At 70.4% G+C, this 113,106-nt stretch carries 111 protein-coding genes and 2 riboswitches (2 of these 113 running past the window's edge); of the genes, 83 read left to right on the top strand and 28 right to left on the bottom strand.

All coding sequences use genetic code 11. From position 1 onward, the window contains the following. Nucleotides 1-621: the 5' portion of an asparagine synthase (glutamine-hydrolyzing) gene (gene asnB, locus KBO27_RS25370; RefSeq protein ID WP_210972380.1), read on the bottom strand. It extends 1,206 nt beyond the left edge of the window; only the first 621 of its 1,827 coding nucleotides appear in the window; it begins with the start codon at nt 619-621; the stop codon falls past the left edge of the window. A gap of 391 nt (nt 622-1,012) precedes the next feature. On the opposite strand from asnB, the gene kdpF reads away from it, so the two are divergent. From kdpF to KBO27_RS25315, 11 genes are all read left to right on the top strand, one after another. Next, complete coding sequence (kdpF, locus tag KBO27_RS25365) at nt 1,013-1,108, top strand: K(+)-transporting ATPase subunit F (RefSeq protein ID WP_210972379.1); 96 nt, start codon at nt 1,013-1,015, stop codon at nt 1,106-1,108. Next, a complete protein-coding gene (gene kdpA / locus KBO27_RS25360) occupies nt 1,108-2,754 on the top strand; it encodes a potassium-transporting ATPase subunit KdpA (protein WP_210972378.1) in 1,647 nt (548 codons plus the stop codon). The genes kdpF and kdpA overlap by 1 nt, the downstream gene beginning before the upstream one ends. Then, on the top strand, nt 2,751-4,802 hold the full coding sequence (gene kdpB, locus KBO27_RS25355) for a potassium-transporting ATPase subunit KdpB (RefSeq protein ID WP_210972377.1): 2,052 nt from the start codon (nt 2,751-2,753) through the stop codon (nt 4,800-4,802). Before kdpA ends, kdpB begins: the two co-directional genes overlap by 4 nt. A 5-nt stretch (nt 4,803-4,807) precedes the next feature. Next, the gene (locus KBO27_RS25350) at nt 4,808-5,410 is read left to right on the top strand and encodes a potassium-transporting ATPase subunit C (protein WP_210972376.1); all 603 of its coding nucleotides are present in this window, start codon (nt 4,808-4,810) and stop codon (nt 5,408-5,410) included. Nucleotides 5,411-5,539: 129 nt separating this feature from the next. Further along, nucleotides 5,540-8,077, top strand: coding sequence for a DUF4118 domain-containing protein (locus KBO27_RS25345; protein ID WP_307870607.1), 2,538 nt, complete (start codon nt 5,540-5,542; stop codon nt 8,075-8,077). Then, the gene (locus KBO27_RS25340; protein ID WP_210972375.1) at nt 8,078-8,758 is read left to right on the top strand and encodes a response regulator; all 681 of its coding nucleotides are present in this window, start codon (nt 8,078-8,080) and stop codon (nt 8,756-8,758) included. A 127-nt stretch (nt 8,759-8,885) separates the two neighbouring features. Next, complete coding sequence (locus KBO27_RS25335; protein ID WP_210972374.1) at nt 8,886-9,257, top strand: hypothetical protein; 372 nt, start codon at nt 8,886-8,888, stop codon at nt 9,255-9,257. A gap of 17 nt (nt 9,258-9,274) precedes the next feature. Continuing rightward, nucleotides 9,275-9,865, top strand: a complete 591-nt coding sequence (locus KBO27_RS25330; RefSeq protein WP_246538024.1) for a DUF3558 family protein — start codon at nt 9,275-9,277, stop codon at nt 9,863-9,865. A 9-nt stretch (nt 9,866-9,874) separates the two neighbouring features. Next, entirely contained in the window at nt 9,875-11,203 is a 1,329-nt protein-coding gene (locus KBO27_RS25325) for a hypothetical protein (RefSeq protein WP_210972372.1), read from the top strand. Between the two features lie 2 nt (nt 11,204-11,205). Continuing rightward, nucleotides 11,206-12,051, top strand: a complete 846-nt coding sequence (locus KBO27_RS25320) for an ESX secretion-associated protein EspG (protein ID WP_210972371.1) — start codon at nt 11,206-11,208, stop codon at nt 12,049-12,051. Between the two features lie 148 nt (nt 12,052-12,199). Further along, nucleotides 12,200-12,814 (top strand): nucleoside/nucleotide kinase family protein, encoded by a 615-nt coding sequence (locus tag KBO27_RS25315; RefSeq protein ID WP_210972370.1) that lies wholly within the window; start codon nt 12,200-12,202, stop codon nt 12,812-12,814. A 1-nt stretch (nt 12,815) separates the two neighbouring features. Here the strand turns inward: KBO27_RS25315 and KBO27_RS25310 are convergent, their stop codons facing one another. Continuing rightward, nucleotides 12,816-13,004, bottom strand: a complete 189-nt coding sequence (locus KBO27_RS25310; protein WP_210972369.1) for a hypothetical protein — start codon at nt 13,002-13,004, stop codon at nt 12,816-12,818. Between the two features lie 33 nt (nt 13,005-13,037). Here KBO27_RS25310 and KBO27_RS25305 point away from each other — a divergent pair, with 33 nt between their 5' ends. After that, nucleotides 13,038-13,601 carry a hypothetical protein gene (locus KBO27_RS25305; protein ID WP_210972368.1) on the top strand — a complete coding sequence of 188 codons (564 nt, stop codon included), beginning with the start codon at nt 13,038-13,040 and terminating at the stop codon, nt 13,599-13,601. Between the two features lie 31 nt (nt 13,602-13,632). Then, complete coding sequence (locus KBO27_RS25300) at nt 13,633-13,917, top strand: acylphosphatase (RefSeq protein ID WP_210972367.1); 285 nt, start codon at nt 13,633-13,635, stop codon at nt 13,915-13,917. Here KBO27_RS25300 and KBO27_RS34870 read toward each other — a convergent pair. After that, nucleotides 13,857-14,222, bottom strand: coding sequence for a zinc ribbon domain-containing protein (locus tag KBO27_RS34870; protein ID WP_372448881.1), 366 nt, complete (start codon nt 14,220-14,222; stop codon nt 13,857-13,859). The genes KBO27_RS25300 and KBO27_RS34870 overlap by 61 nt on opposite strands. A 5-nt stretch (nt 14,223-14,227) precedes the next feature. Further along, on the bottom strand, nt 14,228-15,184 hold the full coding sequence (locus KBO27_RS25290) for an IS200/IS605 family accessory protein TnpB-related protein (RefSeq protein ID WP_210972365.1): 957 nt from the start codon (nt 15,182-15,184) through the stop codon (nt 14,228-14,230). A 239-nt stretch (nt 15,185-15,423) separates the two neighbouring features. On the opposite strand from KBO27_RS25290, the gene smc reads away from it, so the two are divergent. Then, nucleotides 15,424-19,074, top strand: a complete 3,651-nt coding sequence (gene smc, locus KBO27_RS25285) for a chromosome segregation protein SMC (protein WP_210972364.1) — start codon at nt 15,424-15,426, stop codon at nt 19,072-19,074. A 19-nt stretch (nt 19,075-19,093) separates the two neighbouring features. Here the strand turns inward: smc and KBO27_RS25280 are convergent, their stop codons facing one another. Next, nucleotides 19,094-19,429: a zf-HC2 domain-containing protein gene (locus tag KBO27_RS25280; RefSeq protein WP_210972363.1), complete on the bottom strand. Its 336-nt coding sequence runs from the start codon at nt 19,427-19,429 to the stop codon at nt 19,094-19,096. A 199-nt stretch (nt 19,430-19,628) separates the two neighbouring features. Between KBO27_RS25280 and KBO27_RS25275 the strand changes: the two genes are divergently transcribed. After that, nucleotides 19,629-20,291 carry a hypothetical protein gene (locus KBO27_RS25275; RefSeq protein ID WP_210972362.1) on the top strand — a complete coding sequence of 221 codons (663 nt, stop codon included), beginning with the start codon at nt 19,629-19,631 and terminating at the stop codon, nt 20,289-20,291. A 169-nt stretch (nt 20,292-20,460) separates the two neighbouring features. On the opposite strand, the gene KBO27_RS25270 is transcribed toward KBO27_RS25275, so the two are convergent. Both KBO27_RS25270 and KBO27_RS25265 read right to left on the bottom strand, forming a co-directional pair. Continuing rightward, nucleotides 20,461-21,960: a sodium:solute symporter gene (locus KBO27_RS25270; protein ID WP_210972361.1), complete on the bottom strand. Its 1,500-nt coding sequence runs from the start codon at nt 21,958-21,960 to the stop codon at nt 20,461-20,463. Between the two features lie 8 nt (nt 21,961-21,968). Beyond that, nucleotides 21,969-23,219, bottom strand: a complete 1,251-nt coding sequence (locus KBO27_RS25265) for an anhydro-N-acetylmuramic acid kinase (protein WP_210972360.1) — start codon at nt 23,217-23,219, stop codon at nt 21,969-21,971. Between the two features lie 126 nt (nt 23,220-23,345). On the opposite strand from KBO27_RS25265, the gene ftsY reads away from it, so the two are divergent. The 23 genes from ftsY (at nt 23,346) to whiG (ending at nt 46,661) form a co-directional block, all read left to right on the top strand. Continuing rightward, nucleotides 23,346-24,746, top strand: a complete 1,401-nt coding sequence (ftsY, locus tag KBO27_RS25260; RefSeq protein WP_210972359.1) for a signal recognition particle-docking protein FtsY — start codon at nt 23,346-23,348, stop codon at nt 24,744-24,746. A gap of 338 nt (nt 24,747-25,084) precedes the next feature. Beyond that, a complete protein-coding gene (locus KBO27_RS25255) occupies nt 25,085-26,305 on the top strand; it encodes a CynX/NimT family MFS transporter (protein ID WP_307870606.1) in 1,221 nt (406 codons plus the stop codon). A 122-nt stretch (nt 26,306-26,427) separates the two neighbouring features. Beyond that, the gene (locus KBO27_RS25250; protein ID WP_210972358.1) at nt 26,428-27,768 is read left to right on the top strand and encodes an ammonium transporter; all 1,341 of its coding nucleotides are present in this window, start codon (nt 26,428-26,430) and stop codon (nt 27,766-27,768) included. After that, nucleotides 27,765-28,103 (top strand): P-II family nitrogen regulator, encoded by a 339-nt coding sequence (locus KBO27_RS25245; RefSeq protein WP_210972357.1) that lies wholly within the window; start codon nt 27,765-27,767, stop codon nt 28,101-28,103. The genes KBO27_RS25250 and KBO27_RS25245 overlap by 4 nt, the downstream gene beginning before the upstream one ends. 422 nt (nt 28,104-28,525) lie before the next feature. After that, a complete protein-coding gene (locus KBO27_RS25240) occupies nt 28,526-29,107 on the top strand; it encodes an AAA family ATPase (protein WP_307870605.1) in 582 nt (193 codons plus the stop codon). A gap of 299 nt (nt 29,108-29,406) precedes the next feature. Beyond that, a complete protein-coding gene (locus KBO27_RS25235; protein ID WP_210972356.1) occupies nt 29,407-31,149 on the top strand; it encodes a DEAD/DEAH box helicase in 1,743 nt (580 codons plus the stop codon). A 277-nt stretch (nt 31,150-31,426) separates the two neighbouring features. Next, nucleotides 31,427-32,989 (top strand): signal recognition particle protein, encoded by a 1,563-nt coding sequence (gene ffh, locus KBO27_RS25230; RefSeq protein ID WP_210972355.1) that lies wholly within the window; start codon nt 31,427-31,429, stop codon nt 32,987-32,989. After that, entirely contained in the window at nt 32,986-34,056 is a 1,071-nt protein-coding gene (locus KBO27_RS25225; RefSeq protein ID WP_210972354.1) for a metal-dependent hydrolase family protein, read from the top strand. Before ffh ends, KBO27_RS25225 begins: the two co-directional genes overlap by 4 nt. 142 nt (nt 34,057-34,198) lie before the next feature. Further along, complete coding sequence (locus KBO27_RS25220) at nt 34,199-34,954, top strand: CPBP family intramembrane glutamic endopeptidase (protein WP_132677806.1); 756 nt, start codon at nt 34,199-34,201, stop codon at nt 34,952-34,954. A gap of 181 nt (nt 34,955-35,135) precedes the next feature. Then, nucleotides 35,136-35,831, top strand: coding sequence for a CPBP family intramembrane glutamic endopeptidase (locus KBO27_RS25215; RefSeq protein WP_372448880.1), 696 nt, complete (start codon nt 35,136-35,138; stop codon nt 35,829-35,831). A 359-nt stretch (nt 35,832-36,190) separates the two neighbouring features. Then, the gene (gene rpsP, locus KBO27_RS25210) at nt 36,191-36,655 is read left to right on the top strand and encodes a 30S ribosomal protein S16 (protein WP_210972353.1); all 465 of its coding nucleotides are present in this window, start codon (nt 36,191-36,193) and stop codon (nt 36,653-36,655) included. Continuing rightward, complete coding sequence (locus KBO27_RS25205) at nt 36,652-36,891, top strand: RNA-binding protein (RefSeq protein WP_093413382.1); 240 nt, start codon at nt 36,652-36,654, stop codon at nt 36,889-36,891. Before rpsP ends, KBO27_RS25205 begins: the two co-directional genes overlap by 4 nt. A 5-nt stretch (nt 36,892-36,896) precedes the next feature. Further along, nucleotides 36,897-37,463 carry a ribosome maturation factor RimM gene (rimM, locus tag KBO27_RS25200; RefSeq protein WP_210972352.1) on the top strand — a complete coding sequence of 189 codons (567 nt, stop codon included), beginning with the start codon at nt 36,897-36,899 and terminating at the stop codon, nt 37,461-37,463. 112 nt (nt 37,464-37,575) lie between these two features. Beyond that, nucleotides 37,576-38,367, top strand: coding sequence for a tRNA (guanosine(37)-N1)-methyltransferase TrmD (gene trmD, locus KBO27_RS25195; protein ID WP_210972351.1), 792 nt, complete (start codon nt 37,576-37,578; stop codon nt 38,365-38,367). A 196-nt stretch (nt 38,368-38,563) separates the two neighbouring features. Further along, entirely contained in the window at nt 38,564-38,923 is a 360-nt protein-coding gene (gene rplS / locus KBO27_RS25190; protein ID WP_132627488.1) for a 50S ribosomal protein L19, read from the top strand. Between the two features lie 227 nt (nt 38,924-39,150). Then, nucleotides 39,151-40,056 (top strand): signal peptidase I, encoded by a 906-nt coding sequence (gene lepB / locus KBO27_RS25185; protein WP_307870603.1) that lies wholly within the window; start codon nt 39,151-39,153, stop codon nt 40,054-40,056. Nucleotides 40,057-40,063: 7 nt separating this feature from the next. Further along, on the top strand, nt 40,064-40,816 hold the full coding sequence (locus tag KBO27_RS25180; RefSeq protein ID WP_132677798.1) for a ribonuclease HII: 753 nt from the start codon (nt 40,064-40,066) through the stop codon (nt 40,814-40,816). Nucleotides 40,817-40,849: 33 nt separating this feature from the next. After that, a complete protein-coding gene (locus KBO27_RS25175) occupies nt 40,850-41,173 on the top strand; it encodes a DUF2469 domain-containing protein (protein ID WP_132627485.1) in 324 nt (107 codons plus the stop codon). Nucleotides 41,174-41,474: 301 nt separating this feature from the next. Next, nucleotides 41,475-41,876, top strand: coding sequence for a YraN family protein (locus KBO27_RS25170; protein WP_307870602.1), 402 nt, complete (start codon nt 41,475-41,477; stop codon nt 41,874-41,876). 1 nt (nt 41,877) lies between these two features. Further along, nucleotides 41,878-43,389, top strand: a complete 1,512-nt coding sequence (locus KBO27_RS25165) for a YifB family Mg chelatase-like AAA ATPase (protein ID WP_210972349.1) — start codon at nt 41,878-41,880, stop codon at nt 43,387-43,389. Next, the gene (gene dprA, locus KBO27_RS25160; protein ID WP_210972348.1) at nt 43,389-44,549 is read left to right on the top strand and encodes a DNA-processing protein DprA; all 1,161 of its coding nucleotides are present in this window, start codon (nt 43,389-43,391) and stop codon (nt 44,547-44,549) included. Before KBO27_RS25165 ends, dprA begins: the two co-directional genes overlap by 1 nt. Before the next feature lie 212 nt (nt 44,550-44,761). Then, on the top strand, nt 44,762-45,736 hold the full coding sequence (locus tag KBO27_RS25155; RefSeq protein WP_210972347.1) for a tyrosine recombinase XerC: 975 nt from the start codon (nt 44,762-44,764) through the stop codon (nt 45,734-45,736). After that, complete coding sequence (gene whiG, locus KBO27_RS25150; RefSeq protein ID WP_210972346.1) at nt 45,711-46,661, top strand: RNA polymerase sigma factor WhiG; 951 nt, start codon at nt 45,711-45,713, stop codon at nt 46,659-46,661. Before KBO27_RS25155 ends, whiG begins: the two co-directional genes overlap by 26 nt. An 8-nt stretch (nt 46,662-46,669) precedes the next feature. On the opposite strand, the gene KBO27_RS25145 is transcribed toward whiG, so the two are convergent. Beyond that, nucleotides 46,670-47,191 carry a M23 family metallopeptidase gene (locus KBO27_RS25145; protein WP_210972345.1) on the bottom strand — a complete coding sequence of 174 codons (522 nt, stop codon included), beginning with the start codon at nt 47,189-47,191 and terminating at the stop codon, nt 46,670-46,672. Between the two features lie 374 nt (nt 47,192-47,565). On the opposite strand from KBO27_RS25145, the gene rpsB reads away from it, so the two are divergent. The 6 genes from rpsB to KBO27_RS25115 all read left to right on the top strand — a co-directional run bounded on the left by rpsB (nt 47,566) and on the right by KBO27_RS25115 (nt 52,654). After that, nucleotides 47,566-48,390, top strand: a complete 825-nt coding sequence (gene rpsB, locus KBO27_RS25140; RefSeq protein WP_132620855.1) for a 30S ribosomal protein S2 — start codon at nt 47,566-47,568, stop codon at nt 48,388-48,390. Nucleotides 48,391-48,579: 189 nt separating this feature from the next. Next, nucleotides 48,580-49,395 (top strand): translation elongation factor Ts, encoded by an 816-nt coding sequence (gene tsf, locus KBO27_RS25135; protein WP_132684411.1) that lies wholly within the window; start codon nt 48,580-48,582, stop codon nt 49,393-49,395. 234 nt (nt 49,396-49,629) lie between these two features. After that, entirely contained in the window at nt 49,630-50,379 is a 750-nt protein-coding gene (gene pyrH, locus KBO27_RS25130; protein ID WP_210972344.1) for a UMP kinase, read from the top strand. 101 nt (nt 50,380-50,480) lie between these two features. Continuing rightward, nucleotides 50,481-51,038: a ribosome recycling factor gene (gene frr, locus KBO27_RS25125; protein WP_132620852.1), complete on the top strand. Its 558-nt coding sequence runs from the start codon at nt 50,481-50,483 to the stop codon at nt 51,036-51,038. Between the two features lie 36 nt (nt 51,039-51,074). Then, complete coding sequence (locus tag KBO27_RS25120) at nt 51,075-51,923, top strand: phosphatidate cytidylyltransferase (RefSeq protein WP_132677781.1); 849 nt, start codon at nt 51,075-51,077, stop codon at nt 51,921-51,923. Next, on the top strand, nt 51,923-52,654 hold the full coding sequence (locus KBO27_RS25115) for a class I SAM-dependent methyltransferase (RefSeq protein ID WP_210972343.1): 732 nt from the start codon (nt 51,923-51,925) through the stop codon (nt 52,652-52,654). The genes KBO27_RS25120 and KBO27_RS25115 overlap by 1 nt, the downstream gene beginning before the upstream one ends. Nucleotides 52,655-52,811: 157 nt before the next feature. Here KBO27_RS25115 and KBO27_RS25110 read toward each other — a convergent pair whose 3' ends face one another. Further along, the gene (locus KBO27_RS25110) at nt 52,812-53,267 is read right to left on the bottom strand and encodes a carboxymuconolactone decarboxylase family protein (protein WP_210972342.1); all 456 of its coding nucleotides are present in this window, start codon (nt 53,265-53,267) and stop codon (nt 52,812-52,814) included. A gap of 76 nt (nt 53,268-53,343) precedes the next feature. Between KBO27_RS25110 and KBO27_RS25105 the strand changes: the two genes are divergently transcribed. Further along, nucleotides 53,344-54,228, top strand: coding sequence for a sigma-70 family RNA polymerase sigma factor (locus tag KBO27_RS25105; protein ID WP_210972341.1), 885 nt, complete (start codon nt 53,344-53,346; stop codon nt 54,226-54,228). On the opposite strand, the gene KBO27_RS25100 is transcribed toward KBO27_RS25105, so the two are convergent. Further along, complete coding sequence (locus KBO27_RS25100; RefSeq protein ID WP_210972340.1) at nt 54,229-54,996, bottom strand: VOC family protein; 768 nt, start codon at nt 54,994-54,996, stop codon at nt 54,229-54,231. A gap of 189 nt (nt 54,997-55,185) precedes the next feature. On the opposite strand from KBO27_RS25100, the gene KBO27_RS25095 reads away from it, so the two are divergent. Beyond that, nucleotides 55,186-55,665 (top strand): hypothetical protein, encoded by a 480-nt coding sequence (locus KBO27_RS25095; RefSeq protein WP_210972339.1) that lies wholly within the window; start codon nt 55,186-55,188, stop codon nt 55,663-55,665. On the opposite strand, the gene KBO27_RS25090 is transcribed toward KBO27_RS25095, so the two are convergent. Genes KBO27_RS25090 through KBO27_RS25075 form a run of 4 tightly spaced genes read right to left on the bottom strand, consistent with a single transcriptional unit; the run spans nt 55,649 to nt 58,867 of the window. After that, nucleotides 55,649-56,335, bottom strand: coding sequence for a metal-dependent transcriptional regulator (locus tag KBO27_RS25090; RefSeq protein ID WP_210972338.1), 687 nt, complete (start codon nt 56,333-56,335; stop codon nt 55,649-55,651). The two genes, KBO27_RS25095 and KBO27_RS25090, sit on opposite strands and share 17 nt — an antisense overlap. A gap of 5 nt (nt 56,336-56,340) precedes the next feature. Beyond that, nucleotides 56,341-57,228, bottom strand: a complete 888-nt coding sequence (locus tag KBO27_RS25085) for a metal ABC transporter permease (protein ID WP_210972337.1) — start codon at nt 57,226-57,228, stop codon at nt 56,341-56,343. Next, nucleotides 57,225-57,944 carry a metal ABC transporter ATP-binding protein gene (locus KBO27_RS25080; RefSeq protein WP_210972336.1) on the bottom strand — a complete coding sequence of 240 codons (720 nt, stop codon included), beginning with the start codon at nt 57,942-57,944 and terminating at the stop codon, nt 57,225-57,227. Before KBO27_RS25080 ends, KBO27_RS25085 begins: the two co-directional genes overlap by 4 nt. Beyond that, nucleotides 57,941-58,867 carry a metal ABC transporter substrate-binding protein gene (locus tag KBO27_RS25075; protein WP_503454127.1) on the bottom strand — a complete coding sequence of 309 codons (927 nt, stop codon included), beginning with the start codon at nt 58,865-58,867 and terminating at the stop codon, nt 57,941-57,943. Before KBO27_RS25075 ends, KBO27_RS25080 begins: the two co-directional genes overlap by 4 nt. Before the next feature lie 98 nt (nt 58,868-58,965). On the opposite strand from KBO27_RS25075, the gene rlmN reads away from it, so the two are divergent. Both rlmN and KBO27_RS25065 read left to right on the top strand, forming a co-directional pair. After that, a complete protein-coding gene (rlmN, locus tag KBO27_RS25070) occupies nt 58,966-60,078 on the top strand; it encodes a dual-specificity RNA methyltransferase RlmN (RefSeq protein WP_210972335.1) in 1,113 nt (370 codons plus the stop codon). A 106-nt stretch (nt 60,079-60,184) separates the two neighbouring features. Continuing rightward, nucleotides 60,185-61,117: a CE1 family esterase gene (locus KBO27_RS25065; protein WP_307870601.1), complete on the top strand. Its 933-nt coding sequence runs from the start codon at nt 60,185-60,187 to the stop codon at nt 61,115-61,117. Nucleotides 61,118-61,222: 105 nt separating this feature from the next. On the opposite strand, the gene KBO27_RS25060 is transcribed toward KBO27_RS25065, so the two are convergent. Together KBO27_RS25060 and KBO27_RS25055 are read right to left on the bottom strand one after the other, a co-directional pair. Then, nucleotides 61,223-61,501: a DUF2631 domain-containing protein gene (locus KBO27_RS25060; protein WP_132677766.1), complete on the bottom strand. Its 279-nt coding sequence runs from the start codon at nt 61,499-61,501 to the stop codon at nt 61,223-61,225. Nucleotides 61,502-61,703: 202 nt separating this feature from the next. After that, on the bottom strand, nt 61,704-61,973 hold the full coding sequence (locus KBO27_RS25055; RefSeq protein ID WP_210972334.1) for a GlsB/YeaQ/YmgE family stress response membrane protein: 270 nt from the start codon (nt 61,971-61,973) through the stop codon (nt 61,704-61,706). A gap of 113 nt (nt 61,974-62,086) precedes the next feature. On the opposite strand from KBO27_RS25055, the gene dxr reads away from it, so the two are divergent. The 8 genes from dxr (at nt 62,087) to KBO27_RS25015 (ending at nt 71,213) form a co-directional block, all read left to right on the top strand. After that, nucleotides 62,087-63,322 carry a 1-deoxy-D-xylulose-5-phosphate reductoisomerase gene (gene dxr, locus KBO27_RS25050; RefSeq protein ID WP_210972333.1) on the top strand — a complete coding sequence of 412 codons (1,236 nt, stop codon included), beginning with the start codon at nt 62,087-62,089 and terminating at the stop codon, nt 63,320-63,322. Beyond that, the gene (locus KBO27_RS25045) at nt 63,322-64,605 is read left to right on the top strand and encodes a M50 family metallopeptidase (RefSeq protein WP_210972332.1); all 1,284 of its coding nucleotides are present in this window, start codon (nt 63,322-63,324) and stop codon (nt 64,603-64,605) included. Before dxr ends, KBO27_RS25045 begins: the two co-directional genes overlap by 1 nt. Nucleotides 64,606-64,909: 304 nt before the next feature. Then, nucleotides 64,910-66,064, top strand: coding sequence for a flavodoxin-dependent (E)-4-hydroxy-3-methylbut-2-enyl-diphosphate synthase (ispG, locus tag KBO27_RS25040; protein ID WP_210972331.1), 1,155 nt, complete (start codon nt 64,910-64,912; stop codon nt 66,062-66,064). A gap of 157 nt (nt 66,065-66,221) precedes the next feature. Next, nucleotides 66,222-67,058 (top strand): GNAT family N-acetyltransferase, encoded by an 837-nt coding sequence (locus KBO27_RS25035; protein ID WP_210972330.1) that lies wholly within the window; start codon nt 66,222-66,224, stop codon nt 67,056-67,058. Nucleotides 67,059-67,134: 76 nt separating this feature from the next. Then, nucleotides 67,135-68,919, top strand: a complete 1,785-nt coding sequence (locus KBO27_RS25030) for a penicillin-binding transpeptidase domain-containing protein (protein ID WP_210972329.1) — start codon at nt 67,135-67,137, stop codon at nt 68,917-68,919. A gap of 313 nt (nt 68,920-69,232) precedes the next feature. Beyond that, the gene (locus tag KBO27_RS25025) at nt 69,233-69,622 is read left to right on the top strand and encodes a type II toxin-antitoxin system VapC family toxin (RefSeq protein ID WP_210972328.1); all 390 of its coding nucleotides are present in this window, start codon (nt 69,233-69,235) and stop codon (nt 69,620-69,622) included. A gap of 103 nt (nt 69,623-69,725) precedes the next feature. After that, nucleotides 69,726-70,583: a type I methionyl aminopeptidase gene (gene map / locus KBO27_RS25020; RefSeq protein ID WP_210972327.1), complete on the top strand. Its 858-nt coding sequence runs from the start codon at nt 69,726-69,728 to the stop codon at nt 70,581-70,583. Between the two features lie 66 nt (nt 70,584-70,649). After that, the gene (locus KBO27_RS25015) at nt 70,650-71,213 is read left to right on the top strand and encodes a hypothetical protein (RefSeq protein ID WP_210972326.1); all 564 of its coding nucleotides are present in this window, start codon (nt 70,650-70,652) and stop codon (nt 71,211-71,213) included. Here the strand turns inward: KBO27_RS25015 and KBO27_RS25010 are convergent. The 4 genes from KBO27_RS25010 to KBO27_RS24995 are packed head-to-tail and all read right to left on the bottom strand — an operon-like array spanning nt 71,210 to nt 73,708. Continuing rightward, nucleotides 71,210-71,863 (bottom strand): DUF6346 domain-containing protein, encoded by a 654-nt coding sequence (locus tag KBO27_RS25010; RefSeq protein WP_210972325.1) that lies wholly within the window; start codon nt 71,861-71,863, stop codon nt 71,210-71,212. The genes KBO27_RS25015 and KBO27_RS25010 overlap by 4 nt on opposite strands. A 3-nt stretch (nt 71,864-71,866) precedes the next feature. Then, a complete protein-coding gene (locus tag KBO27_RS25005) occupies nt 71,867-72,967 on the bottom strand; it encodes a WXG100 family type VII secretion target (protein WP_210972324.1) in 1,101 nt (366 codons plus the stop codon). Next, complete coding sequence (locus tag KBO27_RS25000) at nt 72,951-73,268, bottom strand: type VII secretion target (protein ID WP_210972323.1); 318 nt, start codon at nt 73,266-73,268, stop codon at nt 72,951-72,953. The genes KBO27_RS25005 and KBO27_RS25000 overlap by 17 nt, the downstream gene beginning before the upstream one ends. Beyond that, a complete protein-coding gene (locus KBO27_RS24995; RefSeq protein WP_210972322.1) occupies nt 73,265-73,708 on the bottom strand; it encodes a YbaB/EbfC family nucleoid-associated protein in 444 nt (147 codons plus the stop codon). Before KBO27_RS24995 ends, KBO27_RS25000 begins: the two co-directional genes overlap by 4 nt. A 116-nt stretch (nt 73,709-73,824) precedes the next feature. Here KBO27_RS24995 and KBO27_RS24990 point away from each other — a divergent pair, with 116 nt between their 5' ends. The 3 genes from KBO27_RS24990 (at nt 73,825) to KBO27_RS24980 (ending at nt 76,505) form a co-directional block, all read left to right on the top strand. Beyond that, complete coding sequence (locus KBO27_RS24990; protein ID WP_210972321.1) at nt 73,825-75,345, top strand: cobyric acid synthase; 1,521 nt, start codon at nt 73,825-73,827, stop codon at nt 75,343-75,345. Nucleotides 75,346-75,467: 122 nt separating this feature from the next. Beyond that, nucleotides 75,468-75,728, top strand: a complete 261-nt coding sequence (locus KBO27_RS24985) for a type II toxin-antitoxin system Phd/YefM family antitoxin (RefSeq protein WP_210972320.1) — start codon at nt 75,468-75,470, stop codon at nt 75,726-75,728. A gap of 45 nt (nt 75,729-75,773) precedes the next feature. Further along, complete coding sequence (locus KBO27_RS24980; RefSeq protein WP_210972319.1) at nt 75,774-76,505, top strand: Type 1 glutamine amidotransferase-like domain-containing protein; 732 nt, start codon at nt 75,774-75,776, stop codon at nt 76,503-76,505. Here the strand turns inward: KBO27_RS24980 and KBO27_RS24975 are convergent. The 3 genes from KBO27_RS24975 to KBO27_RS24965 all read right to left on the bottom strand — a co-directional run bounded on the left by KBO27_RS24975 (nt 76,498) and on the right by KBO27_RS24965 (nt 79,565). Continuing rightward, entirely contained in the window at nt 76,498-77,895 is a 1,398-nt protein-coding gene (locus KBO27_RS24975) for a mycothione reductase (protein ID WP_210972318.1), read from the bottom strand. The genes KBO27_RS24980 and KBO27_RS24975 overlap by 8 nt on opposite strands. A 14-nt stretch (nt 77,896-77,909) precedes the next feature. Further along, entirely contained in the window at nt 77,910-78,899 is a 990-nt protein-coding gene (locus KBO27_RS24970; protein ID WP_246537960.1) for a VanZ family protein, read from the bottom strand. A 120-nt stretch (nt 78,900-79,019) separates the two neighbouring features. After that, nucleotides 79,020-79,565: a YbhB/YbcL family Raf kinase inhibitor-like protein gene (locus KBO27_RS24965; RefSeq protein ID WP_210972316.1), complete on the bottom strand. Its 546-nt coding sequence runs from the start codon at nt 79,563-79,565 to the stop codon at nt 79,020-79,022. A 175-nt stretch (nt 79,566-79,740) separates the two neighbouring features. Here KBO27_RS24965 and KBO27_RS24960 point away from each other — a divergent pair, with 175 nt between their 5' ends. The 5 genes from KBO27_RS24960 (at nt 79,741) to KBO27_RS24940 (ending at nt 87,459) form a co-directional block, all read left to right on the top strand. Beyond that, a complete protein-coding gene (locus tag KBO27_RS24960) occupies nt 79,741-80,727 on the top strand; it encodes a sugar kinase (protein WP_210972315.1) in 987 nt (328 codons plus the stop codon). Nucleotides 80,728-80,730: 3 nt separating this feature from the next. Further along, a complete protein-coding gene (locus tag KBO27_RS24955) occupies nt 80,731-81,324 on the top strand; it encodes a bifunctional 4-hydroxy-2-oxoglutarate aldolase/2-dehydro-3-deoxy-phosphogluconate aldolase (RefSeq protein ID WP_307870600.1) in 594 nt (197 codons plus the stop codon). A 44-nt stretch (nt 81,325-81,368) separates the two neighbouring features. Continuing rightward, nucleotides 81,369-82,280 carry a D-isomer specific 2-hydroxyacid dehydrogenase family protein gene (locus KBO27_RS24950; protein ID WP_210972314.1) on the top strand — a complete coding sequence of 304 codons (912 nt, stop codon included), beginning with the start codon at nt 81,369-81,371 and terminating at the stop codon, nt 82,278-82,280. A 287-nt stretch (nt 82,281-82,567) separates the two neighbouring features. Further along, nucleotides 82,568-82,685, top strand: a riboswitch (cobalamin riboswitch). A 49-nt stretch (nt 82,686-82,734) separates the two neighbouring features. Next, nucleotides 82,735-86,412: a cobaltochelatase subunit CobN gene (gene cobN / locus KBO27_RS24945; RefSeq protein ID WP_210972313.1), complete on the top strand. Its 3,678-nt coding sequence runs from the start codon at nt 82,735-82,737 to the stop codon at nt 86,410-86,412. A 243-nt stretch (nt 86,413-86,655) separates the two neighbouring features. Continuing rightward, nucleotides 86,656-87,459 (top strand): S1 family peptidase, encoded by an 804-nt coding sequence (locus tag KBO27_RS24940; protein ID WP_210972312.1) that lies wholly within the window; start codon nt 86,656-86,658, stop codon nt 87,457-87,459. Here KBO27_RS24940 and KBO27_RS24935 read toward each other — a convergent pair whose 3' ends face one another. After that, nucleotides 87,460-88,371: a LysR family transcriptional regulator gene (locus tag KBO27_RS24935; protein WP_210972311.1), complete on the bottom strand. Its 912-nt coding sequence runs from the start codon at nt 88,369-88,371 to the stop codon at nt 87,460-87,462. Between the two features lie 308 nt (nt 88,372-88,679). Between KBO27_RS24935 and KBO27_RS24930 the strand changes: the two genes are divergently transcribed. Further along, complete coding sequence (locus tag KBO27_RS24930) at nt 88,680-90,272, top strand: IS200/IS605 family accessory protein TnpB-related protein (protein ID WP_210972310.1); 1,593 nt, start codon at nt 88,680-88,682, stop codon at nt 90,270-90,272. 133 nt (nt 90,273-90,405) lie between these two features. After that, the gene (locus tag KBO27_RS24925; protein ID WP_307870599.1) at nt 90,406-91,617 is read left to right on the top strand and encodes an MFS transporter; all 1,212 of its coding nucleotides are present in this window, start codon (nt 90,406-90,408) and stop codon (nt 91,615-91,617) included. Here KBO27_RS24925 and KBO27_RS24920 read toward each other — a convergent pair. Then, nucleotides 91,531-92,157 carry a LysE family translocator gene (locus KBO27_RS24920; RefSeq protein ID WP_210972309.1) on the bottom strand — a complete coding sequence of 209 codons (627 nt, stop codon included), beginning with the start codon at nt 92,155-92,157 and terminating at the stop codon, nt 91,531-91,533. The genes KBO27_RS24925 and KBO27_RS24920 overlap by 87 nt on opposite strands. A gap of 299 nt (nt 92,158-92,456) precedes the next feature. On the opposite strand from KBO27_RS24920, the gene KBO27_RS24915 reads away from it, so the two are divergent. From KBO27_RS24915 to KBO27_RS24905, 3 genes are all read left to right on the top strand, one after another. Continuing rightward, nucleotides 92,457-93,275 carry a S1 family peptidase gene (locus KBO27_RS24915; RefSeq protein ID WP_210972308.1) on the top strand — a complete coding sequence of 273 codons (819 nt, stop codon included), beginning with the start codon at nt 92,457-92,459 and terminating at the stop codon, nt 93,273-93,275. Between the two features lie 79 nt (nt 93,276-93,354). After that, nucleotides 93,355-93,837, top strand: coding sequence for a GNAT family N-acetyltransferase (locus tag KBO27_RS24910; RefSeq protein ID WP_307870598.1), 483 nt, complete (start codon nt 93,355-93,357; stop codon nt 93,835-93,837). Nucleotides 93,838-93,894: 57 nt separating this feature from the next. Then, nucleotides 93,895-94,067: riboswitch (cobalamin riboswitch) on the top strand. 35 nt (nt 94,068-94,102) lie between these two features. Further along, on the top strand, nt 94,103-96,118 hold the full coding sequence (locus KBO27_RS24905) for a putative cobaltochelatase (RefSeq protein WP_210972307.1): 2,016 nt from the start codon (nt 94,103-94,105) through the stop codon (nt 96,116-96,118). 354 nt (nt 96,119-96,472) lie between these two features. Here KBO27_RS24905 and KBO27_RS24900 read toward each other — a convergent pair whose 3' ends face one another. Beyond that, nucleotides 96,473-97,633, bottom strand: coding sequence for an MFS transporter (locus KBO27_RS24900; RefSeq protein WP_210972306.1), 1,161 nt, complete (start codon nt 97,631-97,633; stop codon nt 96,473-96,475). A 122-nt stretch (nt 97,634-97,755) separates the two neighbouring features. On the opposite strand from KBO27_RS24900, the gene cobO reads away from it, so the two are divergent. The 11 genes from cobO to KBO27_RS24845 all read left to right on the top strand — a co-directional run bounded on the left by cobO (nt 97,756) and on the right by KBO27_RS24845 (nt 108,666). Beyond that, complete coding sequence (gene cobO / locus KBO27_RS24895) at nt 97,756-98,370, top strand: cob(I)yrinic acid a,c-diamide adenosyltransferase (RefSeq protein WP_132678014.1); 615 nt, start codon at nt 97,756-97,758, stop codon at nt 98,368-98,370. Next, nucleotides 98,364-99,722: a cobyrinic acid a,c-diamide synthase CobB gene (locus KBO27_RS24890; RefSeq protein ID WP_307870597.1), complete on the top strand. Its 1,359-nt coding sequence runs from the start codon at nt 98,364-98,366 to the stop codon at nt 99,720-99,722. The genes cobO and KBO27_RS24890 overlap by 7 nt, the downstream gene beginning before the upstream one ends. After that, nucleotides 99,719-100,456 carry a precorrin-2 C(20)-methyltransferase gene (gene cobI, locus KBO27_RS24885; RefSeq protein ID WP_210972305.1) on the top strand — a complete coding sequence of 246 codons (738 nt, stop codon included), beginning with the start codon at nt 99,719-99,721 and terminating at the stop codon, nt 100,454-100,456. Before KBO27_RS24890 ends, cobI begins: the two co-directional genes overlap by 4 nt. Further along, the gene (gene cobM / locus KBO27_RS24880; protein WP_210972304.1) at nt 100,450-101,688 is read left to right on the top strand and encodes a precorrin-4 C(11)-methyltransferase; all 1,239 of its coding nucleotides are present in this window, start codon (nt 100,450-100,452) and stop codon (nt 101,686-101,688) included. Before cobI ends, cobM begins: the two co-directional genes overlap by 7 nt. Continuing rightward, the gene (locus KBO27_RS24875; protein ID WP_210972303.1) at nt 101,672-102,835 is read left to right on the top strand and encodes a cobalt-precorrin-5B (C(1))-methyltransferase; all 1,164 of its coding nucleotides are present in this window, start codon (nt 101,672-101,674) and stop codon (nt 102,833-102,835) included. Before cobM ends, KBO27_RS24875 begins: the two co-directional genes overlap by 17 nt. Then, nucleotides 102,820-104,019 (top strand): precorrin-6y C5,15-methyltransferase (decarboxylating) subunit CbiE, encoded by a 1,200-nt coding sequence (gene cbiE, locus KBO27_RS24870; protein ID WP_210972302.1) that lies wholly within the window; start codon nt 102,820-102,822, stop codon nt 104,017-104,019. Before KBO27_RS24875 ends, cbiE begins: the two co-directional genes overlap by 16 nt. Nucleotides 104,020-104,170: 151 nt before the next feature. Continuing rightward, the gene (gene cobJ, locus KBO27_RS24865) at nt 104,171-105,928 is read left to right on the top strand and encodes a precorrin-3B C(17)-methyltransferase (RefSeq protein WP_210972301.1); all 1,758 of its coding nucleotides are present in this window, start codon (nt 104,171-104,173) and stop codon (nt 105,926-105,928) included. Next, nucleotides 105,918-106,100, top strand: coding sequence for a DUF362 domain-containing protein (locus KBO27_RS24860; RefSeq protein WP_132620780.1), 183 nt, complete (start codon nt 105,918-105,920; stop codon nt 106,098-106,100). Before cobJ ends, KBO27_RS24860 begins: the two co-directional genes overlap by 11 nt. 39 nt (nt 106,101-106,139) lie before the next feature. After that, a complete protein-coding gene (locus tag KBO27_RS24855) occupies nt 106,140-106,625 on the top strand; it encodes a helix-turn-helix domain-containing protein (RefSeq protein ID WP_210972300.1) in 486 nt (161 codons plus the stop codon). A gap of 9 nt (nt 106,626-106,634) precedes the next feature. Beyond that, a complete protein-coding gene (locus KBO27_RS24850; RefSeq protein ID WP_210972299.1) occupies nt 106,635-107,201 on the top strand; it encodes a PIN domain-containing protein in 567 nt (188 codons plus the stop codon). A gap of 40 nt (nt 107,202-107,241) precedes the next feature. After that, nucleotides 107,242-108,666 carry an aminotransferase class I/II-fold pyridoxal phosphate-dependent enzyme gene (locus tag KBO27_RS24845; protein ID WP_210972451.1) on the top strand — a complete coding sequence of 475 codons (1,425 nt, stop codon included), beginning with the start codon at nt 107,242-107,244 and terminating at the stop codon, nt 108,664-108,666. Here the strand turns inward: KBO27_RS24845 and KBO27_RS24840 are convergent. Next, on the bottom strand, nt 108,663-109,550 hold the full coding sequence (locus KBO27_RS24840; RefSeq protein ID WP_210972298.1) for a DMT family transporter: 888 nt from the start codon (nt 109,548-109,550) through the stop codon (nt 108,663-108,665). The genes KBO27_RS24845 and KBO27_RS24840 overlap by 4 nt on opposite strands. Nucleotides 109,551-109,642: 92 nt before the next feature. Here KBO27_RS24840 and KBO27_RS24835 point away from each other — a divergent pair, with 92 nt between their 5' ends. The 3 genes from KBO27_RS24835 (at nt 109,643) to KBO27_RS24825 (ending at nt 113,023) form a co-directional block, all read left to right on the top strand. Then, nucleotides 109,643-110,497: a LysR substrate-binding domain-containing protein gene (locus tag KBO27_RS24835; RefSeq protein ID WP_210972297.1), complete on the top strand. Its 855-nt coding sequence runs from the start codon at nt 109,643-109,645 to the stop codon at nt 110,495-110,497. Between the two features lie 121 nt (nt 110,498-110,618). Beyond that, complete coding sequence (locus tag KBO27_RS24830) at nt 110,619-112,400, top strand: sensor histidine kinase (protein WP_210972296.1); 1,782 nt, start codon at nt 110,619-110,621, stop codon at nt 112,398-112,400. Then, entirely contained in the window at nt 112,385-113,023 is a 639-nt protein-coding gene (locus KBO27_RS24825; protein WP_210972295.1) for a LuxR C-terminal-related transcriptional regulator, read from the top strand. Before KBO27_RS24830 ends, KBO27_RS24825 begins: the two co-directional genes overlap by 16 nt. Here KBO27_RS24825 and KBO27_RS24820 read toward each other — a convergent pair whose 3' ends face one another. Continuing rightward, nucleotides 113,024-113,106: the 3' portion of a DUF1876 domain-containing protein gene (locus KBO27_RS24820; RefSeq protein WP_132686719.1), read on the bottom strand. The gene runs 187 nt beyond the window's last position; the window shows 83 of its 270 coding nt (coding positions 188-270); its start codon lies off the right edge, out of view — the gene reads right to left on this strand; the stop codon is at nt 113,024-113,026. It lies immediately after the preceding gene.

Here is a 113,106-nt window from a genome sequence, read left to right as displayed (position 1 = left end):
GACGACGGTGCCCGGCTCGACCTCGCGCATGCCCGCCCACACGGCCTGGCCGGGGGTCTTGACCATGCCGAACAGCTCGCGCATGCCGTCGGCGTCGACGACCTTGTCGGCGAGCGGGTTGGCCAGGATCGCCTTGGGCTCGGAGCCGAAGAGCACGCCGTGCTCGGTGGGGTAGTAGTACAGCGGCTTGATGCCCATACGGTCGCGGATGAGCAGCAGCTTGTCCTCGCGGGAGTCCCAGATGGCGAAGGCGAACATGCCGTTGAGGTGCTCGGCGACCTGGGCGCCCCACTCGAGGTAGCCGTGCAGGACGACCTCGGTGTCGCTGTCGGTGTCGAACCGGTGACCGCGGCGGCGGAGCTCGTCGCGCAGCTCGGTGAAGTTGTAGGCCTCACCGCTGTAGACGATGGCGACGTGGCCGCTCTCGGCCTCCATCGGCTGCGCGCCTCCGGGCAGGTCGATGATGGCCAGCCGCCGGTGTCCGAGCGCGGCGTGCCTGCTGACCCACGTGTCACCGGCGTCCGGGCCGCGACAGGTCATGGTGTCGCACATGGCGTCGACTGTGGAGCGGTGCTCGGTCAGGTCGCGCTGGAAGTCGATCCAGCCGGAGATTCCGCACATTTCCGGATTTATCCCCAATCTTGTTTGTTTCGTGCCATTTTCGGGCGTTTCGCGAGGAGGTTTCCACGCACCGACTTGTTAGCGACAGTAACGAGATCGTTGCATCGATGAAACCAACTGACGGAGTGAAGTCACCCACCCGCAAAACGCGCAGACCTGCTGAAAACGGGAGGAAAGCGGCCCCGTCAAGAACGCATCAAGGCCGCCCTTCGCCGCGTCAAGGACGCGTCATGGGACTCGACCGCGCATCCGGTGCGGGGCTTGGCTGGACCACGGTCGTCGAAGAGAACTCGAGAAGGAGTTGACCGGTCGTGGTCGATCTCGCCTACGCGGCGTTGCTGGTCGGCGGATTCCTGGCGCTGGCGCTGGTGCTGCGCGGTTTGGAGCGGTTGTGAGTGCCCTGATCGCCAACGCCGCCGGTGGAGTGCTGGCGCTGCTGCTCATCGGATACCTGTTCGTCGCGCTGGTCCGACCGGAGAGGTTCTGATGGGACTGCTCCAAGCAGGTCTGCTGGTGGCCGTGCTCGCGGTCGTCCACAAGCCCCTCGGGGACCACATGGCGCGCGTCTACAGCGCCGAAACCGACTGGCGCGTCGAGAAGTTCGTTTACCGGCTGGTCGGCGTGAACTCCTCGACCCGGCAGCGCTGGACCAGCTACGCGACGGGCGTGCTCGCGTTCTCGCTGGTCTCGATCGCGCTGCTCTACGCGGTGCAGCGGCTGCAACCGCTGCTGCCGCTGAGCCTCGGGCGCGGCTCCGTGCCGCCGTCGATGGCGTTCAACACCGCCGTCAGCTTCGCCACCAACACCAACTGGCAGTCCTACGTGCCCGAGGAAGTCCTCGGGCACGGCGTCCAGATGGCCGGGCTGACCGTGCAGAACTTCGTCTCCGCGGCGGTGGGGATGGCCGTCGCCGTCGCCCTCGTGCGCGGCTTCGCGGGCGACGGCACCGGCCGGATCGGCAACGTGTGGGTCGACATCACCCGCGGCTGCACCCGGATCCTGCTGCCGATCTCGTTCGTGGCCGCGATCGTCCTGGTCGCGCTGGGTGCGGCGATGAGCCTCGCGCCCGGCATCGAGGTGACCGGACTCGACGGGCAGGCGCACACCATCGCCACCGCCCCGATCGCGAGCCAGGAGGTCATCAAGGAACTGGGCACCAACGGCGGCGGCGTGCTCAACGCCAACTCCGCGCACCCGCTGTCCAACCCCGGCGGTGTCTCGAACCTGCTGGAGATCTTCCTGCTGCTGGTCATCCCGGTCTCGCTGACCCGCACCTTCGGCACCATGATCGGCGACCGCCGCCAGGGTCACGTGCTGGTGTCGGTGATGGCGACCCTGTGGGCGGCGATGCTGGCCGTGACCTGGTGGGCCGAAACGCACCCGAACGGCCCGGCGGCCCTGGCCGCGGGAGCCGCGCTGGAGGGCAAGGAGACCCGGTTCGGCATCGACGGCTCCGTGCTGTGGGCGGTGAGCACCACCGGCACCTCCACGGGCGCGGTCAACGCGATGCACGACAGCTTCACCGGACTCGGTGGCGGGACCGTTCTGCTCACCATGCTCATCGGCGAGGTCGCTCCCGGCGGAGTCGGCGCCGGGCTCTACGGAATCCTCGTGCTGGCCGTGATCGCCGTGTTCCTCGCAGGGCTCATGGTCGGGCGCACCCCGGAGTACCTCGGCAAGAAGCTGGGCCGTCGCGAGGTGACGGCCGCCGCCCTGTCAGTGCTGGCGATGCCGACCGCGGTGCTGTTGGGCACCGGGCTCGCGATGGCGCTCCCCGCCACCCGGGACGCCCTGAGCAACACCGGCGCGCACGGGCTCTCCGAAGTCCTCTACGCCTTCGCTTCCGCGGGCAACAACAACGGCAGCGCCTTCGCCGGGCTCACCGCCACCAGCACCTTCCTCCAGACCGCGCTGGGCGTGGTGATGCTGGTGGGACGGTTCGTGCCGATCCTGGCCGTGCTGATGCTCGCCGGCTCGGTCGCGCAGCAGCACCGCGTCCCCGCCACCGCAGGGACGTTGCCGACCACCGGACCGCTGTTCGCCGGACTGCTCGGCGGCACGGTCGTTCTCGTCGCCGCGCTGACGTTCCTGCCCGCACTCGCACTAGGCCCGATCGCGGAGGCCCTGGCATGACCACCACCCTCGAACCCGCGCTCGGAACGTCCGCCGAGCACCGGCGAACCGCCGCGGGAACCTTCCGACCACGCCGGCTGCTGAGCTCGGTTCCCGAAGCGCTGAGCAAGCTCCACCCGCGACACCAGCTGCGCAATCCGGTGATGTTCGTGGTGTGGACCGGATCCGCGCTGACCACCGTCCTGGCCGCGTTCTCCCCGAGCGCCTTCACGATCGCGGTCGCCGCGTGGCTGTGGTTCACCGTGCTGTTCGCGAACCTCGCCGAAGCCGTCGCCGAAGGGCGAGGCCGCGCACAGGCGGAGTCGTTGCGGCGCACCAGGACCGAAGCCGTCGCCCGCAAGCTCGTCGACGGCGGTGAGCGGAAGGTTCCCGGCACCGCGCTGGCGATCGGCGACGAGGTCGTGGTCGAGGCGGGCGAGACCATCCCCGGCGACGGCGACGTGGTCGAGGGCATCGCGACCGTCGACGAATCGGCCATCACCGGCGAATCCGCGCCCGTCATCCGGGAATCCGGCGGTGACCGCTCCGCGGTGACCGCGGGAACCACCGTGCTCTCCGACCGCATCGTCGTGCGGATCACCGCCGCACCGGGCGAGACCTTCGTGGATCGCATGATCGCGCTCGTCGAAGGCGCGCAACGGCAGAAGACGCCCAACGAGATCGCGCTGACCATCCTGCTGTCCACGCTGACGATCATCTTCCTGCTCGCCGTGGTCGCCCTGCAGCCGATGGCGGCCTACTCCGGTTCGCTGATCGAGGTCACGACCTTGACCGCGCTGCTGGTGTGCCTGATCCCGACCACGATCGGCGCGCTGCTCTCGGCGATCGGCATCGCGGGGATGGATCGGCTCGTGCAGCGCAACGTCCTCGCCAAGTCCGGCCGCGCGGTCGAGGCCGCAGGTGACGTGGACACGCTGCTGCTGGACAAGACCGGGACCATCACCTTCGGCAACCGCAGGTGCACCGAACTAGTCCCCGTCGACGGCGTCGGCCCGGACGAGCTCGCGGAGGTCGCCCGCCTGTCGAGCCTCGCCGACCCCACGCCCGAAGGCAGCAGCGTCGTGGCCTTCTGCGCGCAGGAGTTCGGCCTGCCCGAGCCGGCCGTCGGCGCGGAGGTGGGCGCGAGGAAGGTTCCCTTCACCGCGCAGACCCGGATGAGCGGCATCGACCTCGACGGCCGCAGCATCCGCAAGGGAGCCATCAGCGCACTCCGCGACCACGTGGGGGAACTTCCCGACCAGGTCGTGCGATGCGCCGACGAGATCGCCGCGTCCGGTGCGACGCCGCTGGTCATCGCCGAGAACGACCGCGTGATGGGCGTCATCCGACTGTCCGATGTGGTCAAACCCGGGATGCGGGAGCGCTTCGCCGAACTGCGCGCGATGGGCATCCGGACGGTGATGATCACCGGCGACAACGAGCTCACCGCCCGCGCCATCGCCGCCGAAGCCGGCGTGGACGACTACCTCGCCGAGGCCAAGCCCGAGGACAAGATGGCCTTGATCAAGCGGGAGCAGGCCGGTGGGCGGATGGTGGCCATGACCGGTGACGGCACCAACGACGCCCCCGCGCTCGCCCAGGCCGACGTCGGGGTCGCGATGAACACCGGCACCAGCGCCGCCAAGGAAGCCGGCAACATGGTCGATCTCGACTCGGATCCGACCAAGCTGATCGAGATCGTCGAGATCGGCAAGCAGCTGCTGATCACCCGCGGCGCGTTGACGACCTTCAGCATCGCCAACGACCTGGCCAAGTACTTCGCGATCCTGCCCGCGCTGTTCGTGGGCATCCACCCGCAGCTGGGCGCGCTGAACGTGATGGGCCTGTCGACGCCGAACTCGGCGGTGCTGTCGGCGGTGGTGTTCAACGCGCTGATCATCGTCGCGCTGATCCCGCTGGCGCTGCGCGGTGTCCGCTACCGGCCGTCCACGGCGGCCGTCCTGCTGCGGCGGAACCTGCTGGTCTACGGCCTGGGTGGCGTGGTGACGCCGTTCGCCGGGATCTGGCTGATCGACCTGGTGATCCGATTCGTGCCCGGAATCGGGTGAGGGGAGTGAGTGCGTTGCTGCGTCAGTGCGCGGCGGGACTTCGACTGCTGCTGGTGGCCACGGTCCTGCTCGGCATCGGTTATCCGATGGCGATCTGGGGAGTCAGCCGGCTCCCGGGGCTGGTGGCCCGCGCGGAGGGTTCGCAGATCGTGGCCGACGGCCGCGTGGTCGGCTCCTCGCTGATCGGAATCGACCCCGTGCCCGGCGACCCGGCGAGGGATCCCTACTTCCACACCCGGCCCTCGGCGTCGGCGGAAGGTTCCCTCGGTCCCGGCGACCCGGCCACCTCGGGCGGTTCGAACCTCGGCGGCTTCAACGGCGACCTCCTCGCCGCGGTCCAGGAGCGCCGCGCCGCCATCGCCGGCCGCGAGGGAGTCGCCCCCGAGGCCGTCCCGGCCGACGCGGTCACCGCCTCGGCGAGCGGCGTCGACCCGCACATCAGCCCCGCCTACGCCGAGCTCCAGGCGTCCCGGGTGGCGAGGGTGACGGGACTGCCCCTCGCAGAGGTCCACCGCCTCATCGCCGACTGCGAGGAAGGCGGCCTCGTGTCACCGATCGCTGTCAACGTCACGACCCTCAACGTGGCCGTGCACCGGGCCGCGCGGTGACGAGGGGAACGAACGTGTCGCGTGGCCCTGTCGCTCAGCCGAGACTGAGGGCGCCTCGGCTGGGGCGTGAGCGATGGCACCGGATGATGTTCGGCGCTAATAACAGCGGGCAGTAGGAGACTGGACGTCGTGGAACAGGGGCGAAAGCGCGGTGAGCTGCGGATATACCTCGGGGCGGCGCCGGGGGTCGGCAAGACCTACGCGATGCTCAACGAGGCGCACCGCAGGGCCGGGCGCGGCACCGACGTGGTCGCGGGGTTCATCGAGGACCACGGCCGCGCCAAGACCGCGGCGCTGCTCGGCGGGCTGGAGGTGCTGCCGAGGGCGGAGAGGTCCCATCGCGGAGTGGCGCTGACCGAGTTCGACGTGGACGGGATGCTCGCGCGCCGGCCGGAGGTCGCCGTCGTCGACGAGCTCGCGCACACCAACGTCCCCGGCAGCCGCAACGAGAAGCGCTGGCAGGACGTCGAGGAACTCCTCGACGCCGGCATCACCGTGCTCTCCACCGTCAACGTCCAGCACCTGGACAGCCTCAACGACGTCGTGGAGACCATCACCGGAGTCCGCCAGCAGGAAACCGTCCCCGACGAGGTGGTCCGCAGGGCGGGGCAGATCGAGCTGGTCGACATCACCCCGCAGGCGCTGCGCCGCCGCATGGCCCACGGCAACGTCTACCCGGCAGAACGGGTCGACGCGGCCCTGGGCAACTACTTCCGCACCGGGAACCTCACCGCGCTGCGCGAACTGGCGCTGCTGTGGCTGGCCGACCAGGTGGACGTGGCGCTGCGCCGGTACCGGGCGGAGGAGCAGATCACCGCCACCTGGGAGACGCGGGAACGGGTCGTGGTCGCGGTGACCGGCGGGCCGGAGAGCGAGACGCTGATCCGCCGGGCCCGCCGGATCGCCGCCCGCGCCGGTGCCGAGCTGCAGGTCGTGCACGTCCTGCGCGGCGACGGGCTGTCCGGGACGTCCCCTCGCGCGCTGGGCAAGGCCCGCAAGGTCGCCGACGCCGTGGGCGCCAGCTTCCACACGGTCGTCGGCGACGACGTCCCGGAAGCGCTGCTGGAGTTCGCCCGCGCCGCCGACGCCACCCAGCTCGTGCTGGGAACATCTCGCCGATCGCGCTGGGCGCGGGTGTTCGACGAGGGGATCGGCTCGACCACGGTGCAGAAGTCCGGGCCGATCGACGTGCACATGGTCACCCACGACGAAGCGGGCACCAGGCGGCTGCTGAAGAACCTGGCCCGCAACCCGCTGTCGGCGACCCGCCAGGCCTGGGGCTGGGTGCTCGCGGTGGTGCTGCCCGCGCTGGTCACGGTGCTCGCCACGACGTGGGTGGACGTCGCGGTGTCCACCGACGTCGTCGGCTACTTCCTGGCCACGATCGTGGTCGCGCTGGTGGGAGGAATGGCCCCCTCCATCGCGGCCGCGCTGCTGGCGGGCGGGCTGCTGAACTTCTTCCTCACCGAGCCGCGCTACTCGCTGATGGTCACCGATCCGGAGAACGTGGTCACGCTCGTCGGGATGATGCTGGTCGGGGTGCTGGTGGCCTTCACCGTCGACCGGGCGGCCCGGCTCGCCGAGCAGGCGGCCCGCGCCGGCACGGAAGCGGCCTTGCTCACCTCCTACGCCCGCACCGTGCTGACCCATCCCGCTCCCTTGGCCCGGTTGCTGGAGAAGGTCGCCGAGAACTTCGGCCTCACGTCGGTGGCACTGCTGGAGCGCGTCGACGAATCCTGGCGGGTCGCCGCGAGCACCGGGGGCGATCCGTGCCGGCGGCCCGACGAGTCCGATGTGGACATCGAGGTGACCAAGGACGCCCACCTGTCGCTGCGCCGCGCGGGCGAACGACCCCTTCCCGCCGCCGACCGCGTGGTCCTGGAAGGCGCGGCCGGGCAGGCGTTGCTGGCGCTGCGGCAGCAGCGGATGGCCGAGGGCGCCAGGGAGGCGCAGCGCCGCGCCGACGCCACGCAGCTGCGCACCGCCCTGCTGTCGGCCGTGGGCCACGACCTGCGCACCCCGCTGGCGTCCATCAAGGCGTCGGTGAGCAGCCTGCGCGCCCCCGACCTCCAGCTGTCCCCGGACGACACCGCGGAACTCCTGGCGGGAGTGGAGGAATCCGCCGACCGGCTCACCCGGCTCGTCGACAACCTGCTCGACTCCTCGCGCCTGGCCACCGGTGCCGTGACACCGCGGCTGCAGCCCGTCGGCTACGACGAGGTCGTCGCCCGCGCGCTGGCGGGCCTGGACGGGTGGCACCACATCGACCTCGACATCTCCGAGCGGCTGCCGCGCGTGATGGCCGATCCCGGGCTGCTGGAGCGGGTCGTGGCCAACGTCGTGCAGAACGCGCTCAAGTACGGCCGACCTGATGAGGGCCGCATCCGGGTCGGCGCCAGCGCCCACGCCTCCCGGGTCGAGCTGCGCGTCGTCGACCACGGGCCAGGACTTCCCGCCGGTGCCGACGACGACGCGTTCGCCCCCTTCGAGCGCCTCGGCGAGCACGGCGAGCGGGGTGACGCGGGACCGGGTGGTGTCGGCCTCGGGCTGAGCGTGGCGCAGGGTTTCGTGGACGCGATGAGGGGAACCATCCGCGCGGAGGACACTCCTGGTGGCGGGCTGACGATCGTGGTCTCGCTGACCGCGGCGGACCGACAGGGGGAGTAGATGACCAAGGTCCTGGTGGTCGACGACGAACCGCAGCTGCTGCGCGCCCTGCGCATCAACCTGGCCGCGCGCGGGTACCAGGTGCTCACCGCCGTCGACGGGAGGTCGGCGCTGCGCGCGGCCGGCGACGGCAAACCCGACGTCGTCGTGCTGGACCTCGGGCTGCCGGACCTGGACGGCACGGAGGTGATCGCCGGGCTGCGCGGGTGGACGACGGTTCCCATCATCGTGCTGTCGGCCCGCACCGACTCCGCCGACAAGGTCCACGCCCTCGACGCCGGAGCCGACGACTACGTCACCAAACCCTTCGGCATGGACGAACTCCTGGCGCGGCTGCGCGCCGCCGTCCGCCGGGCCAGCACCAGCGGCTCGGCCGACCAGCCGGTGGTCGAGACGGCGACCTTCACCGTCGACCTCTCCGCGAAGAAGGTCCTGCGCGACGGCGTCGAGATCCACCTCACGCCCACCGAGTGGGGAATGCTGGAACTGCTGGCGCGCAACCAGGGTCGCCTCGTGGCGCAGAAGCAGCTGCTGCACGAGGTCTGGGGTCCGCAGTACGCCAACGAGACCCACTACCTGCGCGTTTACCTCGCCCAGCTCCGCCGCAAGCTCGAACTCGACCCGAGCCGCCCCCGCCACCTGCTGACCGAACCGGGAATGGGGTACCGGCTGGAGCTCTGAGCCTTCCATGCGCGCTCGCGAATAGGGGTGGGAAGTTCCGGGAAGTGGGTGCTGGGCGGGTTGGAGCGCTGCTACTGTCGGTTCCGACCGGGTGATCAAATGCCGCCGCGACCTGGGGGTTTCCGCGATGACGACACCACCACCGCCTCCCGCGCCGGACGCGGGTGTTGCCGGGCAGACCATCACGGTCAACAAGGACAACGTCCTCCAGGTCCGCAGGACCATCCTGGCCGCGGCCGAGGACGCCCGCGAGCGGTTGTACGGCCTCGCCGCCAGCCTGCAGGTCGTCCCGCCGGCTAACGATGACGTCAGCAAGCACGCCGCGAACACCTGGACCGCCTACCTGCTGGGCAATCCCGATTCGCACTTCAACCGGCTCATGCAGTACGTGGACAACGTCGTGCAGCTCGGGGAGCAGCTCGGTGAAGCGGCCAAGCAGTACGGCTACACCGACGAGGAGATCAGCGCCTCCTTCCAGCTGACGCGAGGATCGAAGTGAGGGGAACCCCGGTGCGAATGCGTACCTGGCTCGCAGCGGCGGCTGCCGGTGCGACTCTGCTCGCCGTGACCGGTTGCACCGTCAACGGTCCCGATCCGGCCCCGGCGCCGAGTGCTCCCGCTCCCGACGAGTCGATGAAACTGCCGCAGCGGCCCAAGGATCTGGCAGTCGCGGGCAAGCGGGACGATGACGTGTGCACTTGGCTGAGCGCCGAGCAGCAGCAGTCGTTGCGGGTCAGCGGCGCACAGCCGGTGATCAAGGACGGGGACAACTACAACGGTTGCGGCTACCTCGGCGATACCGGCGCGGCACGCTTCGCCATCGGCGTGCGCATCGTGCCTGAGCCGATCGAGCTGTTCCTGCAGAAGATCAATTCCAGCCCGGGAACGCGGCAGGTCTACGAGCTCAACGGTTTCGGCACCGTGCAGAGCCAGATCGGCGGCGGGGAGAGCCTCGGTTGCGACGCGTTCATCGACGCGGCGCAAGGCCAGACGGTCTGGGTCAACATGCAGTTGCAGACGCCCGGTGCCATGAACGCCGACCAGATGTGCGAGAAGGCCCAGACGGCGGCGCATTCCGCCGTCAGCACGTTGCAGGCTCAGAGCTAGGGGGCTGGCGTGACCTACATCGACCCGATCCGCGACATCCGCTTCAAGGGGATGGACATCCCCGAGCTGCAGGAGTGGATCGCTCAGATCAAGCAGGGCCAGGGGACCCAGGCGATGCAGGGAGCCGTTCGCGCGTTGGACAAGTGCGTGCAGGTCGTGGTCGACCTCGACGACACGCTGCGCCGCGAGCTCGGCAAGCTGCACGTCGAGTGGGAGGGCAGCGCGGGCAGTCTCGCCGCCGAGGCGACCCGGCAGCAGAGCGTGGCCCTCGGCAACGCCCCCGACCCGCTCGCGGTGTCCGCGAGCAGCGTCGACGCGCAGGCCGGCGGGTACGAGTCGGCGCGGCACCGGCTGCCCAACGCCGAGGAGCTGCGGCACAAGCAGTCGGAGAACGTCTTCGAGTGGGCCGGCGGTGGTTTCGGCTACGAGAGCGACTACGACGAGGAAGCCAAGAAGATCGAGGCCGAGAAGCAGGCCGCGCAGGCGGCGCTGTCGAACTACCGCGACACCTCGGTCGAGCAGGCCCAGGCCTACCAGCCGCTGCCGACGATGCCGGCCGCCGCGGTGGTGCCCGCGGCGTCGTCCGGGGCCACGCCCTCGGCCGGGGTCGGATCGTTCGGGACCGCCACGGGTGGCTCGCAGGCAGACCTCGCCGGTGGCGCGGTCGTCGGCGGTGCGATCGCCGGTGGCACGGTCGCCGGCGGTCAGGTCGGGGGAGGTCAGGTCGGGGGTGACCGGCCGGGTGCGCCGCGGACGCCGGTCGAGCAGCCGTCGGCCGGGCAGCCGCCCGCGGGGAGGCGTCCCGGAGACCAGGAACGTCCCGGCCAGGGCGAGGACGAGCACGCCGCCGAGTTCGACGCCGATCCGGACCCGCAGGCCGGGGCCGATGACGGCGGGGTCAGCACGGGAACGGTCCTCGGCATCGCCGCCGGTGGTGCGGCGGTGGCCGGGATCGGCGCGTACGCGGCGAGCAAGGCCCTCGGCGGCCGGCTCCCGGCGACCGCGTCCGGCCCCAAGGTCGTGCCCGGCGCGGGCGAGGCGAAGACGCCCACGCCGCGGGGCGGGACCATCGGCGGAGGTCCGGGCGACACGGTGGCGGGCAAGGCCGCGGGCAGCACCCCGGGCAGCCGGCCCGCGCCGGGATCGATGATGTCGCCGGCGGCCACGCGCGGCGAGAAGCCGGGTGAGGACTCCGAGCACGAGAACAAGTACACCGCCGAGGAAACCCCGTTCGACGACGACCGGCTGGTCGCTCCCGCGGTCCTGGGCCACGTCGAGCCGGCGGCCACCGAGGGCGAAGACGAGGACGACGACGCCGAGCCGGAGAAGCAGGACTGACGTTGCGCCCCGGAGCCGAAGCCGACCCGATCTACCTGTCCGCGCTGGAGTTCGACGTCGTCTGCGAGGCGGCCGGGTTCGACGAGCGGCGCCACATCATCCTCGACGTGCCCAGCCCGGGTTCCACCTACACCGAGCGCGCGGAACTCGTCGCGCAGGCGTGGGAGTCGTTGCGGCACAAGCGACTCGCCGAGACCAGGCGCGATCGTGTCGAGGTGGAGTTCGCCGACCTGCTCGGACTGCTGGACCGGCCGCAGCGCAGCATCGACGTCCGCATCTGGGCCGATCGCCCGATCCGCGCGCTGGCCTGCGCGAACGGCGGTGAAGGGCTGCTGACGGTCGTGGACGGCGACGTGGTCGAGATGACTCCGATCCGGGGCGGTTCGCTGGCCGAGGCCGCCGTGTCGGTCGCCGGTGACGTGCCGCCGGGTCCCGGGCGCGCGGTCAGCCTGCCCAACGGCGCTCTGCGCAAGGCCTCGGACGTCGCCGGAGCGGGGAACCCGCTGGTCTTCACCGACGAGCTGCGCCTCCTCGGCGTCGCTCACGACGACGCGGCGGACGTCGCGAACATGGCCAACAACATGGGGATTCGCGGCCAGTTCGGGGCCGAGGGCAGCGCGGGCCGCGGCAAGCCCGCTCGCGCCGGTCGCGTGGTGGCCTTCCACGACACCGATCGCGGCCGCTACCTGCACGTGGTTCGCAGCAGCGGTGACGGCCGGGCCTGGAGCACCATCGCACCGGCCGACAACGGCCGGCTCGCCGAGTACGTCAGGGAGCTCCTCGCCGAGGTCTGGGACGACTCCGCGGCCCACGACTTCAGTGGAAGTCCGTACCCCGATTTCCACTGAAATCCGGTCACCCCGGGGCGGACGGCGTGGGCAGTGCGCGGTTGTGGTTCGAACCGTCCGTGATCGATCCGGGTCGATTCGGGCCGCAACCGCTCGGTGCCGTGGGATCGGAGATCGGGGTGCGGGGCGGCGGAATTAGGGTGGGGTCGTGTACTCGGAGTTGATCTCGCGGGCGAAGCGCCTCGCGGAGAGCGGGAATCGCGCGATCCTGGGGATCGCCGGAGCGCCCGGAGCGGGCAAGGGCACCGTGGCCGAGCGGGTGCTCAGCGCGGTCGCCGACTCCGCCGTGCTGGTGCCGATGGACGGGTTCCACCTGGCCAACGAGCAGCTGCGGCGGTTGGGCCGGGCCGACCGCAAGGGAGCGCCGGACACCTTCGACGCCGCCGGGTACGTCGCGCTGCTGCGGCGGATCCGGGAGGGATCGGAGGCCGTGTACGCGCCCCGGTTCCACCGCGAGATCGAGGAGTCCTTCGCCGCCGAGATCGTCGTGGAGCCCGACGTCCCGCTGGTGATCACCGAGGGCAACTACCTGCTGCTGGACACCCCGCCCTGGTCGCAGGTGCGCGGGCTGCTCGACGAGTGCTGGTTCCTCGCGCCCGACGACGAGTTGCGCGTGCAGCGGCTGATCGACCGCCACGTCCGCTACGGCCGGTCGCCGGAGGCCGCGGCCGAGTGGGTCCGCCGCAGCGATGAGCGCAACGCCGCCCTCGTCGCGGGCACCCGCCACCGCGCGGACCTCGTCGTGGAGGGCGACCCGAGCTGACTCAGCGCTTCCGGAGTTCCGCGCGCACGTCGTCGGGGATGCGGCCGGTGTGGTCGATCGGCGTCCACGCCTCGCTGCGGATCCACTGCGAACCGCAGCCCCGGCAGGCCAGCAGCGGAAGCCCGTCGAGCTGCGCGGGAGTCCGGTGCCACGAGCACAACGACCGGCACGCGTGCACTGCCAGCGACATCAGTTCGACGTCTGGGTCGCGCTGGGGCCGTGCGTGGCGGTGGGCTCCGGCGGGTCCGGCTCGGTCGTGGTGGTCGGCGTCGGCGACGGGCGGGTGGGCGACGGCCTGGTCGGCGTCGGGCGCGGCGTCGTCGTGGTCGGGCTCGGAGGTGGCGGCGGCGGTGCCTGCGTCGCCGACGGCGTCGTCGACGACGAGCTGCGCGTGGTCGACGATTCCTCGCTGGTGGTGGAGGTCTCCGAGCTCGTGGTGCCGGTGATCGGCGGGCCCGGGGGCATCGGCGGCGCGGTCGTGTACGAGGTGGCGCTGGTGCGCGTGGTGGTGGGGTGCAGGGTGATGTCCGGGCCCGCGGACTCGCGCCTGTCGGATCCGGCCACGACCGCTGCGGTCGTCGCGAAGATCGTGGCCACCGCGATGCCGGACGCGGCGAGCATCACCAGGCGCTTCGGCCGGGCGTCCGGGTCTTCCACGTCTAACGGGTCCATCGGTGCCCCAACTCGTGTCGGTTTGTCCTCGTCCCCCGCGGTCACCGGCTCGCGCCGGGATCTGGCGGATCATACCGGCAGCCGGATTCGTCTCGATCAGCTGCCGGTGATGTGACCTCGGGGCGCGCGCGGCATCATCGGGGACCGTGACGGAATCGGAACGGGCACGACTGATCGCGCGGGTGCACGGACAGGTTCAGGGCGTGGGTTTTCGCTGGTGGACGCGATCTCGCGCGCTGGAGCTGGGACTCGTCGGCAGCGCCACCAACCTCCCCGCGAGCCGGGTCGAGGTCGTCGCCGAGGGGCCGCGGGAAGACTGCGAAAAACTCCTGGAGGCGCTGCGTTCCGGCCGGACACCCGGTCGGGTGGATCACGTCGCCGAGCTGTGGCTGCAACCCAAGGGCGGCCTGACGGGCTTCGTCGAGCGGTAAACTGCTCGGACCTGAGGACGAGTCTTAGGCGGCTCGGTCCGTGTGGTCTGTGCTTGCGCTCTCGTCTCACGGCTGGCTGCGGTGAGACGGGTCGCTTCGCCCACCACTAGGTGGGGTTGGGGCATGTTTACGAATACCCACGCCGAGCGCGCGCGGTCGCGCACGTTGACCCCGGCGACGACGTCAGCTGGTCCAGCGAGACCGCACCGACGACAAGAAAAGATATCCCGGGTGGGCCGGTTGGCCCGCTCGGTGTGTCCACACCCCCGCAGTGGGCAGCGGTGCGAGGTGTAGGCCGCGTCCACCTCGATCACCGGCACCCCACACGCTGCGCCTTGTACGCGATGAACGTGCCGAGCTGGTGGAACGGCCAGGACGATTGTGTGGCCCGCTGGTCGCGTCGAACCGTGACCCGCTCACGGATGCCCTTGAGGTCTTCGAGGGCGATGCCGCGTTCGGTGCGTTGGGCGACGGCCACCACGTCCTTGGCGATCGAGTGATTGATGTGCGCGGCGTGCCGCGCCTCCCGCTTGGCTCGCTTCTTGAGCAGGCGTGCGGCGGAGCGGGTGCGCTTGGCCTGGATCTCTGCCTTCTTCCGAGCCTGCCACCGGCGGTAACGATTCAATCCACGGCCGGAATAGTTGGTCGCATCGCTGGTGGTGGCCAGGTTGTTGATCTCCCGGTCCACCCCGACCCAATCCCGAGGCTCGAACTCCGGTTGCTCGGGAATGTCGCAGACGGCGAGCAGGAACCACTTGCCATCCCGGAAAACCAAGTCAGACTCTCCCCGACGATGCTCGACCAGGGGCCTCAGATCGTTGGGCGAGGCGGCGAACGCGACGTTCTTCAACCGCCCGTGCACGGTCCAGATCGAGACCGTGCGCTGGTCGTAGTTCCACGACAAACAACGGTCGTCGAAGGTGTGCGCCGCATCCATGCGGAACTCGATCGGCTTCGACTCCGCCTTCACACGCCGCTTCGAACCCGTCTTGCCCAAGTTCCCGTGGTAAATGTTGCCGCGCAGGGTGGCGTAGGCATCGGCGACACGCTTGATGATGTGTTGCGCGGCCTGAGCCCCGAGACCACGGCCCCTGAGGTCGGCGTAGCACTCCGACCGCAGCCGCTTGACCTCACCACGAAGACCGCAACGTTCGAAACCGGTCCGGGAAACGTCGTTGGCGGCTCGGTTGACCGTGCGCAGGGTCGCTTCCAGCGCCGACGCTTGCGCCGACGTTGGGATCAGCTTCACCTGCACCATGATCTTCACACCCGGACTATGACAGCGATCACCGACAAAGCCCTTTGACAAGCAGACGATCATGGCTGAGAGCGAGTCAGGTGCGGGGCGCCGTTCCTCGTGCATCGGGAACTCAATTTCCGCACCGGAGCCGGCCGGAGGATCCTGCGTCGAGCGCTGAACCAGCGGTTCTGCGTCGGGCGGACCTCGATCGACGGTAGAGTCTCGCGGACGTGGTCGCGTAACCGACGGGAAGGTCGACGGCAGCCGTGCATCTCAAGAGCCTGACGCTGAAGGGGTTCAAGTCCTTCGCCTCGGCCACGACGCTGCGCTTCGAACCCGGCATCACCTGCGTCGTCGGCCCCAACGGCTCCGGCAAGTCCAACGTCCTCGACGCGCTGCGCTGGGTGATGGGCGAGCAGGGCGCGAAGGACCTGCGCGGCGGCAAGATGGAGGACGTGATCTTCGCGGGCACCGCGGGCCGCGCCCCGCTGGGACGCGCCGAGGTCACGCTGACCATCGACAACGCCGACGGCGCGCTGCCGATCGAGTACACCGAGGTCTCCATCACCCGCCGGATGTTCCGCGACGGCGCCAGCGAGTACGAGATCAACGGCAACACCTGCCGGTTGATGGACGTGCAGGAACTGCTGTCGGACTCCGGCATCGGCCGCGAGATGCACGTCATCGTCGGCCAGGGCCAGCTGGCGTCGATCCTGCAGGCCAAGCCGGACGAGAACCGCCGCCTCATCGAAGAGGCCGCCGGCGTGCTCAAGCACCGCAAGCGCAAGGAAAAGGCGCTGCGCAAGCTCGATGCGATGCAGGCCAACCTGACGCGTCTGACCGACCTCACCAGCGAGCTGCGGCGACAGCTCAAGCCGCTGGGCAAGCAGGCCGAGATCGCCCGCAAGGCGCAGACCGTGCAGGCCGATCTGCGCGACGCCAGGCTCCGGCTGATCGCCGACGACCTGGTCACGGCCCGCGCGGACCTGGCCCGCGACGAGGCCGACCAGGAGACCGCGCGTGCCAAGCGCACCGAGGTCGAGCGGGCCCTGCAGTTCGCCCAGTCCGAGGAGAAGAGCCTCGAAGAGGCGGTGGCCGCCGACGCGCCGCGCCTGAACAAGGCCCAGGAGACCTGGTACCGGCTGTCGGCGCTGGAAGAGCGCCTGCGCGGCACGCTGCGGCTGGCCGCCGAACGGCACCGGCACCTCACCGAGCAGACCGAGGAGCAGCGCTCCGGTCGCGACCCCGACCAGCTCGACGCCGAGGCCGAGGAGGCCGCCGAGCAGGAGATCGAGCTCCGCGAGCAGGTCGAGGAGGCGCGCGAAGCCCTGCAGGACGTGGTGCAGCGCCGCTCCGAACTGGAATCGCAGCTCAAGCAGGCCGAGCAGGCCCACATGGCGGCGGTGCGGGCCATCGCCGACCGGCGCGAAGGCGCCGCCCGCCTGTCCGGCCAGGTCGAGTCGCTGCGCGGGAAGGTCAGCGACAGCGCCGACGAGATCGAGCGCCTCAGCGAATCCCTGGAGGAGGCCACCGCTCGCGCCGAGGAGGCGCACGGCGCGCTGGCCGATGCCGAGGAGGAGAGCGGCGGCTACGACTCCGACGACGCCGGCTTGCAGGAACGCCGCGAGAACGCGGCGCAGGCGCGCGACGCCGCCCGCGCGCGGGTGGAGGAGCTGGTCAAGCAGGAGCGCGCCGCGGAACGCGAGATCGCGTCCTGGAAGGCGCGGGTCGAGGCCCTGTCGATGGGGCTGCAGCGCAAGGACGGCGCCGGCGCGCTGCTGGCCGCCGGTGACCGGGTGCCCGGCCTGCTGGGATCGGTCGCCGCGCTGCTCACCGTCGAAACCGGTGCCGAGGCCGCGCTCGCCGCAGCGCTGGGCGCGGTCGCCGACGCGGTCGTGGTGCGCGGTGTCACCGACGCGGTGACCGCGCTGAACCTGCTCAAGTCCGACGACGCGGGCCGTTCCGGAGTGGTGATCGGCTCCGACGCCGACGTCGACCGCTCGCACTGGCCGCGGCTGCCCGGTTCGGCCCGGTGGGCCGTGGACCTGATCACCGCCCCGGACGAGCTCCGGGGTGCGGTGCTCAGCGCGCTGGACCAGGTCGTGGTGGTCGACACCCTCGACGCCGCGCGGGAAGTCGTGCAGGCCCACCCGAGCGTCCGGGCGGTGACCTCGACCGGTGACGTGCTCGGCGCGCACTGGGCCACCGGCGGTTCGGACGACAAGCAGAGCGTCATCGAGGTCCGCGCCGCCGTCGACGAGGCCGAGAGCGAGCTCGCCGCGGCCGAGCGCAGGCTGGAGCAGCACTCGGCCGCGCTGGAAGGCGCCCGCGCCGAGGAGGAGTCGCGGCGCGCCGAGGCCCGTGCCGCGCAGGAGCAGATCAACGAGGCCAAGGTCGCCCGCGCCCGCAGCACCGAGCGGCTGTCGAGCCTGCAGCGCGCCGCCCGCAACGCGACCTCCGAGGTCGAGCGGATCTCCGAGCAGCGCGTCAAGGTCGAGCAGACCCGCGACCAGTCGCTGGTCAAGCTCGCCGAGCTCGAAGAGCGCCTGGACGCGGTGAAGAACGAGCAGGAAGAGGCCGCCGAGCCCGACACCGACGAGCGCGACCGCCTCTCCACCGAGCTGACGGCCGTGCGCCAGCAGGAGATGGACGCGCGGCTGACCCAGCGCACCGCCGAGGAGCGCGCCCGCGCCGTGCAGGGCCGGGCCGATCAGCTGCGCCGCGCCGCGCGTCACGAGCGCGAGACCCGCGCCCGCGCCGCGGCCGCCCGCGAGGCCCGGGAGCGCGCCGCCCGCGTCACCCGCGCCGTCATCGACGGAGCCGAGATCGCGCTGGAGCGGATCACGGTGTCGCTGCAGGCCGCGACCGAGGAACGAGACGTCGCGCAGGCCAAGCAGAGCGAGCACGAGCAGGCCCTCGGTGTGATCCGCGCGCGCGTCCGCGAGCTGTCCGGTGAGCTGGAGAAGCTGACCGACGCGGTGCACCGCGACGAGGTGGTGCGCGCCGAGCAGCGGCTGCGGATCGAGCAGCTCGAAACCAAGATCATCGAGGACTTCGGGATCGGCCTGGACGACCTGGTCGACGAGTACGGCCCGACCGTGCCGGTGCCGCCGAGCCCCGCCGAGGTCGCCGAGTACGAGGCCGCGAAGGAACGCGGCGACGAGGTCAGCGCCCCGCCGCCGGTGCCCTTCGACCGGGCGACCCAGGAGCGGCGCGCCAAGCGCGCGGAGAAGGACCTGTCGCTGCTGGGCAAGGTCAACCCGCTGGCGCTGGAGGAGTTCGCGGCGCTGGAGGAGCGCTACAAGTTCCTGTCCACCCAGCTGGAAGACCTCAAGGACAGCCGCCGCGACCTGCTCAGCGTGGTCAAGGAGGTCGACGAGAAGATCCTGGAGGTCTTCAGCTCGGCTTTCGAGGACGTGGCCAAGGAGTTCGAGGTCGTCTTCAAGGTCCTGTTCCCGGGTGGCGACGGCCGCCTCACCCTGACCGATCCCGGCGACATGCTCAGCACCGGTGTCGAGGTCGAAGCGCGTCCGCCGGGCAAGAAGGTCAAGCGGCTGTCGCTGCTGTCCGGTGGTGAGAAGTCGCTGACCGCGGTGGCGATGCTGGTGGCGATCTTCCGCGCTCGCCCCTCGCCGTTCTACGTGATGGACGAGGTCGAGGCGGCGCTGGACGACACCAACCTGCGGCGCCTGATCACGCTGCTCGACCAGCTGCGCGCCACCTCGCAGCTGATCATCATCACGCACCAGAAGCCGACCATGGAGATCGCCGACGCGCTCTACGGCGTGACGATGCGCGGCGACGGCATCACCCAGGTCATCTCGCAGCGCCTGAAGGGCAAGGCGGACAAGAAGTCCGACGAACCCGAGCCCGAAGGCGCCCCGGAGGAAGGTGACGTCGCCTCGGTCCTGGACTGAGGACTGTTCAGGGCAGCCCCTAGATCCCGCCCCAGGCGTAACCGATGCCGAAGGCGACGAGCGCGGCCACCAGGACGATGCCGAGCATCAGCGCCCAGCCCGGTGCCGTCTCCCGGTGCGGGTGCCGCATCACCTCGTGATCAGCGGTGATGCGTTGCGGTGCGGCGCGGTTCCACAGCTCGGGGCGGCGCATGTCCGCCTGGCAGTCGGCGCATTCGGCCAGGTGCGTGCGCATCATCAGCCAGTCGACGTCGTCGAGGTCGCCGACCGCGTAGGCGTCCAGCCTGCTCTGGAACTCCCGGTGATCGGTGCCGTGCGCGGTGGGCGATCCGGCCCGGCTCCTGTGGACGAACATCCTCATTGCTCCTTGATCGGCTCGTCGTCACCAGGACTGAAGGGCTGTGCGCAGGCATTGCGGATGGGGGTTTGGGGGCAGGGGAACGCATGCGCGAAGATGAGCGTGATCCGGCATCTCACCGGGCGAGGAGTCGGCGTCGTGCTCCCGCGAGCACCACCCCGAGTGCGGGGACCGAGGCAGGCACTAGGAGATCTTGATGACCAACCCGTACGGCCCCCCGCCAGGGCAGTCGCCGTATCCGCAGCAGGGCGCCCAGGTGCCCCCCGGCTACGGTCCGCCGTCCGGCCCGATGCCGCAGCAGCCGATGCCGCAGGGCTACCCGCAGCAGCAGGGTTATCCGCCGCAGGGCTACCCCCAGCAGGGCCCCGGCTACCCGCAGTCCGGCCCGATGCCGCAGATGCCCCCGCAGCAGATGCCTCCGCACCAGCAGATGCCGCAGCAGCAGATGCCCCCGCAGTTCCCGCCGCCTCCGCCCGGCATGGGACGTCTGCTGATCGACTGCTCGTACCACTGGCTGATGCTGGCCTTCCTGCTGTTCAAGCCGCAGGTGACGATCAACGGCCAGCCCGGCCCGGTGCTGACCTGGGGCAAGAACCCGATCGACCTGCCGCCCGGGCAGCACCAGATCCGGGTCCACGTGAACTACCTGTGGAAGATCGGTTACGCGACCGCGGTGATCCCGGTCGGAGCCGGCCAGCAGCTCGACGTGTACTACAAGCCCCCGGCGATGGTCTTCATGGACGGCGCCATCGGCCCGACCCCGCAGGAGACCCCGGGACTGGGCCTGACCATCGGCATCAGCATCGCCGTGTTCGTCCTGTTCCTCCTCGTCGGCCTCCTCCCCCTGGCCTTCGCCTGATCCACGAGCACAACGCGGCCCCCGGTGACTCACCGGGGGCCGCGCTCGCGTCCAACCCCGAACACGGCCGTGATCAGGTACCCGATTGCGGCCGTATTCGAGGCTCTGGCCGGGGTTGGGGTGCGGATTACCGCAGTAATCGGGGACCTGATTACTGCGGTAATCCGGGTTAGACGGTTTCGGGGACGGTTTCCTCGGTGTACCGGCTGTGGCGGAGGGACAGCAGGCCGCCGACCACGAGGGTCACGATCACTCCCAGCGGGGTGTACCAGGGGAAGGCCAGCGAGGTCTCGCCTCCTTCACCGTCGGGGAAGCTCACCCCGATGACGAAGTACAGCACCACCGCGATGGTCGCGACGAAGGCGATGATCGCGTCGGCCTGCCGAGCGCGCTTGACCAGCAGCCCCAGCAGGAACGCCCCCAGCAGCGCGCCGTAGGTGTAGCTGGCGATGCTCAGACCGACCTCGACCACCGGGTTCTCGGTGCTGGTGAACATCGACGCGAACACCACGAACACCACCGCCCACACCAGCGTCCACAGCTTGCCCATCTTCAGCACGGCCGCGTCGTCGAGCGGTTTCTTCGACAGCCGCTGGTAGAGGTCGCTGACCGTCGAGGTCGACAGCGAGTTCAGCGAGGACGCCAGGGTGCTCATCGCGGCGGCGAGGATGCCGGCGATGAACAGCCCGGAGATGCCCGGCGGCAGGTCGTTGACGATGAACTGCGGGAACAGCTCGTCGGAGCTGGCCAGCCCCATCGACTCCGGGGTGGCTCCCTTGAAGAACGACCACAGCATGGTGCCGATGAACAGGAACAGCCCGAACTGCAGGGCCACCACGACACCGCTGGCGATCAGCGCCCGCCGGCCGTCCTTGAGGTCCTTGCAGGCCAGCAGGCGCTGCACCATCAGCTGGTCGGCGCCGTGCGAGGCCATCGCGAACACCGCGCCACCGATCACCGCGGTGAAGAACGCGTACTGGTCGGTGATGATCGACGAGGAGAAGTCCAGCAGCTGGAACTTGCCCTCGGCCATCGCGGTGGAGAACCAGTCGCCGGGGAGCTTGCCGAACAGGATGATCCCGGCCAGGATCGCGCCGCCGATGTAGACGAACATCTGGATCGCGTCGACCCACACCACGGCCTTGATGCCGCCGAAGTAGGTGTAGATCACGGTCAGGACCGCCAGCAGCGCGATGATCTGCCAGTACGACAGGTGCACGTCGAACGCCGCGAGCATCACCTTCACCGGGATCGCCGTGGCGAACAGCCGCAGGCCGTCGGCGAGCAGCCGGGTGATCAGGAACGTCACCGACGCGGTGCCCTGCAGGCCGGTTCCGAAGCGCTGGCCGAGGAAGGCGTAGGCGCTCACCAGGTTTCCGGCGAAGTAGCGGGGCAGCAGCACGAAGGAGACCACGATGCGGCCGATCAGGTAGCCGATCGCCAGCTGCAGGTAGGTGAAGCTGCCGAGGTAGGCCACCGTCGGCACGCTGATCACGGTCAGCGTCGAGGTCTCGGTGGCCACGACCGAGAAGCACACGGCCCACCAGGGGAGTTGCCGCCCGCCGACGAAGTAGTCCTGCGAGCTCTTCTGCTTGCCGCTGAGCAGCAATCCCAGGGCCGGCATCGCGATCAGGTACAACCCGATCACGACGAGGTCGAGCGATCGCATCTGGCCTCCTAGTTCGTTGCGGCGGACCGCATGATCAGCCGTCGTGGCTGGGTGGTGGCGGGTTCGGGCAGTCGCAGGCCGGTCGCTCCCGGCGTGATGCTGCCCAGGACCCGGGGACCGGCGGCCCCCGTGGTCCCGGGTGTGTTGCCGGGGAGCCCGTTCCAGGTCAGGAAGCCGAGCAGCGCGGTGAGCAGGGCTTCCTTGCTGTCGGCGGGCATCCCGAGATCGTCGCTGAGCAGCACCGGGACGTCCAGCTGTCGGCGAAGTGCAGCCAGCAGCACGGGGTTGCGCACGCCGCCACCGGCGACGACGACGCGTCCGGCGCCTTCGGCGCGGCAGGCGTCGGCGACGGTGCGCGCGGTCAGCTCGGTCAGGGTCGCCAGCAGGTCGGCGTCCGAGACGGGATCGCCGAGCTCGTCGAGCGCGCGGGCGAGGTAGGCGGAGTTGAAGTGCTCCTTGCCGGTCGACTTCGGCGCGGGCAGCCGGTAGTACTCGTCGTCCAGCAGGATCGTGAGCAGGTCCTCGCGCACCGTCCCGGACGCGGCCAGCGCGCCGTCGGTGTCCTGCGGCTTGCCGGTCCGCTGCTGCGCGGCGAGGTCGATCAGGGCGTTGCCGGGACCGGTGTCGTAGGCCAGCGGCTCCGGCCCGCCGACCACGGCGATGTTGGAGATCCCACCGATGTTCAGCGCCACCGGGGTGTCCGGTGTCCCCGATTTCAGTGGAACTCCGGTCCCCGATTTCAGTGGAACTCCGGTCCCCGATTTCCACTGAAATCCGGGGTCTCCGAGCCAGAGGGAGTCGAGGACGCCTGCGAGGGGAGCGCCGTGGCCGGAGGCGGCGACGTCGCGGGTGCGCAGGTCGGAGATGACCGGCAGGCCGGTGGCCTCGGCGATCCAGGCCGGTTGACCGATCTGGAGGGTGCCGTGGGCGCGGCCGCCCTCGACCCAGTGGTAGATCGTCTGGCCGAGCGAGGAGACGAAGTCGGCTTCGCCGCCCGCCAGATCCACGCCCAGGAGCGCGGCTTCGGCGAAGCACCGGCCCACGCGGGTGTCCAGGCGGCAGAAGGTCTCGGCGTCGAGAGTGCCCGGCGGCAGCGCCGCGAGGAGGTCTTCGCGCAGGTCGGCGGGGTAGTCGAGGGTGCGGTCGCCGAGCGGGCGGAGCTCGATCGTCTCGCCGTCCAGGCGCATTTCCGCCGCGACGACGTCGATGCCGTCCATCGACGTTCCCGAGAGCAGCCCCACCACTCGCCACCAGCGCATACCTGTGGTGTATTGCACACGGGCATGAAAAAGCAAGCACTTTGTGGCCATTGTTGGTGAATTGCTCACGTGACTGCCCGGCAGGTGCCTGGTGGAAGCGGTTAGAGCAGGTGGGAGGATGGGCGGGTGACCACCGAAACCCTGATTCTGATCGTCGTCGTTGTCGCGGTGGTGCTGGCTCTCGCCGTGGTCGCCGGTGTGGTGCTCAACCGCCGTCGGCGGATCAGCCTGCGCGAGAAGGACGAAGCCGACGCGCCCACCGCCGTCAAGGGCGGCGGCTACCAGACCGGTAGCGGCATCAGCTTCGCCAGCGGCGCCGCGACCGCCGAGCCCGAGGCCGCGGCCGAACCCGCCGCGCCGGAGCACCCGGTCGAGGAGCGCACCGAGGTGGAGGGCCAGCCCGGCGTCGGTGACGACGCGGCGGTCCCGCGCGACACCGAGCGGCGCGGCATCGTCGACGTCGAACTGCCCGAGGACACCGCGACGGCCGAACCCGTCGCGGAACCGGAGGTTCCCGCCCAGCCCACAGCCCCGCCGGAGCCCGCGGCTCCGCCGGAGCCCGAGGCGCCCGCCGCCGAGGTGGAGGAGATCGAGCCCACCGCCGGTCGCCTCGAACGGCTCCGCGGTCGGCTGTCCCGCTCCCGCACGACCTTCGGGCAGAGCCTGCTGGGCCTGCTCGGCGCGGGTGACCTCGACGAGGACTCCTGGGAGGAGATCGAGGACACCCTGCTGATGGCCGACCTGGGCGCGGCCACCACCACCGAGATCACCGAGCGGCTGCGCTCCGAGATCGCCTCCCGCGCCGTGCGCAGCTCGGAGGAGGCCCGCACCGTCCTGCGCGAGGTGCTCGTCGACGCGCTCGGCAAGGACATGGAGCGCTCGGTGCGCGCGCTGCCGCACGGCGACCCGGCCGACGGTGGCAAGCCGGCGGTGCTGCTGGTCGTGGGCGTCAACGGCACCGGCAAGACCACGACCACCGGCAAGCTGGCCCGCGTCCTGGTCGCCGACGGCCGGACCGTGCTGCTCGGTGCCGCCGACACCTTCCGCGCCGCCGCCGTCGAGCAGCTGGCGACCTGGGGTGAGCGCGTCGGCGCCGAGGTGGTGCGCGGCAACGAGGGGGCCGACCCGGCGAGCGTGGCGTTCGAGGCCGTCAGCCGGGGCAGCGACAGCGCCGTGGACGCGGTGCTGGTCGACACCGCCGGCCGGTTGCACACCAAGACCGGCCTGATGGACGAGCTCGGCAAGGTCAAGCGCGTCGTGGAGAAGAAGGCCCAGGTCGACGAGGTGCTGCTGGTCCTCGACGCCACCACGGGGCAGAACGGGCTCATGCAGGCCCGGGTGTTCTCCGAGGTCGTCGACGTCACCGGCATCGTGTTGACCAAGCTCGACGGCACCGCCAAGGGCGGCATCGTCTTCCAGGTCCAGCGCGAGCTCGGCGTCCCGGTCAAGCTCGTCGGCCTCGGCGAGGGGGCGGACGACCTCGCCCCGTTCGAGCCCGGAGCGTTCGTCGACGCCCTGCTCAACTGACCCGCATCGCGACCGCGATTCGAAGCCCCCGGCACGGCTCGCCGGGGGCTTCGTCGCGCCGGGGCCCCTCCGCGAGGACGGCAATTCGAATTTCGCGCGAAATTCGAGTCCGAAAGATCCCGGTCGAATTTCGCGCGAAATTCGAACGGTGGCCCTCCGGATGGCGGGTTTGGGGTGTTCGGGGGCATTTGCGCGCCAGGTGTGCAGGTTCACTGCGCGAGAGTTTGTGGTACGGGCGTTCCATGTAGTTGAGTTGAGCCCGCGACGCCGCCGAGCGGATCTCGTCGCAGTCCGACCAGCTCTGCAGTCTGACCAGCTCTTTCGGGAAGGAACGTCGCGTGGGTACCGGAGTCCAGGGGGGAGCGCCGCGGACCCAGCGGGTCACCGCCATCGTGACCGTGGTCGTGGTCGTGCTGGTGGCCTTGGCGTTGCGGCCACCGTTCACGGCGGTGGCGCCGCTGCTGGACCGCATCCAGCGAGACCTCGGGGTGACGGGGACGTTCAGCGGGGTGCTGACGACCCTGCCGGTGGTGTGCCTGGGCGCGTTCGCGTTCGTCGCGCCGCGGCTGCGCCAGCGCTTCGGCGATGAGCGGGTGCTGCTGGGCTGCCTGGTGGTGCTGCTGATCGGCAATTCGCTGCGCGCGTTCGGCGACATCCCGACGCTGCTGGCGGGAACGGTCGTGGTCGGCGCGGGCATCGCGGTCGCCAACGTCGCCGTGCCCGGCCTGATCAAGCGCGACTTCCCGCACACGGTCCCGGTGGTCACCGCCGTCTACACGATGTGCCTGACGCTGGGCGGCGCGTTCGCGGCCGCCGCCGTGGTGCCGATCGGGCACGCGCTGGGCTCGGAGTGGCGGGCGCCGCTGGGGCTGTTGGCCGTTCCGGTGCTGGTGGCCCTGGTGATCAGCCTGGTCGCCGTGCGCGGCAGCGCGGTCGCCGCGCCGAAGCCGGTCAGCCCGGGAATCCTGTGGCGCAGCCCGCTGGCCTGGCACCTCACCTTCTTCATGGGCTTGCAGTCCTCGCTGGCCTACGTCGTGTTCGGCTGGCTGCCGACGATGCTGCAGAGCCGGGGGATGAGCCCGGAGCTGGCGGGGCTCGCGCTGGGCGTGCAGGCGGCGATCCAGGCCGCCGGGTCGATGTCGATCCCGCTGCTGTGCCGGCGCTTGCGCGACCAGCGGCCGATCATCGTGGTGCTGGCGCTGATGCTCATGTTCGGCTTCGGCGGAATCCTGCTCGGCCCCACCGGACTGCTGTGGCCCGCGGTGGTGGTGCTGGGGCTGGCCCAGGGCGCGGCGTTCGGCCTGGCGCTGACGCTGCTGGGGCTGCGCTCGCCGGACAGCGACACCACGACCGCCTTGTCCGGAATGGCCCAAGGTGGGGGTTATCTCATCGCTGCGGCGGGCCCGCTGCTCATCGGTCTGCTGCACGACGTCTCCGGCGCGTGGACGCTGCCGCTGGTGCTGATCCTGGCCTGCTCAGCGGGCTGGCTGGGCTTCGGGCTCTCCGTCGGCAGGCCGGTCCAGGTCCCGTCGGTGATCGGCCGCGTAACACCGAATTGACCTGCGCACGTCCCCGTAACAGCGGGTGGGTCACATTTCACGCCTGCGTTACAGCACGACGCTTCGCCTGAAACAGGCATTTCCCAAGATGCGGCCCAACTCGGTTCGCACGGGGAGGCAATGTGAATTCAGGCGATACCGCATGGGTGCTCGTGAGCGCCGCTCTTGTCCTGCTGATGACTCCGGGGCTGGCGTTCTTCTACGGCGGCATGGTCCGGTCCCGGGGCGTGCTGAACATGCTGATGATGAGCCTCGGCTCGATCGGCGTGATCGGCGTGCTGTGGGTGCTGTTCGGCTACTCGATGGCCTTCGCCACCGACATCGGTGGGCTGGGGCTGCTGGCGAACCCCTTCGAGAACTTCGGTCTGGCGGGCCTGCTCGGTGAGGACTCGCTGTCGGGCACGATCCCGTCGCTGGCCTTCGTCGGTTTCCAGGCGATGTTCGCGATCCTGACGGTCGCGCTGATCTCCGGCGCCATCGCCGACCGCGCCCGCTTCGGCCCGTGGCTGCTGTTCGCCGCGCTGTGGGCAGTCGTGGTGTACTTCCCGGTCGCGCACTGGGTCTTCGACTTCGACGACACCGACGACGCGGGCAACGTGACCGGCGTCGGCGGCTGGATCGCCAACCGCCTGGCCGCGATCGACTTCGCGGGTGGCACGGCGGTCCACATCAACGCCGGTGCCGCCGCGCTGGCCCTGGTGCTGGTGCTGGGCAAGCGCAGGAACTGGCCCAAGGGCGTCGGCAAGCCGCACAACCTGCCGTTCGTGGTCCTCGGCGCCGGCCTGCTGTGGTTCGGCTGGTTCGGCTTCAACGCCGGCTCGGCGCTGGCCGCCGACAACACCGCGGCGTTCGTCCTGGTCAACACGCTGGTCGCCACCAGCGCGGCGATGCTGGGCTGGCTGCTGGTGGAGCGGCTGCGCGACGGTCACGCCACCACGCTGGGTGCGGCGTCGGGCATCGTGGCCGGTCTGGTCGCGATCACCCCGGCCTGCTCGTCGGTGACGCCGCTGGGCGCCATCGCGATCGGTGCGATCACGGGCGCGGCCTGCGCGCTGGCGGTGAGCCTGAAGTTCACGTTCGGCTACGACGATTCCCTCGACGTCGTCGGCGTCCACCTCGTCGGTGGCCTGCTGGGCACGCTGCTGGTGGGTCTGTTCGCCTCGGCGGAAGCCCCGGCGGGCGTGGCGGGCCTGTTCTACGGCGGTGGACTGGATCAACTGTGGCGGCAGGCCGTCGGAGCCTTCGCGGTGCTGATCTACTCGTTCGTGCTCAGCCTGCTCCTGGCCCTGATCGTGAAGGCGACCATCGGCTTCCGGCTGAGCGAGGAGGACGAGGCCGCGGGCATCGACGAGACCGAGCACGCGGAGACCGCGTACCACTTCGGGGATGACCGATCCGCTCGGCGAGCCGCTGCTTCGGCCGGCGACGTCGAAGACCGCAAGCTGGAGGGCAGCCGCGCATGAAGCTGGTGACCGCGATCGTTCAGCCGCAGAAGGTGGACGATCTCAAGGACGAGCTCGGCAAGCTGGGCGTGCTGGGCATGACCGTGAGCGACGCCGAGGGCTACGGCAGGCAGAAGGGCCACACCGAGGTCTACCGGGGTGCTGAGTACTCGGTGGACTTCATCGAGAAGTCCCGCGTGGAGGTCCTGGTCGACGAGACCGACGTGGACAAGGTCGTGGAGGGGATCGTCAACGCCGCCCGCACCGGCAAGGTGGGCGACGGCAAGGTGTGGGTGACCGCGGTCGAGAGCGTCGTGCGGGTGCGCACCGGCGAGACCGGCGTGGCCGCCATCTGACCTGATCAGACCCCATGGAGCGCCTCCCGGCCGAGAGCCGGGAGGCGCTCTTGGTCGTGGTCGTCGGCAGCTTCCCCCGGAGCGGATGCGTACAACTACGCAGTCGCATTCGGGCAGCTTCACGGTCTCGCGCGGGCGCTGGTGCGGGCAGACTTCGTGGTGCGACGCGGTGATCAGGGAGGACCGGGGATCGCGCCCGTACTGGGGGTCGGGCGGGCTTCGCGGGGCTCCGCGATCGCAGGAGGGGGACGTGGGAGGCGGGGGACAGGGCCTCCCACGTGTGAACCGGGTGCGGGACCCCGTAACGCACCGGGGAGTTCGACGAGGCGGCCTGCTCAGGGGGAGCGGGCCGCCTCCTCGTCGGTGCGGCGGTGATCACTTCCCCGCCTTCCATGATCGGGAGCGCGTAACCTGGAGTCCTGGTGGACATTTCGGACGCATCTCCCGTCGCTGCCGACCCGACGCCTTCGGTGCGGGTGGGTCGCCGTTCGCTGGTCGTGCTCGCCGGTGTGCCCGGTGCGGGCAAGAGCACCGTGCTGGCCAAGATGCGCTCCGGCGAGGACGTGGTCCGGCTGGATTCCGAGCAGGTGCGCGCCAGGCTGCGCTCCCTCTCTCCCGGCATCCCGTACCGCTACTACCGGCCGCTGGTGCACCTGCTGCACCGCTCCCGGATCCTGTGGGCGTGCCTGGTCGGCCGCGGCCCGGTGGTCGCGCACGAGCCCGCGACCAGGGCGAGCACGCGGCTGATGCTGCTGGTCTTCGCGCGCCTGAGCGGGCGGCGGACGGTGCTGCTGTGGCTGCACGCCGACGCCGACTCGGCGCTGGACGGGCAGCGGGCGCGGGGCAGGCTGATCCGAGCGAGCTCCTTCCAGCGGCACGTGCTGCGGGCCGAGCGGATGCACCGGCGCCTCCTGGCCGGTGAGCGGCTGATCGGCTGGCGCCGGGTGCACCTGTTCACCCGTTCTCAGGTGGCCGATGGCCTGCGGCTCGACGTGGAGACGTGACCTGCGTCCCCTTGGGCAGGGGCGGGCCGACATCAACTGATCGCGATGACTACCCTGGACCCCCGGTGCTGCGGCCAGATGTCGCTGCGCCAGGCTGAGATTTTTCGAGCTGCGGGTCACTGGCAACAGGGTGTGCGTCGGGTGGAGCGCGCGGTTCGACAAGCGCAAGCGGAGTCCAAGCAGGTTCGCCGCACGCCACCGAGTGGACGCACAGCCCCGTCAGCACGCGCGGGGTGGCGCCGGACCTTTATTCCGCGATCAGCCCACCGCCGACCCACCTAGGGAGACCCGCGTTCCGCATGCCTACTTTCGCTGAACTCGAACTCGACGAGCGCGTCCAGAAGACGCTGACCGAGATCGGGTACGAGGCCCCGTCGCCGATCCAGGAGCAGACGATCCCGCTGCTGCTGGAAGGCCGCGACGTGCTGGGCCTGGCGCAGACCGGTACCGGCAAGACCGCCGCGTTCGCGCTGCCGATTCTGTCCAACATGGACCTGACCACCACCAAGCCGCAGGCCCTGGTGCTGGCGCCCACCCGTGAGCTGGCCATCCAGGTCTCCGAGGCGTTCCAGCGCTACGCCTCGCACCTGCCCGGCTTCCACGTGCTGCCGATCTACGGCGGCACCGGGTACGGCCCGCAGCTGGCGGGTCTGCGCCGCGGCGCGCACGTCGTCGTCGGCACCCCGGGTCGGCTCATCGACCACCTGGAGAAGGGCTCGCTGGACCTCAGCGCGCTGAAGAACCTGGTGCTCGACGAGGCCGACGAGATGCTGCGCATGGGCTTCATCGAGGACGTCGAGAAGATCCTGCAGTCGGTTCCCAGCCAGCGCCAGGTCGCGCTGTTCTCGGCGACGATGCCGCAGGGCATCCGCAAGATCACGCAGAACTACCTGAACAACCCGGCGGAGATCTCGGTCAAGACCAAGACCTCCACCGCCACCAACATCAACCAGCGGCACGTGCCGGTGCGCGCCTCCAACAAGCTGGACGCGCTGACCCGCATCCTCGAGGTCGAGACCTTCGACGCGATGATCGTGTTCGTGCGCACCAAGCAGCTCACCGAGGAGCTCGCGGAGAAGCTGCAGGCGCGCGGTTTCAGCGCCTCGGCCATCAACGGTGACATCGCCCAGGCCCAGCGCGAGCGCACCATCGGTCACCTGCGCGACGGCAAGATCGACATCCTGGTGGCCACCGACGTGGCCGCGCGCGGTCTCGACGTCGAGCGCATCTCGCACGTGCTCAACTACGACATCCCGCACGACACCGAGTCCTACGTGCACCGCGTGGGCCGCACCGGTCGTGCCGGGCGCAGCGGCGAGGCGATCCTGTTCGTCTCCCCGCGCGAGCGCCACCTGCTGCGCGCCATCGAGCGGGCCACCCGCCAGCAGATCACGCAGATGGAGCTGCCGAGCATCGACGCGGTCAACGACCGCCGTCTGGCGAAGTTCGCGCAGAGCATCACCGACACGCTGGCCAAGGGCGGCCTGGAGGTCTTCCAGGAGCTGGTCAACGAGTACGAGCGCACCCACGACGTGCCCGCCTCGGAGATCGCCGCGGCCCTCGCCGCGATGGCCCAGGGGGAGCGCCCGCTGCTGCTGGAGGCCGAGCCGGAGCCGGCGCGCCGCGACGGCCCGACGTTCCACAGCAACAACGCCGACACCGAGACCTACCGGGTCGAGGTCGGCCGCCGGAACCGCGTCACGCCGCGCGCCCTGGTCGGTGCGCTCGCCAACGAGGGCGGTGTGCCCAGCAAGTACATCGGGCACATCGACATCCGCAACGAGCACACGCTGATCGAGCTGCCCGCGGACCTGCCCGAGGAGCTGCTGACCAAGCTGCGCGCCACCCAGGTGGCCGGTCGTGGCCTGAAGATCACCCGCGCCGACGGCGAGTTCATCAGCCGCCGCCCGCGCCGCCCCGCCGGCAACCGGGACCGCGACAACAAGCCGCGCCCGCACCGCAAGGGCCAGGGCACCGCCCAGCGCTCCCCGCAGCAGCACCGCACCGGCCCCAAGCGCGACCTCCGGCACACCGGAGCCTAAGTCCGAGTTCTCTCGGTTCGACTGCAAGCGGCGTAGCCGCGAGCTGCGAGGCCACCCTCGCAGCTCGCACCGCCGCGGGTTCTGACACGCCTTCTGGTGAGGACAGCCGCAGCGTTGTGTATTGGCATACATGAGTCGCGGATCCCGGAGCCAGGAGGCGTGTCAGGTTCCGCTACCCGCACCGCCAAGCAAACCGAGGAAATAGGTCTTCAAAACCGGTCGGTTACCCTCGCATAGGTACCCAGGTACATCCATCGACTCTGGAGCCCGTGAACCCGTGTTCGACACTCTCTCCGACCGGCTCACCTCGGTCCTGACGAACCTGCGCGGCAAGGGGCGGCTGTCGGAAGCCGACATCGACGCCACCGCGCGGGAGATCCGCATCGCCCTGCTCGAAGCGGACGTGGCGCTTCCCGTCGTGCGCGGGTTCATCAAGGGTGTCAAGGAGCGGGCCAAGGGCTCCGAGGTCTCGCAGGCGCTGAACCCGGCCCAGCAGGTCGTCAAGATCGTCAACGAGGAACTGGTCACGATCCTCGGCGGTGAGACCCGTCGCCTGGAGCTGGCCAAGACCCCGCCGACGGTGATCATGCTCGCGGGTCTGCAGGGTGCGGGTAAGACGACGCTGGCGGGCAAGCTCGCCAAGTGGCTGTCCGGTCAGGGCCACACGCCGATGCTGGTGGCCTGCGACCTGCAGCGGCCGAACGCCGTCAACCAGCTGCAGGTGGTCGGTGAGCGCGCCGGCGTCCCGGTGTTCGCTCCCGAGCCGGGCAACGGCGTCGGCGACCCGGTGCAGGTCTCCCGCGACAGCATCGAGGAAGCCAAGCGCGCGCAGCACGACATCGTCATCGTCGACACCGCCGGACGGCTGGGCGTCGACGAGGAGATGATGAAGCAGGCCGCCGACATCCGGGACGCGGTCTCGCCGGACGAGATCCTGTTCGTCCTGGACGCGATGATCGGTCAGGACGCGGTGACCACCGCCGAGGCGTTCCGCGACGGCGTGGGCTTCTCCGGCGTGGTGCTGACCAAGCTCGACGGTGACGCCCGCGGTGGTGCCGCGCTGTCGGTCCGCGAGGTCACCGGCCAGCCGATCATGTTCGCCTCCAGCGGCGAGAAGCTGGAGGACTTCGACGTCTTCCACCCGGACCGGATGGGCAACCGGATCCTGGGCATGGGTGACATGCTCACCCTGATCGAGCAGGCCGAGCAGGCCTTCGACCAGGAGCAGGCCGAGAAGGCCGCGGAGAAGCTGGGCACCGGCCAGCTGACCCTGGAGGACTTCCTGGAGCAGATGCAGGCGGTGCGGCGGATGGGTCCGCTGCAGAACCTGCTGGGCATGCTGCCGGGCGCGGGCCAGATGAAGGACCAGCTGGCCAACTTCGACGAGAAGCAGCTCGACCGCATCCAGGCGATCATCCGCGGCATGACCCCGGCCGAGCGCGCCGACCCGAAGATCATCAACGCCTCCCGGCGCCAGCGCATCGCGCGCGGTTCGGGCGTGACCGTCGGCGACATCAACGACCTGGTCAACCGGTTCTTCGAGGCCCGCAAGATGATGCAGCGGATGGCCGGCCAGTTCGGCGGCTTCGGCGGCGGAGGCGGCGGCAGCAAGAACCGCAAGGGCAAGAAGGGGAAGAAGGGCAAGAAGGGCAAGGGCGGCCCGACCCCGCCGAAGGGCATGAAGGGCGTGCCCGGCGGTTTCCCCGGTCTTCCCCCGGGCGGAATGCCCGGCATGGGCGGCGGAGCCGGTCCGGATCTGTCCAAACTGGACCCCACCGCCAACCAGCTCCCGCCCGGCTTCGACCCGTCGAAGCTGAACTTCGGCAAGAAGGACCAGTGACGGCGCTGCACCTGCGCGCCACGGTGCTGCCCGAGGGCGCGCAGCGGGACCTGTGGATCGCCGACGGCCGGATCTCGTGGGAACCGGTCGCCGGCGCCGAGACCGTCTTCGACGGCGGGTACGTGCTGCCCGGCCTGGTCGACGCGCACTGCCACGTCGGCATCGGAACCCAGGGGCCGGTCGAGCTCGACGAGGCCGTCACCCAGGCCGAGACCGACCGCGACGCGGGCACCCTGCTGATCCGCGACTGCGGTTCGCCGATCGACACCCGGCCGCTGCAGCAGCGCGACGACCTGCCGCGCATCATCCGCGCGGGCAAGCACCTGGCCCGCCCCAAGCGCTACATCCCGAAGCTGTCCGACGACCTCGACGACGAGCAGGACCTGCCCGCCGCGGTCGCCGAGCAGGCGGCTTACGGCGACGGCTGGATCAAGCTCGTCGGCGACTGGATCGACCGCTCGGTGGGCGACCTGGCCCCGCTGTGGAGCGACGAGGTGCTGGCCGAGGCCATCGACACCGCGCACCGGCTCGGCGCCCGCGTCACCGCCCACGTGTTCGGCGAGGACGCGCTGCCCGGCCTGATCAACGCGGGCATCGACTGCATCGAACACGGCACCGGCCTGACCGACGAGACCGTCGAACTGATGGCCGCACGCGGGACCGCCCTGGTGCCGACCCTGGTCAACGTGGAGAACTTCCCGGGCTTCGCCGCCGCCGCGACGAAGTACCCGGACTACGCCACGCACATGACCGCCCTCTACGAGCGCGCCGACAGCACCGTGGCCAAGGCCATCGAGGCCGGCATCCCGGTCTACGCGGGCACCGACGCCGGAGGCGGCATCCCGCACGGCGTGCTGGCCGATGAGGTCGCCGCGCTGCACCGCGTCGGCATGTCCACCGAGCAGGCCCTCAGCGCGGCCTCCTGGGGCGCGCGGGAGTGGCTGGGCTGGTCGGGCCTGGAGCACGGCGCCCTCGCTGACCTGGTGTGCTACGACGCAGACCCGCGCAAGGACCTGGACGTTCTCCGCTCGCCGAGTCGAATCCTGCTAGGCGGCAAGGTCTTCTAGTCCTTCGAACAGTCTGAAAACGGTCCCCGCAATCGTTTCCGCCTCCGATCGGCGACACAGCGTTCCCGTGTGCGAACCCTTAGGGTTGGTAGGTCGAGGGGAGCGTCTTGTGGGGGAGAAGCGGGATCCTTACCTTCAACCGATGCGTCGGGTGGACGGCACCGCCGACCTGCACCCCAAGTTCTGGGAGGCGCAGCTGGAAGCGGCCAGACGGGGCTCGCTGGCCTGGGGCTTCGCGGCGTTCTTCCTCGGATACGGCGGCTACTACCTGGCCGTGGTCATCCTCGGCGCCGTGCGGGAGCCCGACGGCGGGTTCAACCCCTCGCAACCGCCGAACACCGGCCCGCTGCTGCTGGTCGCGTTCGCGCCGAACATCCTGCTCGGTCTGATTCCCGCGGTCTTCTCGTGGTGGCGGGGTCACGGGCTGCGCGCCGACTTCGGCATCCTGCCCCGGCGCCGCGACGTGAAGGTCGGCCTGATCTGCGGGCTCTGCGCGCTGTTCGGTTCGTGGATGGTGACGCTGGTGGTCATCGCGGTCACCGGCCCGCCCCCGGAATCCGACCTGACCAGGCTGATGCAAGGAGACCGGACGGTCTGGTTGTTCCTGTTCGCGCTGTTCGCGTTCCTGGGTGCGCCGCTGACCGAGGAGCTGCTGATGCGCGGTGCCCTGTGGGGCGCGATGGAGCACTACCGGATCCCGCGCGTCGCGATCCTCATCCTGACCTCGGTGATCTTCGCCCTGATACACCAGGAGGTGTGGCGGACGCCGGTGCTGTTCGTCGGCGGGCTGGCCATCGGGATGGCGCGGATGATCACCGGGCGGGTGTCGGCCAGCATGGTCGCCCACGCCACCAACAACTTCCTGCCGGCACTCCTGCTGTTCGCCGTGGCCAGATGAACACTCCGCCCGAGACGAGGTGATCGTGACCCGGCTCGGCACCGCAGTAGTCTGACGGCTTCCGCCGGTGTCAGCCGACATCGTCACGCGGGTCGTCGATCCGCTGTTCGGCATCACGGAGGCGCTCGTGCACACACAAGAATCCGGAGTCGGCGATCCGGCACCCGGCGGCCGCACCTGGGTGGCCGAACCGCCGGTGCGCACGCACCGCTGGGGGCTGGGGGCCTTCTTCTTCGCCGAAGCGGTGTTCGTGCTGACCTCGGTGGTGCTGGCCGCCGCGTTCGGCGCACCGGGCGTGTGGTCCATCGTGCTGATGCTGGTGCTGCCGACCCTGCTGGCAGGTGGTGTGGCGGTGCTCATCACCGTGCTGCGCGGCAACGGCCCCGTGCAGGACTTCGGGCTGGAGTGGCGCTGGTCGGACGTCAGGACCGGGCTGGCCATCGGTGGCGTCGGACTGGTCACCACCACGATCGCCACCATGCTGTGGACGCACTGGGCCGAGCCGGGTCAGACGTCCACGGTGAGCAGCGTCCTCGACGGCGTCCGGTTGCCGCCGGTGGTGGCGGTGCTGCTGTGCCTGCACGTCTGGCTGGTCGCACCGCTGTGCGAGGAGCTGCTCTACCGCGGTCTGCTGTGGGGCGCGATGGAGCGGCTGCGCTGGAGCCAGCTCAACGTGTTCGTGCTGAGCACCGCGGTGTTCGCGATCGGCCACCTGGAGCCGGCCCGCACCTGGCTGCTGCTGGTGATCACCATCCCGATCGGTCTGGCCAGGATGGTCACCGGTCGCCTCACGGCCAGCGTGATCGCCCACCAGGTCAACAACTTCCTGCCCGCACTGGGCCTGCTCCTGGTCTCACTGGGCCTGATGCCCACCTGAGCCGACCATCGGGCAAGCGGCGGAGCCGGCTTTCTCGGTGATCCACCTGAGCAGCTGGCGCCGCCGGAGGTTCTCAGACGTCCTCTGGTGAGGACGCCGTGACGCCGTGTATTGGCATACATCAGGAGCGGCGCCCGGAGCCAGAGGGCGTCTGAGGTTCTCCTACCCGCACCGCCGAGCAAGATGCCCCGGTCGCCACTGGCGATGAGCGTCTGGCAGAATGGGTTGCTGTTCGCTGCTTGGGGTCCCTCTCACCTCTTGTCGGCGATTTGACCTACGAGCTTTGCGAATCGCTGCCCCACGCGGTTTGCGCATCGCTCACCGGAGCACCAATGAGAGTCTGAGGAGCACCAGCACCCGTGGCTGTGAAGATCAAGCTCGCGCGGATCGGCAAGATCCGGGAGCCGCACTACCGCATCGTCATCGCGGATGCCCGCACCCGTCGCAACGGCCGGGTCATCGAGACGATCGGTCAGTACCACCCGAAGGAGAACCCGAGCGGCATCATCGTCGACTCGGAGCGGGCGCAGTACTGGCTGGGTGTCGGCGCGCAGCCGACCGAACCGGTGCGCAACATCCTGGAGATCACCGGCGACTGGCAGAAGCACAAGGGCCTGCCGGGCGCCGAGGGCACCCTGAAGGTCGCCGAGCCGAAGACCAGCAAGCAGGAGCTGTTCGAGGCCGCTCTCGCCGCCGCCGGCGAGGAGCCGACCGTCGAGGCCACCACCCCGAAGAAGAAGGGTGGCAAGAAGTCCGAGGCCAAGGCTGAGGACAAGGCCGAGGACAAGGCTGCCGAGCAGAAGTCCGAGGACGGTCAGGCGTGACGGTCCTCTCGGACGCGCTTGAACACCTGGTGCGCGGCATCGTCGACAACCCCGACGATGTCCGCGTCCAGCTGCTGACGACCCGGCGTGGTCGCACCCTCGAGGTGCACGTCAACCCGGACGACCTGGGCAAGGTCATCGGACGCGGCGGGCGCACCGCCACCGCGCTGCGGACCGTGATGACCGGCATCGGTGGTCGCGGTATCCGGGTCGACGTGGTCGACACCGACCGCTGATCGGGATGAACGAACTTCAGCCGGAGGCCCTCGCAGTGGGGCGCGTGGTGCGGCCGCATGGCGTGCGGGGCGAGCTCGTCGTCGAGGTGCTCACCGACAGCCCGGAGCTGCGGTTCGTTCCCGGCTCGGTGCTCGGATTGAAGCGCCGAGGAGCCGGTCAGAGCAAGAACAAGAGCGCGCAGAGCCTCACCGTGACAGCCGCCCGGCAGCACGCCGGGCGGCTGTTGGTGCGCGCTGAGGGCGTGGACGGCCGGGACGCGGCGGAGGAGCTGCGCGGTGCGCTGCTGACGGTCTCCGCCGACGAGGCCGAGTCGCCCGAGGACCCCGACGAGTTCCACGACACCGAGCTGATCGGGCTGCGCGCGGCCCTGGTCTCCGGTGAGGACGTGGGCGTGGTGCGCGACGTGCTGCACTCGCCCGCGGGCGAACTCCTCGCGATCACCATCGCGGACCCGGAGGCCGAGAAGGGCGAACGAGAAGCCCTGGTGCCGTTCGTCTCCGCCATCGTCCCCGAGGTCGACCTCGACGCCGGCAGGGTCGTGCTCGACCCGCCCGAGGGCCTGCTGGACTGAGCCGGCGGTCGAGGCGGTCGTGCGCAGCGCGAGTTGCTCGAAGCGGCTTCGCCGGCGTGCAAGGATCCACCGCAGTGCGCCCGTTCGCGGGCGTTTCCCAGACGAGGCCACCATGCGCATCGACGTCATCACGATCTTCCCCGACTACCTGAACCCGCTGCGGGAAGCGCTGCTGGGCAAGGCCATCGAGCGCGAGCGGATCTCCGTCGGCGTGCACGACCTGCGCGACTGGACCCACGACGTGCACCGCGCGGTCGACGACAGCCCCTACGGCGGCGGCCCGGGCATGGTGATGAAGCCCGACGTCTGGGGCGAGGCCCTCGACGAGGTCTGCGCCGCGCAGGAGGCCACGCCCCGGCTGGTCGTGCCGACCCCGGCCGGGCGGCCCTTCGACCAGAAGACCGCCGTGCGCTGGTCGCAGGACCCGTGGCTGGTCTTCGCCTGCGGCCGGTACGAGGGCATCGACCAGCGGGTCATCGACGACGCCGCCACCCGGATGCCCGTCGAAGAGGTCTCCATCGGCGACTACGTGCTGGTCGGCGGTGAGGTCGCCGCGCTGACGATGATCGAGGCCGTTGTGCGGCTGCTGCCCGGAGTGCTGGGCAACCCGCTGTCGGCGGAGCAGGACTCCTTCTCGGACGGTCTGCTGGAGGGCCCCTGCTACACCCGTCCCGAGGTGTGGCGCGAACGCCCGGTTCCCGACGTCCTGCGCTCGGGCAACCACGCCGCGATCGCCCGCTGGCGGCGGGATCAGGCGCTGGAGCGGACCTACCACCGGCGGCCGGAACTGCTCTCGGCGTTGCCCGAGGGGGACCTGGATAAGGCCGACCGGAAACAGCTCGATAAACTGCGTGCGTCGGATGCTTCCGACGATGTCGGTGAGACCGGAGACGCGTCGCGCTGAGCCCCTCGTTGAAGGGGCCGGATCGGGCGACGAAATGCGGATCTGGCACACTGGACAGGTTGATGCAGTCGAGCCACCTGGTTCGACATGCGCAAAGAGCAAGTTCACCCCGTGTCGGGCGGTGCCCACCTTCCAGGTCGGGTCATCGACATGTGAGAACACGGGTGCCTTCGACACGGATGAGGACGGACCACCGATGAACACCCTGGACGCGTTGGACGCCCAGTCGCTGCGTTCCGACATCCCGGCCTTCCGGCCCGGTGACACGCTGAAGGTTCACGTCCGCGTCATCGAGGGTTCGCGCGAGCGGACTCAGGTCTTCCAGGGCGCAGTCATCCGCCGCCAGGGCGATGGCATCCGGGAGACCTTCACCGTGCGCAAGGTTTCCTTCGGTGTCGGTGTGGAGCGGACTTTCCCGGTGCACACCCCGAACATCGCGCAGATCGAGGTCGTCTCGCGCGGCGATGTCCGGCGGGCGAAGCTGTACTACCTGCGCGACCGGCGCGGCAAGGCGGCGAAGATCAAGGAGAAGCGGGAGACCGCTTCGGCGTCCTGATCGACGCGAGACGTTGCAGTTCTGAGGGGCCCGGCCGCGAAAGCGTCCGGGCCCTTCTGCTGTCCACCTTCGGGTGATCAATGCAGGCCCAGCGAGTGCAGGTGCTGACCCCGGAACGGGATGTTCCGGAAAATCGCACGTCATCGAGGCGGAACCGGGCGGGTTTCCCGGTCCGCCGCGCCGGGGGAGCGCGAGGGCCCCTGAGCCGGTTCAAGTAGCCTGGCCGGGTGGCCGACGTCATGCGCAGCGGATCAGCGGAAGAGCCCCAGGACTCGGAGCACCGTGAGGGTGCTCCCGACAGGGGGTCTCAACACCCGAAGTCGAAGGGCAAGAAGAAGTCTTCCTTCTGGGTGGAGTTGCCCATCCTGATCGTGACCGCCCTGGTGCTCACGGTGCTCATCCAGGCGTTCCTGGCCCGGGTGTACGTGATCCCGTCCCAGTCGATGGAGCAGACGCTGCACGGCTGCACCGGTTGCAACAACGACCGGGTGCTGGTCGACAAGGTTTCCTACCGCTTCTCCGAACCCGAGCCCGGCGACGTCGTGGTCTTCCGCGGTCCGCAGCCGTGGGTGCAGAACGAGTTCACCGCCGAGGAGTCCACCAACCCGGTCGCGGGCTTCTTCCAGGGCGCGGTCGCGCTGCTGGGCTTCGGCGCGCCGGACGAGAAGGACTTCGTCAAGCGGGTCATCGCCGTCGGCGGCCAGACCGTCGAGTGCTGCGACCCGCAGAACCGGGTCCTGGTGGACGGCAAGCCGCTCAACGAGCCCTACGTGTACTGGGAGCCGGGCCGCGGCGTCGGCCAGGACGAGTTCGCGCCGGTCACCGTTCCGCAGGGGCACCTGTGGGTGATGGGTGACAACCGCAACGACTCCTCCGACTCCCGCGTTCAGGGCGGTGGCGGCACCAACGGCGCCGTCCCGGTGGACAACGTCATCGGCAAGGCGCAGGTGATCGTGCTGCCGCCGACCCGCTGGCAGAGCATCCCGGAGCCCAACCCGCAGTCGACGGCGCTGGGTGCGCCGGCCTGGCAGGGCGGGCTGCCGCTGGGCGTGGGGTTCGCCGCGGCGTTCCCCGCGGTCTGGATGGGTCGTAGGCTCGTCGGTGCAGTGAGCAAGCGACGGCAGTCGGAGTGACATCGAAGTGACGGTGACGGACTTCCGGCCACCCCGGTCGGTGATCCGGCGCAGCAGCGGCAACTGGGCCCTGCAGAGCGCCCTGGATCGCCGGGGGCTGGGCCCGGTCGCCGGTGTGGACGAGGCCGGGCGAGGCGCGTGCGCCGGGCCGCTGGTGGTCGCCGCGTGCGTGCTCAAGCCGGGTGATGCGAAGCGCTTCGACGGCCTGACCGACTCCAAGGTGCTGACCGAGGCCGACCGGGAGCGGCTCTACGACCGCATCACCTCGCGCGCGCTGAGCTGCTCGACCGTGGTGATCCCGGCCGAGGACGTCGATGCGCTGGGCATTCACGTCGCCAACCTGGAGGGCATGCGCCGCTCGGTGGCGCAGCTGACCGAGCACCCCGGCTACGTGCTCACCGACGGTTTCAAGGTGCAGGGCCTGGCGACCCCGAGCGTGGCCGTCGTCAAGGGAGACCTGGTCGCGGCGTGCGTGGCGGCGGCATCGGTGCTGGCCAAGGTCACCCGGGACAGGTTGATGGCCGGTGAGCTGCACGAGGGGTTCCCGGAGTACGCCTTCGACGTGCACAAGGGCTACAGCACGCCGCTGCACTCGGCGCGCATGACCGAGCACGGTCCGTGCGTCCAGCACCGCTGGTCCTACGCGAACGTCGTGGCCGCCGCCACGAAGCACGGGATGCGCTCGCCGCGCGCTGTGACCAGCAAGCCCGGTTTGTTCGATGCTTCGAAGGGGGAAGTGGTGGACAATGAGGCCTTGTAGTCCGAACGGAAACGCAGAAGGGCTCGCACACCGATGAGCGCCGAGGATCTCGAAAAGTACGAGACCGAGATGGAGCTGCAGCTCTACAAGGAGTATCGCGACATCGTCGGTCAGTTCACCTACGTCGTGGAGACCGAACGGCGCTTCTACCTGGCCAACGCGGTGGACGTGCAGGTGCGCAACTCCGACTCGGAGGTCTACTTCGAGGTGTCGATGTCCGACGCCTGGGTTTGGGACATGTATCGCCCGGCGAGGTTCGTCAAGAACGTTCGGGTGATCACGTTCAAGGACGTCAACGTCGAGGAGCTGGACAAGCCCGATCTCCGGTTGCCGGAGAACGGGCCTTTCGGGTCGTAGGGGAACCCGGAACACGTCGCAGGCGCCCGGACGGTCGAATTCGACCGTCCGGGCTTTTTCGTGCGCGCAGTGCGATCGAGTGGTTCTGTGAATACCCGGATACACGAAATCCACCACACGTAGGTGTGAGCACTGATTGTCCACAGGGGACCAATTCATCCACAGATTCGGAAATCTGTTTGGCATTTCGGCTCGGGATGGGCAACGTGGAGTTCATCCCGTTCCCGGAATGGCTGGTGCTGAGCGGTTTTCACCCCTCCCGGAACGGGAACCGTCGATTCGATTCCCGAGGAGGTTCCCCGTGGGCACCGAGAAGATCACCGCGCCGCTGTCCGATCACCTGGCCGGCGGGCGCAGGCACGAGCTGGGCAGGGTCGGCGAGCGGATGGCCGCCGAGCTGCTGGAGCGGAGCGGGCTGATCGTGCTGGACCGCAACTGGCGATGCCCGCGCGGTGAGCTCGACATCGTCGCCACCGATGGAGACCTCGTGGTGTTCTGCGAGGTCAAAGCGCGATCCGGGGTGGATTACGGCGGCCCGCTGCACGCCATCGGCCCGGACAAGATCGCCAGGGTGCGGGGTGTGGCCAGGGCGTGGCTCTCCGAGCGCGACCTGGTCGGCTGCCGGGTCCGCTTCGACGTCGTCTCGGTGCTGTGGCCACCGGGGGAACCCGCGCGCGTCGAGCACCTCGAGGGGGTGTTCTGAGATGGCGCTGCGCAAGACCTGGGCCGTCGCCCTGTTCGGCGTCGACGGAGTGCTCGTGGAGATCGAGGCCGACGTGCGCTCCGGGCTGCCCTCGGTGCAGTTGATCGGCCTGCCCGACAACGCGCTGAAGGAGGCCAAGAACCGGGTGTCCGCGGCCATCCAGAACTGCCGGGAGGAGTGGCCGGCGGACCGGGTGATCACGCTGGCGCTGTCGCCGGCCGCTCTGCCCAAGGGCGGCACGTCCTACGACCTGGCGCTGGCCTGCGCGGTGCTGGCCGCCAGCGAGCAGGTGCCGCCGCACCGGTTGCGGGGCACGGTGCTGTTCGGCGAGCTGGCCCTCGACGGTCGGCTGCGCGGGGTGCGAGGGCTGCTGCCCGCGCTGCTGGCCGCTCGCCGGTCCGGTGTGCGGCGCGCGGTGGTGCCGGTGGACGGCTTGGGCGAAGCGCACCTGGTGGACGGCATCGAGATCCTCGGCGCCGAGCACCTGCAGGAGGTCATCGCGTGGCTGCGCGAGCTGGCGGAGCTGCGGGAGGACCCGCCGCCGGTCGTCGAGCCGGGGCGCGAGGGCGTGCCGGACCTGTCCGACGTGCTCGGTCAGCCGGAGGCGCGCTGGGCGCTGGAGGTCGCCGCCGCCGGTGGCCATCACCTGCTCATGGTGGGGCCGCCGGGCACCGGCAAGACGATGCTGGCCAAGCGGCTGTGCGGGCTGCTGCCCGAACTGACCGTTACCGAATCGCTGGAGGTCACGGCTCTGCGCTCGCTGAGCGAGGAGTCCACGGAGTTCCTGGTGCGCCGACCTCCGTTCGTGGCCCCGCACCCGTCGCTGTCGATCCCGGCGCTGATCGGCGGCGGCACGGGACTGGCCAGACCGGGAGCCGTCAGCCGGGCGCACCGGGGGATCTTGCTGCTCGACGAGGCGTGCGAGCTCGGCCCGAAGCGGTTGGAGGCGTTGCGCACGGCACTGGAGGAGGGGGAGATCAGATTGGCCCGTCGCGACGGCACGCTGCGCTACCCGGCGCGGTTCCAGCTCGTGCTGGCCACGAACCCGTGCCCCTGCGCACCGCCCCGTGAGCTGGACTGCCAGTGCGCTCCGCAGGCGCGGCGGCGCTATCTGGGCAAGTTGTCCGGTCCGCTGCTGGACCGGGTGGACCTGCGGGTGCGCACTCGGCCGATCTCGGCGATGAGCACCCGCGCGGGCACCGAGCCGGAGAGCACGGCGGTCGTGCGCGAGCGGGTCGAGCGGGCGCGGGCGGTGGCGCGGGAGCGGTGGGCCGATCACGGCTGGCAGACCAACACCGAAGTGCCAGGGCCGGCGTTGCGCAAGGAGTTCGCGCTGCCGGAGCAGACGACGGCGCTGCTGGAACGGGGATTGGAGGCGGGCGCGATCACCGCGCGCGGAGCCGACCGGTGCCTGCGGGTGGCGTGGACGCTGGCGGATCTCGACGCGAGTCCCCGGCCAACGGCCGATCACGTCGCCGCAGCGCTGGAGTTCCGGGACAGGAGGGCGGTGTGATGGGCGCGTGGGCTTCGCTGAGCGAGAAGACCAGGCAGGAACTGCTGCAGGCCAGGGCTTTCCTGTCGGCGGTGGCCGAGCCACCGGCCCGGGCCTTGGCCCGGTTCGTCGCCGAGCGCGGTGCGCGGGGCGCCGTGGACGCGATCCTGCGGCGGCGGGCACCGGAACCGGTGCTGGCGGAGGTGGAGGCCAGGCGTGACGCAGTGTCGGGCGAGCGGCTGCTGCGCGCGGGCGAGGCGGCGGGACTCCGGCTGTTCATCCCGGAGCGGCCGGATTGGCCGTGCGAGGCGTTCTCGGAGCTCACCGGCGCGCGCGAGATGGACCTGCCGGACATGGCCGAGCCGCTCGCGCTGTGGGTGCGCGGGCGGGCCGAGCCCGCGGCGTGCACCGAGCGCGCCGTGGCCGTGGTGGGAGCTCGTGCGGCGTCCGGGTACGGCGAGCACGTGGCGGCGGAGTTCGGCCACGGCCTGTCCGGGGCGGGGTTCACCGTGGTCTCCGGCGCGGCCTACGGCATCGACGGTGCGGCGCACCGGGGCGCGCTGTCGGCCGGTGGGCGCACGGTGGCGTTCCTGGCCTGCGGCGCGGACGTGGACTACCCGGCGGGACACGGCAGGTTGCTGCGCGCCATCGCCGACCAGGGCGCGGTGATCAGCGAGTACCCGCCGGGAACGCCACCGCGCAAGCACCGGTTCCTGGTGCGCAACCGGCTGATCGCCGCGATGGGCCGGGCCACCGTCGTGGTGGAGGCGGGCGCGCGCAGCGGTGCGGCCAACACCGCCAACACCGCGGATCTGCTGGGGCGTCCGGTGCTGGCGGTGCCGGGTCCGGTCACCTCGCAGAACTCGGTGGGTTGCCACGCGATGGTGCGCTCGGGGCAGGCGGTGCTGGTCACCCGCACCGAGGAGGTCGTCGAGCTGCTCAGCCCGCTGGGGGTGAGCCCGGTGGAGGAGGTTGTTGCCCGGTCGCGCGCCACGGATCGGCTGCACCCGGACGCGCGGCGGGTTCACGACGCGCTGAGGGGCGTGGAGTCCGCGGGGAATGACGAGCTGGCCCGCGACTGCGGGTTGCCGCTGGGGCGGGTGCGGGCCGTGCTCGTCGAGCTGGAACTCGGTGGTTTCGCGAAACGGACGGAAAGCGGGTGGATCGCGATCACGAGTTGAGGAGAAAGATGCAGGAAAGGTAAGTGAAAGAGATTCCGGAGAATGGAAGGGGAAACCGACTCCGATCTGCGTGTTCGGCCGTGGACAGCCGCTCGCCACAGCGATTTTCGTGTCAACACGTAATGGCATGATTTCGCAACGTGAGTTCGGAAACAGCGCAATTCGCGTGGCGATGCTTGACCGGCGAATCGATTGCGACGAGCGTCGTGGGTATGACCGGTGGACGTCCCGCGCGAGCGAGCCGACCCGACCTCCGCGAGGTTCGGGCCGGACTGCCTGAAGAGCTGGGCTCCGCTGTGGACTCCTTCGAGCGGCACCTCGCCGTCGAGCGGGGACTCTCCGCCCACACCGTGCGCGGATACGTCACCGACGTCGTCTCGCTCTTAGCCCACCTGGCCGGAGTCGCGGGCGACGCCGGGGTGCGCGGGCTCGACCTGTCGGTGCTGCGGGAATGGCTGTCCACCCAGCACAGCGCGGGTGTCAGCCGATCGACGCTGGCCCGCAGGACGGCGTCCGCGCGCGCGTTCACGGCGTGGGCGTTCAAGGCCGGGCTGCTTCCCGCCGATCCCGGCCCGCGGCTGGCCGTTCCCTCGCGCCCGCGCAAGCTGCCGCCGGTGCTGCGCGCCGACCAGGCCGGCGAGGCGATGAGCGCGTCGGCATCCGGCGCCGAGCAGGGCGATCCGGTTGCTCTCCGTGATCACGCGGTCGTGGAAGTGCTGTACGCCACCGGTGTTCGGGTGGCCGAACTGTGCGGCCTGGACGTCGGCGATGTGGACCGTGAAAGACGTGTGCTCCGCGTCATCGGCAAGGGCGACAAGGAGCGCGCTGTGCCGTTCGGCCTGCCCGCCGATGCGGCACTCGGTCGATGGCTCCACAGCGGGCGGCCTAAACTGCTACGTGATCCGTCAAACTCGGCGTTGTTCCTGGGAGTCCGGGGTGGACGCCTCGATCCCAGGACAGCGCGGCGGACCGTGCACGACGCCGTCGGCGCGGTCGGCGGTGCGCCGGATCTGGGGCCGCACGGACTTCGGCACTCGGCTGCGACCCATTTGTTGGAAGGTGGCGCAGACCTCCGTAGCGTTCAGGAGTTGCTTGGTCACGCTACGCTCGCAACGACCCAGCTTTACACCCACGTGACCGTTGAACGGCTGAAGGCGATCCATGACCGAACCCACCCCCGTTCCTGACCATGCCGGGGGCGGCGCCAACACGGTGGCCGCGAGATCGAGCTCGGCACCGGTGAGCGCCCGCGACCACGACGGTGCGGCCAACGGAAACCGGCCGAAGCTGCCCGGTGCACTCGCGCTGGCCACCGTCGAGTCGGCGTGGGGAACCAACGGCCAGCGCAGCGGTGACGAGGTCGAAGCCGGCATCGTCGCGCTGTGGCAGGCGTTCGGGGAACGGCCGACCCAGGAGCTGCGCGACCGGCTGGTGCTGCACTACGCGCCGCTGGTCAAGTACGTCGCCGGACGTGTGGGCACCGGCCTGCCCTCGCACGTGGAGATCTCCGACCTGATCCAGTCCGGGATATTCGGCCTGGTCGACGCGATCGAGAAGTTCGAGCCCGAGCGCGGGCTGAAGTTCGAGACCTACGCGATGCAGCGCATCCGAGGTGCGATCCTCGACGACCTGCGCGCCCAGGACTGGGTGCCGCGCTCGGTGCGCAGCCGCGCGCGCGACGTGGAACGGGCTTTGGAGCGCCTGGAGGCCAAGCTCCAGCGCACGGCCACGGATGCGGAACTCGCCGACGAGCTCGAACTGTCCCTCGAAGAGCTGCGCGAACTGTTCGCGCAGCTGCAGATGACCAGCGTCGTCGCGCTGGACGACCTGATCGGCGCAGGCCACGCGCAGGCGTCGCTGGCCGAGACGCTGCCGGACGACCGCGCCGAGGACCCGGTGGCGGCGCTGGTCGATCGCGACAGCCGCCGCCAGCTCGCCGAAGCCGTCGAGCGGCTCAGCGAGCGGGACCGGGTCGTGGTGACCCTCTACTACTTCGAGAACCTCACGCTCGCCGAGATCGGCCGAGTCCTGGGCGTCACCGAGTCCCGCGTCTGCCAGCTGCACACCCGAGCGGTCCTGCGGCTGCGCACGAAGCTCACCGAACCGGGCTGATCCCCTCCTCACCAGGGCAGCAGCCGCACGCGGCCCGGTGCGATCAGTTCCAGGGGGTCCCGGTAGCGCTCGCCCTCGCGCAGGCCCCAGTGCAGGCACGCGGGGTGCGCGCACCCGGGATGCCCGGGTTCCAGGTGGCCGATCACCTGACCCCGCGCGACCCGATCGCCCGCCGCGACGGCCGGGGCGACCGGTTCGTAACTGGTGCGCAGTCCTCCGGCGTGCTCGACCGACACCACCGCGCGGTCGACCAGCCAGCCCGCGTGCACCACGACCCCGTCGGCGGCCGCCAGCACCGGCTGTCCGGCCTCGCCGACCAGATCGACTCCGCGATGCCCCGGGCCGAACGCCGAATCGGGCGCCTCGAACGGCCGTGCCACCGCGGGTGGCGGGGCCAGCGGCCAGCCGAAACCCGCGGCTGAGCTCGGCTCGGCGGACCGCGCGGGCGAGGCCGGTGGTGCGGCCGCCGCGGTAAGGGCTGCGGAGCAGGCGAGGGCCGCGCCGGAGAGGATCGCGATCAGGATTCGCATGGATCCAACGTGGCCCGCCCGAGTCGGCGATGACCAGGACCGACGGCGAATCTGTGGACAAACCGGACCGCTGTGGACAACTCCTGGTGCGCGGTCGGGTGGTGGGTTGCGCGTCCAGTACACTGTTCACGCGGTTTCGTGTCCGCGCGAACCGACTACGCGTGCCCGCGCGTAGGCCGCCGCTCAGGTGGCCCCGGATTCTTCCGGGTCCCTGTCGGCAGGCCACCGGGTCCTTCGCGGTCCTGCTCCACGTTCCAACGGGGTGGGTGGGGGATCTGGGCCGGGCACCAGGGCGGCGAGTCACCCGGCTCGTCGCGGCAACCCAAACGCGCGCCCGCAGAGGGCGCGCCCGACTCAAGAGGTGAACACAGGCCATGGCCGTCGTCACCATGAAGCAGCTGCTCGACAGCGGCGTGCACTTCGGGCACCAGACCCGTCGCTGGAACCCGAAGATGAAGCGCTACATCTTCACCGAGCGCAACGGCATCTACATCATCGACCTTCAGCAGACGCTGACCTACATCGATGGTGCGTTCGACTTCATCAAGCAGACCGTCGCCCACGGGGGCACGATCCTGTTCGTCGGCACCAAGAAGCAGGCGCAGGAAGCGATCTCCGAGCAGGCTCTGCGGGTCGGCATGCCGTACGTCAACCAGCGCTGGCTGGGCGGCATGCTCACCAACTTCCAGACCGTTCACCGCCGTCTGCAGCGTCTCAAGGAACTCGAGACCATGGAGCAGACCGGTGGCTTCGAGGGTCGCACCAAGAAGGAAATCTTGATGCTGACCCGCGAGAAGGACAAGCTGGAGAAGACGCTCGGCGGTATCCGCGACATGTCCAAGGTGCCCAGCGCCGTGTGGATCGTGGACACCAAGAAGGAGCACATCGCGGTTGGCGAGGCTCGCAAGCTGGGCATCCCGGTTGTCGCGATCCTGGACACCAACTGCGACCCGGACGAGGTCGACTACCCGATCCCGGGCAACGACGACGCGATCCGCTCCGCCGCGCTGCTGACCCGCGTGGTCGCCGATGGTGTTGCCGAGGGCCTGATGGCCCGCAGCGGCCGCAACAACGGCGCCTCCGAGGGTGGCGAGGAGAAGCCGGCCGGCGGCGAGCCGCTGGCCGAGTGGGAGAAGGAACTGCTGGCCGGTTCCGGCCAGGCCACCGAGGGTGGCGAGCAGCAGCCCGCGCAGTCCTGATCACTCGCGCTGCGCACCCGTTGAATCCGGCGGGTGCGCAGCGCGATCAGGCTTCCCGCCAGTCACACTGGCAACCGACCCACGCCGGGCCGAGAGCACGGCCGCTGATCGCGGCGCATCGCGCGGTGCTGGGTCGAGCATTCGCAAAAGATCTTCCACCTCCGTATCAACAGGGACGGACTACGCACGATGGCGAACTTCAGTGCGGCCGACGTCAAGCGTCTTCGCGAGCTGACCGGCGCCGGCATGATGGACTGCAAGAAGGCTCTTGAGCAGAACGAGGGCGACTTCGACAAGGCTGTCGAGAGCCTGCGCATCAAGGGTGCCAAGGACGTGGGCAAGCGTGCCGAGCGCGCCACTGCCGAGGGCCTGGTCGCCGCCGAGGGCGGCGTGCTGATCGAGATCAACAGCGAGACGGACTTCGTCGCCAAGAACGACGAGTTCATCGAGCTGGCCAACAAGGTCGTCGCAGCGGCCGCCGCCGCGGGTGCGACCGACGTCGACTCCGCGCTGGCCGCGAAGCTGGACGACAAGACCGTGGCCGACGCCGTGCAGGAGCTCTCCGCCAAGATCGGCGAGAAGCTGGAGCTGCGCCGGGTCCAGAAGTTCGACGGTCAGGTGGCCACCTACCTGCACCGCCGCTCCGCGGACCTGCCCCCGGCGGTCGGCGTGCTGGTCGAGTACACCGGTGACGACGCGGACGCCGCTCGCGGTGCCGCGATGCAGGTCGCCGCGCTCAAGCCCACCTACCTCTCCCGCGACGAGGTCCCCGAGGACATCCAGGCCAACGAGCGCCGGATCGCCGAGGAGACCGCCAAGGAGGAGGGCAAGCCGGAGAAGGCCATCCCGAAGATCATCGAGGGTCGCCTCAACGGCTTCTTCAAGGAGAACTGCCTGCTGGACCAGCCGTCCGTGCAGGACAACAAGAAGACCGTCAAGGCCCTGCTGGACGAGGCCGGTGTGACCGTGACCGGGTTCGTCCGGTTCGAGGTCGGACAGGCCTGATCCCGCGCCGCGCGGCTGCCGGCCGCACCCCCGTGGGGTTCGGCCCGGCGGCCGTGGAGGACGGCACGGCGCCCCGCCTTCGTTGTTCGAGGCGGGGCGCTTTTGCAAGGTAAGGGCGGTTCCGCTCCTCGCGGGGCCGCGCCGGGTATCGGTCGCTCACGAGGCGGGTATCCGGTTCTCGACCCGCACACCAGTTGGCGAAGTGAACATTCAAGACCTCGCGGGAGGATTCAAGTGACCGACGACGGCCCGGCGAAGCGTGGTTACGGTCGCGTGCTGCTCAAGCTCGGCGGCGAGATGTTCGGCGGCGGCAGCGTCGGAATCGATCCCGAAGTGGTCGCCACCGTGGCACGCCAGATCGGCGAGATCGTCGCCGACGGGGTCGAGGTGGCCATCGTGATCGGCGGTGGGAACTTCTTCCGCGGCGCGGAGCTGCAGCAGCGCGGCATGGACCGCGCGCGCGGTGACTACATGGCGATGCTGGGCACGGTGATGAACTGCCTGGCGCTGCAGGACTTCTTGGAACGCGAGCACGGGATCGACACCCGGGTGATGACCGCGATCACGATGGGTCAGGTCGCCGAGCCCTACATCCCGCGGCGCGCGATGCGACACATGGAGAAGGGCCGCGTGGTCATCTTCGGCGCCGGCACCGGCATGCCGTACTTCTCCACCGACACCACCGCCGCGCAGCGGGCGCTGGAGATCGGCTGCGAGGTCGTGCTGATGGCCAAGGCCGTCGACGGCGTCTACACCGCCGACCCCAAGACCACGCCGGACGCGAAGCTGTTCGAGCACATCACCCACCGCGAAGTGCTGGAACGCGGCCTGAAGGTCGCCGACGCCACGGCGTTCAGCCTGTGCATGGACAACGACATGCCCATCCTGGTGTTCAACCTCCTGGAGGAAGGCAACATCGCCCGCGCGGTCGGCGGTGAGAAGATCGGCACGCTGGTCAGCACCCCGGGCGCCGAGCAGCTTTGATGGTGCTGGATCCTGATCTGGTCGCGGGGCCGCCTGGGAGGCGAGCCGTGCGACGCGCAACACTTGCACAGTCCACTGGTCGGCAGACTTAAGGAGCAGCCGTGATCGACGAAGCTCTTCTCGAAGGCGAGGAGAAGATGCAAAAGGCTGTGGAGGTGGCCAAGGATGAGCTGGCCTCCGTCCGCACCGGTCGCGCGAACCCCGCGATGTTCTCCGGCATCGTCGTCGACTACTACGGATCGCCGACGCCGCTGAACCAGCTCGCCAGCGTCTCCGTCCCGGAGGCCCGGCTGGTCGTCATCAAGCCTTACGACGGCAGCCAGATCCAGGCGATGGAGAAGGCGATCCGCGACTCCGACCTCGGGGTCAACCCGTCCAACGACGGCCAGCTGATCCGCGTCGCGATCCCGCAGATGACCGAGGAACGCCGCAAGGAGATGGTCAAGCTCGCCAAGACCAAGGGCGAGGAAGGCCGGGTCACCATCCGCGGCATCCGCCGCAAGGTGAAGGAAGAGATCGAGCGCATCGTCAAGGACGGCGAAGCCGGCGAGGACGAGGGTTCGCGTGCGGAGAAGGAACTCGACAACCTGACCCACCGCTACACCGGTCAGGTCGACGACTTGCTCAAGCACAAGGAAGCGGAACTCCTCGAGGTCTGAGTGGTGACGCCCGGCCAGTGTGCAGACGAGTCCGGAATGTCGGCCGACGACGTTCCGGACCCGCCTTCGCGTCCATCCCGGGCCGGTCGTGACCTCCGCGCCGCCATCGGCGTCGGGGTCGTGCTCGGGGCGGCCGTCATTCTCTCGTTGCTGATGGTGCGGTTCGTGTTCATCGGCATCGCCGCAGCGGCTGCTCTGGTGTCGACCATCGAGCTGGCCCAGGCCGTGCGACGCGCGGCGGGCATCCGGGTCTCGTTAGTCCCGGTGCTGGTCGGCGGGCAGGCCATGATGTGGCTGTCCTGGCCGTTCGGGCTGCGCGGCATCCTGATCTCGTTCGCGATCACCGTGCTGGGGTGCCTGGTCTGGCGGTTCCGCGACGGCATCGACGGATACCTGCGCGATGTGACCGCCTCGGTGTTCACCGCCGCCTACGTGCCGCTGTTCACGGCGTTCGCCGCGATGCTGGTGCGCCCGGAGGACGGTGCGTTCCGGGCGCTGGTGTTCCTGATCTGCGTGGTCGCCTCGGACACCGGTGGGTACGCGTTCGGCGTGCTGTTCGGCAAGCACCCGATGGCCCCGGTGATCAGCCCGAAGAAGTCCTGGGAGGGCTTCGGCGGGTCGCTGGTCGGCGGCGTGCTGGCCGGTGCGCTGTCGGTGTGGTTGCTGCTCGACGGCCAGTGGTGGATGGGTGTGCTGGTCGGCGCCGCGCTGGTGTGCAGCGCGACCGTTGGCGACCTGATGGAGTCGGTGATCAAGCGCGACCTGGGCATCAAGGACATGGGCAACCTGCTGCCCGGTCACGGTGGCCTGATGGACCGGATGGACTCGCTGCTCCCGTCGGCACCGCTGGCGTGGATGATGCTGTTCTGGCTCATCCCCAGCTGATGCGTGCCTGGCGGGAGAAGCAGGTTCCGGAGGTCACGCCGAGCCCCAACATCTGGAACTGGCCGGAGGTCTACGAGGCGGAGAACCACGCCCAGGACGCGGTGGGGGCGCTGTGGAAGGCGCTGCGCGCCGAGCGCGACTGGGCCGGTCTGGACGTCGTCGACGTGGGCTGCGGCGACGGCTTCCACCTGTCCGTTTTCGCGGCCACGGCCCGTTCGGTGATCGGAGTCGAACCGCACGAGCCGCTGGCCGAACGCGCACGCGCCCGCACGGCGGGCACGCCGGGCGTGGACGTCCGGGTCGCTCCGGCCCAGCGCCTCCCGCTGGCCGACGGCAGCGTGGACCTGCTGCACGCGCGCACGGCGTACTTCTTCGGGCCGGGATGCGAGCCGGGTCTGGCGGAGGCGGAGCGGGTGCTGCGTCCAGGCGGCACGATCGCGATCGTCGACCTGGACACGGCGAGCCCGCCCTACGGCGACTGGATGCGCGCCGACGCCCCGCAGATCGATCCGGGCAAGATCGAGTCGTTCTTCACCCGCCACCACTTCACCAGCACGACGGTGCCCACGCTCTGGCGCTTCCACGACCGCCAGACGCTGGAGGCGGTCCTGCGCATCGAGTTCTCCGCGAAGACCGCGGCCCGGGCGGCGGCCGAGTCCCCGGGCAGGACCATCCCGGTCACCTACCGCCTGCGGACCCGCACCAAGCCCACGGGCCTGCTCGCCACCTGAGCCCGCGACGTCGTGCCGCTACCGAGCTCACTCCCGCGAGCGTTCACCCAGAGCGTGAAGATTCGAATTTCGCGCGAATTTCGAGTCGAAAGTGCGGCGTCCGAATTTCGCGCGAAATTCGAATCCGGCCTTGGCGGCGGCGCCGGGTCTTGTCGCCTCAGAAGGTCTCGCCGGCGGGTTGCCGGGTGACGGCGTTGACGCGGTTGAAGAGGTTGGACAGGCCGATCATGAGCGTCAGGGCCGCGATCTGCTCCTCGTCGTAGTGCTCGGTGATCCGCTTCCAGAGCTCGTCGTCGACGGCGTCGCCCTTGTCGGCGAGACGGGTCGTGGCCTCGGCCAGCTCCAGCGCGGCGCGCTCGCCGTCGTCGAAGAAGGGAGCCTCCCGCCAAGCGGCCACCGCCCAGAGCTTGTCGTCGCTGGTCCCGAGCTCCTTGAGCTGCTTGGAGCTGTAGTGCGCGCAGAAGCTGCACCCGTTGATCTGGCTGGAGCGCAGGTGCACCAGCTCCAGGGTCTCCGCCGGGATGTCGACCGAGTGCACGGTCTTCATCAACGCCTGGATCGACTTGAAAGCGTCCGGCAGGAGCATCGCGGGGTTGTTCATCCGTGCTTGCATGAGTGCCTCCGGTGTCACATGAGCCGGTTCCGGCTCGTCTACCCCCATGACGGGCGGCGACGGAGGAATGTGACCGATGGACGACAGCGATTTCCTGGCGAAGCGGTTCGAGCAGCACCGCAGGCGGTTGAAGGGGGTCGCGCTGCGGATGCTCGGCTCGCACGCCGAGGCCGAGGACGCGGTGCAGGAGGCGTGGCTGCGCGTGGACCGCGCGGGCGCCGATGACGTCGCCAACCTGGGCGGCTGGCTGACCACGATCATCGGCCGCGTGTGCTTGGACATGCTCCGCGCCCGCCGCTCCAGGCCGGAGCAGCCGGCCGACGACCTGCCCGAGCAGTCGGACGGGCCGACGCCGGAAGCGGAAGCGGTGATGGCCGACTCCGTCGGGCTGGCCCTGTTCGTCGTGCTCGACACCCTCGAACCCGCCGAGCGCCTCGCGTTCGTCCTGCACGACATGTTCGCGGTGCCGTTCGACGACATCGCCCCGATCGTGGGACGCAGCTCGACGGCCACCCGGCAGCTCGCCAGCCGCGCCCGCCGCCGGGTTCGGCAGAGCGGGCAGCCGGAACCCGACCTGGTCGCGCAGCGCGAGGTCGTCGACGCGTTCCTGCGCGCGGCCCGCGAAGGCGACTTCGAGGGCCTGCTGAACGTGCTCGCCCCCGACGTCGTGCTGCGCGCCGATCAGCGCGCGATGGACACCGCCGCCCGCGCTCGCAAGGCCGGTGCCCCCGCGCTCACGGCCGAGTCGCGCGGTGCGGACATCGTGGCCCGGGCGTTCCACAACAGCGCCAAGGGGGCGCGTCCGGCGCTGGTCGCCGACGCCATCGGCGCGGCTTACGCGCCTCGAGGCAAGGCGCACTCGGTGTTCCTCGTGACCGTCCACGACGGACGGATCACCGAGATCGAGGTCATCGGCGACCGCGACCACATCGCCGAGCTCGACCCGCTGGTGCTGGACTGATCACTCGGGGGTGCGGCGGTCGGTGTCGATGACGGTGAAGCTGGCACCGACCACGTCCCGGACCACGGCGATTCGCCCGTGCGGGGAGTCGGTCGGTTCGCGCAGCACCTCGCCGCCCAGCGACTGGGCCTTGGCGACCGCGGCGTCGGCGTCGTGGTCGGGGTTGACCTGGAAGTACAGCTGCCAGTGCGACGGGACGTCGGCGGGCAGCGCCCGGCTCGACTCGAAGCGGCCCAGCATCGGCTGGTCGCCGACGTGCCAGACGGTGAAGTCGAACTCGCCGCCCGGCTCGCCGATCTGCTCCTGCCGGTAGCCCAGCAGCTCCGCGTAGAAGGCGTCGACCGCCGAGGCGTCGCGGGTGTGCACCTCGGCCCAGCACAGCGCGCCCGCTCGCGCCCAGCCGAACACGGCGTTCTCCGGTGCCTCCCACAGGCCCACGACCGCTCCGCCCGGGTCCTCGGCGATCAGGAACATCTCGTGCCCCGGAGTTTCGGTCGGCGGGACGAGGACCTTCCCGCCGAGCGCCCGGATCCGCTCGGTCGCGCGGCGGGTCGACTCGCACTCCAGGTACAGCGTCCAAGCCGACGGGATGTGGTCGGAGTCGGGCTTGAGCAGCCCGGCCACCGGTGTGTCGTCGCGGAACGCGATGCTGTACTCGCAGCGCTGCACCCAGCGCCAGCCGAACAGCCCGGTGTAGAACTCGCGCGCGGCTTCGACGTCGTGCGACGTCAGGTCGGTCCACCCGGGTGCACCCAGTGCGATGCTCACAGCGATCACTCCCGAAAACGGCGCCAGAGGCCCCTCGACGCGTTCGAGCGGGCCCTTTCTGTAGGCAGCGTCACGTCTTCGTCGTCCTCCCGCAATGCGAAGCCCCCGAATGACGGCTTGATCGGCGTCCGAGCGCGTGATCGACTGGGTGATGTCGTATGCACGTAGTCGGGTTTTTCGGGAGCAGCCATGGCATTCCGCGCGGCGCAGCCGGTGACCGCGGGCCTCAGCCGGCTTGCTCAGTTGGACCGTCACGAGCGCGCTCGCATCATCCGGCAGCTGTGCCAGCAGCACCCCGTGTTCCGCTCGATGCTCCGGCAGGCGGCCATCGCGCGAGCGGTCGCGTTCGGGTCGGCCCTGGCGCTGGGCACTTCGGTGATCACGCTGGCCCAGGCGTTGAACATGTGGATCACCGCGAGCCTGGTCTTCGCCGGCATGGGCGGCTTCTGCTACGTGGCGGTGTCGTTGACCAGCAGCCGCTTCGACCTGCTCATGGCGGTGCTCGGCGCGCACCGGACCGACGAGCTGCACAGCAGGCTGGTCACCGAGCAGATCTACGGCGAAGAGGTCGCCCAGTCGGAGCCGCTACCGGATCGCCCGCCGCAGCAGGTGGTGTGCTCCCACGCGATCGGTTCGCGGCTGACCGGCGAACCTAGTTCTGCACACTGATCGACAGCGCCGCGACGATCTCGTCACCCACGAAGTGGGTTTCGGCGTGCGGGGGCTCGCCGACGCGCACCACCAGCGGTCCGCCGAAGGGCTTGCGCTCCACGATCTCGATGCGCGCTCCCAGCGTCATGCCGTGCTCGGTCAGGTAGCGCAGCAGCTCGGAGTCGGTGTCCCAGACGCGCGCGATGGTGCCGATCGTGCCGGGCTCGATCTGGTCGAGCTGCAGGGTCTTGGGCACGGGGAGCAGGCCGTCGGCGGTGGGGATCGGGTCGCCGTGCGGGTCGATGGTCGGGTTGCCCAGCTTGGCGGAGATGTGCTCGACGAGCTCGTCGGAGACGGCGTGCTCCAGCGCGTCGGCTTCGATGTGGACCGCGTCCCAGCTGTAGTCGAGCTCCTCGACCAGGAACAGCTCGATCAGCCGATGCCTGCGCAGCACCGAGTGCGCGAGCCTGCGGCCTTCGGTGGTGAGCTCGACGCTGCGGTAGCGCACGTGGGTGACCAGGCCCAGCTGGTCCAGCTTGTTGATCATGCCCGAGACCGAGGAGGGGCTGAGTCCGAGTCGCGCGGTCAGCGTCGCGTTGGTGACGGGCTCGCCCCGTTCGCTGAGCCCGTAGATCGCCCGGAGGTAGTCCTCCACCGAAGGCGACGGGCGCTCGGTTTCGCTCGGCATGACTTTCACGATACGGGCGGCGCGGTTCCCGCGGTCGTTCGGTCACCGCCGACCGGGCGTCGCCGCAGCGCTCGGGAGACGAGCCCCTGCCCGGGGGCCAGCAGGTAGGCCAGGGCGAACACCACCGACTGGCAGACCACGATCATCCCGCCTGTCGAGGTGTCGACGTGGAAGCTCAGGTAGGTGCCCGTCACCGCGGACAGCACCGACAGCCCGGCGGCCGTCGCCAGCATCTGCGGGAACCTCTTGGTCAGCAGGAACGCGGTCGCTCCCGGCGTGATCAGCATGGCGGTCACGAGCACGACCCCGACGGCCTGCAGGGCGACCACCACGGTCAGCGCGAGCATCGCCAGCAGCAGGGTGCTGATCCGCCGCGGCGAGATGCCGATGGCGTGCGCGTGCGTGGGGTCGAAGGCGTAGAGCGTGAGGTCGCGCCGCTTGAGCAGCGCCACCGCCAGCACCGCGGCGGCGATGATCAGGACCTGGGCGATGTCGAAGTCGGTGACGCCCAGGACGTTGCCGAACAGGATGTGGTTGAGGTCGACCTGGCTGGGGATCCGCGACACCAGCACCAGGCCCAGCGCGAACAGGCCGGTGAACACCACGCCGATCGCCGCGTCGCCCTTGAGCTTGGTGGTGTTGCGCACGCCCGCGATCAGCCCGACCGCGAGGCTGCCGAACAGGAACGCGCCCACCGAGAACGGCATCCCCAGCACGTAGGCGAGCACCACCCCCGGCAGCACGGCGTGCGACACGGCGTCGCCCAGCAGCGACCAGCCGATCAACGTCACCCAGCACGACAGCACCGCGCACACCAGCCCCGCGACGAGGCTGACCAGCAGTGCCCGCTGCATGAACCCGAACTGCAGGGGTTCGATCAGCCACTCGATCATCGCGCCTCCACCCCGAACGTGCGGGCCAGCACCTCGGGTGCGAGCACTTCGTCGATCGCGCCGTGGGCGATCACGCGTTGTTGCAGCAGGACCGCTTCGTCGCACAGCTCGGGGACGCTGGCCAGGTCGTGGGTGGAGATGACCACGGTGCGCCCCTCGTCGCGCAGCTCCCGCAGCAGGGCGCTGATCGTCGCTTCGGACTTCTTGTCGACCCCGGCGAAGGGCTCGTCGAGGAACAGCAGCCGCGCGTCCTGCGCGATGCCGCGCGCGACGAAGGCCCGCTTGCGCTGGCCGCCGGAGAGCTCGCCGATGGGCCGGGCGGCGAGGTCGGTGAGGCCCACGCGGGTCAGCGCCGCGCGCATCGCGGCCTTGTCGGCGCGGCGCGGGCGGCGGGTGAGCCCGAGGTGCCCGTAGCGGCCCATCAGGACCACGTCGGCGACCGTCACCGGGAACGTCCAGTCGACCGCCTCGGACTGCGGGACGTAGGCGAGGAGCCCTTCGCGCCGCGCCTGCTTGCGGTCGCGGTCCATGATCCGGATGTCGCCCGCATCTGGTTTGACCAGGCCCATCAGGGATTTGAAGAACGTGGACTTGCCCGATCCGTTCATCCCCAGCAGGCCGCAGATGCGTCCTTCGCGGATGTCCACCGACACGTCGTCGAGGGCGAGCACGTCGCCGTAGCGGACGGTCACGTGGTGGGCGCTGATGGCGGTCACGGTGTCCCTCCGCGCAGTCCGGCGACGATGACGTGCGCGTCGTGGCGCAGCAGGTCGAGGTAGGTCGGGACCGGCCCCTCGGGGCCGGACAGCGAGTCGACGTAGAGCTTGCCGCCCAGCTTCGCCCCGGTTTCGCGGGCGACCTGGCGTTGCGGGCCGTCGTTGACGGTGGACTCGCAGAACACCGTCGGGACGCCGTTGGCACGGACGAACCGGGTGGTGTCCTTGATCTGCTGCGGCGTGCCCTCGGACTCGCTGTTGACCGGCCACAGGTACGCCTCGCTCAGGCCGGCGTCGCGCGCCAGGTACGAGAAGGCGCCTTCGCAGCTGACCAGCGCTCGCCGCGACTCGGGCAGCGCGGCGAGCTCGTCGTGCAGGTACCGGTCGATCTCGGCGAGCCGCGCCAGGTAGGCGTCGGCGTTCGCGCGGAAGGTCGCCTCGTGCGCGGGGTCGATCCGGATGAAGGTGTCGGTGATGTTGGCGACGTAGATCGCGGCGGTGCGCGGTGACATCCACGCGTGCGGGTTGGCCTTGCCCTGGTACTCGCCGCTGCGGATCGGCACGGGCTCGACGCCTTCGCTGAGCGTCACGTGCTCGGCCTCGCTGCGCTGCACGAACCGGTCGAACCAGCGTTCCAGGCCGAGGCCGTTGTCCAGCACCACGTCGGCCTTGGCGGCCTTGAGCATGTCGCTGGGCGTGGGTTCGTACTCGTGGATCTCCGCGCCCGGTTTGGTGATCGACTCGACGACCAGGGCGTCGCCGGCGATGTTGCGGGCCATGTCCGCGAGCACGGTGAAGGTGGTGACGACGTGCTTGCGGCCGTCATCGGGCCGGCTCAGGCCGGTGCCGCACGCGGACACCAGCATCGCGACCACGGCCAGGAGGGCCGCGTTTCGGCTGCTCGCAAGTCCGGGTTTCGCCACGCCGAAAACCATACCTCGGGGTGCCGCGAGGGCCAACGCGGCGGCTCCACCGGCTGCCCACCAAGGTCGTCCGCGGACGTGGGAGACTGTAGGGCGCTATGTCTACGAAATCCCTGCCGCTCGTCTTCGACGCCCCGCGCCGCGGCAAGCCGCCGCGCCACCTCGCCGACCTCTCCGCCGAGGAGCGGAAGGCCGTCGTCGCCGAGCTGGGGGAGAAGCCGTTCCGCGCCAAGCAGCTGGCCAACCACTACTTCGGCAGGCTCAACGCCGACGTCGAGTCGATGACCGACATCCCGGCGGGCAGCCGCGAGGCGCTGGGCGCGGCCCTGCTGCCGCAGCTGCTCAACCCGGTGCGCAACCTCGACACCGATGAGGGCACCACCCGCAAGACGCTGTGGAAGGCGCACGACGGGACGCTGCTGGAGAGCGTCCTGATGCGCTACCCGGACCGCGCGACGGTGTGCATCTCCAGCCAGGCCGGATGCGGCATGGCCTGCCCGTTCTGCGCCACCGGCCAGGGCGGCCTGCAGCGCAACCTCTCCACCGCCGAGATCGTCGACCAGGTCCGCTCGGCGGCGGCCATGATGCGCGACGGCGAGGTCCCGGGCGGACCCGGGCGGCTGTCGAACGTGGTGTTCATGGGCATGGGCGAGCCGCTGGCCAACTACCGCCGGGTGATCGACGCGGTGCACCGCATCTGCGATCCCGCGCCCGACGGCCTGGGGCTGTCGCAGCGCTCGGTCACCGTCTCCACCGTCGGCCTGGTGCCGGCGATCCGGAAGATGACCGCCGAGAACCTGCACGTCACGCTCGCGGTGTCGCTGCACACCCCGGACGACGAGCTGCGGGACACGCTGGTGCCGGTCAACAACCGCTGGAACGTCGCCGAGGTCCTGGACGCCGCTCGCGGCTACGCCGACCACACCGGTCGCCGGGTGTCGATCGAGTACGCGCTGATCCGCGACATCAACGACCAGCCGTGGCGCGCCGACCTGCTCGGCAAGCTGCTCAAGAAGCACCTGGGCCAGTTCGCGCACGTCAACCTGATCCCGCTGAACCCCACCCCGGGCAGCAAGTGGGACGCCAGCCCGAAGCCGGTCGAGCGCGAGTTCGTCCGCAGGGTCCGCGAAACCGGGGTCTCCTGCACGGTCCGGGACACCCGCGGCCAGGAGATCGCCGCGGCCTGCGGCCAGCTCGCAGCCGAGGAGTAACCCGCGGCGCGGTCGTGAATCCGTGACCGCAATGAACAGAAGTGGCCGGTTGCGCCTCCGGTGGCCGATGATCCTCAGGTCTGAGTGATCGAGCTGGGAGGCAACGGTGCCTGACCTGAGAATTCGTGGCGCAGCGGTTCATTCGATCGTCGCGGCGGCGCTGGTGCTGCTCGCCGCTCCCGCCCACGCGGAGGCGCCCGATCACCGGGCGGTGTCGACGGGCTGCGGGAACACCGCCCTCGCGCCCGGGGAATCGGTGACCGAGGAGATCGTGTCGGGTGGCATCACCCGCACCTACCTGCTGCACGTGCCGGAGAGCTACGCGCCGCAGCGGCCGACTCCGCTGGTGCTGTCCTTCCACGGGCACTCGCGGGACTCCGCGTACCAGGAGGAGCTCTCGGAGTTCTCCGGCACGGACGCCATCGCGGTGTACCCGCAGGGACTCGTCGGGACCGACGGCGAGACGGCCTGGCAGGGGGCGCCGTACTCGGCGGACGTCGACGACGTCCGGTTCACCGGTGACCTGCTCGACGAGCTGCAGCGCGATCTCTGCGTCGACCCGGCTCGGATCTACGCGGCGGGCAAGTCCAACGGCGGCGGTTTCACCGGGGTCCTCGCCTGCCGGATGAGCGACCGGATCGCGGCCTTCGCCCCGGTCTCCGGTGCCTTCTACCCGCAAGGCGGCGCCTGCGAGCCCACGCGCCCGGCTCCGATCCTCGACTTCCACGGGTCTCTGGACGAGACGATCCCCTACGACGGCGACGCGGAGCGCGGGCTCCCGCCGATCCCGGACTGGCTGGCGGGCTGGGCCGAGCGCAACGGCTGCGACCCCGATCCGGTCACCCGCGACGTCGGCGACGGGGTCCACCGGGTGGAGCACCGGGCGTGCGACGGGGGAGCCGAGGTCGAGCACTACCGGATGGACTCGGTCGCGCACGACTGGCCGGCGACGCACCCGAACCCGGACTCCGATCAGCCCGCGCCGATCGACGCCACCCCGATGATCATGGACTTCTTCTCCCGGCACGCGTTGCGCTGAGCGCACCAGCGGGCGGGTTCGGAGCGGAACCGTCCCGCCACGACCGCTCTGAACAGCGAAAAGCCGCCCTCGGGGTTCCGGGGGCGGCTTCTTCGAAGTTCTAGGTCAGCGACGGCGCTTGTTCTTGGCCAAGTCGTAGAACAGGCCGAGGGCCAGGACCACGGCCGTGCCGATGAGCCAGACATCTTCCATCTTGAAGTGCCCGCCGCCACTGAGGATGCCCTGGTGGTTGCCGATGAGCATGCACAGGACCGCGACGACCGAGAACCAGCCGGCGATCTGGGTGCCCTTCGGGAAACCGCCGTGCCAGCCCCACTCGACCGACGGTTCCTCGGCCGGGTCGATGGCCTGGCTGGGCTTCTTCTCCAGCTCGGTGCTCGCCACGTTCCCCTCCTGCGCCACACCGGCCACGCGCGGCCGGAAAGCCTGTTGCTTGGGTTTCGCGCACCGCCGGACGGCGATCCACGATCGCCCTCATCTTCGCACACCCGATCGGCGTCTCGGCGCCCACCTGCCCGGCATCAGCAGCGAAAAAGGTGCCGCGCGAACTCGGCTCGCGCGGCACCCCGTGAACGACGACCCGGATCTACCCCTTGACCGCCCTGCGGCCGACGATGACGCGGTAGATGCCGAGGACGATGAGCGATCCCACGATCGCCAGGATCCAGGTCCGGATCGACCAGAACTCGTTGAGCCCGGTCCCGAAGATCCACTTGCCGATGAACCCGCCGAGGAAGGCTCCCACCACGCCGAGCAGCATGGTGATGATGATCCCGCCAGGGTCCTTGCCCGGCATGATCAGCTTCGCGATTGCTCCCACGATCAAGCCGAGAACGATCCATCCGATGATCCCCATGACGGCCTCCTTAGTTCATCGGGCTGCGGCCGGTAAGTCGATCGTGACGCCGAATGGTGATTTGCGCACCGCGAGGGGCACCTGCTCACCTCCTTCAGGGACAATGGGCGGCGATGCACGCGGACACGAGCACACAGAGCGACACCACTCCGCGCACCGTTCTGGTGCTCGGCTCCACCGGTTCCATCGGTACCCAGGCACTTGACGTGATGCGCGACAACCCCGACCGCTTCCAGGTCGTGGGGCTCGCCGCGGGCGGCAGCGACCCGCAGGCGCTGGCCGCGCAGGCGCTGGAGTTCCAGGTGCCGGTCATCGCCGTGGCGAAGGGCACAGCCGCCGAGGACGTCCAGCTGGCCCTCTACTCCGAGGCCCAGAAGCGCGGCTACGCCGAGGGCGACTTCAAGCTGCCGCGGCTGCTGGCCGGGCCCGAATCGGCCCTGGAACTCATCGACGCCGCGCCGGCGGACGTGATCCTCAACAGCGTCGACGGCTCCCGAGGTCTGCGCCTGACGCTGGCCGCCCTGGAGACGGGCGCTCAGCTCGCCCTGGCCAACAAGGAATCGCTGGTCGCCGGCGGTGCGCTGGTGCTGGACAAGGCCGCGCCCGGGCAGCTGGTCCCGGTCGACTCCGAGCACTCCGCGCTGGCCCAGTGCCTGCTCGGCAACGACAACGGCGACGTGGACCGGCTGGTGCTGACCGCCTCGGGCGGCCCGTTCCGCGGCCGCAAGCGCGAGGAGCTGGCCGAGGTCACCGTCCAGCAGGCGCTGGCCCACCCGACCTGGGCGATGGGCAACGTCGTCACGATCAACTCGGCGACCCTGGTCAACAAGGGCCTGGAGCTCATCGAGGCGCACCTGCTGTTCGGCATCGACTACCCGCGCATCGACGTCGTCGTGCACCCCCAGTCGATCGTGCACTCGATGGTCACCTACACCGACGGCGCGACGATCGCGCAGGCCAGCCCGCCGAACATGAAGATCCCGATCGCGATGGGCCTGGAGTGGCCGCGCCGCGTTCCCGGGGTCGCGCCGCGGCTGACGTTCGACGAGGCCCAGGCGTGGACCTTCGAGCCGCTGGATCACGAGACGTTCCCGGCCGTCGAGCTGGCCCGGGCGGCCGGTTCCGGCGGGGGATGCCTGCCCGCGATCTACAACGCCGCCAACGAGGAAGCGCTGGCCGCGTTCGTCGACGGCCGACTCCGGTTCACCGAGATCGTGCAGACTGTGGGTGACACGCTCTCCGCTGCCGACCAGTGGCGCGGCGAGCCGTCGGGACTTGATGAGATCTTCGCAGCCGAGGACTGGGCGCGGACCCGGGCACGCGAGCTGGCCGGAGGGAAGGCGGAGTAGTGCTGGTCGTCGTTGGCATTCTGATCTTCTTCTTCGGGCTGCTGTTCTCCATCGCGTGGCACGAGCTGGGTCACCTCGCGACCGCCAAGATGTTCGGCGTCAAGGTCACCGAGTACATGGTCGGCTTCGGCCGCACCATCTGGTCGCGCAAGAAGGGCGACACCGAGTACGGCCTCAAGCTCATCCCGTTCGGCGGCTACATCCGGATGATCGGCATGTTCCCGCCGAAGAAGGACGAGGAGTACGGCCGCACCGCGTCCTCGGCCCCGTGGCGGGCGATGATCGAGGACGCGCGGCAGATGTCGGCCGAGGACGTCACGCCCGAGGACGCGCACCGGCAGTTCTACCAGCGGTCCCCGTGGAAGCGGATCATCGTGATGATGGCCGGGCCGGTGATGAACCTGATCCTGGCGGTCGGCATCTTCGCCGCGATCCTGATGGGCCACGGCATCAACACCCCGACGCTGACGGTCTCCTCGGTCAGCGAGTGCGTGCTGCCGGCCAACGCGCCGGACACCCAGAAGTGCCCGCCCGGCGCGAAGCCCTCGCCCGCGGCGGCGGCCGGGTTCAAGCCGGGCGACCGGATCGTGGAGTTCAACGGCAAGCCGTTCCAGTCCTGGGAAGACCTGCAGCAGGAGATCCGCCAGTCGAAGGGCTCGGTCCCGGTCGTGGTCGAGCGCGACGGGCATCGGGAGACGCTCAACGCGGCCCTGATGCAGACCGAGCGGCCCAAGCTGAACTCGACCAGCGAGTACGAGACGGTCGGCTTCCTGGGTCTCTCGCCGACGTCGGAGCTGGTCAAGCAGGACGTCGGTGGTGTGGTGAGCACCATCGGCGAGTTCGTCGGCCTGACCGCGCAGAAGATCATCGAGCTGCCGCAGCGCGTTCCGGACCTGGTCAGCGCCATCTTCGGCGGTGAGCGGCACAAGGACTCGCCGGTGGGCATCGTCGGCGCCAGCCGCCTCGGCGGTGAGGTGCTGGCCACCGAGCAGTTCGGCGTCGACGAGCGCGTCATCCTGATGTTCAACCTCCTCGCGGGTGTGAACCTGTCGCTGTTCGTGTTCAACATGCTGCCGCTGCTGCCGCTCGACGGCGGTCACATCGCGGGCGCGGCCTGGGAATGGGTCCGGCGCGGTTTCGCCAAGCTCGTCCGGCGCCCGGACCCGGGACCGTTCGACACGGCACGCCTGATGCCGTTGGCCTACGCGGTCAGCCTCATCTTCATCGCCTACTCGCTGCTGGTCCTCGTCGCCGACATCGTGAACCCGGTGACCTTGTACTAGGGGTGTGGTGGCAGCGGGTCGGCAGGCGCTGGGCGATTTCACCGCTGTGGTGGACCGGGTTCACAGCCGGGGACGACGTGTCGTCCTCGGTGACGGAGATGGCGCGTGCTTGTGAGCGCAATATCGCCGATAGGGTGATGCGCGGCTCGAAGTCGTGGGCCGAACGGGACGTGAACGGCCGATGTCGATCACCCAACGTGATCCGTCAGACGCCCGGACGTCCAGCCGGATGAAGGTGCGCCGGTATCGTGGAATGCGGGCGGGACACCGTCCGAAGTACACCAGAAGAGGTGGAGAGGTATCGATGACCGTCGATCTGGGCATGCCCGGAGGCCCGGCCCCGGTGCTCGCGGAGCGGCGTAAGACTCGCCAGTTGCAGGTCGGACCGGTCGGAGTGGGCAGCGAAAGCCCGATCTCCGTGCAGACCATGACCACGACCGTCACCGCAGACATCAACAGCACGCTGCAGCAGATCGCCGAACTCACCGCCGCTGGCTGCGACATCGTCCGGGTCGCGTGCCCGACCGCCGATGACGCCGAAGCCCTGCCGGCCATCGCGAAGAAGTCGCAGATCCCGGTCATCGCCGACATTCACTTCCAGCCGAAGTACGTCTTCGCGGCGATCGAAGCGGGTTGTGCCGCGGTGCGCGTGAACCCCGGCAACATCAAGAAGTTCGACGACAAGGTCAAGGAGATCGCGCAGGCCGCGAAGGACCACGGCACGCCGATCCGCATCGGCGTCAACGCCGGCTCCCTCGACCCGCGCCTGATGGAGAAGTACGGCAAGGCCACCCCTGAGGCGCTGGCCGAGTCGGCGCTGTGGGAAGCGGGCCTGTTCGCCGAGCACGACTTCCACGACATCAAGATCTCGGTCAAGCACAACGACCCGGTGGTCATGGTGCGCGCCTACGAGATCCTCGCCGAGCAGTGCGACTACCCGCTGCACCTCGGTGTCACCGAGGCCGGCCCGGCCTTCCAGGGCACCATCAAGTCGGCCACCGCCTTCGGCGCTCTGCTGCGCCAGGGCATCGGCGACACGATCCGGGTCTCGCTGTCGGCCCCGCCGGTGGAGGAGATCAAGGTCGGCACCCAGATCCTGCAGTCGCTGAACCTGCGGCCGCGCAAGCTGGAGATCGTCTCCTGCCCGTCCTGCGGACGCGCCCAGGTCGACGTCTACAAGCTCGCGGACGAGGTCACGGCCGGTCTGGAGGGCATGGAGGTCCCGCTGCGCGTCGCGGTCATGGGCTGCGTCGTCAACGGCCCCGGTGAAGCCCGCGAGGCGGACCTGGGCGTGGCCTCCGGCAACGGCAAGGGCCAGATCTTCGTCAAGGGCGAGGTCATCAAGACCGTGCCCGAGCACCAGATCGTCGAGACGCTGATCGAAGAGGCCATGCGCATCGCCGAGGACATGGGCGAGACCGTGGAGGAGGGCGCGAGCCCGACCGTCACCGTCAGCTGACGCGACATCGCGCACATCGGCCGTCCGGATTCGTCCGGGCGGCCGATTCGCTTTTCCCGGTGTTGTCGCTACTCCGAACGGGTGACCGCAGCTGTGTTCGACTCGGTTGATCTCCGCCGATCAGCCGTTCGCGTGGTATTTCTGGCAGTCTTGGCTGGTGCTCAAGGTTGCCGGTGCCCGCTTGCTGGAGGAACGGGACGCGAATCTGGTCCGCTCCGCGCTGGACTCCGCGCCCGTGGCCGCCTGCATGGTCGCGGCGCGCGTCGAAGAAGCCGGTGTCCATCCGTTGCGCCTGGGCGGTGAGCTCTGGGGCCACGGCAACCGGCTGAGCGGGATGTGCTTCTCGGGCGCGAACCTGGTCCCGCTGCGCGGTGGCCCGGACGCGATGCGCGCCTTCGCCGATCGTGCGCTGCGCCGCCGCCGCGTGTGCTCCTCGCTGGTCGGCCCGTCCGAGCAGGTGCTGGCGCTGTGGGAGGAGGTCGAGGCGCAGTGGGGGCCCGCGCGCGAGGTCCGCGCCGAGCAGCCGCTGATGGCGCTGTCCGAGCGCCCGCACGTCGACCCCGACCCGCTGGTGCGCTCGGTGCGGCCGGACGAGCTGGAGCGCTACCTGCCCGCGGCGGTGGCCATGTTCACCGAGGAGGTGGGCGTGGACCCCTCGACCGACGGCGGTGCCGCCGGGTACCGGGCGCGAGTGGCCGATCTCATCGCGGGCGGCCGGGCGTTCGCGCGCTTCGAGGACGGCGAAGTCGTGTTCAAGGCCGAGATCGGCGCGCTGTCGTCGACGGTCGGTCAGATCCAGGGAGTCTGGGTGCACCCGGATCGTCGCAGCACGGGCTTGGGAACCGCCGGGACGGCGGCGGTGGCCGACCGCCTCGTGCGCGGCCTCGGGCGCACCGCGAGCCTGTACGTCAACGGCTACAACGTCGCCGCCCGAGCCGCCTACCAGAAGGTCGGTTTCCGGAGCGTCGGCGAGTTCGCGACTGTTCTGCTGTAGAGCGGTTTCGTCCGCTCTGCGCGCTATGCCGGAGCCCAGATTCGGTGTCCTGCAAGACTTCGGCATACTCGCGGGCATGCATTCCTCGCGGATCATGGCCGGGCTCGCCGCAACGCTGCTGATTCCAGTGGCCGGGTGCAGCACCGGACCATCCGAGAAGGACGTGGCCAACGCATTCGTCAACGCCGTCGCCGCAGGTGATGTGGCGGGTGCGGCGGCTCAGACCAACAACCCCGACGCCGCCCGCCGCACGCTGGAGCAGGTGCGCAAGACGCTCGCCCCGACCGCGTCGCACGCGAGCTTGGGCCAGGTGACCGAGAACGAGCAGGGCGCGGCGGCCAAGTACGACCTCTCCTGGGACTTCGGCGACGGCAAGGTGTGGCGGTACACCAACACCGTGCAGCTCGCCGAGGAGGCCGAGGGCTGGAAGGTCCTGTGGGCCCCTTCGGCGGTCCACCCGAAGCTCAAGGCCGGTCAGACGCTCGCCTACAGCGAGGTGCTGCCCGCGCCCGGGCCCGTGACGGGCTCGGAGGGCAAGCAGCTGATGGGGCCGGAGCCGGTGGTCACGGTCAGCCTCAACGGCCAGGAGGCCGGAGACGTGCCGGGCGTGGCGGGCAAGCTCGCCGGCGCGCTGCGCGAGGTCGACCCGGAGATCACCCAGCAGTCCATCGTCGAGGGCGTCGGCAAGACCCCGCCCGGTCAGCCGTACCAGGTCGTCACGCTGCGGCAGGCCGACTACGACAAGGTCCGCTCCAGCATCTACGACCTGCCCGGCGTGCGGTTCCCGGCGCAGGTGCGGTTGCTGGCCTCCGAGCGCGGTTACGCCGGGCAGGTGCTGGCCGGTGTGTCGAAGAAGGTCGACGAGCAGGTCAAGGCCAACGCGGGTTGGCAGGTGGCCGTCGCCGACACCAAGGGCAACGAGATCAGCAAGCTGCACACCGTCGCCGAGAAGCCGGTCCCGCCGACCTCGGTGACGCTGTCGGACCGCACGCAGCGCGCCGCCGAGCAGGCGCTGGACCCGGTTCCGCAGCCCGCGATGATCGTGGCGATGAAGCCCTCCAACGGCGAGGTGCTGGCGGTCGCGCAGAACGACCCGGCCGACGCGCAGGGTCCGATGGCGCTGTCCGGGCAGTACCCGCCCGGCTCGACGTTCAAGATCGTCACGGGAGCCGCGGCGCTGGAGTCGGGCAAGGTCCGCGCCGACACGCCGGTCGAGTGCCCGCCGAAGAAGGTCTTCGACGGCATGACCTTGCCCAACGACAAGGAGTTCGACCTGGGCCGGGTGCCGCTGCACACCGCCTTCGCCCACTCCTGCAACACGACGTTCGCGCAGCTGTCGGTGGACCTGCCCGACGACGCGCTGCCGAAGGAGGCCAAGAAGTTCGGCATCGGCGTCGACTTCGACATGCCCGGCTCGACGACGATCACCGGCAAGGTCTCCAACGCCGAGACGGTCACGCAGCACGCGGCCAACGGCATCGGCCAGGGCAAGGTGCTGGCGAGCCCGTTCGGGATGGCGCTGGCGGCGGCGACGGTCGCCAACGGCGGCATGCCGACGCCGACGTTGATGCGCGGTCAGCAGACCACCGCCGACTCCCAGCCGGAGAAGATCAACCCGGCGTCGCTGGAGCAGCTGCGCTCGATGATGCGCGAGGTCGTCACCGGCGGCACCGCCCGCGGTCTGGCGGGTTCGGGCGAGGTCCGCGGCAAGACCGGCACCGCGCAGTTCGGCGACGGCACCCACTCGCACGGCTGGTTCGTCGGCTACCGCGATGACGTCGCCTTCGCGGTGCTCATCACCGATGCGGGGGCTTCCGGCCCGTCCGTGGACGCGGCCAAGCGCTTCCTCGGCGGTCTGTGATCATCAACCGGAGATGTCGCTTCACGTGTTTGGGTGATCACTTAGGGTCAGTTGGGTGCTAGGTTGTAGCCCATCGAGCGCAGTGGTGACGGTTCGTTGCTGCGCTCGATGGGTCGTCACCGGTGTGGCCACCTCCGATGTGCGACCCCGTTCGCCACGTTGTGTTGCCGCAACGATGGGCGAACCAGGTGTCCGGCTTCGTCCGGACGCGCATCGGCCCGCCGCGATCCCGGCGGGCACCCCCGACGAACCGCGCCGGCACCGCCTCCCCCGAAGGCCGTCGGCGTCGCCCCAGGTGTGAACAGGAGTGGTTTTGATCTACTTCGACTCTTCCGCGCTGATCAAGATGATCGCCCCCGAACCGGAGAGCCAGGCGCTGAGCCAGTGGATCCGCGATCGCTGGGAGCAGCCGCGGGTGACCAGCGCGCTGTCCAAGGTCGACGTGCTGCGCAACTTCCGCGAGCAGGGCCCGGCCGCCGAGGACCTGGCCTCCATCGTGGTGTCCAAGCTGGAGACGCTGCCGGTGCAGCAGGAAGTGCTCGACTCGGCCAGCGAGCTGCGCGCCGACCTCGGACCGGTCGACGCGATCCACCTCGCCTCGGCGTGCGGCATCCGCAACGAGCCGGTGACCTACGTCTCCTACGACCCGGCGCTCATCGAAGCCGCGAAGGAGGCGGGCCTGGCGACCGCGTCCCCGGCCTGAGCTCTCCCGAAGTCCGGGCGGTGGCGTTCCACATCGCGGATGGTTCCGCGTGGTGCCGTTACCGCCCGGAGTCGTGGCGGCCTACGTGGTTAAAGTGGGGGGCATGCCGGTTCGAGCCCCGTTGAAGCCAGGCGTTGCGACGCCGCGCCGCCAAGTCCCAGCGCACATCGAGCGTCCCGAGTACGTGGACAAACCGGCTCCCCAGCGCAACACCGACCCCGACGTGCAGCCGCCCGAGGTCATCGAGGCGATGCGCTTCGCGGGCAAGCTCGCCGCTCAGGCGCTGGCCGAGGCCGGCAAGGCGATCCAGCCGGGCGTCACCACCGACTCCGTCGACGCCGTGGTGCACGAGTTCCTGCTCGACCACGGTGCGTATCCGTCGACGCTGGGTTACCGGGGCTTCCAGAAGTCCTGCTGCACCTCGCTCAACGAGGTGATCTGCCACGGCATCCCGGACTCGACGGTCATCGAGGACGGCGACATCGTCAACGTCGACGTCACCGGCTTCATCGGTGGCGTGCACGGCGACACGAACGCGACCTTCCTGGCCGGCGACGTCTCCGAGGAGGCCCGCCTGCTGGTCGAGCGCACCCACGAGGCGACGATGCGCGGCATCAAGGCCGCCAAGCCGGGCCGCCAGCTCAACGTGATCGGCCGCGTCATCGAGTCCTACGCCAAGCGCTTCGGCTACGGCGTCGTCCGCGACTTCACCGGCCACGGCATCGGCCGCTCGTTCCACAGCGGACTGGTGATCCTGCACTACGACGAGCCGTCGGTGGACACCGTCCTGGAACCGGGCATGACCTTCACCATCGAGCCGATGATCACCCTCGGCACCCACGAGTACGACATGTGGGAAGACGGCTGGACGGTCACCACCAAGGACAAGAGCTGGACCGCCCAGTTCGAGCACACCATCCTCATCACAGAAGACGGCAACGAAATCCTCACCCAGCTGTGACGTGTGCGGGGCGGTTCACCTCGGAACCGCCCCTACCGTCTCAGGACGTTTCATAGGATGGGTGCCGTGCAGGCAGAACTGTGGGCTCCCAGCGATTCGGCCAGGCGGGTCTCGTACCGGGAGGGCTGGGGGCTCCTGGCCGGGATGCTGTTCCTCCTGGCCTTCGCCGGACTGTTCCTGGCCGTTGCGCTGTTCCCGGACGAGATCGTCACTCGGAAGGGGCGGGACTTCGCGCCTTACGTCGGTTGGTTCTTCACAGTGCTGTTCGGCCCGCTCGCGCTGATCGGGGGCATCGGTGGGATCGGGATGGTCGCTCAGATCCACCGCGTCTTCGTCGACGAACGTGGTCTTTGGTTGCGCGTTCACGGCAAGACCGACCTGGTCTCGTGGAGCGAGCTGAACGCGATCCACGGTCAGCTCCCGCAACCCAAGGCCGAGGACGATCCGCACTCGAAGCCGGTCCCTGCGGCTCTGCTGTTCCACCCCGTCGACGACGGCTTCGTCGGGCGCCACGCGCAGATCCTCGACAAGCAGCAGTGGGAAACACCGCAGATCGCACTGCCCGGGAAATCCGTCGTCCAACGGATCACCCGGGCAGTTTCAGAAGTCAGGCCAGGCCTTCTGCGCTAGCGGTCGGCTTTCCGCTGTTCCTTCGCCCTTCGGCGGGCTTCCTTGATTTCGGCGGACCTTTGCCGTGCTTGCTGTCGTTGCGCTTGCTCTTCGGCTTGCTGTTGCTTCTTGGCAGCCTTTTCCTCGGTCGTTCCGTTGATCTTCTCCCAAAACTTCCTCTGTTCTTCTCGGGAGAACGACCAGATGATGGACTTCGCAAGCATCCACAACGCGGCTGGAACGATGACAACGCCCGCGAGGCAACCGATGAGGGTGAAAACTCCGGTCGAGTACCCTTCGGCTGGTGTGTAGGTTCGCAATTCGGTGTTGTTGTTGTACCGGCCGCCGCCGTAACCCCAAGTGAGTCGCTTTTCCTTGCCCACGTCGTCTGGGGTGAAGAAGTTCATGTCGACGTTAGCGGTCCAGGTCTTGCCGGTCTCGTCGTCCCGAACCTTGATGGAGCAGTCCCAGTTGTGCCCGAATCCGCGTCGCGTGATCGGGCCGGTGTCCTCGCATGAATGGACGAGTGCTGTCGCATTTGGACTGCTGTGCTTTTGCGGGAACGAGAAGACGATCGTCGGCCACAGCATAAGAACGGCTGCCGTGATCACCAGTCCACCGGCCAGCTTCGCCAGTCGGACAGCGAGGTTGTTCGAGTTCCACAGTCCCATGGCCTACTTCGCTTCCTCCCGGTCAGAGTCTTTGCCGTCATCGGTGGCTGCAGCACCTTTGGCGACCTCATAACCGAACTTGTTCGCGCCGCTCTGCGGTCCTAGGTCGACTGTGGGTGACTTGAACAGATCACCTTGTGCCCAGGGTTTGTACTCAGCACCGCCAGCCTTGAAGCCAGCCCACGCATCCTTTGCGGCGCTGGTCGTGCTGCCCTCCAGGCCACGGCCCGTGTTCTGGATCGCTTGACTGTCGAAAGCCTTCTGCGCGCTGGTGTTGGCAATGCTGGCCGCGGGGGGATTCGCAAGCCCTGTGAAGAAGGCATCGATCTTTCCCTTGACGGCCTTACCCGCGGATCCGAGCTTGTCCATGCAATCCCACAGCTTCTTGAGGATGCTCGAAAGCTTCTCCATCCAACCTGCGATCTTGTTGCCCCAACGGATCGCGGTCGTGACAGCCTCGGCGATCATGCCGCCAGCGGCGATACCGGCAGTGGCAACAGCGGCGATACCCCACTTGAGCACGATCGAAATGATCTCACCAACTGCTCCGGCGATCATGTCGCGGACGATTCCGCGCACGGCACCGACGACGGCGCCTGCTCCGTCCACGGCTGATTTCATACCGTTGCACGCTTCACCCAGCGCTTCGATTGTCTTCGCGGTGTCCTCGCCGAGGGCTCGATAGGCGTCGCCTGCTTTGCCTTCCCAGGCGGTAGTGCCCTTCACTGCATTGGCGTAGTCCTGGCTGACTGCTCTGAGTTCTTTGCCAATGTTTTCCCAGGTACTGGACATGCCTCCGATTGCGTCGGGGTTGCCCATCAGTGCGTCGAACGGTTCCCTCAAGAAGGAGACGTGCTCCATCAGGTAGCTGACGCCCCAGCTCGCGAGCGTGCCGAGCGGGTTGGTAGCGAGACCTACAGCATCAACGCCTAGGCCGATCGCATTCAGGCCGAGGGTGTCCCAATCGTTGTTTTGGATCGCCAAACTTGCGCCGATGAAGTTCTCGACGCCTCCGGCGCCACTCGCCGCGTTGAAGGTGTTCTTTTCCTTCGCGTCGGCCTCTGACTCGTCGGCTGTGACGACGAGGTCACTTTCCGAACTCAACCTTGACCCCCTCGATGATGCTCGTGCACTCCTCATCGGTGCGCTGGTACTCCGCTGCCGTCTCGTCAAGGGCTGACTTCAGTTCGCCGAGGGCTTTGGCACCGGATTCGATGACGGACTTGGTCATCTCGCCCTGGGCGATGCACTGCATGGCGATGAACTGGCCGAAGATGCCGAAGGCGTTGGTGTCCATGGTGGTTTCGGCTGCGCCGTGGGCGGTGTTGACGCGGTCTGCGAAACCTTGGACCTGGTTGCTGTGCTGCTTGATGACCGGGACGTCCGCCCGGAAGCCGTCGCTCATCGCAGGAAGCTCCCGTTGGAGTAGTCGTCATCGTCGTCGGGCGGGGTGGACGGGCGACCTGGCGTCTGCTGCTGGTCCTCGTCGGTGCCGTCGCCGCTGTAGCCGTGCGGGAGGTTGCTCTTGACGAAGTCGAGGGCCGCGCCGTCGCCGACGAACTGCTGCATGACCTCGACCATCTGGCCTGCGGCCTGGCGTTGTGCTTCGCGGACGCAGGTCATGATCGCGGCCGCGACCTGATCTGGTTTCGGGTGCTGGAAGCCGTTGCCGAAGCGGATGTCCTCCAGGACGCCGCTGCTGTTGACCCGCACCGTGATCTGCCCGTCCGGGGAGCTCGCGGAGGCGCCGACCTGCGTGAGCTCTTCCTGCGCGCGGTCGGTGTCGGCTTTGATCTTCTGCAGCTTGGCGTTGTAGTCGCTCAGCCAGTCGTCAGGTGTCGTCATCGGAGTCCGTTGGTCTCGGTGGTCGGGCCAGTCGGGAGCGTAGTTGAGGAGGTTCGTTCCATGTCCGGGTTTCGGGTGTCGGTTCCCACAGCTGGGGCATGGGGTAGGAACGGGGTGTGAATGCGCTGCTGATCGCTGGGACGACGTCGGATGCGGGGAAGAGCGTGGTGACCGCTGGGATCTGCCGGTGGTTGGCGCGGTCGGGGGCGCGGGTGGCGCCGTTCAAGGCGCAGAACATGTCGAACAACTCGGTGGTCACGCCCGACGGCGGTGAGATCGGGAGGGCGCAGGCGGTGCAGGCGGCGGCGTGCGGTGTCGAGCCGTCCGTGCGGTTCAACCCCGTGCTGCTCAAGCCCGGCAGCGACCGGCAGTCGCAGGTCGTGGTGCTCGGACGCGTCGCCGGTGAGGTGACCGCGTTGTCCTACCGCGAGCGCAAGGCGGCGCTGCTCGACACCGTCGCGTCCACTTTGGACGATCTGCGGCGCGACCACGACTACGTCGTGTGCGAGGGCGCCGGATCGCCCGCGGAGATCAACCTGCGGGCCAGCGACATCGCCAACATGGGGCTCGCGCAGGCCGCGAAGCTGCCGGTCGTCGTGGTCGGCGACATCGACCGGGGAGGGGTGTTCGCGCAGCTCTTCGGCACCCTGTCGCTGCTGGACGCCGCCGATCAGGCGCTGGTCGCCGGGTTCGTGATCAACAAGTTCCGGGGTGATCCCGAGCTGCTGCGACCGGGTCTCGACCAGCTGCGGGAGTTGACCGGCAGGCCCGTGCACGGGGTGCTCCCGTGGGCCGAGGACCTGTGGCTCGACGCCGAGGACTCGCTGTCCTACGTCGCCGACGGCGTCGTCGGCCGGCCCGCGCCGCCGCGAGGTGGGCAGTGGTTGCGGGTGGCCGTGCCCCGGCTGCCCCGGATCTCCAACGCCACCGACGTCGAGGCGCTGGCCGCCGAACCCGGCGTGGCCGTGCGGTTCGTGACCGAGCCCTCGCGGCTCTCCGACGCCGACCTGGTGGTGCTGCCCGGCTCGAAGTCCACGGTGGCCGACCTGGCGTGGCTGTGCGAGAGCGGCCTGGCCGAGGCGATCCGCGATCACGCGCGAGCGGGGCTTCCGGTGGCCGGGATCTGCGGCGGGTTCCAGATGCTGACCAGGCGCATCCACGACGAGGTCGAATCCGGATCCGGGGTGGTCGACGGGCTCGGGTTGCTCGACCTGGAGATCGACTTCGCTCGTGAGAAGACGCTGGCCAGGCCGCGTGGTGAGGCGTTCGGCGAAGCCGTCGCGGGCTACGAGATCCACCACGGCGTCGAGGTCCGCCGAGGTGACCTGCCGCCGCTGATCACGCTTCCCGACGGTGAAGCGGAAGGCGGCGTTGCGGGGTCGGTGCTGGGCACGCACTGGCACGGGTTGTTCGAGAACGACGACTTCCGGCGCGCGTTCCTCGGCTGGGCCGCGGGTCTGGCCGGCCGGGACGGTTTCCGCGCCGCCGAGGACACGGTGTTCGCCAACATCCGCGACGCGCAGCTGGACCTGCTCGGCGACCTCGTGACCGAGCACCTCGACACCGACGCGCTGCGCCGGCTCCTCGACGGCGGCGCTCCGACGGGTCTGCCGCGCTTGACCGCCGGGCTGAGCTGACGACCCGTTTCCCGACTCATCGTGACAAAAGGGACTCCTGCCGGGGTGGGATGTAGGTAGATCTGCCCAATCGACTACCCGATTTGGTCTCACGAACGGCGTGATGCAGGTAACTTGTGGGCATGGCTGTTGAGTTTTCCGTGGACGAAGCCCGCGAGCGGCTGACCGAGCTGCTCGACCGCGCCGAAGCCGGCGAGCACATCGTGATCACCCGTTTCGGCGCCCCGGCGGTGTCGCTCGAACCGACCTCGGTCCCCGCGCAGCGTCGCGGGGGCTTCGCCGCCGGAGTGGTCGCCGCGTCCTGGGCCGCGCCCGCCGTCGACGGCACCTTCGACATGGGCACCGACTACTGGGCCGATCCGGGGACATCCGTCGGCGCGTGAGCGCAACCGCAGGTCTCCCGGGCGTGCGCTGGATAGCCTCCGGGCATGCCCGCTGACGCTCCGACGATCCTCGCCACCAGTGGCGGGATCAGCTCATCCGATCGCCTGCCGTGGGGGATCGGCGCGCTGACCCGGCACGCCGTCGACCTCGCCGGGACCACCGGCCGCGCGCCGCGCGTGTGCCTCCTGGCCACCGCGGTCGGCGACGACTCCGGGCTAATCGGCACCTTCTACGCCAACGCCGTCGCCGAGGGCTGGCAGCCCAGCCACCTGGCGCTGTTCCCCATGCCGAACCTCGACGACGTGCGTGAGCACCTGCTCAGCAGGGACGTCGTGTGGGTGTGGGGTGGCAGCGTCGCCGGGTTGCTGGCGATGTGGCGGCTGCACGGCCTCGACGAGATCTTCCGCGAGGCGTGGCAGGCGGGGGTCGTGCTCACCGGTGTGTCGGCCGGGTCGATCTGCTGGCACTCGGGCGGCACCACCGACTCGTTCGGGCCCGAGCTGCGGCCCGTCACCAACGGCCTCGGCCTGCTGCCGCACTCCAACGGCGTGCACTACGACAGCGAACCCCGGCGGCGTCCGCTCTTCCAGCGCCTGATCGCGGACGGGACGCTGCCTGCGGGTTACGCGACCGACGACGGCGCCGGGCTGCTCTACCGGGGCACCGAACTCGTCGAAGCGCTCTCCGAGCGGCGCCGCGCCGGGGCCTACCGCGTCGACCGCGGCCCCGACGGGACCGCGGTCGAAACGCCGTTGGACGTGCGCCGGATCAGTTGAGCGGCAGGTTGAGCAGCGCGTTCTCCAGCAGTTCCGGCATCGCCGGGTGGATCCAGTACTGGCCGCGGGCCATGCTGCGCGCGTCCAGGCCGAAGTGCATGGCCTGGATGATCGGTTGCAGCAGCGTCGGCGCCTGCGGGCCGATGATGTGCGCGCCGATCAGCAATCCCGTGTTCGGGTCGGCCAGCAGCTTGGCGAAACCGGTGGTGTCCTCCATCGCCCAGCCGTAGGCGATGCCCGCGTAGTCCTGGGTGGAGGTGACGTACTCGACGCCCCGCTGCTGGGCCTGCTGCTCGGTGAGGCCGACCGCGGCGATCTGCGGACCGGAGAACACCGCGTGCGGCACGAAGCGGTGGTCGGAGGAGATCGGGTCCTCGGGGTGCAGGATGTTGTGCTGCACGACGCGGGTCTCGTGGTTGGCGACGTGCTTGAGCTCGTGGTCGGAGCTGATGTCGCCGAGCGCCCACACGCCCTCGACCGAGGCGCGCTGGGTGTCGTCGACCGCGATCTTGCCCTCGTCGGTGAGCTCCAGCCCGCCGGTCGCCGCGTCGATCAGGTCGGCGTTGGGGGTGCGCCCCACCGCGACCAGCAGCTTCTCGGCCTCGACGGACTCCGCGCCGTCCGGGCCCTCCAGGTTCAGCCGAATCGCGTCGCCGGTCTTCTCGGCGGAGACGACCTTGCGGTTGAGCCGCAGGTCCCAGCGCCGGGCGGCGATCTCGGTGAACCGGGCGGCCACGTCGGCGTCCTCGGCGCGCAGCACCTTGCCCGAGCGCCCGATCATGGTGACCTCGACGCCCAGCGAGCTGAAGACGTGGGCGAACTCGGCGCCGATGAACCCGGTGCCCATGATGATCATCCGGCGGGGGAGCTCGTCCAGGCGCATCACGGTGTCGCTGGTGTGCACCTCGACCTGGTCCAGGCCGGGGATCTCGGGGATGACCGGCCGGCCACCGGCGGCGACCACGAAGCGGTCGGCGGTGATCGTCTGGGGGCCGTCCGCGGTCTGGACGGTCAGCTGCTTGACGTCGGTGAACGCGGCCTCGCCCGTCAGCAGGGTGACGTTGGGCGAGCCCTCGGCCCGGTAGCGGCGGCCGCCTTCGGAGATCGGGTCGATGCGGCCGAAGATGCGGTCCCGGACCTCCCGCCAGCGCACGCCGTGGCGCTCGAGGTCGACACCGAGCCCGGCACCGGCCTCGGGGGCGTCCGCGACGTCGGCGGTGTGCACGAACATCTTCGTCGGGATGCAGCCGACGTTGAGGCAGGTGCCGCCGTAGGCGTCGTTGGGGCCGATGCCCTTCTCGACGATGGCCACGTTCCAGTCGGCGAACCGGTCGTCGAGGATCGAGTTGCCGGAGCCGGAGCCGATGATAACTAGATCGAAGTGCCGCACGGTTCCATCCTGCCTCACTGGGTGCGGGCCGTCGCCGGTCCGCGGACGTCGGTCAGTTCCAACCCGGCGAGGCGCCCGGTGATTCCACGCCGATCTCGGTCCCAGATCACACCGATCGCGTGCGCGGCGCACCACAGCAGGCCGAGCACCGCGCTCGGCGCGCCCCTCGCCAGTTCGCAGGCGCCTTGCAGCAGCGCCAGGCCCCCGGTGCCCAGCGTCCAGCGCAGCACGGCGGCTCGCCCGCCGGGGGAGTGCGCCCGCAGCAGGACCAGCCGCTGACCGGGCGTGCCGTCCCAGCTCAGGGCGGCCACCAGCAGTATCAGCGCCGGTGCGAGCCACGCCGCGCTCACCTGCAACGCCGTCGAGGGCGGGAGGCCCGCCCAGCGCAGGGCGAAGCCGGTCAGGTGGACGCAGGCGACGCCCAGCCACCACAGCAGCAGGCCGTCGCAGCACATCCCCAGCAACCGACGGCCCGCGGTCAACGGGCGTGGCTCGGTGGCCCGACGCCCGCTGCCCGCAGGAATCCGGTTCAGCAGCGGGACCAGCAGGCTCCCGAGCACGGCTCCGGTGGTGTTGGCGATGACGTCATCGACGTCGAACACGCGGTAGGGGCACGGGAACCGGAACCACAGCCCGGTCAGCTGCGTGACCTCGACGAACGCCGACACGCCCGCACCCGCCAGCGCCGCCACCGGTGGGGCCCGGCGCAGGAGCGCGCCCAGCGGGACGAACAGCGCGACGTTGCAGGCGAACTGCTCGACCCCGACGGCGCTGGTCAGCGCCGACAGCGGGCGCAGCTGCGCGGGGAAGCACGAGGTGCCGGTGGGCGGCAGGACGTAACAAGCCAGCGCGATCGCGTAGAGCAGCGTCGCGAAGCGCAGCACGGCCGTGCCCGCGCGCAGCTCGCCGTGCCGGCGGTAGCGACCGGCGACGAACGACGGCAGCAGCAGCGCGGCGACCCCGGTCGCGATCACCGCGGCGGTGGAACCCGGCAGCAGACTCATCTCTCGCACCTCCCTCATGAAGAAAGAGGCGCGAACACCCCGAACAGATACATCTCTTTCGGGTGATGAGGACGTCGTGCCCGCCCGGAGGGGTCCGGGCAGGCACGACGGAAAGCGGGATCAGTGCTGGTAGGTGGGGGTGATGACGGCTCGGCCGACGGTGTGGAAGGCCAGGTTGAAGCTGACCACCGCCGGCGAGGCGCTCTCGTCCACGCCGAGCTTCTCGGTGTCCACCGCGTGCACCACGAAGTAGTAGCGGTGCGGCCGGTCGCCGGGCGGCGGGGCGGCACCGCCGAAGGCGCGCTCGCCCATGTCGTTGGCGACGTGGAACGAACCCGCCGGGATGCTCTGACCGCTGCGGTTGCCCGCGTCGGCGGCCAGCTCGGTGACGTCGGCGGGAACGTCGACGAGGACCCAGTGCCAGAACCCGCCGGGGATCGGTGCGTCCGGGTCGAAGCAGGTGACCACGAAGCTCTTGGCGGTCTCCGGGAAACCCGACCAGCTCAGCTGCGGCGACAGGTTCTGCCCGTCCGCGCCCATGCCGTCGTAGGCATGCGCCTTCGGCATCGCCCGGCCGTCGGCCACATCGGTGGAGGTGACGGTGAACGCGGGGACCGAAGGCAGGAACGAGTACGGATCAGGATCGATCGGGCGCTCCAGACTCATGCGAGCATCCTCCTTTTCCTGGTGGCTATGGGGTGATCGTCGTCGATCACCGGGCACAGCCTAGGAGAACCCACGCCGGTGCGGCTCGCCGGTTCTAGCGGCTTTGTTGCGCTAAGCGCAATGGCGAGTGTGCATTCTGCAGCGGTGTCTGGCTAAGCTGTCGCCCGTCCCGGTGATGGCAGGAGGCAACGTGGCGCAGGCGGGCAACGAGACCGAGGTGTTGTGCCTGGGCGAGACCATGTCGCTGGTCGCGCCGGCAGCCCCGGTCCCCCTCGAAGAAGCCCCCGCGTTCACGCTCTCCGCCGGTGGCGCCGAGTCCAACGTGGCCGTTCACCTGGCCGCCCTCGGACACCGCGTGCGGTGGGCCAGCCGCCTCGGCGACGATCCGCTCGGGAGGCGCGTGGTCGCCTCCCTCGCCGCGGCGGGCGTCGACACCGGCCTGGTCGAGATGCGTTCCGAGGCACCGACCGGCGTCTACTTCAAGGACCCCGGGCCGGACGGAACCCGGGTCCACTACTACCGCGCGGGCTCGGCGGCCTCGACGATGGACCAGGACTTCCTCGCCGACGACGTCATCGACGACGCCCGCGTGCTGCACATCAGCGGCATCACCCCTGCGCTGTCGGAGGGCTGCGACCGGCTGATCCGGCGGCTGCTGACCCGTCCTCGCCGCGCCCCCATCTCCTTCGACGTCAACCACCGGCCCGCGCTGTGGTCGGCCCGGCAGGCCGCCCCGGTGCTCGCCGAGCTCGCCCAGCTCGCCGACGTCGTGTTCGTCGGCCTCGACGAAGCCGCCACCCTGTGGGGCGTGAAAACCGCCGACGACGTGCGGGAACTGCTCGACTCGCCGGTCACCGTCGTGGTCAAGGACGGCGCCGAGGCCGCCTACGCGCTCGGCGAGCGCCGCACCGTCGTACCCGCCCCGACCGTCGAGGTCGTCGAGCCGGTCGGCGCCGGTGACGCCTTCGCGGCCGGGTTCCTCTCCGGCGTGCTGCGCGGCGAGGACGACGAGCGCTGCCTGCGCCGCGGGCACCTGCTGGCCGCGCACAGCCTGCGCAGCACCGAGGACCACACCGCACCGCCCGGCGCCGAATCGCTCGCTCGCTGGCTGGCGCTCGACGAAGAGCAGTGGGGCGCACTGCGATTCGACGGGAGTGAGTGAGAAGTGCCCTTCCTGGAGGAGTTGTTCGCCAAGCCGGTGATGGCGATCCTGCGCGGCATGGACCCGCAGCGGACCGCGGAGCTGGCCGAACGAGCCTGGGACCTGGGCATCGACGCCGTCGAGGTCCCGATCGAGACGCCGAAGGCCGAGCCCTCCCTGGCGGCGGCCGTGCGCGCCGGAGCCGAACGCGGCCGCCCGGTCGGTGCGGGCACGATCATCACCCCCGAACAGCTGCGCACCGCCCGCGACCTGGGCGCGGCCTTCACCATCGCACCCGGCCTGGACCCCGAGATCGTGCGGCTGAGCGCCGAACTCGACCTGCCGCACGTGCCCGGAGTGGCCACGCCCAGCGAGATCCAGCAGGCGCTGCGCCTCGGGTTGTCGTGGGTGAAGGCCTTCCCCGCCGCGGAGCTGGGCAGCAGCTGGTTCCGCGCGATGAAGGGCCCGTTCCCCTCGCTGCGCGTGGTGGCCACCGGCGGGATGAACGCCCGCAACGCTCCCGAGTTCCTGCGGGCCGGAGCCGACGTGGTCGCGGTCGGTTCGGCGCTGGAGGATGAGACCCAGCTGCCCGCGCTGGCACAGCTCGTCGAGGGCTGACCTTCCGCGGTGGCGAGTTCGCAGTTCGTGAGAGAGGAAGTGTCGTGAAGGTCCACGTTGGTCCGGTCGCCCAGCCCGAGCTGGAAGCCGCCGTGGTGGCGGCCGGTGCTGAGCTGAGCTCGGCGGAGGAGGCGAACGCGCTGGTCTGGTTCGGCGGGGAGCCGAGCCGGTTCGGCTCCTACGACCGCCCGGACCTGGAATGGGTGCAGCTGCCGTCGGCCGGCATCGAGTCCTGGGTGGCCTCCGGCGTGCTGCGCGAGGATCTGACCTTCACCTCGGCCGCGGGCACCTTCGCCCAGACCGTCGCCGAGCACACCCTCGGCCTCATGCTCGCCGGTGCGCGGCAGCTGGCCGCGATGGCGCGAGCCACCACGTGGCAGCGCCCCGAGGGCATGCGCAGCCTCGCCGGATCGACCGTCGGCATCATCGGCGCTGGTGGGATCGGCAAGGCGCTGATCGAGATGCTGCGCCCCTTCGGCGTCCGGGTGCTGGCGGTGAACCGCTCCGGCAAGCCGGTGCTGGGCGCCGAGCGGACCTGGCCGGCCGAGGACGCCGACGGGATGCGCGAGCTGCTCGCGGCGTCGGACTTCGTGGTGGTGGCGGCTCCGGCGACCTCGGCGACCTCGAAGCTCGTCGACGCCGCCGCGTTGCGGGCGATGAAGTCCGACGCGTGGTTGATCAACATCGCGCGCGGTTCGCTGGTCGACACCGAAGCACTGGTCGAAGCTCTGGACGCGGGCCGCATCGGCGGTGCCGCCCTCGACGTCACCGACCCGGAACCCCTGCCCGAAGGGCACCCGCTGTTCACGCACCCGCGCGCGCTGATCTCCCCGCACACGGCCAACCCGCCGTCGCTGCAGATGCCGGCCCTGGCGCGCAGGGTCGAGGAGAACGTCCGCCGCCACATGGCAGGACAACCGCTCCTGGGCCTGGTCGATGTGAACGCGGGTTACTGAGCGACACGTCAGGCAAGCACCGAAGGTGCTTCCTCTTCCACCACCCGAGCAACCGGCACCGCCGGGGGTTCTGAGCGGCTTCGTGGTGAGGACGTCGCGACGCCGTGTATTGGACATACATCAGGAGTGGCGCCCGGAGCCACGGAGCCGCTCAGGTTCCCCCGCCCGCACCGTCGACCAAGGCGAGTCGTGCTGAATGAACGAGATCTTTCTCGCGAAATCGTTGGTGGGGTGGTGGGTGATCGCGGGGTCGATAGGATGGCTGCGCCAGTACGGCGGTGACGTGGAGGAACCCGGTGTGAGGCCGGGGCGGTCGCGCCACTGTGACCGGGGAGCGGACCCCGACAGCCACGGCCTGCGCAGGCTGGAAGGCGGGGCACCGCGAGGATCCGGGAGCCAGGAACTCCTGCCGCCGTGACCCCCGCCGGGGCGCGCACCCCGAGAGAGGATCACCGTGAGCGAGCCTGCCCGCGACGCCCGAGTTCTGCTGCTGTCCACTGCGGACACCGACCTGCTGGCCGCCCGTGCCGCCGAGGCCGACTACCGCGTCGCCAACCCCTCCCGCGTGGCCGCCGAGGACGTTCCGGCGCTGCTCGACGGCGTTGACGTCGTCGTGGTCCGGCTGCTGGGCGGCCGCCGCGCCTGGGAGGAGGGCCTGGACGCGGTGCTGGCGTCGGGTCTGCCGACCGTGGCGCTGGGCGGTGAGGCCACCCCGGACGCCGAGCTGATGACGCTGTCCACGGTGCCCGCCGGTGTGTCCACCCAGGCCCTGGCCTACCTGGTCGAAGGCGGCCCGGAGAACCTCGCCCAGCTCGCCCACTTCCTGTCCGACACCGTGCTGCTGACCGGCACCGGGTTCACCGAACCGCAGTCGATGCCGGAGTTCGGCCTGCACGGCGAGCGCGAGCACGACCCGTCGCGTCCGACGATCGGCGTCGTCTTCTACCGGGCGCACGCGCTGGCGGGCAACACCGCGTTCGTCGACACCCTCGCCGACCAGGTCGAATCCGCCGGCGCCAACGTGGTGCCGGTGTTCTGCGGCTCGCTGCGCGGCCTGTCCGACGCCGCCGGTCTGCGCGAACTGCTGGGCGGGTGCGACGCGCTGATCGCCACCGTCCTCGCCGCGGGCGGTGCGGTCGCCGCCGACGCCAGCGCGGGCGGTGACGAGGACTCCTGGGACGCCGGTGCGCTGGCCGAGCTCGACATCCCCGTGCTGCAGGGCCTGTGCCTGACCACCAGCCGCGCGGTGTGGTCCGACAGCGACGCGGCGCTGTCGCCGATGGACGCCGCGATGCAGGTCGCCGTGCCGGAGTTCGACGGCCGGTTGATCAGCGTGCCGTTCTCCTTCAAGGAGGAGGGCCCGGAGGGCATCCCGGTCTACGTCGCCGACCCCGAGCGCGCGGCCCGCGTGGCCTCCACCGCCGTGTCGCTGGCGCGGCTGCGCCACGTGGACAACTCCGCCAAGCGCCTCGGCGTGGTGCTGTCCTCCTACCCGACCAAGCACTCCCGCGTCGGCAACGCCGTCGGCCTGGACACCCCCGCCTCGGCGGTCGTGCTGCTCAGCGCCCTGGAGGATGCCGGCTACGACCTCGGCGGCCTGGACGTGACCGGCCTGGACGGCGACACCCTGATCCACCGCCTGATCTCCGCAGGCGGCCACGACGTGGAGTGGCTGACCGAGGAGCAGATGTCCGAGGCCGCGATCCGCGTCCCGACGACCCGCTACCGCGAGTGGTTCGACGCGCTGCCCGAAGAGCTGCGGGCGTCGATGACCGAGCACTGGGGTGCCCCGCCCGGCAGCCTCTACGTCGACGACGAGGGCTACATCTACGTCGCCGCGCTGCGCTTCGGCAACGTGGTGATCCTGATCCAGCCGCCGCGCGGTTTCGGCGAGAACCCGATCGCGATCTACCACGACCCGGACCTGCCGCCCTCGCACCAGTACCTGGCGGCCTACCGCTGGCTGGCCGAGGAGTTCGGCGCGCACGCGGTGATCCACCTGGGCAAGCACGGCACCCTGGAATGGCTGCCGGGCAAGGGCCTGGGCCTGGCGGCGGACTGCGCGCCGGACGCGGTGCTCGGCGACATGCCGTTCGTGTACCCGTTCATCGTCAACGACCCGGGTGAGGGCACCCAGGCCAAGCGGCGCGGGCACGCGACCGTGGTGGACCACATGATCCCGCCGATGGCCCGCGCCGACGCCTACGGCGACATCGCCAAGCTGGAGCAGCTGCTCGACGAGTACGCGCTGGTCACGGACCTGGACCCGGAGAAGAAGCCGGCGCTGCGCAACCAGATCTGGGAGCTGGTCACCCAGGCCGAGCTGCACCACGACCTGCACCAGGAGGGCCAGCCCGACGCGGAGTCCTTCGACGACTTCGTGATGCACATCGACGGCTACCTGTGCGAGATCAAGGACGTGCAGATCCGCGACGGCCTGCACATCCTCGGCCGCGCGCCGCGCGACGAGGAGCTGGTCAACGACGTGCTGGCGATCCTGCGCGCCAAGCAGGTCTTCGGCGGCAAGGTCGGCGCGCTGCCCGGCCTGCGCTCCGCGCTGTCGGACCACTTCGGACTCGACGAGCAGGCGCTGCTGGCCGAGCCCGGCGCCCGCGCGGACGTCCCGGCCGCGCTCACCGAGCTCGTCGAGGGGCCATCGGCGTCGGCGTCGGACGCGGTGGACCTGGTGGAATCGTTGGCGCGCAAGCTGATCCAGACGCTGGCCGACACCGGATGGGACTCCGAACGCGCTGAGCAGGTCGTCACCGACGTGATCGGCACCGGTGTCGCCGAGGTCGTGCGGGTGCTGCGGTTCGCCTGCGTCGAGCTGGTGCCGCGCCTGGCCCGCACCACCGAAGAGGTCGAGCACGTGCTGCACGCGCTCAACGGTGGTTTCGTGCCCGCCGGACCGTCCGGGTCGCCGACCCGCGGGCTGATCTCGGTGCTGCCCACCGGCCGCAACTTCTACTCGGTGGACCCCAAGGCCATCCCGTCGCGCAACGCCTTCGACGTCGGCTCCGCGCTCGCCGATTCGCTGATCACCCGGCACGTCGCCGACACCGGGGAGAACCCGCGCTCGGTCGGTCTGACGGTGTGGGGCACCTCGGCGATGCGGACGCAGGGCGATGACATCGCCGAGATCCTCTGGCTGCTGGGCTGCCGCCCTAAGTGGGACGACGCCTCGCGGCGGGTCACCGGCTTCGAGGTCGTGCCGGTCGCCGAGCTGGGCCGGCCGCGCATCGATGTGGTGGTGCGCATCTCCGGGTTCTTCCGCGACGCGTTCCCGCACGTCGTCTCGCTGATCGACGACGCGGTGCAGACCGTGGCCAAGCTCGACGAGCCCGACGAGGACAACTACGTCGCCGCCCACTACCGCGCCGACAAGGCCGAGCACGGAGACGACCGCCGGGCCTCGACCCGCATCTTCGGCTCCAAGCCGGGCGCCTACGGTGCCGGGCTGCTGCCGCTGATCGACGCCCGCAACTGGCGCAGCGACGCCGACCTCGCCGAGGTCTACGCGACCTGGGGCGGTTACGCCTACGGCCGAGGGCTCGACGGCCGCGAGGCGCGCGGCGACATGGAGACGGCGTTCAAGCGCATCCAGGTGGCGGCCAAGAACGTCGACACCCGCGAGCACGACATCGCCGACTCCGACGACTACTTCCAGTACCACGGCGGCATGGTCGCGATGGTGCGCTCGCTGTCCGGGCAGAGCCCGGCCGCCTACGTGGGTGACTCGGCGGTGCCGCACGCGGTCAAGACCCGCACGCTGGGCGAGGAGACCAAGCGGGTCTTCCGGGCTCGGGTGATCAACCCGAAGTGGATCTCGGCGATGCAGCGGCACGGGTACAAGGGCGCCTTCGAGCTCGCGGCCACGGTGGATTACCTGTTCGGGTTCGATGCCACCGCCGGGGTCGTCGACGACTGGATGTACGCGAAGCTGGCGGAGTCCTACGTCTTCGACGAGCAGGTGCAGCAGTTCCTGCGCAACTCCAACCCGTGGGCGCTGCGAGGCATGACCGAGCGGCTGCTGGAAGCCGCTGACCGCGGTCTGTGGGCCGAACCGGACGAGCAGGTCCTCGACGATCTGCGGTCGGTGTACCTGGAGCTGGAGGGCCAGCTGGAGGACTGATAGTCCACCCGGGGCCGGACGCGCCGGTCCCGGGTGGAAGGTACCTCCCCCTATTCATCCACAGTGGACCGAAACGTTGGGCCGTCCGAGTGGAAAGTGGCTTGAAATTCCACTCGTTCGTGTTGAGCTCCTGGCCGAGGTGTATCTGACAGAGGGTTCGTTTCCTCTTACTCGTGGACACTTTGGACGAGCCGGAGCGGCGGTCGGACGGCCGCCGGGAGGCTCCGGGGGAGGAGACGAACCATGGCGGAGAACAAACTCGGGATGCGGGCGGCGGCCGGGACGCTGGCGGCGATGAGCCTGATCGGTGGTCTGCTGGCCACCTCGGCCCACGCCGGCGAGCAGGGGACCGCTGCGCCACCGATCGTCGGGGGACAGGCGGCTCCGATCGCCGACCACCCGTGGGTGGTCTACCTGGCCGATGACCAGGGCAACCAGTTCTGCGGCGGCACCATCGGCGCGGCGAACAAGGTCATCACGGCGGCGCACTGCGTCAAGGGCGAGCGACCCGCGTCGGTGCGGGTGGTGGCAGGACGGGAGAGCAAGTCGTCCACCGACGGCGTCGAGGTCCCGGTTTCCGACATCTGGGTCCACCCGAACTACCAGGACGCCAACACCGGGTCCGACGTGGCGGTGCTGACCCTCGAGCAGCAGCTCCCGCAGGCCCCGCTGCCGGTGGCCACCCCGGCCGACACCGCCTCCTACGAGGCGGGCCGGATGGCGACCGTGCTCGGCTGGGGCGCCACCTCCGAGGGCGGCGACGCCTCGGACACCCTGCAGAAGGCCGAGGTGCCGCTGACCTCCGACGACGACTGCAAGCGGGCGTACGACCAGTACGACCCGCAGGCGATGGTCTGCGCCGGATACCCCGAGGGCGGCATCGACAGCTGCCAGGGCGACTCCGGCGGGCCGCTGGTGGTCGACGGCAAGCTCGTCGGCATCGTCTCCACCGGCAACGGCTGCGCGAGGCCGGGCAACCCGGGCATCTACACCCGCACCGCCGCCTACGAGGCCGACATCCGGGCCCAGCTCACGGCTCAGCACTGATCACGCCGGGGCCAGCTGCAGCCCGGGGCCGAGTTCGCGGGCGAGCCCGGTGGCCAGGGTCCGGAAGGCACGCACCTGCGGATCCTCGTCACCGGCGCGGCTGACCAGCACGCTGTGCTCCCACGGCGCGTCCGCCACCGGAACGCATCGGGTGCCGGGCCACGGGTAGAAGCGCTCGAAGGATTCCAGCGCCGAACCCGCACCCCGTCCGGCGGCCGCCGTGGCGAGCACCTCGTGCGGGTTGACCGCGTCGTCCTTGCCGCGGCGCGGGGCCTCACCGCCCCGCGCCGCGGTGAAGTACAGGTAGTCGGTGAACGGGCGCGGCGTGCGCTCGGGAAGCCGGATGAACGGCAGGTCGAGCACGTCGGCCAGCCGCACCTCGGGTGCGTCGGCCAGCTCCCAGCGGGCCGAGACCACCACGATGCGCCGCTCGGTGGTCAGCACGTCGACCTCGACGCGCTCGTCCACCGGTGCCGGGCGCACGAACGCCACGTCCACCCGGTGCTCCAGCAGCGCGGACACGTGCTCGGTGAAGTCCAGCGGTACCAGCCGCAGGTCGATCTCGGGGTGCGCCATCCGGAACGCCTGCGCGGTGGCGGGCGTCAGCTCCGCCGACCCGTGCCCCATGACCCCGACCCGCAGCGTCCCGGGCTCGGCCGATGCCGCCTCGGCGACGTCCGCGCGGGCGAGGTCGGCGGCGGCGAGCAGCGCGCGAGCGTGCCGCGCGAGCCGGTGTCCCGCGGGGGTCAGCCGCACCGGGTTGCGGTCCAGCAGCCGCGTCCCGAAGTCCTGCTCCAGCTGCTTGACGTGCTCGGTCACGGTCGCCTTGGCCAGGAACAACCGCTCGGCGGCCCGGCCGAAGTGCCCCTCCTCGGCCACCACCAGCAAGGTCTCCAACCGCCGCAACTCCATGCGGGCAACGTACGACCGGTCGCCGGAAGAGACCAGGCGATTGAGGCGCACTTTACGATGCACATTCGAATCTCGATCGGCCGTTTACTGAGCGTGCGCCAGTGCCAGTGAGCGTGGTCCGGGGTCCCCTGGAGGTGTCCGCTCTGGGTAGCCGTTGATGTCGCGCAGTGCGTTTCTCGCCTCGGGTGTGCGGTGATCGCCCAGTGGCAGTCTCGTTCGGCGGATGTTCGGTGCATCGGAGTGATTTTCCGTTGCGGCGTAGGTAATTTCGTGTTGTCGATGTTCGCCGAGTCATCAGGGGGTGGGTCGTGGCTGCACGGTTGCGATCGATCGCCGAGACGTATGTCGCGAACGGGCCCACCGGCGTGAGCATCCGAACCCGATTGAAGGGCATGACGCTCAGCGACGAGCGGGTGTTGCGTGAGGTCGGAGCGCATCTGGGGAGGCTTGCTTCCAGCGACCTGGCTGCCCGAGTCCGTGACGGACTGGATCACGACAAGCATTCCTGGGCGGATCGCAAGCGGGCGGTCACCGCGGTGTCGTCGGCGCGATGGGCGGGCAGCATCACCAAGTTCAGCAACGATCAATGGTCGTTGGCCCGCCGCAACCAGCTGGCGCAGCTTCGCAACCTGGCCGCAGGCATCGAGATGCTCAGCTACAGATTGTCGCTCGGGCTCGGTGAGAAGGGCGTGGCGGGGAAACCCGGCGGGTATCAGTCGGCCCAGGAGTGGTTTGCCAAATCTCGCCGCCTGGCCGCATTGCGGGCCCGCTGCGCCCAACTCCAGGCGAATTGGGATTCGGGCCGCATTGCGGTGGTGCGGGGCGGGAGGAAGCTGCTTCACCACCGGCATCACCTGGGCCGGGCCGGGCTCAGCGAGGAGCAGTGGCGTGCTCGGTGGGAGGCCGAACGCTGGTTCTTCGCGGCGGATGGGGAGTCGGGCAAGAAGTTCGGCAACGAAACGGTGCGCGTCACCCCGGATGGCGAGGTGTCGATCCGGTTGCCCGCGCCGCTGGAACATCTCGCCAACGCACGCAACGGGCGGTATGTCTTGACCGCGATCGCGCGGTTCCAGCATCGCGGTGCGGAGTGGGCTGAGCGCATCGCTGGTGATCGGGCGGTGGCGTACCGGTTTCACTACGACGCCACTCGTGACCGCTGGTACGTGGGTGCGTCCTGGCAGCGCAGCCCAACACGGCCGGTGTCGCTGGCCGTGTTGCGGTCGGGGCCGGTGATCGGGGTGGACACCAATGTCGATCACCTCGCCGCCTGGAAGCTCGACCCCCACGGCAACCCGACCGGTCGACCGAAAACCTTCGGTTATGACCTTTCCGGCACGGCTGACCACCGAGACGCACAGCTGCGCCATGCCCTGTCCCAGCTTTTGCGTTGGGCCAGGAGTGAAGGTGTGCGGGCGATCGCGGTCGAGGACCTCGACTTCGGTGACTCGACGACTCGTGAGAAGCATGGCCGCAGGAAGCGGTTCCGGCAGCTGATTTCCGGCATGCCCACGGGGAAGCTTCGTTCCCGGCTGGTGTCGATGGCCGCCGAGACCGGTGCCAGTGTGATCGTCGTGGACCCTGCCTACACCAGCAGGTGGGGCAACGAGCACTGGCGTGTGCCACTGTCCAGGAAGAAGCATGAGATCACCCGACACCACGCCGCGAGCGTGGCGATCGGGAGACGCGCCCTCGGGCACGGGATCAGGCGACGGGGGACACCGCCCCGGCACGACCAGAGCGATCGTGCCGGGCATCGGACCATCCAGGCCCGGCCACGTGCTCGTGGGTGTGAAGGAACCCGCCCCGACGCGACCGGGACGCGGACGCGATCCGTGCTGTCCGGCCGTCGAGCGAATGCGGGAACCCAGTTCGTCCAACACCGTTCGGGATGGACGCAGTAGCTGGGCGTCCGATCATCATGGGGACGCCTGAACGCTGTTGAGGAACGGTAGACCGGGATCCTGATTGTTCGGGAAATCCGAACGGTTGGTGTTCGGGGTGGGGGCTGCGCGTAGAACGTTAGGTGTGCGAAACGTGTGGGTGCCGGCTGCTCTGCTGTTGATGGTGGCCGGGTGGGGTGCGAACCAGTTCTCGCCGCTGCTGGGGGCTTACCGGGGTGAGCTGGGGCTGAGCCCGTCGGCGGCGACCGGGTTGCTGGCGCTCTACGTCGTCGGGCTGGTGCCCGGCTTGTTGTTCGGGGGTCCGCTGGCCGATCGGCGCGGGCGCAAGCCGGTGGTGATCTGGGCGATCGTGCTCAGCGCGCTGGCCACGGTGGCGCTGATGCTCGGGGCGCACGTGGTGCCGTGGCTGGTCGTCGGGCGGCTGATCGTCGGGGTGAGCACCGGTGCCGTGCTCGCCGCGGGGAGCGCCTGGGTGCGCGACCTGTCGCACCCGCCGTTCGGGACGGCGACCGAGGACGGCGCCGGTGCGCGCAGAGCGGGTGTGCTGCTGGCGGCCGGTTTCAGCGTCAGCGGCCTGGTGTCCGCGCTGGTCGCGACCTGGGTGCCGTTCCCGCTGGTCAGCGCCTACGTTCCGCACTTGGTCCTGTGCGCGGTGACGTTGCCGCTGGCGCTGCGCTGCCCGGAGACGCGCGTCGAGCCGGCGGCCGGAGCGCCGCGCGGCAGGGGAGCGCGCGATCCGCGGTTCCTGCGGCGGGTGGCGCCGGTCGCGCCGTGGATCTTCCTGTGCCCCACCGTCGGCTTCGCCGTGCTCCCCGCGCAGGTCACCGTCCACGCGCCCGGCTACGAGGTGCTCTACGCGGGGGTGTCGACGCTGTGCGCGCCCGGTTTCGGCGCGGTCGTGCAGCCCTGGGCTCGCCGGATCGCCCGGCGCGGAGTGCGGGCGACGGCCGTGTTCGGGCTGGTGGCCATCGCGGCCGGGCTCGTGCTCGCTGCTGTCGCGGCGTGGCAGGCGCAGCCGTGGCTGGGCCTGCTCGCCGCGCTGACGCTGGGCACCGGCTACGGCTTCGTCTCGACCTACTGCCTGACGATGGTCGGCCGCATCGCGGGACCGTCCGAGCTGGCCGGGCTGACCGCGATCATGTGGGTGCTGGCCTACCTGGGGTTCTGCACGCCGTTCGTGATCAGCCTGCTCTCGGGCGTGGTCGCGGTGCCGGTGGTGCTGCTCGTGCTGGCCGGGTTGGCGCTGCTGACCCTGCTGTCAGCTCGCGACGAGACCGATCGAGATGGTCACGAAAGCCGTCGCGCTCAACGCGTCCAGCGACTTCGAGACTCGGGGGTTCTTTAGCCGGTCGGCGATCCCGGCGGCGGCCAGCACGATGGTGACCTCCCAGATCGCCGCCAGCACCAGGAACACCACGCCCAGCGCGACCAGCTGGAGCGCCGGCTGCGTGGACGCGCCGACGAACTGCGGCAGGAACGCGAGGCTGAACAGCAGCATCTTCGGGTTGGTCAGGTTGCTGAGCAGGCCGCGCAGGTAGGGGTTGGCGTCATCCGGCGGTGGGACGTCCAGCGAGCCGGACTCGCGCCTGGTCAGCCAGTACCCGCGCACGATGCTGGCCGCGAGGTAGAGCAGGTAGGCGGCGCCCACCCACTTCAGCGCCACGAGCACGCCCGGGGCCTTGGTGATCAGCGCGCCCAGCCCGGAGATGACCAGCGCGACCTGCAGCGCGCTGGCGCTGTGGATTCCGGCCAGCGCCAGCAGTCCCGCCTTGCGGCCGTGGTTCAGCGACGTGCGCAGCAGCAGGAAGACGTCCACTCCCGGTGTGATGATCACGACCGCGCTCGCCAGCAGGAAGGCGGGCAACGGCGTCGGGTCCAGGAGCACGGCGATTTCCTCTCCACTTCGGGCAGCACGCACTGCCACATCGCTTGATCAGGTTCTTCTCGTCATCCGGTCAGGTGAGATCGGCGGGTGCCGGTGGTGGAGGTACCCCGGTTCCGCGATGCCCTGGGATGGAGGCGCGACTGTCAACGGCGACATTCGCGAAAGGATTTGCACCCGAAGTCGAGTTTAACGAAATATTTTCCTGCGGAACTGTGAGTTGCGACTCGTGATGTTTCGGTGTGCGTGCGATTACGGTGTGTCCGCTCCGCCGATGACCGCGACAGCTGGAGGCACCGACTTTGGGCCGCGACGAACAGGGATCCGCCGACAAGACCCGTGCGCTGCGCGCGCTCGCCATCGCCGGAGCGGTCACCGCCCTGGCGGGCGCGAGCCCCGCCGCCCACGCGGACCCGGCGATCACCGGAGACGACCAGCCGCAGTCCCGGATCCTCGGCGGCTCGGGCAGCACCACCGACGACGCGCCCTGGGTGGTCGCGCTGACCGACCGGTACGGCAACCAGTTCTGCGGCGGCACCCTGATCCGCGCGGGCGAGGTAGTCACCGCAGCGCACTGCGCGCACGATCCGCTCACCGGGGCCGAACGCTCGCCCGAGGACGTCCGCGTGATCGCCGGGCGCACCGACCTGCGCAGCTCGCAGGGCAGCGAAGCCGAGGTCGACGACGTGTGGGTGCACCCGGGCTACGAGGACTTCACCACCGGCGACGACCTCGCCGTGCTCAAGCTCAGCGCACCGCTGCCGCAGCGCCCGCTTCCCGTGGTCGCGCCCGGCGAGACCGCGCCGTACGAGCCGGGCAGCATGGCCCGCGTCTACGGATGGGGCCGGACCAGTGAGAACGGTCCCAACTCGGACAGCCTGCGCTCCGTGGAGGTGCCCGTCGCCGCCGACGACGCCTGCCGGTCGGCCTACCCGAACTACGACCCGCGCAGCATGTTCTGCGCCGGGTACCCCGAAGGCGGGCGCGACGCCTGCGCCGGCGACTCCGGCGGGCCGATCGTCGCGGGCGGGCGGCTCATCGGCGTGGTGTCCTACGGCACCGGCTGCGGTCGACCCGGCACGCCCGGCGTCTACACCAGGCTGTCGAACTACCCGTTGTGAGCGGCGGGCGAGTGGTCTGCACAACTCCCGCCGCTGGCGAGTGCGGGAAACCGGGAAGTCCTGTGATATCCAGGTAAGGGTGACCCTTCAGCCGCTCGCGACCGCCGTGCAACGCGCCTACACCGCAGACCTCGACGCCTCCGACTTCTACCGGATGCTGCGGCTGCGGGTCGACGTCTTCGTCGTCGAGCAGGAATGCCCCTACCCCGAGCTCGACGGGCGCGACCTGGAGGACTCCACCCGCCACTTCTGGGTCGACTCCGCCGACGACTACGTGCTCGGATACCTGCGGCTGCTGGAAGATCCCGACGGCACCTACCGCATCGGCCGGGTCTGCACCTCCAAGAGCGCCCGCGGTCTGGGCATCGGACGCAAGCTGATGCGCGCCGCCGTCGCCGAGGTGCAGAACTCGCCCGCCGTGCTGTCCGCCCAGACCTACGCCAAGGACTTCTACGCCTCCTTCGGCTTCGTCGAGACCGGGGACGAATACCTCGAAGACGGCATTCCGCACGTCGACATGCGCCGCGAACCCCGCCGCGCGGGCGTGATCGCCGGACGCTGAACTGTGAGTTGCGGCGCCGGAAGGTTGGGCGCTTGATCGACGTCTGGGACGATGTCGGTGAATCCGTTTGCAAGGGGTGTTGGCAGGAAGCCGGTGCGAGTCCGGCACGGTCGGCGCCACTGTGACCGGGGAGCGGACCTCCCGCGAGAGCCACCGGGGTGACCTGGGAAGGCCGGAGGGACGTGACGATCCGGGAGTCAGGACACTGCGGCCCCTTGTTCCCGACAGCGGGGCGTCCGCACCCCGAGGAAGGAACCACACCGGCATGTCCGCTGCCCCTCGCTTCCCCTTCTCCGCCGTGGTCGGCCACGACGACCTGCGGCTCGCGCTGCTGCTCAACGCGGTGCACCCGCGCATCGGCGGTGTTCTGGTGCGCGGCGAGAAGGGCACGGCCAAGTCGACCGTCGTGCGCGCCCTCGCCTCGCTGCTGCCGGCGCTGGACGTCGTCGACGACTGCCGCTTCGGCTGCGACCCCACCGCGCCCGACCCGCAGTGCCCCGACGCGCCGCACGGCGACACCGCCACCCGGCGGCCCGCGCAGCTCGTCGAGCTGCCCGTCGGCGCCACCGAAGACCGGCTCATCGGCTCGCTCGACCTCGAACGCGCCCTGACCGAAGGCGTCCGCGCCTTCCAGCCCGGCCTGCTCGCCGGAGCGCACCGCGGCGTGCTCTACGTCGACGAGGTCAACCTGCTGCACGACCACCTCGTGGACCTGCTGCTCGACGCCGCCGCCATGGGCCGCGCCCACGTCGAGCGCGACGGTGTCTCCGTCTCGCACGCCTCGTCGTTCCTGCTGGTCGGCACCATGAACCCGGAGGAGGGTGAGCTCCGGCCGCAGCTGCTCGACCGCTTCGGGCTCACCGTGCAGGTCGCCGCCTCCCGCGAGGTCGGCACCCGTACCGAGGTCGTCCGCCGCCGGCTCGCCTTCGAAGCCGACCCCGCCGGGTTCGCCGCGCACTGGGCCGACGCCGACGCCGAACTCGCCGAGCACATCCGCGCCGCCCGCGCCCGCGTCGAGGACGTCGTGCTGCCCGACTCCGAACTCCGCCGGATCTCCGCGCTGTGCGCGGCCTTCGACGTCGACGGCATGCGCGCCGACCTGGTACTGGCGCGCACCGCCATCGCCCACGCCGCCTGGCGCGGCGCCGACGCCGTCACCGAGGAGGACGTCGAAGCCGCCGCCCGCCTCGCCCTGCCGCACCGGCGCCGCCGCGACCCGTTCGACGAACCCGGCATGGCCGAGGACCAGCTGCAGCAGGCCCTCTCCGACGCCGCCGAGCAGGCCGAGGACCAGCCGCCGGAAGACCCCGACGACGACCCCGACGGCGGTCCCGGCGGAGGCGGCGAACCGCAGGACGAGCCCACCGGCCCCACCGGCGGCGGAGGTGGCGAGGAGCAGGACCAGCAGCCCGGTGGCGGCGACTCCGAACGCGCCCCCGTCGGCGCCGGGCAGTCGTTCCGCGCCCGGTTGCTGGAAGTGCCCGGGCTCGGCGAAGGCGCACCCGGGCGCCGGTCCCGCGCCCGCTCCCGCAGCGGGCGCACCACCCGCGCCACCACCGTCGACGGCCACGGACTGCACGTCACCGCCACCCTCGCCGCGGCCGCTCCCCACCAGGCCGCGCGCGGACGCAGCGGACCCGGCCTCGTCCTGCGCTCCGACGACGTCCGCCGATCCCTGCGCGAAGGCCGTGAGGGCAACCTCGTCCTCTTCGCCGTCGACGCCTCCGGCTCGATGGCCGCCCGCGACCGGATGACCGCCGTCAGCGGCGCCGTCCTGTCCCTGCTGCGCGACGCCTACCAGCGGCGGGACAAGGTCGGCGTGATCACCTTCCGCGGCGACCAGGCCGAAGTCGCCCTGCCACCCACCTCGTCGGTCGACATCGCCGCCGCCCGGCTCCGCCGGATGCGCACCGGCGGACGCACCCCGCTCGCCGACGGACTGCTGCGCACCCAGCACGTCATCCGGACCGAGAGCACCCGCGACCCGCAGCGCCGGCCGCTCGTCGTCCTGCTCACCGATGGCAAGGCCACCGTCGGCGTCCAGGGGGCCACCGGGAGCAAGCAGGCCGTCGACGACGCCCTGCGCGCCGCGCGCGTGCTCGCCGGCACCGGAACGGCCTCCGTGGTCGTCGACTGCGAGAGCGGTCCCGTCAAGCTCGGACTGGCGAACCAGGTGGCCGCAGCGCTGGGCGGACCCAGCCTGCGGCTCGAAGAGCTCTCCGCCGAACACGTCGCCGGAGTCGTGCGCGCCGTCAGCGGTGACAGCGGGTTGGCCGCTTAGTCTCGTTTTGGTTACGAGATTCAACCCTGTGAGTACCGACCCAACGGTCGGATTGGTACGGTGACCACCAGTCCACCTGACCCCCAGGGGTGGACCTCCAAAGTGCCCCGCGCTCCCAGCGACCCCCAGGCCGGTTGAGCGCGGGGCTCTTTTTCTTGTGGGTTTGGTGGTCGTTTTGCGGGGCGGTGCGGGTAGGGGAACCTGAGCGGCGCTGTGGACTCCGCGCGCCACGACTTATGTATGTCCAATACACGGCGTCGAGGCGTGCTCGCCACAGCACCGCTCAGAACCCCCGGCGGTGCGAGTGCCTCAGGTGGGGAAATGAGAAAGCGACTTCGTCGCTTGCCTGACGGGTCAGGCTGGGGTTGGTTGTTTTTGGTGGTAGCGGTGTCTTGCGTAGGTGGCTGTGGCCACCAGGGGGATTGCTACTGCTCCTGCTGTGGTGAACAGGATCGTGTAGTTGCCGTGGTCTGCTAGGGGGCCTGCTGCTGCGGAGGCTGCTGCGCTGCCGAGGAACAGAGCGCAGGCGAAGAGGGCCACCGCCGTTCCCCTCGCTTCTGGAGCCACCGAGGTGGCCCAGGCCTGCAGGGAGGAGTGCATGAAGGACCAGCCGCCGCCCAGCAGGAGGGCCGTGATGATCACCGTGGCGAGGTTCGTGTCCACCGAGACCAGGGCGTAGCCGACGATCATCTGCGTGCCGCCGATGGCGATCAGGCGGGGGACCGGGACCGTGGAGTTGATGGCCTTGACGACCCTGGAGAACACCAGCACGCCCACGCCGTAGGCGCCCGTGGCCAAGCCCGCCACCGCGACGTCCAGGCCCTCGTTGACCAGCGCCGACGCCAAGAAGGTCATGGTGCCCAGCAGCACCGCGCCCTCCACGAAGACCAGGCCGAACACCAGCAGCGCCCAGCGGTTGCGCAGGACTCCGCCGATGTGGGAACCCACCCCGCCCGACACCGCCGCGCGGTCGGGTTCCGGGAGGCCGCGCAGCAGCAGCGCGCAGACCGCCGCGCACAGGGCCGGGACCGCGAAGACCACGCGCCAGTCCAGCCAGTGGGCCAGCACGCCGCCGACCGCCGTCGCCATGGCCGTGCCCACCGCCTGGGCGGCCATCAGGTCCGACAGCGCGCTCTGGCGCTTCTGCTGGGAGACCGTGTCGCCGACGTAGGTCAGCGTCGTCGGGACCACCGCGCCCATGAACGCACCAGCCAGGACGCGCGCCGCGATCAGCACCGGCAGCGACGGCGCGAACGTCGAGATCAGGCCCGTGGCGGCAGCCGCCAGCAGCGTGGCTCGCATGATCGGGATCCGGCCGAAGCGGTCCGAGAGGATTCCCCACAGCGGTTGCGAGAGGCCGTAGGCCAGGAAGTAACCGCTGGCGACCGTGACCGCCGAGGCGATCGGGACGTGCATGCTCAGCGCGATCAGCACCAGCATCGGGGTCACGGCGAACCGGTCGAAACTGCTGATGAACGAGGCTGCGGAGAGCACCAGAGGCGGTCTGGTGGGCATGCGGCGGCTCCTAGTTCTGGGACGCTCGTCCATCTTCACGCGTCGAACGCCGGTCGCAGCGGTGAAGTTGCCCACCTCATGCGGGGCCGTGCCCTGGGGATGTTCTTGGTTAGGGTCGGTGCATGCCTCAGGGACAGCCTTCTTCCGTGCCAGCTGATGGACTGACCACTCGCCAGCGCCGCAACCGGCCGTTGGTCGTCGTGCACACCGGTGAGATGAAGGGGAAGTCCACCGCCGCCTTCGGGCTCGCGCTGCGCGGGTGGAACCAGGGCTGGTCGATCGGGGTCTTCCAGTTCGTCAAGTCCGCCAAGTGGAAGGTCGGCGAGGAGTCGGCGTTCCGCGCGCTCGGCAAGGTCCACGAGGACACCGGTGAAGGCGGCCCCGTCGAGTGGCACAAGATGGGTGAGGGCTGGTCCTGGACCCGCAAGAAGGGCACCGAGGAAGACCACGCCGCCGCAGCGCTCGAAGGCTGGCAGGAGATCTCCCGCCGCCTCGACGAGCAGCGCCACGGCCTCTACGTGCTCGACGAGTTCACCTACCCGCTGCACTGGGGGTGGGTCGACGTCGACGAGGTCGTCGCCAAGCTCCGCGAGCGCGAGGGCCACCAGCACGTCATCATCACCGGCCGCTACGCGCCGCAGGCGCTCATCGACGCCGCCGACCTCGTGATGGAGACCGGCAAGGTCAAGCACCCCATGGACGCCGGGCAGAAGGGCCAGAAGGGCATCGAGTGGTGAACCTCGATCGGGTGGTCTTCGCCGCTCCGGGCTCGGGGCAGGGCAAGACCACCGTGGTCACCGGCCTGCTCGGTGCGCTGCGCAGACGCGGCGAGCGCGTCGCGCCGTTCAAGGTGGGACCCGACTACATCGATCCCGGCTACCACCGGCTCGCCGCCGGGCGGACCGCGCGCAACCTCGACCCGGTGCTCGTCGGAGCCGACCGCATCGCGCCGCTGCTGCACCACGGATCCGCCGGTGCCGACATCGCCGTGGTGGAAGGCGTGATGGGCCTGTTCGACGGCCGCATCGGCGGCGAGGAGGAACTGGCCTTCGGCTCCACCGCGCACGTCGCGCAGCTGATCGACGCCCCGGTCGTGCTCGTCGTCGACGCCAAGGGACAGAGTCACAGCCTCGCCGCGCTGCTGCACGGTTTTCGCGGCTACCGGCCGCAGGTGAAGGTCGCCGGCGTGGTGCTCAACCGCGTCGGCTCGCCACGCCACGAGCAGGTGCTGCGCGCGGCCGCCGACAACGCGGGCTTACCGGTGCTGGGTGCGATCCCGCGCACCGACGACCTCGAAGTCCCCTCCCGGCACCTGGGACTGGTCACCGCCGTCGAGCACGGCGCCGAGGCGCTGCGCGCCGTGGAGGCGATGACCGACGTGATCGAGCGGTCCGTGGACCTCGACGCCGTCACCGCGCTCGCCCGCACCGCCGGTGACCTGCCCGGATCCGCCTGGGATCCAGGTGCTGAGGTGCAGCGGCAGGGCCGGCCGGTGGTCGCCGTGGCGGGCGGGCACGCGTTCAGCTTCGGCTACGCCGAGCACGTCGAACTCCTCGAAGCCGCCGGAGCCGAGGTCGCCCTCGTCGACCCGCTGCGCGATGAACGACTTCCCGACCGGACCGCCGGACTGGTGCTGCCGGGCGGGTTCCCGGAGCAGCACGCCAACGCGCTGTCGGCGAACGCCGCGCTGCGCGACGAGATCCGCGCCTTCGCCGGCGGTGGAGCCCCGGTGCACGCCGAGTGCGGTGGGCTGCTCTACCTCGGCGAGGAGCTCGACGGCGAACCCATGTGCGGGGTCCTGCCGGTGCGCGCGGCCATGTCGCCGCGCCTGACCCTCGGGTACCGGGACGCCGTCGCCGCCACCGAATCCTCGCTGTTCGCCGAGGGAGCCCGCATCAGCGGGCACGAATTCCACCGCACCGCAACCGAACCCGGCCACGGCGAGAGCCCCGCGTGGTTCTGGCGCGGGCCATCGGGGGCGCACCGCGAGGGATTCGTCCACGGCGGGGTGCACGCCTCCTACCTGCACACCCACCCGGCCGGAAACCCCGGCTCGGTAGCCCGATTCGTCACGAGGTGCCTGCGATGAGACTCGTCGGTGTCGGGGTCGGCCCCGGCGATCCCGAAATGCTGACCCTGGCCGCGCTGCGCGAGATGCGCGAGGCCGACACGGTGTACGTGCCCGTCCTCGCGCCCGACGAGCAGGGCCGCGCGGAGGCCGTCGTGCGCGCGCACCTGGGCTCCGACGAGCGGGTGCAGCGGCTGGTGTTCGCGCTCGCCGACCCGGTCGACGGGCCGCAGGAACGGCGGCGCAGGCACTGGGACGACGCGGCCGAGACCGTCGCGAAGCGACTGCGTGATCAGGGCGGCACGGTGGTCTTCGCCACCTTGGGCGACCCCGCCGTGTACTCGACGTTCAGCTATCTGGCAGCGGCCGTCGCGGAGCTGTTGACCGAGGTCGAGATCGTGACGGTGCCCGGTATCACCGCGATGCAGGCGACCGCGTCGCAAGCGGGCATCGCGCTCACCGAGGGCTCGGAGCAACTCACCGTGATTCCCATGCTGCGGGATGTCACCGCGCTGCGGGAGGCGTTGCGAGCGCGCGGTACGGTCGTTGCCTACAAAGGCGGGCGACGCCTGGGTGAGCTGCGCGAGGCGATCGACGACTGCGGAGCTCTGGACCGCTCGGTCTACGCCGAGCACCTGGGCACGCCGGATGCGCGGGTACTACCGCTTGCTGAAGTGTCCGATGTGGACGATGCGCCTTACTTGTCGACAGTGGTAGTGCTGCCACCCCGAGGCGGAAGAGGAGAGCAATGGTGACTGGCCGGATCTCGTTCATCGGCGCCGGACCCGGCGCGGCCGACCTGATCACGGTCCGCGGTGCCAAGCGAATCGCCGAAGCCGACATCGTGGTCTGGGCCGCGAGCCTGGTCACGCCGGAGTGCGTGCAGGAGCACGCCCGCTCCGATGCCGAGCTCGTCGACTCCTCCCGGCTCACCCACGAGCACGCGGTGGAGATCTACCGGCGCGCCGAGCGCGACAAGCTCAACGTCGCGCGCGTGCACTCCGGTGACCCGTCGCTGTGGGGTGCGGTCCAGGAGCAGTACGACGCCGCGGTCCGGATGAACGTCGAGGTGGAGATCGTCCCCGGCGTTCCCGCCTTCTCCGCCGCAGCGGCGGCGATCGGCCGCGAGCTGACCGTCCCCGAGGTCGCGCAGTCGCTGGTGCTGACCCGCCTGGAGGGCGGCAAGACGCCGATGCCCGACGGCGAGAAGGTGCGCGAGTTCGCCAAGCACGGCACCACGATGGCGCTGTTCCTGTCCGCCGCGCGGACCGGCCAGCTGGTCGAGGAGCTGCGCGCGGGCGGCTACCCGGACGACACGCCGGTGCTGGTGGCCTACAAGGTGACCTGGCCGGACGAACTGCTGGTGCGCAGCACGCTCGGCGAGCTCGAAGCCGACTGCAAGAAGCACAAGCTGTGGCGGCACACGCTGTTCATCATCGGCAAGGGCCTCACCGCGGGCGGCACCCGCTCGCACCTCTACCACGCGGGCCACTTCCACACCTACCGCAAGGCCGACAAGGAAGCCCGTCGCGCGCTGCGCGCCGAGCGCTCCGTCCGCCGCGTCGAGAAGCCGCGCGAGCAGCCCGAGGAGCCCGACTCCGCCAAGATCAAGGAGTCCGAGGCCGCCAAGCTCCGCGAGTCCGACGCGGCGTGGTGGGCCGTGCGCGACTGGCAGGAGACCGCGCGCGGCGCAGCGCGTTTCGGCGCCAACCGCTCGATCCCGATCCCGCAGGTCGACGAATCGCAGTCGCAGCTGTTCGCCGAGGAACCAGCCGATCCCGAACCCGTTGCGCCGCAGCAGGAGTCGGCGCCGTCGAGCACCACGACCGCGCAGGCCACCGCCACCACCGGCACCACGCGCAAGTCGACCGGGGCGGCGAAGTCCGGCTCGACCAAGCGCAAGGCCCCGGCCAAGCCGAACACGGCGAAGAACAAGCAGTCTGCCAAGCGCAAGCCCGCGGCGAAGCCGGATGAGCAGTCAGAGTGATCCGCAGCCGCCGCTGCGCGAGCCGGACCTCCCGCGCACCGCGAAGGTCCGGCCCAAGGCGCTGCGCACCGGTTTCACCACCGGGGCCTGCTCCGCAGCGGCGGCCCGAGCGGCAGCCGAACTGCTGGTCACCGGGGAGCTCCCGGCCACCGTGGACATCGGCTTCCCGGACGGCAAGCGCCGCCGGTTCCAGGTCGACTCCGGCAGCGCCGAACCGGCGACCGCCGTGGTCGTCAAGGACGCGGGCGACGACCCCGACGTCACGCACGGCGCCCGGCTGACGGTCAGCGTCGTGCCTCGCGAGGACGGCCAGGTCCTGCTGCACGGCGGCGAGGGCGTCGGGACCGTCACCAAGCCCGGTCTGGGCCTGGAGGTCGGTGGTCCGGCGATCAACCCGGTGCCGCGGCAGATGATCGGCGACGCCGTGCGCGAGGTGCTCGGCGAGCGCGGCGCGGACGTCACGATCACCGTGCCCGGCGGCGAGAAGATGGCCTACAAGACCACCAACCGGCGGCTGGGCATCTTCGGCGGCATCTCGATCCTCGGCACCACCGGCATCGTCCGGCCGTTCTCCACCGCCTCGTGGCGCTCCAGCGTCGAGCAGGCGGTGTCGGTGCTGTCCGCGCAGCAGGGCCGGGTGGCCGTGCTGTCCACCGGCGGGCGCACCGAGCGGGTCGCGATGCGGCTGCTGCCCGACGAGCCCGAGGTGGCCTTCATCGAGGTCGGCGACTTCACCGGCGCCGCCGTGCGCAGGGCCGTGGAGCACGGGCTGGACGAGCTCGTGTTCGTCGGCATGATCGGCAAGCTCACCAAGCTCGCCTCCGGCGTCGTCATGACCCACTACACGCGGTCCAAGGTGGACACCGGACTGCTGGGGCGGCTGACCGCGGAGTTCGGCGGCAGCGAGCACGACGTGACCGAGGTCAGCGAGGCCGCCACCGCCCGCCGCGCGTACGAGGTGTGGCAGCGCGGTGACTACTTCTCGGCGTGTGCGCACCGGTTGTGCGACCTGGTGGCAGCAGTATTGGAGCGGTTCAGCGAGGAGTGCGGTCGCAAGCTGCGTGTTCGGGTCGCCATGGTCGACTTCGAGGGAGAGCACGTGGTCGCGGCCACCGAGGCGAGGTGGGTGACGTGGCAGTCACGGTGATCGGGGTCGACGGGGCAACGCTGCCGCCGGGTGGTGCCGAGGCTTTGAAGCAGGCGCGACTGGTCGTGGGAGGTAAGCGGCACCTCGACGCGCATGCCCCCGACCAGGCGAAACGACTCGAACTGGGTCCTCTGGAACCGGCTTTGAACGCGCTGTCCGCGCTGTCCGGGGACGAGCAGGGCGTGGTGCTGGCCTCCGGCGATCCGGGGTTCTTCGGCGCCGTGCGCGCGCTGCGCGAGCGCGGCGTGCGGTGCGCGGTGCTGCCCGCGACCTCCAGCGTGCAGCGGCTGATGGCGCGCGCGGGCCGGTCCTGGGACGACGTCGTGGTGGTCAGCGCCCACGGGCGTGACCTGGGCGCGGCGATCAACGTGTGCCGGGCGCGCCCGGCGGTTGCGGTGCTGACCGCGCCGAAGTCGGGTCCGGCGCAGATCGCGTCGGGGCTGGCCGGCTGGCGGCGCACCATGATCGTCGGTGAGGACCTGGGCGGGCCGAACGAGTCGGTGGTGACCATCGACCCGGCGGACGCGGCCAAGCGCAGCTGGTTCGAGCCGAACGTGGTGCTGTGCCTGGCGGACGCCGACGAGGTGCCCTCGCGCGGCTGGATCGCCGGTGGCGAGCCGGTTCCGCCGGCCACCGGCTGGGCGCTGTCGGAGGACGAGTTCTCGCACCGCGACGGCATGATCACCAAGGCCGAGGTGCGCGCGGTGGCGTTGGCCAAGCTCGCGCCGCGTCCCGGCACGCTGGTCTGGGACGTCGGCGCCGGCTCGGGTTCGGTGGCGGTGGAGTGCGCCCGGATGGGCGCGGCGACCATCGCGATCGAGTCCGACGAGGCCCAAGTCGTCCGGATGGTCACCAACGCCGCAGGTCACGGCGTTGACGTGCGCATCGAGGAGGGCAAGGCCCCGCAGGCGCTGCGCGAGCTGCCCAAGCCGGACTCGATCTTCGTGGGAGGCGGTGGCAACGAGGTCGTCACCTCCTGCGCCCACGCCGGAGCCACCCGCGTCGTGGTCGCCCTGGCGGCCCTGGACCGAGTGGGGCCGACCCGCGAGACGCTGCGCTCGGCGGGCTACGAGGTCGAGGGCGTCCAGCTCGCGGCATCCCGCTTGGCGGAACTCCCGGATGGCTCCTCCCGGCTGGAGGCGGCCAACCCTGTGGTCCTCATCTCCGGTCGCAGGAAGGCGTGATCCCTCGCCGGCCAGCGGGCGGTTTCGGTCCGATCTGACCAGGCGAAACGGGTATCGATCATGGGCGGTTCGGGCCACAATCGCCCGTCCGGGAGTGTCGTAGGGTGTTTTCACCCGATCCGGGCATGGCACGACGAATAGGGGAGTAGCAGTGATCGGTCTGTTCGCGGTGACCGCGGCGGGACGGCGGGCGGCCGCCGAACTCGCCGGACGGCTGGGGCCGGAGGCCCTGGTCGCCGACGGTCCGATCGGACCGGCCGTCCGACGCCTCTGGGACCACCTCGACGCCGCCGTGTTCTTCCTGGCCAGCGGCGCCACGATCCGGCTGGTCGCGCCGCTGTTGCAGGACAAGCACACCGATCCCGGCATCGTCAGCGTCGACGAGGCGCAGCGCTTCGCCATCGCCCTGACCGGAGGTCACGGCGGCGGCGCGAACGCGCTGGCCGAGCAGGTCGCCGACGTCTTCGGCTGCACCCCGGTGATCACCACGGCCACCGACTCCACCGGCACCACCGCGCTCGACGAGCTCGTCGAGCAGCTCGACGCCACCGTCGACGGTGACCTGCCGTCCTGCGGCGTCGCGATCCTCGACGGCGAACCGGTCCGGCTGGTCAACCCGCACGGCTTCCCGCTCCCGGCGCTGCCGCCCAACGTCGGCGCCGACGTCGCGAACCCGCAGTGGACGGTGGTGATCGACGACCGCCGCCCGACCGAGGACGAGGAGCGCACGCTGCGCCTCGTCCCGCGCACGCTGGTCGTCGGGGTCGGCTCCGCGCGCGGCGTGTCGCGCACCGCGGTCGCCGAGACCATCGCCCGCCTCGACAGCGAGCACGGCCTGGATCCGCGCGCCATCCGCGCCTTCGCCAGCGTCGACCTCAAGGCCGACGAGGCCGGCATCCTCGACGCGGTGCAGGACTTGGGCTTCTGGCACTCCAAGGACGGCGGCGACGAGCTGTCCCTGCTGACCTACCCGGCCGAGGTGCTGGCCGGCGTGGAGGTGCCCAACCCGAGCGAGGTCGTGCGCGAGGAGGTCGGTACGCCCAGCGTCGCCGAGGCCTCCGCGCTGCACGCCGCCGACGAGCTCGCCTACGGCGCCCCGGTCGAGCTGGTCGCGGACAAGATCAAGGGTGACAACGTCACCGTCGCCGCCGCCCGGATCAGCCCGCGCGGCAGGCTCGCCATCGTCGGCATCGGGCCCGGTGCCCCCGACCTGCGCACGCCGCGCGCCGACGCCGAGCTGCGCCGCGCGTCGGTGGTCGTCGGCCTCGACCAGTACCTCGACCAGGTCCGACACCTGCTGCGGCCCGGCACCGAGGAGCGCGCCACCGGTCTGGGCGCCGAGGAGGCCCGCGCGGCCGAGGCGGTGGAGCTGGCCAAGCAGGGCCGCGCGGTCGCGCTGATCGGTTCCGGCGACGCGGGCGTGTACGCGATGGCCAGCCCGGCGCTGGAGAAGGCGGACGTGGACATCGAGGTCGTCGGCGTGCCGGGCGTGACCGCCGCGTTGTCGGCGTCGGCGCTGCTGGGCGCCCCGCTCGGCCACGACCACGCGCTGATCAGCCTGTCCGACCTGCACACCCCGTGGGAGATGATCGAGCGCCGGGTCCGCGCCGCCGCCGAGGGCGACCTGGTGGTCTGCTTCTACAACCCGCGTTCGGTGCAGCGCCACTGGCAGCTGGGCCGTGCCCTGGAGATCCTCGCCGAGCACCGCCCTGCGACGACCCCGGTCGGCGCGGTCCGCCAGGCCAGCCGCGCGGACCAGAAGGTCTGGTGCGCCTCGATCGACGAGTTCGACCCGGCCGACGTGGACATGTTCACCACGGTCGTCGTCGGCTCCTCGCAGTCCGCTGTGGTCGGTCGCCGGATGGTCACCCCGCGCGGCTACCGCTGGATGGCGGGCGATGTCCGTTGACCCGCTGACCATCACCGACGCCTGCACCGCCTGCGGCGCGTGCCTGCTCACCTGCCCGGAACACGCCCTCCGCCCGGCCCCGGGCCGCCCGTACGTCCTCGCAGAAGCCTGCACCTCCTGCGGGGAATGCGTCGAGATCTGCCCCAGAGACGCCATCGACCTCCTGCGCTAGCGTTTTCGTTTTGTTCGTTTCGCTGCTAATGTGGTGGTCATGGAGGGGACGGAGCAACGCACGGTACTGCCGCCGGCCAGGGCCGACGAGCTGTTGGGGCTGTTGCGCGCGCTGGACGAGCAGCGCTCGGCTCCGGCGCTGATCGCCCGGGACGGCACCAGGATCGATCTGCCTGACGAGCTCTACGACGTGCTGCACGACGTGGTGCTCGCCCTGTCGCGCGGGATGGCCATCACGGTCGCTCCGCGCCACACCGTCCTGACCACCGGCGAGGCGGCCGAGATGCTCGGAATCTCCCGTCCGACGCTGGTCAGGCTGCTCGAAGCGGGTGAGATCCCGTACGAACAACCCGGTCGGCACCGCAGGATCAGGCTGGACGACCTGCTGGCCTACCAAGAGCGTGCCCGTCGAGCCCGTGCCGCCGGTCTCGACGAGATGGTCCGGGTGTCCGAAGCCGGTGGCGTCTACGACGTGCCGCCCGATGCCAAGGCCGAGCGTCGATCGGTCCCGGAAGAGGAAGCCTGACCGCCACCGATGATCCGTGCCCTCCTCGACACGTGCGTGCTGTTCAAGCCGCTCGTGTGCGACGCGCTCCTCAGCATTGCCGAGGAGAACGCGTTCCGTCCGCTGTGGTCCAGGGACATCCTGGACGAGTTGCGCGGTTCGCTGGTCCGCGCCGGTGTGGTTCCCGAATCGGTGGAGCACCGGATCGCGCAGATGCGGACCCACTTCCCAGGAGCGGACGTCGACGGTTACGAGGACCTGATCCGGGGGATGACCAACGATCCGAAGGATCGGCACGTCCTCGCGGCGGCGGTTCGCGGCAACGCCGAGGCCATCGTGACCGAGAACGTGCGTGACTTCCCCGCGTCCGCCGTGGAGTGCTACGACATCGCGGTGATGGACCAGGACGAGTTCTTCCTCGACCTCTACGACCTGGATCCGGCCGCTGTGACGAGGGGGCTGACGCGGCAGGTCTCGCGTTATCGACGAGATCCGCGTTCGGTCGAGGATCTGCTCATCGCGCTGGGCAACTGCGGGAACGGATGTCCGCAGTTCGCGCGCCTGTGCCACACCGAACGCTTCGGCGGCTCTTGCTGATCGCGTGCGGGGTGGCAGGGTTGGTCGGGTGGGTGGTGACATGTCGCCGGAGGAGTTCCGGCGGGTCGGCAAGCAGGTCGTGGACTGGATCGCGGACTACCGGGCGGGGATCGAGTCGTTCCCGGTGCGCTCGCAGGTGGGGCCGGGGGAGGTGCGGGACGCGCTCCCCGCTCATCCGCCGGAACGGGGCGAGGACTTCGACCAGGTCCTGCGGGACCTCGACGAGATCCTGCTGCCGGGTGTGACGCACTGGCAGCACCCGGGGTTCTTCGCCTACTTCCCGGCCAATTCGAGCGGCCCGTCGATCCTCGGTGACCTGCTCTCCAGCGGTCTCGGCGTGCAGGGGATGGTGTGGGCGACGAGCCCGGCCTGCACCGAGCTGGAGACCGTCGTCGTGGACTGGCTGGCCGAACTGCTGGGCCTGCCCGGGCATTTCCGCACCGACGCGGCCGGCGGCGGGGTCATCCAGGACTCCGCGTCCAGCGCTGTGCTCGTCGCGTGCCTGGCCGCCCTGCAGCGGACCGGTGAGGACGTCGTGCGCAGGGGCATCACCCGCCGCCACGCGCTCTACGTCTCGGCGCACACCCACTCCTCGCTGGAGCGGGCGGCGCGGCTGGCCGGTATCGGCGCGGACAACGTGCGGGTGGTCGACACCGACCCGGAAACGCTCGGCATGGACCCGCGTCACCTCGACGAGCTCATCGCCGCGGACGTGGAAGCCGGTGCGGTGCCGACGATGGTGTGCGCGACGATCGGCACCACCTCGACCACCGCGATCGACCCCGTGCGCGAGATCGGCGAGGTGTGCCGGAGGCGCGGCGTCTGGCTGCACGTCGACGCCGCCTACGCCGGTGTCGCGGCGGTGTGCCCGGAGCTGCGCTGGATCAACGACGGGGTCGCCGACTACGCCGACTCCTACTGCACCAACCCGCACAAGTGGCTGTTGACCAACTTCGACTGCAGCGCGCTGTGGCTGGCCGATCGGGCGCCGATGATCGAAGCGCTGTCGATCCTGCCGGAGTACCTGCGCAACGAGGCCAGCGAATCCGGTGAGGTGATCGACTACCGGGACTGGCAGGTCCCGCTCGGACGCCGGTTCCGCTCGCTGAAGCTGTGGTCGGTGCTGCGCTGGTACGGCGCCGAAGGGCTGCGCGCGCACATCCGCGACACCGTCGCGCTGGCCCAGGAGTTCGCCGGGTGGGTCCGCGACGACCCCGATTTCGAGCTGCTGGAACCGCACCCGTTCGCGCTGGTCTGCTTCCGGCCGCGCTACTCGGGCCTCCCGGTGGACGAGGCCAACGAGCGCACGCACCGGGTGATGAACGCGCTCAACGACTCCGGCGACCTCTACCTCACCCACACCAAGATCGATGGGCGAACCCTGCTGCGGCTGGCCATCGGCTCCCCGGCGACCGAGCGCGGGCACGTCGAAGCGGCCTGGGAACGAATCCGGCGAGCCTCCTAGACGCGGGCGGGTTCGCGGGTCTCGGTGCGGGTGCCGAGGACGCACGCGGTCGTCGCCAGGGCGATGCCGAGAACCACCGCGACCGAAGGGGTTTCGCCGAGCAGCGGCCAGGCGAGCACCGCGGTGAGCGGGGGAACGGCGCTGAACAGGGCGCTCGCCCGGGCCGCGCCGCCGACCGCCACCGCCCGCAGATAGCAGCTCACCCCCAGCACCGACCCGGTGATCACCAGCCAGAGCACGGAGATCCCGGCCTGCGCCCAGTGCGTGACGTGGCCGTGCTCGAACAGCGCGATCACCCCGATCACCAGCGCCGCGGCCGCGGTCTGCACGGCCGCGCCGGAGCGCAGGTCGATGCCGCCGCAGTAGCGCTGCTGGTAGAGCCCGCCCGCCGAGAAGCCCAGCAGACCGATCAGCGTGAGCAGGATCGCCGGGTTCCACTCGCCCTCGGCCGCGACCTGCCCGCCCAGGGTGACCAGCACCGCCAGCACGCCCAGCGCGAGGCCGAGGAGCCGCCACCGGCTCAGCCGCTCCCGCAGCAGCACCGCCGCCAGCGCGGCCGTGAGCACCGGGTTCATCGAGATCACCAGGGCCGTCACCGAGGCGTGGACCCCGGCGGCCATGCCGCCGTAGCACCCGCCGAACTGCATCGCGTGCGTCAGCAGACCGGCCGCGGCGCTGTGCCCGAGGCTGCCGCCGGTCGGCCAGACCGCCCGGCGCACCAGCGCGATCACCGTGAGCACCGCGGCGGCCAGCGCCAGCCGCACGGCGGTCAGCAGGAACGGTGGTGCGGCGGCCACGCCCAGAGCTCCGGTCGGGTATCCGCTGGCCCAGAAGAAGACGATCGGTGCGGCGAGCGAGAGCGGGATCGACCGCGACGTGTGCATGCTCAAGAGAATTCCGGGCCTGCTCAGCCACGTCCAACAACGATAAGCGATCGCGATCGATCGCGGTTCCTGATCGGTCTAGGCTGGACGGCATGAGTGCAGTGCTCGACGTCGTCGCGCTGCGCAGCCTGGTGGCCGTCGCCGACTGCGGCGGGTTCCACCGGGCAGCGGCGGCGCTGTACTTGACCCAGTCCGCGATCAGCCAGCACCTGCGCAAGCTCGAACGCGCGCTGGACCGCAAGCTCGTGGTCCGCGAAGGCAGGCATGCCCGGTTCACCGCCGACGGCGAGCTGCTGCTGGCCGAGGCACGCCGCATCCTCGACGTCCACGACGAGGCGGTGCGCAGGCTCGGCGCCGAAGGGCGCGGCACGCTGGTGTTCGGCTCCACCGAGCACGCCGCCGACCGCCTCCTGCCCGAACTGGCCTCGGGGATGCGCACGGCGTTCCCGGACCGCGAGATCCGCTTCCGGCTGGACCGCACGGCCCGGCTCGCTGACTCGGTCGACCGCGGCAGCATCGACATCGCGCTGCTCATCGACGACACCGTCTGCTCCCGCAGCATCGACGCGGGTCGTTTCCGGCTGGAGTGGTTCTCCGCCCCGGACTGGCAGCCGCCGCCCGAGGACCGGCCGCTGCCGATGGTCGTGTTCGACCAGCCCTGCACGCTGCGCAGGCACGCGATCGAGGCGATGGACGCGCTCGGCAGGGGACCGGACCTGGTCTGCGAAGCGGCCGACCTCTCCGGCGTGCTCGCCGCGACCCGCGCCGGCCTCGGCGTGACGCTGCTGCCCTCGACCAAGACCCGACCGGCCGGGCTGGTCGAGCGTCGCGATCTGCCGCGCCTGGACCCCGTTCAGCTCCGGGTGCGCGCCAGGCCGGGTCTGCCGCTGGACGTCGCCGAGGTCGCCGCGCACGTCGTCCGCGACGTCCTCGCGGAGGTCGCGTGAACACCACTGCGCGGCAGGGGGTTCGGTGGTCCGCGAGCCGACCGGTGGTGGAGGTAGCTCCACCACCGCTGGGGATCCAGCAGCACTGTGCGAGCCGTGTGCGGGGGAAAGACTCGATGCCGTGAAACGACGACTGATGATCGGATCGAGCCTGCTGCTCCTGGGACTCGCCGGGCCGCTGCTGTTCGCCGGCTCCGTGCTGGGCCTGACCACGATCTCCCTCGGCCTGCTCGGGCCGGGCGAGTGGTTGATCGGCCGCGGTCGCGCCGCCGCCGGGCTCTCGCGGAGGCTGGCCCGGGACTGGAGCGGCGTGGACGTCGACGAGCCGTACCGGCCCGCACCTCCGGAACCGCGGCCCGACGCCGAGGGCTGGTACCGCCACGACGACGTGCTCTACCGGGGGCCGTTCCTGGTCCGCTACCTCCAGCGCGTCAAGTGGATCGCCGAGGATCCGGCGACCGGGCGCGATCTCGACTTCTTCCTGCTCAACACGGTCATCGGGCCGGTTCTGGGGCTCGGCGCGCTGTTCGGGCGAGCATCGCTGAACCTGCACGGACGCTGGGTGCGCAGTCGGCTCGGCACCCGGACCGAGCGCGGCCGGCAGCGCTGGGCGGTCCGCGGGCTGCGCGACCTGTGGCGGCTGGCGCTGATCGGTGCGCTGGCGGTGGTGAACCTGCTGGTCGCGGCCTTGGTGATCGTGATCTTCCTGGTCAGCCACGTGCTCTTCGTGCTCCAGCTGTGGCCGCTCGGAGCCGACCTCGCCGCTCGGGCGGCGGGGTGGAGCCGCAGGCTCGCTCATGCCTGGTCGGGCGTGCCGGTCGCCGAGGCGTACCTGCCGGTGGTCGAGCCCGTCCCCACCAGCGACGGCCTCTACCGGGTCGGCCGCTCGCTCAAGCGCACCCCGGACGCGTCGCTGTGGCGCGCTCGCTACCGCCGGGCCATCACCGACCCGGCGAGCGGGCGGGACCTGCTGTGGCTGGTCGGCGACACTCCGGTCACCGCGCTGCTGCTCCTCCCGATCGCCCTGCTGGGCTGGGTGTTCACCTGGGGAGTGTGGATCTCGCTGGGGGGCCGCCTCCTGCTGGGCGCCGACGTCCTCTCGGCGACGCTGTCCGGACCGGCGCTGCTGCTCGTCGAAGCACCGCTCATCGGGGTCCCGCTCGGGCTGGCCTGCGCCGTCGGAGTGCTGGCGATCGCGCCGCCCCTGCTGCGCGCCCACGGCCACTGGACCCGCCGGCTGCTGGCGCCGACCCGCCGCGCCGAACTCGCGCAACGGGTCCGCGAACTGGCGCGGACCAGGGCGGATGCCACCGAATCCGAGGACGCCGAGCTGCGGCGCATCGAACGCGACCTGCACGACGGCACGCAGGCCCGGCTGGTCGCGCTCGGGCTGAAGCTCTCCGCCGCCGAGCAGCTGCTCGGCGGCGACCCCGACCGCGCGCGCACGCTGCTGGAGCAGAGCAAGGCCGACTCCGGGCAGGCGCTCGCGGAACTGCGCGCCCTGGTGCGGGGCATCCGGCCACCGGTGCTCACCGAACGGGGCCTGGCGGACGCGGTCCGCGCGCTGGCCCTCGACCTGGAGGTGACCATCGAGGTCGACGGCGATCTGCCCGGCCGCTGTCCGTCGGCGGTGGAAGCGGCCGCCTACTTCGCCACTCGCGAGCTGGTCACCAACGCCCTCAAGCACGCCCGCGCGAACGCGGTGCGCGTCCGCCTGGTCCACGACGGGAAGCTGCGCGTCGAGGTCGCCGACGACGGGGTGGGCGGCGCGGATCCCGACCGCGGGAGCGGCCTGCGCGGGATTCGCCGGCGGCTGGGTACGTTCGACGGAACGTTGGTGCTGCACAGCCCGCCCGGCGGACCGACCGAAGCGAGGGTGGAAATCCCGTGCGAGTTGTCCTAGCCGAAGACCTGTTCCTGCTGCGGGACGGTCTGAGCACCCTGCTGACCGCGCACGGCTTCGAGATCCTCGCCGCCGTCGAGACCGGCCCCGAGCTCGAACGCGCGCTGCTGCAGCTGCGCCCCGACGTCGCGGTCGTCGACGTGCGGCTGCCACCGACCCAGACCGACGAGGGCCTGCGGGCGGCGCTGGCCGCGCGCGCGACGATCCCCGGGCTGCCGGTGCTGGTGCTGTCGCAGCACGTCGAGCAGCTCTACGCGCGCGAACTCCTGGCCGACGGCAGCGGGGGCGTCGGCTACCTGCTCAAGGACCGGGTGTTCAACGCCGAGCAGTTCGTCGACTCGGTGCGGCGCGTCGCGGCGGGTGGGACCGCGATGGACCCGGAGGTCATCTCCACGCTGCTCGCCCGCCGGTCGACGCCTCTGCAGCGGTTGACCGACCGCGAGAACGACGTGCTGTCCCTGATGGCGGAGGGCCGCTCCAACGCCGCCATCGCGCAGCAGCTGCACGTCAGCGACGGCGCGGTGAGCAAGCACATCGCCGCCATCTTCACCAAGCTCGACCTTCCCGCGGCCGAGGACACCAACCGCCGCGTCCTGGCGGTCCTGGAGTACCTGAAGCGCTGATCAGGCGGGTAGGTGGACGCGCCTGTGGAGTCGGTCTCCGATGTCGCTGGAGGCGTTGTCCAGGAGCTTGTGGGCGAGTTCGA

Source organism: Saccharopolyspora endophytica (genome assembly GCF_018070075.1).
Lineage (GTDB): Bacteria > Actinomycetota > Actinomycetes > Mycobacteriales > Pseudonocardiaceae > Saccharopolyspora > Saccharopolyspora endophytica.
The sequence above is the reverse complement of the archived record's forward strand: the minus strand, read 5'-3'. Positions and strand labels throughout refer to the sequence as shown.

What these genes read in the sequence shown, in the direction of transcription:
- kdpA (WP_210972378.1), top strand. Translation starts at nt 1,108, where the DNA reads ATGGGACTGCTCCAAGCAGGTCTGCTGGTGGCCGTGCTCGCGGTCGTC.
- kdpB (WP_210972377.1), top strand. Translation starts at nt 2,751, where the DNA reads ATGACCACCACCCTCGAACCCGCGCTCGGAACGTCCGCCGAGCACCGG.
- KBO27_RS25340 (WP_210972375.1), top strand. Translation starts at nt 8,078, where the DNA reads ATGACCAAGGTCCTGGTGGTCGACGACGAACCGCAGCTGCTGCGCGCC.
- KBO27_RS25335 (WP_210972374.1), top strand. Translation starts at nt 8,886, where the DNA reads ATGACGACACCACCACCGCCTCCCGCGCCGGACGCGGGTGTTGCCGGG.
- KBO27_RS25330 (WP_246538024.1), top strand. Translation starts at nt 9,275, where the DNA reads ATGCGTACCTGGCTCGCAGCGGCGGCTGCCGGTGCGACTCTGCTCGCC.
- KBO27_RS25310 (WP_210972369.1), bottom strand. Translation starts at nt 13,004, where the DNA reads ATGTCGCTGGCAGTGCACGCGTGCCGGTCGTTGTGCTCGTGGCACCGG.
- KBO27_RS25280 (WP_210972363.1), bottom strand. Translation starts at nt 19,429, where the DNA reads ATGTTCGTCCACAGGAGCCGGGCCGGATCGCCCACCGCGCACGGCACC.
- KBO27_RS25275 (WP_210972362.1), top strand. Translation starts at nt 19,629, where the DNA reads ATGACCAACCCGTACGGCCCCCCGCCAGGGCAGTCGCCGTATCCGCAG.
- KBO27_RS25270 (WP_210972361.1), bottom strand. Translation starts at nt 21,960, where the DNA reads ATGCGATCGCTCGACCTCGTCGTGATCGGGTTGTACCTGATCGCGATG.
- KBO27_RS25265 (WP_210972360.1), bottom strand. Translation starts at nt 23,219, where the DNA reads ATGCGCTGGTGGCGAGTGGTGGGGCTGCTCTCGGGAACGTCGATGGAC.
- KBO27_RS25245 (WP_210972357.1), top strand. Translation starts at nt 27,765, where the DNA reads ATGAAGCTGGTGACCGCGATCGTTCAGCCGCAGAAGGTGGACGATCTC.
- KBO27_RS25235 (WP_210972356.1), top strand. Translation starts at nt 29,407, where the DNA reads ATGCCTACTTTCGCTGAACTCGAACTCGACGAGCGCGTCCAGAAGACG.
- KBO27_RS25220 (WP_132677806.1), top strand. Translation starts at nt 34,199, where the DNA reads ATGCGTCGGGTGGACGGCACCGCCGACCTGCACCCCAAGTTCTGGGAG.
- rimM (WP_210972352.1), top strand. Translation starts at nt 36,897, where the DNA reads ATGAACGAACTTCAGCCGGAGGCCCTCGCAGTGGGGCGCGTGGTGCGG.
- trmD (WP_210972351.1), top strand. Translation starts at nt 37,576, where the DNA reads ATGCGCATCGACGTCATCACGATCTTCCCCGACTACCTGAACCCGCTG.
- rplS (WP_132627488.1), top strand. Translation starts at nt 38,564, where the DNA reads ATGAACACCCTGGACGCGTTGGACGCCCAGTCGCTGCGTTCCGACATC.
- KBO27_RS25175 (WP_132627485.1), top strand. Translation starts at nt 40,850, where the DNA reads ATGAGCGCCGAGGATCTCGAAAAGTACGAGACCGAGATGGAGCTGCAG.
- KBO27_RS25165 (WP_210972349.1), top strand. Translation starts at nt 41,878, where the DNA reads ATGGCGCTGCGCAAGACCTGGGCCGTCGCCCTGTTCGGCGTCGACGGA.
- dprA (WP_210972348.1), top strand. Translation starts at nt 43,389, where the DNA reads ATGGGCGCGTGGGCTTCGCTGAGCGAGAAGACCAGGCAGGAACTGCTG.
- KBO27_RS25155 (WP_210972347.1), top strand. Translation starts at nt 44,762, where the DNA reads ATGACCGGTGGACGTCCCGCGCGAGCGAGCCGACCCGACCTCCGCGAG.
- whiG (WP_210972346.1), top strand. Translation starts at nt 45,711, where the DNA reads ATGACCGAACCCACCCCCGTTCCTGACCATGCCGGGGGCGGCGCCAAC.
- KBO27_RS25145 (WP_210972345.1), bottom strand. Translation starts at nt 47,191, where the DNA reads ATGCGAATCCTGATCGCGATCCTCTCCGGCGCGGCCCTCGCCTGCTCC.
- rpsB (WP_132620855.1), top strand. Translation starts at nt 47,566, where the DNA reads ATGGCCGTCGTCACCATGAAGCAGCTGCTCGACAGCGGCGTGCACTTC.
- tsf (WP_132684411.1), top strand. Translation starts at nt 48,580, where the DNA reads ATGGCGAACTTCAGTGCGGCCGACGTCAAGCGTCTTCGCGAGCTGACC.
- KBO27_RS25120 (WP_132677781.1), top strand. Translation starts at nt 51,075, where the DNA reads ATGTCGGCCGACGACGTTCCGGACCCGCCTTCGCGTCCATCCCGGGCC.
- KBO27_RS25115 (WP_210972343.1), top strand. Translation starts at nt 51,923, where the DNA reads ATGCGTGCCTGGCGGGAGAAGCAGGTTCCGGAGGTCACGCCGAGCCCC.
- KBO27_RS25110 (WP_210972342.1), bottom strand. Translation starts at nt 53,267, where the DNA reads ATGCAAGCACGGATGAACAACCCCGCGATGCTCCTGCCGGACGCTTTC.
- KBO27_RS25105 (WP_210972341.1), top strand. Translation starts at nt 53,344, where the DNA reads ATGGACGACAGCGATTTCCTGGCGAAGCGGTTCGAGCAGCACCGCAGG.
- KBO27_RS25095 (WP_210972339.1), top strand. Translation starts at nt 55,186, where the DNA reads ATGGCATTCCGCGCGGCGCAGCCGGTGACCGCGGGCCTCAGCCGGCTT.
- KBO27_RS25090 (WP_210972338.1), bottom strand. Translation starts at nt 56,335, where the DNA reads ATGCCGAGCGAAACCGAGCGCCCGTCGCCTTCGGTGGAGGACTACCTC.
- KBO27_RS25085 (WP_210972337.1), bottom strand. Translation starts at nt 57,228, where the DNA reads ATGATCGAGTGGCTGATCGAACCCCTGCAGTTCGGGTTCATGCAGCGG.
- rlmN (WP_210972335.1), top strand. Translation starts at nt 58,966, where the DNA reads ATGTCTACGAAATCCCTGCCGCTCGTCTTCGACGCCCCGCGCCGCGGC.
- KBO27_RS25055 (WP_210972334.1), bottom strand. Translation starts at nt 61,973, where the DNA reads ATGGGGATCATCGGATGGATCGTTCTCGGCTTGATCGTGGGAGCAATC.
- dxr (WP_210972333.1), top strand. Translation starts at nt 62,087, where the DNA reads ATGCACGCGGACACGAGCACACAGAGCGACACCACTCCGCGCACCGTT.
- ispG (WP_210972331.1), top strand. Translation starts at nt 64,910, where the DNA reads ATGACCGTCGATCTGGGCATGCCCGGAGGCCCGGCCCCGGTGCTCGCG.
- KBO27_RS25030 (WP_210972329.1), top strand. Translation starts at nt 67,135, where the DNA reads ATGCATTCCTCGCGGATCATGGCCGGGCTCGCCGCAACGCTGCTGATT.
- map (WP_210972327.1), top strand. Translation starts at nt 69,726, where the DNA reads ATGCCGGTTCGAGCCCCGTTGAAGCCAGGCGTTGCGACGCCGCGCCGC.
- KBO27_RS25010 (WP_210972325.1), bottom strand. Translation starts at nt 71,863, where the DNA reads ATGGGACTGTGGAACTCGAACAACCTCGCTGTCCGACTGGCGAAGCTG.
- KBO27_RS25000 (WP_210972323.1), bottom strand. Translation starts at nt 73,268, where the DNA reads ATGAGCGACGGCTTCCGGGCGGACGTCCCGGTCATCAAGCAGCACAGC.
- KBO27_RS24995 (WP_210972322.1), bottom strand. Translation starts at nt 73,708, where the DNA reads ATGACGACACCTGACGACTGGCTGAGCGACTACAACGCCAAGCTGCAG.
- KBO27_RS24985 (WP_210972320.1), top strand. Translation starts at nt 75,468, where the DNA reads ATGGCTGTTGAGTTTTCCGTGGACGAAGCCCGCGAGCGGCTGACCGAG.
- KBO27_RS24980 (WP_210972319.1), top strand. Translation starts at nt 75,774, where the DNA reads ATGCCCGCTGACGCTCCGACGATCCTCGCCACCAGTGGCGGGATCAGC.
- KBO27_RS24970 (WP_246537960.1), bottom strand. Translation starts at nt 78,899, where the DNA reads ATGAGTCTGCTGCCGGGTTCCACCGCCGCGGTGATCGCGACCGGGGTC.
- KBO27_RS24965 (WP_210972316.1), bottom strand. Translation starts at nt 79,565, where the DNA reads ATGAGTCTGGAGCGCCCGATCGATCCTGATCCGTACTCGTTCCTGCCT.
- KBO27_RS24960 (WP_210972315.1), top strand. Translation starts at nt 79,741, where the DNA reads ATGGCAGGAGGCAACGTGGCGCAGGCGGGCAACGAGACCGAGGTGTTG.
- KBO27_RS24940 (WP_210972312.1), top strand. Translation starts at nt 86,656, where the DNA reads ATGGCGGAGAACAAACTCGGGATGCGGGCGGCGGCCGGGACGCTGGCG.
- KBO27_RS24935 (WP_210972311.1), bottom strand. Translation starts at nt 88,371, where the DNA reads ATGGAGTTGCGGCGGTTGGAGACCTTGCTGGTGGTGGCCGAGGAGGGG.
- KBO27_RS24905 (WP_210972307.1), top strand. Translation starts at nt 94,103, where the DNA reads ATGTCCGCTGCCCCTCGCTTCCCCTTCTCCGCCGTGGTCGGCCACGAC.
- KBO27_RS24900 (WP_210972306.1), bottom strand. Translation starts at nt 97,633, where the DNA reads ATGCCCACCAGACCGCCTCTGGTGCTCTCCGCAGCCTCGTTCATCAGC.
- cobO (WP_132678014.1), top strand. Translation starts at nt 97,756, where the DNA reads ATGCCTCAGGGACAGCCTTCTTCCGTGCCAGCTGATGGACTGACCACT.
- cobI (WP_210972305.1), top strand. Translation starts at nt 99,719, where the DNA reads ATGAGACTCGTCGGTGTCGGGGTCGGCCCCGGCGATCCCGAAATGCTG.
- cobM (WP_210972304.1), top strand. Translation starts at nt 100,450, where the DNA reads ATGGTGACTGGCCGGATCTCGTTCATCGGCGCCGGACCCGGCGCGGCC.
- KBO27_RS24875 (WP_210972303.1), top strand. Translation starts at nt 101,672, where the DNA reads ATGAGCAGTCAGAGTGATCCGCAGCCGCCGCTGCGCGAGCCGGACCTC.
- KBO27_RS24860 (WP_132620780.1), top strand. Translation starts at nt 105,918, where the DNA reads ATGTCCGTTGACCCGCTGACCATCACCGACGCCTGCACCGCCTGCGGC.
- KBO27_RS24855 (WP_210972300.1), top strand. Translation starts at nt 106,140, where the DNA reads ATGGAGGGGACGGAGCAACGCACGGTACTGCCGCCGGCCAGGGCCGAC.
- KBO27_RS24850 (WP_210972299.1), top strand. Translation starts at nt 106,635, where the DNA reads ATGATCCGTGCCCTCCTCGACACGTGCGTGCTGTTCAAGCCGCTCGTG.
- KBO27_RS24845 (WP_210972451.1), top strand. Translation starts at nt 107,242, where the DNA reads ATGTCGCCGGAGGAGTTCCGGCGGGTCGGCAAGCAGGTCGTGGACTGG.
- KBO27_RS24840 (WP_210972298.1), bottom strand. Translation starts at nt 109,550, where the DNA reads ATGCACACGTCGCGGTCGATCCCGCTCTCGCTCGCCGCACCGATCGTC.
- KBO27_RS24835 (WP_210972297.1), top strand. Translation starts at nt 109,643, where the DNA reads ATGAGTGCAGTGCTCGACGTCGTCGCGCTGCGCAGCCTGGTGGCCGTC.